Raw genomic sequence first — 114,352 nt, forward strand, 5'->3', positions numbered from 1 at the left:
GTGGCAAACTGCTGCACGCGAGCATACAGCGTATCCATGCCCGAGGCCTTCGGCGCGGACTGGATGATACCGGCGTTCGGATTGGCTTCCATCAAGCGTACCAGACCGGTGAGACACTCACCGCTCATCACGCTGTCGGCGTCCAGAATCACCATGTAGCTGTACTCGCCACCCCAACGACGGCAGAAGTCGTCGATGTTGCCGCTTTTGCGTTTCACGCGGCGGCGGCGGCGGCGGTAGAAGATGCGGCCATGGCCGTCAACATCGCGGCACAGTTCCATCCATGCCTTCTGTTCCGCCATGCAGATGTCCGGGTCGTAGCTGTCGCTCAGCACGTAGATATCGAAATGCTCCAGCTGACCGGTAGCGGCGACGGACTCATAGGTCGCACGCAGGCCGGCGAACACGCGCTCGACGTCTTCGTTACAGATCGGCATGATCAACGCGGTGCGGTGCGCCGGGTTAATCGGCTCATCGCCCTTGATGGTGGAAGAGATGCTGTACTTATCTTTGCCAATCAGCAGTTGCAGGAACCCCATCAACGCGGTCCAGAACCCGGCCGATACCCAGCAAAAAAGAATGGCGAACAAGATCAGAATGCCGGTTTGCAGGACATAAGGCAGCAGTTGCAGCACCGATTGCATCAGATCCTGATCCAACATGGCCAGCGGATCGATCAGCGCCCAGCCCTGATACGGCAAAATGGTTTTCATGTACCAGGTGGCGATGCCGGTTTGCACCAGCATCAACACCAGCAGCACATAGCGGCGCATCGAACCGACCACGCGCCAGCGATTTTCCGCCTCGGCTTCCTCTTTGGAAGCGTGACGATTGTGCGGCGAGCGCCCCAGCAACGAATCCCAAAAACGCGCCACCGGGTTGGTGCGCCAGGCTTCCGGGAACATGCTGGTACGTTTGATCGGAGGCATCGCCTTCAGTACGGTACGGCCTTCGGCGTCGGTGTCGAAATCGTCGTCGCTGACCGCATCCGGCCACGCGCTTTCGATACGCGTTTTGACCGAGGCCAGCGCCACGTCATCCGCCGACAGCTTATTGACGTTGGCATCGGCGGCGCCCATCTTGCGATGCAGCGCCTCCAGTGCCTGGCCGTCATCTGCCGCCGGCTGTGGTTTAAGCGCCTCTGACCGCTCAGCGGTCAGAGGCATTGCCGCAAGATAATCCTGGGCAGGTTGAGTAAGCTTATTCATTGGCAGGTAGCTGATAGCTCCAGGTTTCCGACAGGGTCTTATCACCATTGACCAGCGCTGCGCGCATTTCTACCGGCTTCTTGTCGTCTTTCACTTTAAGACGCAGAGTCAGACGCCAGCCTTTGGTCACTGGATTATAGCGGACATTGTTTTCTACCACTTCGCCGTTGTCGCCGATGCTCACCTGAGAGGCGACCGGCGTAGCGCCGTCCAGACCTTTCAGTACCGGGCCAACGAAATCAACCAGGAATGCCACGCTGCCGTCAGGCTCGCGGATCAGGTTGGACTGCTTCACGTCACCGGTAGAACGCATCGTCTGGCTTACGTAGGCGATGTCCTGTGAATGCAGCTTGTCTTCGTCGCGGGTGAAGTGCAGACGGTAGCTCAGCGCCAGCGGGGTTTTGGCATCCGGCAATACGTCCGGAGTCCAGAAGGCAACGATGTTGTCGTTGGTTTCATCCGCAGTAGGGATTTCCACCAGCTCCACTTTACCCTTGCCCCAGTCGCCGCGCGGCTCGATCCAGGCGCTTGGACGCAGGTCGTAACGATCGTCCAGATCTTCGTAATCCTTGAAGTTACGGCCGCGTTGCAGCAAACCGAAACCTTTCGGGTTCTCGATCTGGTAGGTGCTGACGGACAGGTGCTTCGGATTATTCAGCGGACGCCAGATCCACTCGCCGTTGCCGGCATGGATCGACAAACCGTTGGAATCATGCAGCGCCGGACGGTAGTTCAGCGTTGGCGACGGCTGGCTTGGCCCGAACAGGTACATGCTGGTCAGCGGTGCCATGCCCAGTTTGCCGACCTTGTCGCGCAGGAACACTTTGGACTCGACGTCCACCGTGGTATCGCGGCCCGGATAGACCACAAAACGATAAGCGCCGGTGGCGCGCGGTGAATCCAGCAGCGCGTAAACGACCAGGTGCTTGTCGCCCTGCTTCGGACGCTCAACCCAGAATTCGCGGAAGCGCGGGAACTCTTCACCGGACGGCAAGGCGGTATCAATCGCCAGACCACGAGCGGAAAGCCCGTAAACCTGCCCTTTACCCACCACGCGGAAGTAGCTCGCGCCCAGCAGGCTCATAATTTCGTCGTTCTTATCCGCACTGTTGATCGGATAAATCACCTTGAAACCGGCAAAGCCGAGGTTTTTTACCGAATCCGGATCGTGCTTCACCGAACCAAAGTTGAAGTAATCCGGGCTGTACTTGATCTGTTTTACGCTGGTTGCAGTGACTTCATTGATTTTCACCGGCGTGTCGAAGTACATGCCCTGATGATAAAACTCAAGTTTGAATGGGGTTTTCAGCTTGCTCCAATAGGCTTTATCGTGATTGAACTGAATCTGCTGATAGTCCGCGAACTTCATTTCACGGAATTGAGAAGGAAGGTTGCTCTTCGGGGCCTCAAAGCCTTTTCCTGCCAGATCCTGCGCCTGCTTGGCCACATCGTCGATAGAAAAAGCCCATGCCTGCGAAGTAAACAGCGTGAACAATACGGTAGCACCTAACCAACGAACGCTCGCGGCGCGTGGTTTACTGGATAATATATTAACTAGCACATCCCCCCCTATTCGTGTGCTCAAATCATTTAAATCCATATTAATGGATTATTCAGCTTTCCGACAACATGATAAATGGATGGTTCATGTTTATGGCTCATTGTTTAAGCAGCTGATGAAACACCAGCGTAGCAAGCCGTGCAGCAAGACGCTATGGAAAAATGTGAATCGGTATAGTAGGGTTCGGGATTGCGATTTAACCATTGCCGACTTATTAAGCGTGTTAATGACCACTCGACAAAATGACTAGCGGTAACCTAATGACTAAAGGCAACAATCAACGCGAGTTTTTCCTCGATTCGATCCGGGCTTATTTGATGTTGCTCGGTGTTCCTTTCCACCTCTCACTGATCTATTCCAGCCATGCCTGGGCGGTGAACAGCGCGGCTCCCTCGTTCTCGCTGACGGTGCTGAACGACTTCATCCATGCCTTCCGCATGCAAGTGTTCTTCGTGATATCCGGCTACTTCTCCTACATGCTTTACGAGCGTTACGAGCGCCACCATTGGTTGAAGGTCAGACTGGAGCGGGTGGCAATCCCCCTGCTGAGCTCGATCCCCTTAATAACCGTACCGCAGTTTTTCATGCTGAAATACTTCACGGATAAATTAAACGGCTGGGAAGATTTTTCGATCTATCAGAAAATAAATGTAACAATCTGGGAACTGGTTTCCCACCTGTGGTTTTTATTAACTCTCTCCTTGCTAACCACTGCCTGTTTTTATCTGTTCAAAAAAATTAAGACGTTAAAAAGTAACACCGCTCCTAACCCGATAAATAAAATGACTGGATTAGGAAACATCTCACTGTTCTTTCTTTTATATGCTTTATGCTATTCGGCCGCGCACCGTATTATTTTAATTTTTGCGCCGCAATTGCTTTCCAACGGCCTGTTCAATTTTGTGGTGATGGAGACGATGTTCTACCTGCCGTTCTTCATCCTCGGTGCTTACGCGTTTAAGTACGTGTGGCTGAAAGAGATTTTTCTCAAACCCTCCCCATTGGCAGTGCTCGGCTCACTGCTGTTGTTGATTGCCTACATGCTGAATCAGAAGTTACTGGCCCACAGCAGCTATATGTTTGAGCTGGAAATTGTGATCAAAACCCTGCTCGGCATCCTGATGGCGAACGTGGTGTTTTCATTCGGACACCGGTTGCTGAACTATCATTCGCCAAAAATCACGTACCTGGTCAACGCGTCGCTGTTTATATATCTGGTGCATCATCCGCTGACCTTGATATATGGCGCTTTTGTGACGCCGTATATCAACAATAACCTTCTGGGTTTCCTGATTGGTATGGTGTTCGTTTTCTCCTGCGCCTTTGCCTTATATGAACTGCACAAGCGCATCCCTCTGCTGCGCTTCCTGTTCTCCGGAAAACCCCAGTAATATTGAGCCTATATGGCGTCAGGGTGAGATTTCCTCATCCTGACGCAAGGGAGGGAAGCTTCACTAACCTTTTGAATGCGTTGCTCATCTTTTCATCATGAGCATTTTCCTAATCTTCGTCTTACCTATCCCCTCACATTGCAAACTGACGATCACCTATTACGCTCACTAGACATACTTATAAGTTATTTTTGTTCTTTTCTGGGTAGGGTAATCACATGAGAGAAGCATGGGTCGACTATGCAAAAGGCATCGGTATTATTTTGGTGGTCTTTGGCCATGTAAACCGCGGTTTGTACAGTGCAAATATTCACCTTTCCGAATCGTTTTACCAACTGACAGACAGCGTTATTTACAGTTTCCATATGCCGCTGTTTTTCTTCCTTTCCGGTTTATTTTTTGTCCAATCATTAGATAGAAAGGGGAAAACCAGCTTTATCATCAGTAAAGTTGATACTATCGTGTACCCCTATATCCTCTGGTCGCTGATACAAGGTACCGTGGAAGTCGTGCTGTCACGCTATACCAACAACTCTTCTAACCTGGCAGACGTGCTGACGCTCTTTAGCCACCCACGAGCACAATTTTGGTTCTTGTACGCCTTGTTCATGGTATTTGTGCTTGCCACCCTGTTGTATAACAAAAACAAATTCAATTATATCCTGCCTGCCCTGATCGTTATCAGCGCCGGGTTGTACGTGTATCAGAACAGCCTCAGTCAAGCCTTCCATTTCGGTTATATCATCAAGTTTATGATTTTCTTCCTGCTCGGAGCCTTGGCAATACGCTACTCAGCCGTCATTGGCGGGATCGGCATGGGTGCCGGCCTGATCGCTTTACTGGCCTTTATTCTATTGGAGTGGGGATTCCATGGTTACCTTGGCCTGACCTACACAAATGCCGGAGTGTTCTCCCTGATCCTTGCCGTCGTAGCCATCGCCTTTATCATTTGCCTGTCAGTGCTGCTGGCAAAGGCAAACATCCCATGGTTACGACGTTTGGGTGAGTTGAGTATGGTGATCTACCTGATGCACATCCTTGCCGCCAGTGGATTACGCATCGTGCTGGCCAAGTTTCTGCACGTTAACAACTGGTCGGTACATGTTGTTGCCGGTACGCTGATTGGCCTGATCGCCCCCATTATTGCCTATTACGTTATTCAACGTTTGCACCTCAATTTCCTGTTGGAGCGTCCGCGTTACAACCGGGTACAGCGCAAAGAAAAAACCCTCTGAACACTTGGGGCGGCTCTTGGCCGCCCTTTCCCTGAACGCCTTCTTCTCAAGTCTATTTACAATGCGGCAATAGCGTCCGGATTGCTGCCGTACTTGTAGCATAGAGCACACATTGCTCAGCCCACTGGTTAAAGTTAGGGCAAAGTTATGCTGGAGCATATTGCCGCTAGTTGTTATAACTGCAATGAATAAGTGGAAATCCACATCCCTGCCTTACGGTAGTGATTGGGCTCAATGAACCCTGAGGGACGACGTTGTCGTTGGTACGACAATGTTTGCAGCATCTCCCTTCCGTCACGACAGAGAGGATTTTTAATGACTGACAAAGACACTTCGGCTCAGGAAGCCATTCCAGAAAACGCCACCCTGCTGAAAATCCTTGGCCGGTTGCTGTCCGCACTGGACTCGTCGATCAGCGGCAAGGATCGCAGCATTCTGGTAACCGAGCTTTCCAGCCTCAATCTTGACGGCATTTCAGAGTCTGAGCGAAAGCTGGCCGCTGAGTTGATCCGACGGGCCTTGCAATCACTCGATCATTAACGACCTTTGGCCTACAAACCATTAAGCCTCCCGACGGGGGTTTAATGGTTTTTCCTTCCTGCAGCGACAGTCTGGCGATTATTACCCAAGTAAATATTCAGTGTTCTGATAACTATAGATAAAAGTAAGAACTTATCGCCTTCCCCCCGCTTTCTCCGCTCATCCTTACCAAATGGCAATAAACGCCAAATCAGCTTTAGCGTTTTACCCACTAAACACGTTATCATCATCGGGTATCTGCGCCCGCGCGCAACGCCTTTCCCCCAGCCTCAGGAGAACGTTATTTTGGATGCCAGCACGATCAACAGCTTGTTCATCATCGGTGCCGTGTTGGTGGGGGCAAGCATTCTTCTCAGTTCATTCTCTTCGCGGCTGGGCATTCCCATTTTGGTGATTTTCCTGGCGATTGGCATGCTGGCGGGGGTCGATGGCCCAGGCGGCATCGTTTTCAGCAATTATCCTGTTGCCTATCTGGTCAGTAACCTGGCGCTGGCGGTGATCCTGCTGGATGGCGGGATGCGTACCCGCGTCAGTTCTTTCCGCGTCGCGCTGTGGCCGGCGCTTTCCCTCGCGACCATCGGCGTGGTGATTACCGCCGGACTTACCGGCCTGGCTGCCGCCTGGCTGTTTGATCTTGATCTGCTTCAGGGCATGCTGATTGGCGCCATTATCGGCTCTACCGACGCCGCAGCGGTATTTTCACTGCTGGGCGGTAAGGGGCTTAACGAACGCGTCAGCGCTACGCTGGAAATTGAATCCGGCAGCAACGATCCGATGGCGGTGTTCCTCACCATTACTCTGATTGCGATGATCGCCGCCGGCGAAACCACGCTGAGCTGGATGTTCCCTCTTCATCTTCTGCAGCAGTTCGGCATGGGGATCATCTTTGGCCTTGGCGGCGGCTGGTTGCTGTTGGGGTTGATCAATCACATCAAATTGGCCGAAGGCCTGTACCCGCTGCTGGCCGTGAGCGGCGGCATTTTGATTTTTTCCCTGACCACCGCGCTGGACGGCAGCGGTATCCTGGCGGTATACCTGTGCGGCCTGATGCTGGGCAATCGTCCAATCCGCAACCGGCACGGCATTGTCCAAACCTTCGACGGTCTGGCCTGGCTGAGCCAGATCGGCATGTTCCTGGTGCTGGGGTTGCTGCTCAATCCGCACGAGTTGCTGCCCATCGCCATCCCTGCCCTGCTGCTGTCGCTGTGGATGATCTTGTTCGCCCGGCCGCTTTCGGTCTTTATCGGGCTGTTGCCGTTTCGCAGCTTTACCCTGCGCGAACGCAGTTTTATCTCGTGGGTCGGCCTGCGCGGCGCGGTACCGGTCATTCTGGCCGTCTTCCCGATGATGGCGGGATTGCCGAATGCGCAGCTGTTTTTCAATGTGGCTTTCTTTGTCGTCTTGGTCTCGCTGCTGCTGCAAGGTACCACACTGTCATTCGCCGCCAAAAAGGCCAAGGTCATAGTGCCGCCGGCGCTGGCGCCCGTCTCGCGGGTCGGGCTGGACGTGCACCCGGAAAACCAATGGGAGCAGTTTGTTTACCAACTCTCGTCGGAAAACTGGTGCGTGGGCGCTGCGCTACGTGAGCTGAAAATGCCGCCCGGCACTCGTATCGCCGCCCTGTTCCGGGGCAAGGAACTGCTGCACCCAAGCGGCAGCACAAGGCTGCGCGAAGATGACATTCTGTGCGTAATCGGCCATGAGCACGATCTGCCGGTGCTGGGTAAACTGTTCAGCCAGGCGCCGGTGGTCACGCTGGACGAGCGCTTCTTCGGTGACTTTATCCTGCAATCAGACGCACGCCTGAGCGATATCTCGCAGGTATACGGTCTTAACCTGCAGGAAGGCGTAGACGAACAACAAACGCTCGGCCAGTTCGTCCTTCAACTGATTGGCGGCGCCCCCGTGGTGGGCGATCAGGTGGAATGGGACGGTCTGACCTGGACCATTGCCGAAATGGACGGCAACTTGATCAGCAAGATTGGCGTAAAAATCGTGACTGACTGATCCTCCCGCAGTACCCGCTCGCTGCGCTGCGACTCCGCAGCGGGCCCCATAATACTGACGGAACTTATAAGCCCGGAAAGGTTCTTAAACTCTGTAATTATCAAAATCGGGGCTTTTAGCCTCGTCGTTTTAACCTTTACTCTGGGAACACTGCGCAGCGGTGATGGGTATTGATTTGAACAGCAAAACTCGATTTTTATCTGTCATGGTGCTGCTGGCTCTGGTGGTCATCGCGCTGGATCTGGGCATCGCCGATTTGGTCCATAGCATCTTAATTGGATAACGTTAACGTGACACAGCAGCAACAAGAAAAAGATATTCTGGGAAAAATACTGGTTACCGTCTCTTCGCTCTGCCTGGTTATCGTGGCAGGGTTGTTGATTTGGGGTTTTGTGCTGGATTAATCGTTCGGCTGGCATGGGTAACAAGGCAACACGACAACCACCTTTTGTTACAATGCTTCGACATCTCTTCCCGGCCGTAGCGCGTATGCTGAACGGACATGGAAATAAAAATGATACCCTCGTACTACTTAAGTGTTGGCCCGCCTGAAACGGGCTTTTTTTTTCTGTTTCACCCTATTCCAGATACAAAAAAACCGCCGCAGCGGTTTTTTTAGTTGGCAATGGCGATCAGATTTTGCACCCTTCGCAGTCCGCTTCGTCCTCAAGGATCTCAGGAACTTCTTTTGCTTTCTGCGCGGCTTTTTCTTCCGCTTTCGCTAATTCGGCATCGATATCAAAATCGAAAATATCATCACTCATCGCAAACTCCTCACGCTTAACTGGCTTCGAGGAGTGAGTATAATCGACAACTGCACAGGCGGAAACCCTTCAGTTAAGCACCGCCACCTGCGGCTGCTCGCCCTGTGGCTTCTTTGAATACGCCAGATCGTAGACGTCATAGAAATCGATTTCGCCTTTATTGGCGATAATTTCCTGCATGCGCGTTTTCAGCGTCGTGCCGATCGACGGCTCATCCAGCAACGCCTTCACCGACTGCGGCGACAGCGCGCGCGTGAAATACCACTCGCCGTTATAGCATACGCGCAGGTCCAGCACGCCGATATCCTCAAAACGATACACAGGTTTGATTTCAATCATCAGCATGGCAAACATGAACAAAACGAAGGCCGTGAAAGCCAAAAATGAGAAGAAGCCCATGTAAGGAACCTGGTACATCACAGCGATCACGGCGAAATAGCCGGCGAACATGGCAAGGCACAGATAGCGGTGCTCACGGGCAAATTCGCTGTTAAAACGCAGCTTGCCGTCGCGCCCTTCCTGCCGGTTGATCCGCTCGATTTCTTTTACCAAGATGCTTTTAATCGCGTCCATACTTACAACCTTATGCTTGGGGAGCATTACGCTATCAATAATCATTCCTCAAACTATCACAAGTACAGTTTGCCCAGGTAGATCAGTTCTGCAATTTAAAATCGGCAACTGTTATACCTGTACCGCTAGCGTTGCAGGGAATTTTTACCTTGCGCGAACATGAACATGCGTTGAGCGATATCGTCAGCTTGTTTGATTTTTTGCTTCTGCGGTTCATTACAGCGCTGAATTGCGCGGGCGTAGGCAATCTCATGAGCCTGGTCGATCGTCGCAATAATCTTGTCGCGCTCCTGCTTATCCAGGCTGCCGAGCAGAGTGGTGATTATCGCCTGATAGGCATTGGAGGCAGCGGTCAACGACTTCTCTCTGGCTTCCAGAGCAGCTACACGTTGCAATAATTCCTGCAGTTGATCGGACTCAGACATATCGACCTCCTGTTGCCGGGCAGCAAACCTGCCTGATTACAGTCTAGCAAAGATCGATAGCAACACAGAAAGGAGAGCCGGTTACGGTAAAGCACACCCGAAAAACCCAACAAGGAGCCGATAGTGCAAATCAACCCGGGTGCGCTTTACGATAACGGATCTTAAAGAGGGAAGCTGGCGCGCTATGCAGGACTCGAACCCGCGTCTATCAATTTTGTAGCCAAAACAAGCCATTATAAAACCAATCACTCTGCCAACTGAGTTAATAGCGCATCCCTTCGCTTCGGGGCGTCATTATCCATATCAATGCTATGGGATCAAGCGCGCGAGCGATTTTGCAGATAAATCTGACCCCTTCAGCCACCCAGCTCAATGATCGGGTAACGCCCGCTCATCAACGGCTTGCACAGGATCTTGTAACCATCGCTGTCAAAATGACTCGCGGTTCGCTGTAGCGAATCGGCCTGCTGCAGCGCGCCGACGCTCCCCAAATAGAACCAGTTATGAATGACGTGGTACTGACGCAAAAATGCCCCCTGCTCTTCCATAGCCACTCGCCCGGCATAGGGCCACGTGTTGATGCGCGTCTGTTGCAGCGCCGCCGCCAGCCGTTGGTCATGTTGCAGATCCGATTCGACACCGCAACAGACACCGGCGCATTTTCGCAAGCTATAACGGAAACACCCTCGCCCGGCGGGCAGTTTATCAATACCCAACTTGCCGTAACACAGGCGCTGTTCATCGGCGATAATCCGCAACTTTTCCAGTGCGGCAGTTCGGTTGGCAAACAGCCCATGCAGATTAGGCGTAGCGGCGAAATCAATGTCTTTGGCATGTGCAATGCTCACCTGGCCGCCATCCAGATGCAATGAACAGAGCTGCTTCGAACGGCGCAGACGTTTGTTGAACAGCGGCTGTTGCTGTTTGATCAACTGTGCCTCCAGCAGCAAAGCCCCCAGCTCACCGGCCGTTTCATGAAAGCTGATGCGCTGGGTTTGCCGCAACAGGCGGGCTTCATCCTGCGTGCGAAAATGCGCCATCACCCGGCTGCGAATATTAACGCTTTTGCCGATATACAGCGGCATGCTGTCACTCAAGCCATGAAACAGGTACACGCCCGGTGACTTGGGCAATACCTCAAGGCTGGTGCGCAGATGTTCCGGGTACTGATAAATGTCGAGCTCCGGCTCGAGTCGGTTTGGCATCATGGTAACGAATCGCGATCTTTGTTTATCAACATAACTGGTTTTTTATACAGTATAATGCTTGTTTGCTCAAATTGCATGCTCCCCATGATGACTTTTCTTTGATGAAGTTTATGAGAATAATATTTATTATCGACACCGCGGCAAAAATACGCCGCGTGTTTACCGCCAGTTAAAGCCGAGGGTGTCACCATGGCGCCTCTTGGAATCACGGCTTACCGCTGTTAGGGAAAACTAAGGCAAACCAGCATGAAATTCACCTCACGCCGCTTGGCGTTTATCGCGGCCGGCACTCTGCTCGCCGTCTTGCTCATCGCTTTGACAAGCTATTTGCAGCGCCCCCCACGGGCAAACCATGTCACCGCGCCGGTTCGCGTGGGCGATATAGAAAATGCCGTACTGGCAACCGGTAAAATGGACGCGGTTGAACGAGTGAACGTCGGCGCGCAGGTTTCAGGCCAGGTCAAATCCCTGAAGGTCAAACTGGGCGACCGGGTCGCTCAGGGCCAACCGATTGCCGACATCGATGATTTGCCGCAGCGCAATGACCTGCGCAACGCTGAAGCGGCGCTGAACGTCGCCAAGGCAGATTTGCAGGCCAAACAGGCGCTGCTGAAGCAGGCCGAATCCCGCTTTAAACGCCAAAAACGCATGCTGAACGATGAGGCCAGTTCACTCGAGGATTTTGAAGCCGCCGAAGCTACGCTCACCACCACCCGCGCAGAACTGATTGCCCTGAATGCACGTATCGTGCAGGCGCAGATTGAAGTGGATAAGAAAAAGGTCGATCTGAGTTACACCCGCATTCTGGCACCGATGGACGGCATCGTGATTGCGGTAATTACCCAACAAGGCCAGACGGTTAACGCCAACCAGAGCGCGCCGACCATAGTCAAACTGGCACGGCTGGACCTGATGACCATCAAAGCGCAGATCTCCGAGGCCGACATTACCCGCGTTTCCCAGGGGCAAAAAGCCTATTTCACTATTTTCTCCGATCCGGAAAAGCGTTATGACGCCACTTTGCGCACCGTCGAACTGGCGCCGGAATCGGTGATGAAAGACGACTCGCTCTCCGGCAACAGTTCTGCCTCCGGTTCCGGGACGTCGAATGCCTCGGTGTATTACAACGCGCTGCTGGACGTGCCCAACCCGGATAACCGGCTGCGCATCGCCATGACCGCACAGGTTTCACTGCTGCTCGGTGAAGCGAAAAACACGCTGCTGGTCCCCATTCAGGCGGTGCGTAAAACCGAAGATAAAAAACAGCAAGTGCAAGTGCTGACCGCTAATGATCGGTTGGAAATGCGCGAGGTAAAGACAGGTATTACCAACAACGTCGATATCCAGATCCTTTCCGGGTTGAAGGCCGGTGAAACCGTCGTGCTGATGCAGGAAAGCGCCAATTCGGGCGGGGATGGCATCTTACTGTGAACAACATTATTGAGCTGAAAGGCATAAGCCGCACCTATACCAACAGCGCCCAACCGCTGACGGTGCTCAAAAACATCAACCTGACGATCGCCGCGGGAGAACTGGTCGCCATCATAGGCGCCTCCGGCTCCGGCAAATCAACGCTGATGAACATCATGGGGTGTTTGGACGTGCCGGATCAGGGCGACTATTACATCGGCGGCCAGAACGCCTCACATTTGTCACCGGACGAACTGGCCAGGCTGCGCCGCGAACACATCGGTTTTATCTTCCAACGCTATCATTTAATGCCGGACATCAGCGCGCTGGCCAATGTCGAGATCCCGGCGATTTACGCCAACGACAAGCGCGATCAACGCCGCCTGCGAGCGGCGCAGTTGCTGGCGCGCCTGGGGCTGGAAGGCCGTGAAAACCATAAACCCGGCCAACTCTCCGGCGGCCAGCAACAGCGCGTCAGCATCGCACGCTCCTTAATCAACGGCGGCGAAATCATTCTGGCGGATGAACCGACCGGCGCACTGGATTCCAAATCCGGGCAAGAGGTGCTGGCAATCCTCAACGAGCTCAACCAACGCGGCCATACCGTGGTCATCGTCACTCACGATATGAAAGTGGCCCAACACGCACAGCGCATCATCGAACTGCAGGACGGTGAGATCATCGCCGACAGCGGTTGCAAGTCCCCCGCCGCGCCAGTCACTCAACCAACAGCCGTCCGCGTAAGGCAAGGCTACTGGCAAAGCCTGCTCGATCGCACCCGCGAATCGCTGCAAATGGCGCTGAAGGCGATGAATGCCCACCGTCTGCGCACCGCCCTGACCATGACCGGCATCATTTTCGGCATCGCTGCGGTAGTAACGGTAGTCGCTCTGGGCGAAGGTGCCAAACAGCGCACGTTGGCCAACATCAAAGATCTCGGCACCAATGTCGTCAGCATTTACCCCGGCCGCGATTTCTTTGATGACGCCATCGACAGCATTCGCACGCTGGTGCCAGCAGACGCCGATGCGCTGGCCAGCCAGAGCTTTGTCGACAGCGTCAGCCCAGAAGTCAGCGCCTCGGACTCCATTCGTTTTCGCAGCAAATCGGCGACAGCCTCAATCACCGGCGTCGGGCGCGACTATTTCCGCGTTAACGGCCTCACCTTATTGCAGGGCACGACTTTCCGTGACGATCGCAGCGCATTGCAGGAAGTGATCATTGACGAGAATGCTCGCAACTCGCTGTTCGGCGATTTCGGCATAGCGCCGCTCGGCCAAATCGTGTTTCTCGGCGCAGTGCCGGCCCGGGTGGTGGGCGTAGTCAAAAGCAACCAGGACTCCGCACCGAACCGCATCAGCGTATGGATGCCCTATACCACGGTGATGTACCGCATGGTGGGCAAGCCGACGCTAAGCAGCATCGGCGTGCGATTGAAGGATGACGTCGATAACGAAGCCGCCGTCGGCGCCATCAGCCAATTGCTGACCCAACGCCATGGCGTTAAAGACTTTATGCTGTTCAACCGCGACAAGTTTCGTAAATCGATCGAGCATGCTTCGATGACCCTGAGCCTGTTGATCCTGATGGTGGCTTCGATCTCCCTGATCATCGGCAGCCTCGGCGTAATGAACATTATGCTGGTTTCCGTCACCGAGCGAACACACGAGATTGGCGTGCGCATGGCGGTGGGCGCCAGGCGCAGTGACATCATGCAGCAATTTATGATCGAAGCCGTGCTGGTTTGCCTGATCGGCGGCGTGTTGGGCATTGCGTTGTCGTTCGCCGCCGGTTCGCTGTTTACCGCGCTGGCGGGCGGAATGCTCACAGCCATCTATTCCTGGCAGGCCGCCGCCGTGGCCTTTTGCTGTTCCACCCTAATCGGCATGATCTTCGGTTATCTCCCAGCCCGTAAAGCGGCGCGGATGGATCCGGTCATTTCACTGGCCAGCGAGTAACTTATGAAAATTTTGACACCAATAGCGTTATGCCTCGCAGCCCTGCTCAGCACCGGCTGCGGCAACGCATTGAAAAGCGATTATCAAACACCCCAGGTTAACTACCCGGCCCACTGGCAGGAGAGCGCCGATGCCGCAGGCCCGGTTCCCTTTGACTGGCGAGACTTCCACGATCCTCAACTTGACCGCTGGTTACAGCAGGTCATGGCCGGCAATAACGATTTGGCCGCCGCCGCACTGCGGGTTTATCGGGCTCAGTTAGAGGCGCAACGGGTCGGCATCAGCACCGCGCCGGGCGTGACCGCGACGCTCAATAGCAGTGCCAACACCGCTCTTTCTGATTCCTCACCCTGGAATAAAAGCAGCAGCGCCAACCTTGGCGTCAGCTATGAAGTCGACCTTTGGGGTAAGCTTGCGCGTCAGCGTGACGCTGCAGAATGGAGCCGGCAGGCCACGCAGCAAGATTTGCAAAGCGCTCGCTTGGCCTTGCTCGCCAGCACCAGCAAGAATTACTGGCGGGTAGGCTTTATCAATCAGCGGATCGACGTCAACCGGCAAAGCATCGCCTATGCCCGGCAGACTTTGCGACTGGTTAATGCCCGTTACCGCGCGGGCAGCGTCTCTTCACTGGACGTGGTGGATGCCGAACAGAACCTGATTAATCAGGAAAATACCCAGTTGGCGCAACTGCGCGAGCGCCAACTGGCGTTGAACGAACAAACGCTGCTGCTGGGTGCGCCGCCGGGCAATGCGGTGATTGCTCCCGCCAGGTTGCCGATGGGCCGGTTGCCGCAGATCAATGCCGGTATCCCGGTCAACGTGCTGCGCCATCGCCCGGATATCCACGCCAAGGAGCTGCGGCTTCGCGAAGCGTTGGCTAACGTTGACGTGAAACGCACCCAATATTATCCGGCCTTCAGCCTGACCGGTTCATTGGGCGCCAGCAGCACCGCGCTGCTGGAGTTTCTTCGCAATCCGATGGCGTCGGCCGGCGCGGGGCTGTCGCTGCCTTTCCTCGAGTGGCGGCAGATGAACGTTGACATCAAAATCGCCCGTAGCGATTACGAACTGCGGGTGTTGGAGTTCAAACAGGCGTTGTATAAAGCCATGGCCGATGTAGACAATGCTTTATCGTTGCGTACCCAGTTGATGGCGCAGGAGCAACACTTACAGACGGCCTTGGCTCTGGCGCGTAAATCTGAACGGTTGAATGAAATTCGCTATCGCCAAGGCGCCGTCTCTATCACCTTCTGGCTGGATGCGCAGAATCGCCGTCGGTTGGCAGAACTGGCCCTGGATGAAAACCGCTTTGACCAGTACCAGAACCTGGCGCAAATCTACCTGGAGTTCGGCGGCTCACCCCAATAATTCACCGGCCTGGCGTTTACGCCAGGCTTTGCTCCACAGCAGCAAAACGCATTAATTTTACCCGTATCCTTGCCGGTTCCTCCTATACTTTAGCGATCCCCTCCCCCCGATAAAAAAACCATCGATATGCACAAATATCAACCTGTTTTGGCACTATTCTGGTGAAAAACCATAAGAAAAACTGCTAAATTTGATCATCGCAAGATATAACGTTAAGCTATAGATGCAAAATAATTAGTCACCTAAATGACATATTCCTGCTAAAAGCGGGCACATTACGTGATTCGCATCACAAAAAAAGGCGACTTGGGATCTCTCCACATAGAGATAATATTAGCCACACTGATAACTGGGCAGAAGAAAGTGAACAAGGATTGCGAATTCACGTACGACTAAAATTGATTAAGGGATGATTATATGAAGTTAAGAAAAAAACGACATAAGCCGATGCATATTAATGACATCACCATCATCGACGACAGCAAGCTGAAGAAAGCGATTACCGCGGCGGCATTAGGCAACGCGATGGAATGGTTTGACTTCGGTGTCTATGGCTTCGTAGCCTACGCCCTGGGGCAAGTGTTTTTCCCTGGCGCCACCCCCGGCGTGCAGATGATTGCCGCACTGGCAACGTTTTCCGTTCCCTTCCTGGTGCGCCCGTTAGGCGGCCTGTTCTTTGGCGCGATGGGTGATAAATTCGGCCGCCAGAAGGTCCTTTCCATCACCATTATCATCATGGCGGTAAGCACATTCTGTATTGGCCTGATCCCTTCATATGCTTCGATCGGCATCTGGGCACCGGTGCTGCTGCTGCTGGCCAAACTGGCGCAGGGCTTCTCGGTGGGCGGCGAATACTCGGGCGCGGCGATCTTCGTCGCTGAATACTCGCCCGACAGAAAGCGCGGCTTTATGGGCAGTTGGCTTGATTTCGGCTCTATTGCCGGCTTCGTGCTCGGCGCAGGCGTAGTGGTGCTGATCTCCAGTATCGTCGGCGAAAGCAACTTCCTCGACTGGGGTTGGCGTATTCCGTTCTTTATCGCAGCACCGCTGGGCCTGATCGGCCTGTATCTGCGTCATGCGCTGGAAGAAACCCCGGCGTTCCAGCAGCACGTGGAGAAGATGGAGAAAGAAGACCGCGATGCCATCGGCAACCCGCCGAAGACCTCGTTTAAAGAGATCGCGGCCAAGCATTGGCGAAGCCTGCTGGTGTGCGTCGGTATCGTGATTTCCACCAACGTAACCTACTATATGCTGCTGACCTACATGCCGAGCTACCTGTCGCATAACCTGCACTACTCGGAAGATCACGGCGTACTGATCATCATCGCCATCATGATCGGCATGCTGTTTGTGCAACCGGTGATCGGCCTGGCCAGCGACCGCATTGGCCGCAAGCCGTTTATCATTGGCGGCAGCATCGGGCTGCTGTTGCTGTCGATACCCTGCTTTATCCTGATCAACAGCAATGTGATTGGCCTGATCTTTGTCGGCCTGCTGGTGTTGGCCGTGTTGCTGAACTCTTTCACCGGCGTGATGGCCTCTACTCTGCCGGCGATGTTCCCGACGCATATTCGTTACAGCGCACTGGCGATTTCGTTCAACATTTCGGTTCTGGTCGCCGGCGCTACGCCGACGGTGGCCGCCTGGTTGGTCGAGTCGACCGGTAACCTGTATATGCCGGCGTACTACCTGATGGTGGTGGCGGTGATTGGCCTGATCACCGGACTGTATATGAAGGAAACCGCCAACAAACCGCTACGGGGTGCTACCCCGGCCGCCTCGGACCGTACGGAAGCCAAAGAGCTGTTGCAGGAAACCTACGACAACATCGAACAGAAGGTTGAGGATATCAACGAGCAGATTGCCGAGCTGGAGAGGAAAAAGCAGACGCTTGTCGACCAGCATCCGAAACTGGACTAAAGCCCTCCCTCGGGGTTGATGCCGCTCGGTTAGGCACTACATGATCGATTGAACGATCCCATGGGTCGGTAAAAATCCGTAATCTCACTGCAGATTACGGATTTTTTTATGCCCCCTGACTTTGTCAAAGCAAACCCGGACAAGAAACCTTAATACCGGATTCAAAAGCGACGGGACCGAGTCGACGCAGCGCCAGCCGCTAATGCCGTCATTCCCACCGGCTTGTTACTCTGTGTGCTGTGGATTAATCAATGATGTCAATACGTGATCCTGCCAGCGGCCGGCAATCTTCAGATAAGACTTTGCATAGCCTTCTTTCTCGAAGCCGAGGCGCAGCAACAGCTTTTCACTGCGGCCGTTCGTCGGGATATAGGCCGCCATAATACGGTGCAGACCCAACTCACCAAACAGGTGACCGATGGCGGCGGTTAGCGCCAGGGTCATTATGCCTTTTCCTTCGTGCCGGGCGGCGATCGAGTAGCCCAGATGGCAGGCCTGGAATGGGCCGCGAGCAACCTGGGTAAAATTGCAGGCGCCCAGCATTTCGGTGCCTGCGCCATTGACGATACCAAATTGATAGGCACGCCCCTGTTCTGCATCTTTCCCCGCTTGCCAAAGCCGCTGCTGAATAACTTCAGCGTTGTAAAAGTCATCTGGCCGGCTCGGCTCCCACGGCAAAAGATGCTGTTGGTTCTCCCGAAAATAAAGATGAGCAATTTCAGTATCGCTGTCTGTCAGGATCTTCAGACGCAGGTCATTTCCTGCCATGCTCAAGATTTTCATTGTCATCCTCCATGTTTATTCAACCGGCAGCCTGGGTAACTCCGGCATTATTACGTCGATATTTTATCCCTGAAGCGATTGATCCTAAGCTTGAAAAAACTTTAGCCCATTGAAGAATATAACCAATGAGCAAAATGGACGCGCTGATTATCATTGGAGTGGTGCTGATGACCGCTCTCTGGATAGGTACGATGTTTAACCTCGGGGGTCTCGTCACCCGCTTTTCACGCTTATTCCACTGGATTGAAAGCCAGCGCTAACGCCCCCCCTACCGCATAATTCTCCAAAAAAAACCGCCTTGCGGCGGTTTGAATATTTCTCCCACTGGCTCAGTTCACCTGACACCAGTTATGCGGTTTCACGATACCGCCGTCCGGTGAGGTGTAGCCGATGCAGCCCAGTACGCTGTCGAACAGCTTCTCATGAAACACCGGCGTTTTGGCCTGTTGCAGCGCCTTCAACTGATTAAACGCTGCCTGGTGGTCGGGCTGGCTGAGGAACTTGTCGGATGCCCAGACCATGATGGGAACGGTACGCTGTTCCTTCGGCGCGTGATCGCGCGGGGTGCCGTGGAAATGCATATTTTCCGAGATCGACTCTCCGTGATCCGAAGCGTAAAACACGATGGCATTACGGTTACGTAGCTGATTGAACACTTGCTCAAGGAAATAATCGGTGTACAGCAAGCTGTTGTCGTAAGAGTTGATCATCTCCTCCGTAGAGCAGGCGTCATCAATGCCCTGGCACTCCGGCTTGTAACGGGCGAAAGCGCGAGGATAGCGTTCGGTATACATATAGTGCGAACCTTTGGTATGCAGAATGACCAAATGCTTGCCCTGCGGGTGACGGCCCAATGAATCCTGCAGCTCATCAATCAACGCCATGTCGTTCACCGGTTTGCCGACGTTGCGTTTTTCCGCCTGAATGCTTTCTCTCAGCGCATAATCGTCCGCCTGAGTTTTGTTATAGAACCAGGCTTCGCTTTGCATCGAAAACAACTCCGAGGAAAAGCCCTGTTTTTTCAGCACCGAAAAGACGTTCATTTCCTTCAGCGTCCGCTCAGGTTCTTCAGCAGCCCCCCCTTCCCGCACGAACATGCAACGCAAAGAGAGTTTGGTCGAGGTGTCGCAGGAATAACCCTGTAACACCGCCAGGTTGGTTTCCTTATCAAGGTAAGGCGTGTTGTCGCGCTGGTAGCCGTAAACGCCCATGTGATCACGTCTGGCGCTTTCACCAATCACAAACACCACATAGAGATCATTCACGTCTTTCGGCGGCTGATAGGTAAAATGCGCAGCCGGATCGAACAGATTACGGCTGTCTTCCGCCTGGCTGTAAGAGCTGTAGGTCAGCAGCCCCAATGCCGAAAGCCAGTTCGACGGTGAATAGCTACCGGCGACTACGCCGCCATAGCTGGCCATCAGCTGATTATTTTCGCGATCGTGGCGGTCCTGTACCTGCCCCATCAGCGTGAGCGGCAACCAGCAGCACACCCCGGCAGCCAGCATGATACCGCCCTTTTTAAACAACGTAGTCCAGTTACTGCGCTTCAGTGCAGCTTCGTGCATCGGCGCCAGCCAGATGAACAGCAGCGGCAACAAACTTATCAGCACCATCCACACGCCAAAATGCCAACCAACCGACTCTTTCGACAGATCAACATCGGTAGTCATCACCGCCGCCAGGATGCCGTAGCCGATATCGACGTGGAACAACACCATGTAATAGCTGGCAGCCACCGAGCTCAGAACCAGAAACGATGCCAGAACGCGGAACAGTCGACGCCCCAAAAACGAGATTAGCAGAGTGATAAAGCACACCAGACTAAAGGCCGCGACGACCTCAATGCCGATCGACAGTAAATTGTCGTAATTGAGTTGCTGATAACGGCGATAAAATATGGGGATATTGAGCAATACACCGAGATAAAACGCGATAAAGAAAGAGACCTGCAACTGGGTCCAACGTCGGAACTTCTGCATTATTGATACCATTCTCGCCAAAGTGAATTCATAACTGCTTACTGACACAGGTTGTAGTTGAGGGCAACGCGCTCATCCTGCTATTGAATGGTAATCTGACAGATAATTTGAGCCGACGTTGCTCCCGCGAGAAAATTTATCGTTGTTATACTGTAACAAACCGTGTGTAAAGGGGATTGCCCATCAAAAACCGAGCCGGGCTAGCCTGCGGCCAGGGTTGGCGAATGCTCAGCGTGCTTGCCACCTTTGGAACCGCCGCTCAAGAGTTTTGGCGCAAAGCCTGATGTTAATCAGCCCCCTACCCCCTTCCCATAATTCATCTTAGCAAGTTCAGATCCCCAAGCTGTTACATGAGGTTATTCCTAATTAGCCATCTAGATTGCCGCCGCCTATTGATAGGAATATTCTTATTACGTTATCGTTAACTTACCGCGAAGGCATGTACCTAAGTGGAATTTGCAGTATTTTATTTTTTAATGGCTTCTCAGCCCGCTTCGGGCGGCGCTTTAAAGTTCACCAGCGGTAAAAACACTATGATTGATTACTCTCTTTACGGTCTCGACGATAAAGACGTCGAGTTGTACCGTGAACAAATATACAACCTTGTCGGCAAGAGCGTAGTCCAGGTGCTCTTGTCCAACAGGCCCATCACCAAGCAAAGCATTCTCGCCCACTTGATCAAAGAGGTCGAAAGACAGCCCGAGGAATATTGCCAAAAGTTGCACAGAGCCGCCATCGAGGTCATTGGGGTTAACGGTCGTTAGCCGGGATATCAGCAGAAATCGGACCCGCACACCCTCTTCGCTATTCTGGTTGTTTTAACTTCGATGTCGGTAGCCAATGTAAACGCAGATAAAGTGCCGTTGCCTGGAGGGTGCTGATGGGGGCTAAGGTTTAGTTGTGGGGAAAACAATATCCGGCTACCGGAACGCCTTCAAATAGCCGGATATCGTCTTATATTGCGTGACGTAGCGGGTGTCAGGTTAAGCGATATACCCGGATGCCACATGTCGACAGCGTTGCTAGCCAGACCGATATTCAACCTGACGACACGCTATGGGCCAGCGCCGAAGAAAGATATTGAGCTCAATTTTTCAACTAGCTATCTAGCGGCATTCACCGGAGATCGCATTTTTCCCCTGCGGACAAACATCGGAACTTTGCGGAATAACGCCCAATATCGATCCAAAAGACCCTGAACACCCGGATAGCATTACAATAATTAATAAAAATAATCCCCCTCTCATACAACGCTCCTTCTCTTTTTACTCTCCGGTTATATATCACTTATCGCTAACCGTCTTAAAAAACTGCCAGATTTTATGAAAAATGCAGGTGCCCCCCCAGCATTTAGCCTTACGGTTCTCTTGCAGATGGCATCCGCGTTTCGAGCCGAAGCGCAATCCAGCGGTCGTCTGGAATGTTCATAAGCTTAGACGATTGGGAGCGGCCATCAGTGAAACTGGAGCGTTAACGTTGAAACAAGGTATGAACAGCATCCAGATAGTACCTGTGGTCGGCGGGCAGTAATTATTCAACGTCCACGCATAGAATAAAAACGATGTTAGGAAAGAGAATTTCAGGCACAAAAAAACCGCCTTCCGGCGGTCACGACATTACTGCATATTGCTTTGATTATTCTGGAATTATTTTCCCTGGTACCCGGGGCGGGACTTGAACCCGCACAGCCATAAGCCGAGGGATTTTAAATCCCTTGTGTCTACCGATTTCACCACCCGGGCTCGGGAAAATTGGAGGCGCGTTCCGGAGTCGAACCGGACTAGACGGATTTGCAATCCGCTACATAACCGCTTTGTTAACGCGCCTTAATTCTGCTGCCTTCTTCAGGCCAAAGCTCGTGAAACACCAGCTTTGTTTAATTTGGAGCGGGAAACGAGACTCGAACTCGCGACCCCGACCTTGGCAAGGTCGTGCTCTACCAACTGAGCTATTCCCGCATCAATCAGAACTTACTGATTTTTTTGCTATCTTTCGGCGATTCACCGCTGCCGTCTGATGCGATGCATTCTACTTACCTGACGTAATGAGTCAATAAAATTGTTGTCTCATTACGTTTGTTTGACGATTTTTGCAGCGCTTTGATCAGGGTTCAAGCAAATCTTTCCGGGCCGCGTTCAAATATTGGAACATTGACCAGAAAGTCAGCACCGCCGCGATGTACAACAGGCCGAAGGACGCATACTCAACGGTACGTTCCGGGCGCCACAGCAGCCCCACCAGCGACATCATTTGCGCCATGGTTTTGACTTTACCAATCCACGATACCGCCACGCTGCTGCGTTTACCGATCTCCGCCATCCACTCACGCAGCGACGAGATGATAATTTCACGGGCAATCATGGTCGCCGCAGGCAAGGTGATCCACCAGGTATGATAGTGCTCGGCTACCAGCACCAGCGCCACCGCCACCATCACTTTATCCGCTACCGGGTCGAGGAACGCCCCGAAACGGGTAGTTTGCTTCCAGCGACGGGCCAGGAATCCATCAAACCAGTCGGTTATGGCAGCAAATACAAAGATGACGGCGCAAACCATCGGAGCCCAGGTGAACGGCAGGTAAAATGCCAGAACAAAGAATGGGATCAGAACTACGCGAAACAGAGTAAGCCAAGTCGGTATATTCAATTGCATAATGCTACGGTAACTATCTGGCTGGAGTGGGAATTAAGAGTATGTTGCTACATTGCCCTCAGTGTTTCAATGCATTGTAGATCTTTTCTGCCAATGCTTGTGAAATACCCGGCACTTTTGCAATTTCCTCAACGCTGGCGTTCAATAATGGTTGAAGTCCACCCATATACTTCAACAGCACCTGTCGCCGTTTTGGCCCAACGCCATCGATCAGTTCCAACGCGCTGGTATTTCTAACTTTTGCCCTTCTCTGTCGGTGCCCGGTGATCGCATGGTTATGCGAATCATCGCGGATATGCTGGATCACATGCAGCGCCGGCGAATCCGAAGGCAGAGAAATCCCCTCACCCTCCGGTACAAAGAACAATGTTTCCAGGCCGGCTTTGCGATCTGCGCCTTTGGCGATACCAATCAACAAAGGTTTGTTTTTATCCCAGGTAACGTTCAGCGAGTTGAACACCTCGATCGCCATGCCAAGCTGGCCCTTACCGCCATCGATAAAAATAACGTCCGGAATTTTGTTCTCTTCCAGAGCTTTACCATAGCGTCGTTTCAGCACTTGCGCCATGGCGGCATAGTCATCCCCTGGCGTAATGCCGGCGATATTATAGCGCCGATATTCCGAACGCAGCGGTCCGTTGCCGTCGAAAACCACGCAGGAAGCGACGGTCTGCTCACCCATGGTGTGGCTGATGTCAAAGCATTCCATGCGGTTAATCTCGGAAAGATTCAGGATCTTCGTCAGTTCTGCCAACCGCTGATGAATCGTCGACTGTTGCGAAAGCTTGGTTGTCAACGCGGTCGCGGCGTTGGTACGCGCAAGTTTAAGGTAACGAGCACGATCGCCACGCGGTTTGCTTTGGATTTGAATCTTGCGACCAGCCAACTCGGAGAGCGACTCCGCCAACAGGTCTTTTTCGGGCAGATTGAAGTCTAGCAGGATTTCCGCTGGCAGAGTGCGAGCCTGGCTGCCCTGTAAATAAAACTGCCCGACAAAGGTCTGCACCACTTCACTCATCTCGGTCCCCCCCGGCACCTTCGGGAAGTAGCTGCGGCTGCCCAACACTTTGCCTTGGCGGATAAACAATACGTGCAAGCAGGCCATGCCTGCTTCAAACGCCACGCCTATCACGTCCAGATCGTCGCTATTGCCCGAAACGAACTGGCGCTCCGTCACACGCCGCACCGCCTGGATTTGATCGCGGATACGCGCTGCATCTTCGAAATTCAATGCCTTACTGGCATTTTCCATCCGTTCGATCAACTGATGCAACACCTGCTGATCCTTGCCTGACAGGAACAGGCGCACATAGTCTACCTGCTGTTGATATTCTTCCTCACTCACCAGTCCGGCGACGCAAGGCCCCAGGCAACGCCCGATCTGATACTGCAAGCAAGGGCGCGAGCGGTTGCGGTACACGCTGTTCTCGCACTGGCGTATCGGGAATAGCTTCTGCAACAGCGCTAATGTCTCGCGCACGGCATAAGAGTTGGGAAACGGGCCGAAGTATTCACCCTTGGCATGTTTAGCACCACGATGAACCGCCAACCGCGGATGACTGTCTGCGCTAAGGAAGATCAGCGGATAAGATTTATCGTCTCGCAAAAGAACATTATATCGCGGCTGGTATAACTTTATGTAGTTATGTTCCAGTAATAGCGCTTCTGTCTCGGTGTGCGTAACAGTTACATCTATTTGTGCGATATTTTTAACCAACGCCTCGGTTTTTCGGCTTCCCACCTGCTGGCGGAAATAACTGACGAGGCGTTTTTTCAGATCTTTGGCTTTACCGACGTAGATAACCGTACCAGTGGCGTCATACATACGGTAGACGCCGGGCTGGCTGGTTACGGTGCTTAAAAAAGCTTTGGCATCAAAACGGTCACTCACTGCTTAACAACGTCTCCGCATTGAACAATCCGTGTCGGATAGCCAGGTGTGTCAATTCGACGTCACCGCTGATATTCAGTTTACTGAACATACGATAACGGTAGCTGTTCACCGTTTTAGGACTGAGGTTCAGTTGTTCCGAGATCTCATTCACCTTTTTGCCTTTGGTGATCATCAGCATAATCTGCAGTTCACGTTCAGACAGGCAACTGAACGGGGTTTCCGTCTGCGGCTCCAGTTGGCTCAATGCCATCTGCTGGGCAATGTCCGATGCGATGTAGCGCTGGCCTGCCTGCACCGACCGGATAGCGTTAACCACATCCTGCGGCGCAGCCCCCTTACTCAGGTAGCCTGCGGCACCTGCCTGCATCACCTTGGCAGGCAATGGGTTTTCAGTATGAATAGTCAACATGATGACTTTAACGTCGGGCGCATAACGTACAATCTTGCGCGTAGCTTCCAGCCCGCCAATGCCCGGCATATTCATATCCATAAGAACGATATCTACAGCATTGCCACGGCACCATTTCACGGCGTCTTCACCGCACTGGGCCTCCCCGACAACTTTTATACCTTTGATATCTTCAAGAATGCGTCGTATCCCTGCGCGCACCAGTTCGTGGTCATCAACAAGAAGAACGCTAATCAAGGAAAAATCTCCAAAAAAAGGGAGTAACGCAATCAGCCTCTGTTATAGCCTGAGATATTACTTGTTTTTCGGCCAAGAATGAACACAGATTAATACTAACTCCCGATTAACTTTGCGAAACGGCGCTGATTTTTGAATTTTAGTCATCCGCCCAGCCCGATAAAGCCGTTCTCTGCGGCCCCCCCATAGCGGAAATATTAGTGGGTGTGATTCCTGCCTATGATACCGCGCCAGTCATAAAGCGCGGGTAAAATCAATGTAAGCAATAGCAACACAGATAATATTAACACGAATGCAATTGCGTTGTAATTCATTGAAATAAAACGAGACGATAACTGCCGTTCTGCTTCTCAGGAAAAAACGTCACGAAAGAAAATTATTCAGCAGAAAATTAGGTGCCAAAGAGCAAGGCAGCCACGTTGATAATTAGAATGGCCCTCATAAGTTGATAATAACATACCGGGTAAATACTTATTAACCCCAACGAAATAACTGTCACTTATTCTGTCCTCTTCCCGTTGCCGAACGGATGCCGGGGTATTGATTAATCCACTGCACGCCTGCGCTATAGCCCACAAACGATAACCGCCGCGTTAACACGCCGATAACCACTGAATGGCGCAGTTCCAGCGCTATCTGTGCAGATGGATATCGGATGCTATGCTATACTCCGCGCCCAGATAAATACGCATCTGCATGCCAGAGTGAATGAAATCGGTGCTGATGCGCATCAAAATGCATATTGTTTCAGGCTACGGCCCAAAAATCAGGAGAGAAAATGAGCAACGTTGACTTCACTACGTCTGCAAACCCGGAAACGCTGGCGACAGAAGTCGCCTGTCTTAAAGCAACGCTGACGCTGATCCTGAAATCGATCGGCCAGGCGGATGCCGGGAAAGTCATTATCAAAATGGAACGCTTTATCGCACAGATTGAAGACCCGGCTCAGGCCGAAATCTTTAAAAACAGTATCCAACAAATTAAGCACGCTTACCGTCAGTAAGCTGCCGTCCATCCGGCCTGCCATTCCCGCAGGCCCGTTTCCCTCACGATTTTCATGAGCAATTGATCTCCCACATTATTTCGGGCAGTGTATTTTTATTTACGCCAGAGAAACCTATGGGCATCCTCGTTAAAGCGTTGATCGGCGCTTTGGTCGTAGTCTTAATCGGCCTGCTGGCCAAAAGTCGCAGCTACTATATTGCCGGCCTGGTGCCGCTATTTCCCACCTTTGCACTGATTGCGCATTACATTGTCGGTAGCGAACGCTCGATCGAAGCGCTGCGAACCACGCTGATTTTCGGCATGTGGGCGGTTCTTCCCTATCTGGTGTATCTGATCTCGTTGTATTTGTTTATCAACAGCATGAGATTGTCTTGGGCGTTGGGTGCGGCGGTGTTGTGCTGGATTGCTGCAGCGTGGCTATTGATCACTCTGTGGGGATGGTGGCAAGGGCGCTGACTGCGCCCCGCCTGATTACGGTTTACCGGCCTGCAGCACAAAACCGCGTTGCATATCGCCCGCAATACGGAAGTAACGGCTCTCACCGGCGCGCAGCGTCATCGGTAACCGGCCGCTGGTATCGCGCCAGATGCACAGACTATTTTCGATCATGTCCTGCCCGATGCTAACTTCGTTATTCCCCACCGGCACTCGAAACTCGGCCTTTTCTTTTGCCGCCAGCGATGCCGCAAACTCCCCGTTGATATAAACCCCGGTGCGGCAACTCCCCGCCAGCATCCCGCTGTCACGCACCACCACCACCGTGGCATAAGGCGTTTGCGGCACATTCTGATAAAGCATCAATCGGCTGGGCGGCGGCAACTCAGCCTGTTGCGGCGGAACCGCCTGCGTGGCGCAGCCAGACAACAGTAAGGTTGTAATAAATAACGCGGCGTAATGCTTCATCCTGAGCTCCTAGAAAAAACCAATCTTCATAGTAGCAAGAGAATAGGCGGCAGCGCGCCATCAATAGAAAAATAGGATAACTTCCAGTGGGCTGGGGAGAAGTCCGACGTCAAACGAGTTTTCGCTGCCTATCGCGATGATGATCAAAGGACGTTCCGTCACACTAGGAAAATTCTTTGTTATTATATTGAAATAGATAAGGATTTTTGTAATCTATTTAGAATTTAACCATACGCTTCTTGATATCATCTTGAAAAATTCCACCCACATAGTTAAATCCATCCTCTGTGACATAAACTCGCGGGTAGCCGGTTTCCGACAGTCCAGTCAGCATGTATCCTCGGCTTATCATCTCTGGGGAAGGTGCATTCATCAGAGTAAGAAAACCTCGCCCCCGACACCACTGATAAAAACGGGTACGGCCATAACCAAAGGCATCACCAACCTCGGAGAGGTTTCTAAATCGATCATAATCAACTGATAATGAAGGTAAATTATCGTTATCTTTAGGTATTTCAGGTTTATTCAACAAATAAGACTCCCTTATTCACGCCTTCATCATCATGAAAATCATTTATCGCTCCTGAATCTAAAAAATTTATAGGTGAATTGCAATCGCATTACTGGCCATTCGAATAATAGTTTTAATTCTGTATGGATTTAAAAGTTGGATAAACCTGCACAAATCAAGTGACCTTTTTTCCCAACCCCTACCGCAGCTAAAAATAAACCACACCTCTTAGGTAAAAATCCTATAAATATACCGGACATAAAATCAGAAAAAACTTAGTATCGACACTATAACCAAAAAATATTATTGCTTTATTACTCGTTTTCGCCATTACCATTTACCTGCACAACCCATACCCCTGCATGCCAAAATGAAAATGATTTGCATGAGCGGCATTATATTCCGGGCCTAGCGCACTGCCGAAAAAGCCACATCCCTCTTCGAACAGCGCTTTCAGATAACTTCCCGCAGTGCTTTGCTCCGGCCAGTCGCGCAATATTGTCAGCCGTTGACCATTCGCCAGACGAAAACCGGCAATATCCCAAGCCTCCGCAGTGGCATGCTCACTGAGCCTTCCCACTGGTCGATGATAGATATTGCGACAAGCGTAGCTGCCAAGATGGTCAATACGCGCCAGCCTCACGCCAAACTGCCGTTGTGCCTGCGGCGCGGCGATTTGCCCAACGAACATTGCGCTGCTCAGCGCCAGCGGGCAACTGGCAAGAAAACTGGAACTGAGGCGTACCTCACCAAAATTTTGCACCCGCACCGGCGCAACCAGCGGACATTTGCCCTGGCTGTCGCCAGGCAGGCTAAAAGCGATACGCCCCGCGTCCCTTGCCTGAGTCAAAATGGCCATGCAAGCCACAGGAGCATTGGCCAACAACCGCAGTTTAAGGCGCGTGACCAGGGTTGGGGGATCGTCCAGCGTTAAAGGAGAGAAAGGATGATAGCCTGGGGGTAAATAACGGCTTGCCCAGGGCAGCAGCATAGCCAGCGCCAGTAATACCGAAAGTAAAACGAGCGTACGTCGCATGCCATTCACCCCCTAAACCCAAAACCTCAGCACTTACCCACAGCATTATCGGCTGCGACTTTAAAGCCACATAATAGGCTTCGCCAGCGTAACCTCAATCTTACCTAAACAATAATTATTATCATTTCCAATTTTAACATCATTTTATTACACTCCTGCCTTGCCTTGTCTAGGATGATTCTTAGCACGTGTATTTAGGACGACAGAAAGAGTTAGGGAGACCATGAAGACGTATAATTTTTTGATTATTTTGCCATTCTTGACACTGACCGCTTGCACCCAATGGGAAAAACCCGGTGCTGGCAACGCCACCCGCGATGCGGAATATGCCGAATGCAAAGGCAAGGGGTATGAACGTTTTCCACCAGATATGGTGAGAGATTTTGAGTTTGCCTACGAAAACCAATACAAAAGCTGTAAAAAAGACAAGAAGGATTGTCCAGAAGGCTACCGTTACGAAAAACAACCCTCGTTCAAAACGGTACAGAATGATCGCAATGAGGCCGCCCGCTCGGCGACCATCGAAGCCTGCATGTATGGCAAAGGCTGGCACGAGAAAACCTATTACTGGCCACAGTACTGACAAAGCGGGCAACGGGTTCGGCATGCCGAACCCTGTAACCCTGCCTGCAACCGGAAGTTATTGATCGTCGCCGTGTGGCATGCCAGCCTTCGGTTTAGACTTATTTCTCTCTGGCTTTTTATCCTTTGTGGCCGACAGAGCACGACCAATCAGCCATAACAACAACGGCATCAGCAACAGACATAGTGCCAGCGTAATCAGTGCATTTGTCATCCTTTGCCCACCCGAACTCTCTGGTTATTATGCCTGAGTGTAGCATGCTTATCCGTCGCTCTCGGTGCGGCCCAGCCGAGCCAGCGTTTCTGTTCTGGCCGGCGTCAATGGGATCCGGGGGGCCATCAACGGCCAACCAAAAAGGTGACGTGCCGCCGTCGCGCAAATCTTGCCCTGACAGGCTCCCATACCGCAGCGGCTGCCCAGCTTGGCCGCCGACCAGCCAGAGAACTCGCAGACCTGCCCCAACGGCACATCCTCGCAGCGGCACAGCAGCGTGTCAGGCATCGCCAGTGTTTTCAGCGCAGGGTTTAGCATAAAAGCGCGCTCTACCGTTCCAGCGAAATGCCGCCACTTATCACGCTGCCCCATTAATGCTTGCGCCTGTTCCATATTCCCGGTTGCGGCATAACCGGCGATGGCTCCCTCGGCTAGAGCCAACTCACTGCCGCCAACGCCGGTACAGTCTCCGGCGGCATAAATCTGCGGCAGACTGGTTTGCTGCCACTCGTCCACAGCGACCCTGTGATTGGAAATGCGGCACCCCAAATGCATTGCCAGCTCAATATTTGCCACCAGTCCAAAACCGCAGGCCAACCGATCGCAAGGCAGCATCGCCACTCTCCTGCCTTGCTGAACCCTCACCGCTTCCAGCCGTTGCCCACCCAACGCCGCCAGCACATAGCTGTCAGGGCGATAACGGCGATGCAGCAGAGTCAATGACTGATGTAGCTTTGTCGGCCAGCGCCACAGCCCGCTGGCGAACCCCGCCAACCGCCGAGCAGACGCTTGTTCCGCCAGCAACACCACGTCACCACCGGCTTTGGTAACGCTATCGGCCACCGCCAGCAGCAACGGCCCACTGCCGGCAATGGCCACCCGTTCCCCTTTAATTTGCAGCCCCTGTTTTATCTGTGCCTGCAACCCACCGGCACCGGTCACCCCAGGCAAGGTCCAGCCGGGAAACGGCAACAGAAGCTCCCGCGCACCGCAGCACAAGATCAAGCGTTGATAATCGACGAGTCCACTACCCACAGCACTCTCATAGAGGATTTGCTGCCGCCCGCAATGGGCCACGATTTTGACGGCGTTAAGCAACGTCACGTTATTCAGCGCCCCAACCGCCTGCCGATACTGCTGCGCAAGTACCGGCAACATTACTCCCGGCCCATCGCGCCAAATTTGTCCACCTGGGTTAGGGTTATCGTCAAGCATCAACACCGACTGGCCGCTTTGTGCAGCGGTGCAAGCTGCGGCTAACCCGGCAGGCCCTGCGCCGATAATCAGCACGTCGCACGCGAGGTTACTCATCATTGATCCTCTCAATATGCATCCCAGGCTGACACAGGGTCTGGCACGCCAACCGACGCAGACCGTTCACCGTGACACGACACTCCTGGCAAATACCCATGCCGCAAAACGGCGCTCGCGGTAGCCGACAGACCGAGTAACGGCAGCGATCCTGCCCGCTCAGGCTAAGCGCTGCTGCCACGCTGCAACCCTCAGGCACGTGCAGGCTTTCACCATCAATTGTTAGCATCAGCAAACTCAGTTCTTCGCTCATACCGACAACGCCTCGCTAAACACCCGTGCAGCAAGATAGGGAGTATCGTCAATCGCCGGCCGGTGATGCTGGATCTGCGCCGCAATCAGTGCGGCGCTGCCTAACGCGGTCGTCACCCCCAACCCCTCATGTCCCAATGCCAACCATAACCAGCGATGTTGCGGGTGCGGCCCCAATAGCGGTAAACCATCGGCCGAAGCGGCGCGCAGACCTGTCCAGCAACGGATAATATTCAGTTGCGCCAGCGCGGGTAAAAATGCCTCCGCGCGCATCAGCATTGCCGCCAGCAGCGGCAAGTCGATATCGGCGTCGGGTGAATCAAATTGTCGCGAAGAACCAATCAGCAGTTGGCCTGTTGGGCGCGCCTGAACGTTAAATGCCACTGAAGTGCCGCCGCTGGCATGTGCGCTGGCACCATAACCTAATTCAACCAATTGGTGGCGCACCCTCTGCGGGTAACGATCGGTGATCGCCAAGTGCCCTTTTTTGGCTTTCAGCAACGGCTGCGCCAACAACCTATCGGCCTGCAAGCCGCAGGCAAGCACCACTGCAGGGGCCGTCAGGCGCTTACCGCTGGCCAGCACCACCGCTTGTTCCTCCAGCATGACCACCTCATCAGCAATCACCCTGATTGCCGACCCGGCATCAACCTGTAACCATCGGGCGACGTTGGGCGCATAGACAATGCCGTCGCCCGGCACCTGCAACCCACCCGCCAGACCGGGCCGCAGCATGGGCTCAAGACGAGCAATCTGCGCAGCACTGAGCGCCTCGCTATGCACGCCATACTCCGCCATTCGCCGCTGCTTTAGTTCGGCAATAGCCATCTCGCCTTCCCGCTCTGCCAGCCATAGCGTGCCGCAACCGCGCCAGGCACAACTCTCCGGCATGCGCTCCAGCACCCCGCGCCACAGTTGTAGCGAATAAGCGCTCAAGGCCAATTCAGCGGGATTATCGTCCATACAGACCAGGTGCCCCATGCCTGCTGCCGTCGCACCGGGGCGCTGATTATCCACCAATAACACCTGATGCCCTTCCTGTGCCAGCCGCCAGGCACAGGCTGCACCGATAATGCCGGCGCCTACCACTATCGCCTCTGCGCACCTGCCGACGGCCATCACCGTATTCCCCAGGCGAAGGGGTCACGCTCATCCAGCAGCAACCGGCTGTCGGCGCAAATGTAAGCTTGCCCGCGAATAAAAGGGATTACGCGATCGCCATTGCGCCGGTAATAGCCGCTGAACTCACTGCCAATCACGCTAGCCTGGCGCCAGACTTCATCCGGAGGCAATTTGCCGTCGGCCGCCAGGCAAGCCAACTTGGCGCTGGTGCCGGTACCGCAGGGCGAACGGTCATAGGCCTTGCCGGGGCATAGCACGAAGTTGCGGCTGTCAGCCTGCGGGTCGGCGGCGAACAGTTCAATATGATCGATAACACCGCCGTCTTCCCCATAAACGCCCGCCAGCTCCAGCGCCTGCCGTACCGCCCAGCAGAAGGCGGTAAGCGCCTCCAGATTTTGCGTAGTAATGGCAAGAGGATGTTCGGCAACCAGGAAAAACCAGTTCCCCCCCCAGGCAATATCGCCCGTCACGACGCCATAGTCCTTCACCTCGACCGCCACCTGTCGGCGATAACGGTAGGCGGGCACGTTTTCCACCGTGACGCTGCCGTCCTGGTGCAGCGTGGCATTGACCGTACCGACAGGGGTTTCAATCAAATGCTCCCCGGCGCTGATCCGCCCCAGATAAGCCAACGAGGCGACCAGCCCGATAGTGCCGTGGCCGCACATGCCCAGATAGCCGGCATTGTTGAAGAAAATCACCCCGGCGGCGGCCTGCGGTGAACAAGGTTGGCACAACAATGCCCCAACCAGCACATCATTGCCGCGAGGCTCCAGAATGACGGCGCAGCGCCAGTCGTCATACTGCTGTGCAAACAATGCCTTGCGTTCCGCCATACTGCCGCTGCCCAGATCGGGGAATCCTTCGATAATCAATCGGGTGGGTTCCCCGCCGGTGTGGGAATCGATTGCCCGCAGTCCGGTGAAATGCGAAGAAAGTGCCATCGGAGCCTCCTGGGTTAATGACATGTTACCGATAGCCTTAGCCTGACCGAATACGCCGACGGCGGCTTGATGCATTTCGGCGCGGCAAATGCAGAAATCAGCACAATGCCCGCAGCGGCGTTTACCCGACCTCGCACAGCTCCGTTTCGAATGCCATAAGAATGACTTATTTATCATTATGTTATTGATGTGCTATTTCTAAAACTGCGAGGTGGCAGCCGTTTTATTTGCTAAAAACCGATCTGCAAAAAGAAAAAGTATGCGGCAATGCGCATATTTGGCAGCTGCGCTTGAAAAGTTATCAGAAAGTTAATATTGATTAACGGCGCCAAGAATGGCCTGCCCGAACCGCCTCAGGTTCGGTGTCAAACAGCGGGAAAAGGTATTGCTATGCGATTAGCCCATGACCATCAGGTTGTTACTCCTCCCCAGCCCGTTATTGATGAGCAGGAAGATGACGTATTCGCCGTAGAACAGCTGTCCCGCCTGTGCGATGGCCTGGCGCAACAGCGCCCCAACAACCTGCACGAATTGCTGAATTCGCTGGCGCTGATCGCCCCGCTGCTCAACGCCATCCCCAACGTGGTGTTCTTTATCAAGGACGCGCAGGCGCGTTACCTGTTGGCCAACCTGACGCTGGCCAAGCGCTGTGGTTTCAAAACCGTCATGCCATTGCTGGGAAAAACCTCAGCGGACGTCTTTCCCGCGCAGCTTGGCTCAGGTTACACCGAGCAGGATCTCCGGGTGTTGCGCCACGGGGTGCTGATTCAGGATCAGTTGGAAATGCATCTGTATAACGGTCGGGAAACCGGCTGGTGCCTGACACAAAAACTGGCGCTGTATGACGCGCAAGGCAAAATCATTGGCATGGCGGGCATCTCGCATGACCTGCAGGAGGCCAAAGCCAATCACCCGGCCTATCAACGGCTGGCGGCCATCGACGTCTATATTCGCCAGCATTACGCCCGGCCGATCGCCCTCGAGGAGCTAACAACGCTCACCGCTCTTTCCGTGGCGCAGATCGAACGCTACTGCAAACGCATTTTTCACCTCACGCCACGCCAGATGATCCACAAGGTTCGGCTGGAAAAAGCGACCGAATTGCTGGCCGGTGATTTACCCATCACCGACATTGCCCTGCAGTGCGGCTATACCGATCACAGCGCTTTCAGCCGTCAGTTCAAGTCGATGACCGGCTTGACCCCTCGCGATTTCCGGCTAACGATAATCCCTTAACCGGCTGATATTACTCCCCCTGCTCTCTTTTCTCGGCGGAAGAACCCTCAGGTTTTTTGCCGCCCGATGATCTGCGTTACTGTGCCAATTTCGTCGTGGCATTCGGCGAAAACCGTCAAGCCCCTGCGAACAATACAGGTCAATCTGTGGTTGGATTTCACCAAGAGTTCACCATCGATTAACAAACTTGGACGACAGGATAAACACTATGAGTCATAAAGCCATTAAATGGAGCGGCGTGTTCCCGGCGGTCAGCACCCAGTTTCGCAGTGATTTCTCTCTGGATCTCGACGCCACTCATACGGTAATCAAAAATCTGGTCAAGGACGGCGTTTCAGGTCTGGTGGTGTGCGGCACCGTCGGCGAAAACACGTCATTGACGGTACAGGAAAAGTTGTCGGTCATTGAGGTAGCGCGGGATGCGGCCCAGGGCCAGGTGCCGGTGATCGCCGGCATAGCCGAATTCACCACCGCCTTTGCGCGCAATATGGCACGCGAAGCGCAAAAAGCCGGTGTCGACGGCATTATGGTGATGCCTGCACTGGTTTACTCCGCCAAACCCCACGAAACTGCCGCACACTTTCGCAGCGTCGCCACCGCCACCGATCTGCCGATCATGGTCTACAACAACCCACCCATTTACAAAAACGACGTAACGCCCGACATCCTGACCTCGCTGGTCGACTGTGAAAATATCGTGTGTTTCAAAGACTCTTCCGGCGACACCCGCCGCTTTATCGATCTACGCAACGAGGTTGGCGATCGTTTTGTCCTGTTCGCCGGGTTGGATGACGTGGTGCTGGAAAGCATCGCCGTCGGGGCCGAAGGCTGGATATCCGGGATGTCCAACGCCTTCCCACGTGAGGGAGAAACGCTGTTCCGCCTGGCGAAGCAAAAGCGCTTTGAAGAAGCGTTGTCGCTATACCGCTGGTTTATGCCGCTGCTGCACCTCGATGCGCGGCCGGATCTGGTGCAGTGCATCAAACTGTGTGAAGAGCTGGTGGGCCGCGGCAGCGCAGTTACCCGTCCCCCACGCCTGGCGCTGCAAGACGACACGTTGGCGGAAGTCACGGCAGTGATCAAAAAAGCGCTGGCAACCCGCCCCGAACTGCCGGACGTCGGCCTGTAATCGCCACCTTCGCCCGGCCGTCTGCCGGGCACTCTCATTTTCCTGACGGGGGATACATGCCCAACATCTATACCATCAGCGGCCAACAGTTTATCGGCGGCGAACGCCGTGCCAGCGGAGAAGCTACGCTGGTCAGCCTGCGTGCCGATAACGGCCAGCCAACCGGCCATCGCTTCCATCAGGCCACCGCCGCTGAAGCCGCAGCCGCAGCCGAGGCCGCCGCGCAGGCCTTCACCGCATATTCGCAAATCGCCGCCGAGCGCCGGGCGGCGTTTCTTGATGCCATTGCCGATCAGTTGGACGCGCTGGAGGAGGATTTCTTCGCATTCGCCATGCAGGAAACCGCCCTGCCATTGGTTCGCCTGAGCGGTGAGCGCGCCAGAACCAGCGGTCAGATGCGGTTATTCGCCACTCTGTTGCGTCGCGGCGATATGCATGGCGCACGCATAGACTGCGCCCTGCCGCAGCGAGCGCCATTACCGCGCCCGGATCTGCGGCAGTATCGCACCGCTATCGGCCCGGTAGCGGTGTTCGGCGCCAGCAACTTTCCGCTGGCGTTCTCCACTGCTGGCGGTGACACGGCGGCCGCGTTGGCTGCGGGTTGCCCGGTCGTGTTCAAGGCGCACGGCGGTCATATGATCACCGCAGAGCTAACCGCGCAGGCGATTGAACGGGCCCGAGAACAACTGCAAATCCCGGCAGGGGTGTTCAACATGATTTACGGCGATCGCATTGGCGCAGAGTTGGTGCAACACCCGGCAATTCAGGCAGTGGGCTTTACCGGTTCGCTGCGGGGTGGCAGAGCCTTGTTCGATCTGGCCATGTGCCGCCCGCAGCCTATTCCGGTATTCGCGGAAATGTCGAGCATTAACCCGCTGATCGTGATGCCCCAGGCTCTGGCCCGGCGTGGGCAGAAAATCGCACAGGAACTGGTTGCCTCATTCACTCTGGGGTGCGGCCAGTTCTGCACCAAGCCAGGGTTGATTCTCGGCCTACAGGGCGCAGCATTCCGTCAGCTGATTCACGAGTTAAACACCCAGATAAATGTTGCCGCACCCCAGCCTATGCTGAATGCCGACACGCTGACGCATTACCGCAATGGATTAAAAGCGCTCGAAGAGACGCCGGGTATCCGCCATCTGGCCGGCAACCGCGAGCAGCAACCGCATCTGGCCGCACCGCAACTGTATCAGGCCGACGTCAATCTGTTGCTGAGCGGCAACCCTCTGCTTCAGGAGGAAGTCTTTGGCCCGGTGGCGATCCTGGTGGCAGTGGAAGACAACCGTCAACTGGCTGCCGTGCTGGAAAGCCTGCAAGGGCAACTGACCGCCACCCTGCTGGCCGACGAAGATGATCACGCCGATGCGGCGCCGTTGGCTCAACGGCTGGTGCACAAGGCCGGGCGAGTGCTGTTCAACGGGTATCCCACCGGGGTAGAGGTCTGTGACGCCATGGTGCACGGTGGCCCTTATCCGGCAACCAGCGATGTACGCGGCACGTCGGTAGGCACGCTGGCCATCGAACGTTTCCTGCGCCCGGTCTGCCTGCAGAATTACCCGGCGGCGTTACTGCCTCCGCCGTTGCAAGACAGCAACCCACTTGGCCTGTTACGGCTGGTTAACGGCATTTATACCCGGGATCCCATTACTTTATCTGCCAATGACTAGCCAGGCCGTATCTGCATGCCATCAAATAACAAAAGGGTAACCCTATGACAACCCAAGGCAAATTCAAGAAGCAGCTTACGCTCACCGATCTGACGTTTATCGGTCTGGGCGCTATATTTGGTTCCGGCTGGCTGTTCGCCGCCAGCCACGTCTCTTCCATTGCCGGCCCGGCGGGCATCTACTCCTGGCTTATCGGCGGCCTGGCCGTTTTACTGCTCGGTATCGTCTATTGTGAACTGGGTGCGGCACTGCCGCGCGCCGGTGGCATCATCCGTTATCCGGTATTTTCCCACGGCGAGCTGATGGGCTATCTGTTGGGGTTTATCACCCTGATCGCCTTCTCCAGCCTGATATCGATTGAGATCGTCGCCGCCCGCCAATACGCCGCCGCCTGGTTTCCCTTTTTGAGCCAACCCGGCTCCGGCGACCCGACGCTATTCGGCTGGGGGATACAGCTAGTGCTGCTGTGCTTCTTCTTCGCCCTTAACTACTACAGCGTCAAAACCTTTGCCAAATCCAATAACCTGATCAGCGTGATTAAATTCATGGTGCCGCTGTTGGTGATCGTGGTGCTGTTCAACTTCTTCAAACCCGAAAATTTGTACAGTCAAGGCTTTGCCCCCTTTGGTTCCGCCGGGGTGGAAGCAGCCATTTCGGCGGGCGGGATTATCTTCGCGTATCTCGGCCTGACGCCGATTATCTCGGTCGCCAGCGAGGTGCAAAACCCTCAACGTACGATTCCCATCGCGCTGATCCTGTCTGTGGTACTGTCCACCATCATCTACGTGCTGTTGCAGGTGGCTTTCCTCGGCAGCATTCCCAGCGAGATGCTTAGCGGGGGTTGGGCCGGTATCAGCCAGCAATTCTCACTGCCTTATCGCGATATCGCCATCACGCTGGGCATGGGTTGGCTGGCGTTCCTGGTGGTGAGCGATGCGATTATCTCGCCGAGCGGCACCGGCAATATCTATATGAATGCCACGCCACGGGTGATCTACGGTTGGGCGCGCGCCGGGACCTTCTTTAAAATTTTTACCCGCGTCGACGGGGCGTCCGGCATTCCGCGCCCCGCGCTGTGGCTAACCTTTGGTCTGTCGATCTTCTGGACGCTGCCCTTCCCCTCTTGGGAGAAGCTGATCGGCGTAGTATCCGCCGCGCTGGTACTGAGTTACGCCATTGCGCCCGTCACCGCCGCCGGCCTGCGGCGTAATGCGCCGGACCTGCATCGGCCGTTCTTCGTGAGGGGCTTTTGCGTACTCGGCCCGGTGTCATTCATCATATCGGCACTCATCGTCTACTGGTCCGGCTGGAACACCGTTTCCTGGCTGCTAGGCCTGCAGATCCTGATGTTCGTGGTTTATATCCTGTTCAAAAACAAGGTGCCCACCCATGCCGTCAGCCTCCGGCAGCAGATTTGGTCCTCACTGTGGCTGATCGGTTTCTACGCGCTGATTATTGTGGCGTCTTATCTCGGTAGCTTTGGCGGTATCAACGCCATCGGTCACCCGTGGGATACCCTGACGGTGGCGGTCATTGCGCTGGTGATCTACTACTGGGGTGCCTATACCTGTTTGCCCAAGGCGAATTTCGACGGTGATGAAGAAGAGTAACCGCAAAGGAGAAATCTCATGACGCAAACCCAGACGCTATCGCTGAGCGAGGCCTATCATCTCGCGCTGCGTGCACTGCGCAGCAACGGTTTCAGCCTTGAACATGCTGATGCCGTCGCACAGAATGTGACCGCCGGCGAACGTGATGGCTGCGCCTCGCACGGCTTGTACCGGGTGCTTGGCTGCGTACGCTCGCTACTGGCCGACAAGGTGTCCGCCGACGCCGTTCCGATGCTTATCGACAGCGCTCCGGCGATCCTGCGGGTGAACGCCAACGACGGCTTTTCACTGCTGGCTTATCGCCGCGCACTCCCAGCTTTTGTCGACAAAGTGCGCACTAACGGCATAGCGGCGTTGGCCATTAACCACTGTGTACATTTTTCCGCCCTGTGGGCCGATATTGAACCCTTAACCGATCAAGGGCTGGTGGCGCTGGCTTGCACGCCCAGCCATGCCTGGGTTACCCCCGCCGGGGGAACCCGCCCGTTGTTCGGCACCAACCCTATCGCCTTTGGCTGGCCGCGTCCGCAGCGCCCGCCGTTTATCTTCGATATGGCCACCAGCGCCGCGGCACGTGGCGAAATCGAGCTGCACCACCGCGCCGGCACGCCGCTGCCGGAAGGATGGGGTATTGATGAACAGGGGCAACCCTCAACCGATCCGGCCAGCGTGTTGCAGGGCGCGATGCTGACCTTTGGCGGCCATAAGGGATCTGCGCTGGCAGCGATGGTTGAACTGCTTGCCGGACCATTGATTGGCGATATGACCAGTAAGGAATCGCTGGCCTACGATCGGCAGAGCGGCTCCTCCCCTTATGGCGGCGAACTGATTATCGCCATGGATCCCGAACGTTTTATGGGGGCCGACAGCGCGGTTCACTTTGCCAGAGCGGAAGCCTTGTTCGCCGATATGTCCGGGCAAGGGGCACGTATTCCAGGGGAGCGGCGTTTTCAGATGCGGCAATACAGCGAGCAACACGGCGTGACCTTGCCGCTGGCGCTGTATGAAGAAATTGTGGCCCTCTGCCGCTAAATGATACAGGCCCGCAAACTGAGCTGCGGGCCTGATTTAACCAATTATCTGACAACCATGACCGAGATATTGGCGTGGCGCACAATAGCCGCAGCGTTAGATCCCAGCAAGTAGGTTTTCACGCTCGGGCGGCGCGAACCGATGATGATCAAATCCGCTTTGATTTCCTCAGCCAATTCCAGCACCTGATCGCGCGGGGAGCCAAAGCTGATGGTGTAATCCAGACGCTCCAGTGGAATATCAATTTCCGACATGATTTTCTTGAGCTTATCGACCGCTTTTACTTCCGCCTGATTCTCAAACTCCTTGATGCCAAACGAATAGGCGGTAACGAACGCCGAGGCATCCGGCAACGCGTGGAAGAAATGCACTTTGGCTCCGGAGATTTTCGCCAGGTACTCGACATTCTTCAACGCATGCTCCGTCAGCAGATCTTCTTCAATATCTATCGGCACTAGTATGGTCTTGTACATATTACATCCCTTCTATGTAAACCTTGGTGCCTATAGGGTACTGCCGGGAGAATGGTGCGTGAACCGCTTTCTCGTGCTTTTGTGATCGCCGGTAACTCCTGGCCGGGATAATTGGTTATTTAACAAAATATAAACATAGCGAGGTTAACAGCTAGTCGATTAATTATTGCAATATCAGTTAAATGAGTTGCAAATACACCGCTTTCGCCGTGGCGGCAGTTTTATTGGCAACTGACAATTTTTTAATCGAATTACCGATGTGAAAATTCACCGTTCTTTCACTCAACCCCATAAGCATGGCAATTTCCTCTGAGGTTTTGCCTTCGCTGCACCAGCGTAAAATATCCTTTTCACGCAACGTCAACACGTCTTTGATCGCCTCGTCGTTCACCGATATTAATGCTTCGCGCAACGTTTTATGAGTAATCTGCGCTAACCACAGGAAAAAGGTTTCGTTACGCGCACCGGCCTCCGGCGACTGCTCAGGGATTTTTTTGCCGGCAAAGGTGAGAATGCCCAACCGACCGTAGCAGTCCTTGATTGACTGTGACCAACCTTCACGGATACCGAACTGTGCCATACGCCACCACAGTTCCGGTTTATCTTGATAGAACTCTTCGTCCCAATGAAACTGCAGCGTGGAATGATGGGCCTGATCGATAACCGGGTCCTGCAAATACACCCGCAGCTTGCGGTAGTCCTCCAGGTATTCTGCAGGATAATTTCCCTCTATCAGCATTTTGGGTCGGCTGGCCGGGTAGCAGGAAAACACAATGTAGGAATAGTACTCAAAGCCCAGTGCCTGGGCGCAGGGTTCCAGACGACGTAAAAAAAGCTCGCGGTCGTGCACACTGTCGAGTAAAGCGTCCATCAAAGGCTGAATGCGGTTATCCATAAAAACACGTTCTCCAGAAAGCTGGGCCGGCAATCGATAAGTAACATTAACTATAGTGTGGCTCCCTGGCTACAACAGCCGTTTCATAGTATAAAAAATACAATGGCTATAACAAAAAAAGCTATCATCACCTCTATAGCTAATAAATAACGCGTTAAAACCGACCCTGACTGATAAATTACGCGAATACCATAAGCGCCTATTATTGTAAACCTGTCAGTTTTACCGTTAGACAGTCATCTCGCCACCCATTACCTTCGCCTTAGGCACCCTAGTGTCGTTCCAAATCCAAATAAATTATAAGCATTTGCGAATTTGGCAATGCAGAAAAATACTCACGGGGATTTTCTATGGCAGAGAATAATTCGGCAATCCGTTCAGCCGCCGTTATTGGTGCGGGGACCATGGGCAGAGGCATCGCCTACCTCCTGGCACTGAACGGCATACGAACCGTACTTTATAATCGCAATGGTAATAATCTCAATCAGGCCCGTGACTATATTGTCAGCGACCTGGACAGAAAAATAGATAACGGAAAAATAACCCTGCAGAAAAAAGGCCAGATATTAGCCAATATTATTTTCTCGGCCGTCTTTGACGCCATAACCGACAGCGATCTGGTGATTGAAACCATTGCGGAAGATGAGCAAACCAAGCATGAAATCCTGGCAGCCATTGCGGCTACGGTAAAACCGGAGGCGATCATTGCGACCAATACCTCCTCGTTGTCGCTGAACAAACTGGCGGCAGGGGTGGAAAACAACCCGCGCTTTATCGGCCTGCATTTTTTCAATCCGGCGCCGCTGATGAAGTTGATCGAAATCATTCCCTCTTATTTTACCTCCCACGCCACCAGCCTACGCTGCCAGAAGTTGGTAATAGCATTGGGTAAACAGTTTGTGGTCTGCAAAGCCACGCCGGGCTTTATTGTTAATCGCATGGCGCGGCCTTTCTATCTGGAAGGGTTCCGGCTGCTGGAGGAGAACGTGGCGCTGGCGCCACAGATCGACCGCGCCCTCAAGGCCGGCGGGCATTTTCGCATGGGGCCTTTAGAACTGACGGATTTTATCGGCCAGGATATCAACTACCAGGTCAGCAAGCAGATTTGGCAGGATATGCAGTTCGACCCTCGCTATACCCCTGGTCATTTGCAACGCTCGCTGGTGGATGCCGGGCTGCTGGGGAGGAAAAACGGGCGCTCTTTTTTTGCTTCCCAACCGGCGACGCCGCCCAACCCGACCACTGAGGGCGACACGCCAACTTCACTGCATTTTTATGGTGAACACGCTTTATTCGATCACCTGCAACAGCGCGCTTTGGCCACCTGGCCTGCGTTGCGCGTTCAGCGGTTGCCGGAACGGCCGGAACTGGGGCGTTTTATCCTGATGAATAACAGGCTGGCGATCAAAATCACTGATGGCAGAACGGCGAACCTGCTCGCCGGCTTAACCGCTCTCGACACCTTCGTGATTGACGCCGCGCTGAACTACGCCGACACCGCCTATCTGGTGGCCGCCCACAATCAACATGCCACAGAGACGAATAAAGCGCTGTTTCTGACGCTGCTGCAAACCCTCATCGCTCAGGTGGAGTTTATTAAAGATTCCCCTGCCCTGATCGTTGCCCGCGTACTGAGCAGCCTGATCAATGAATCGGTGATCATGGTGGAGAGCGGCGTTTGCAGCCGGGCAGATATCGATATCGCCGCCGTGGCCGGCGTGAACTATGCCGACGGTATTTTTGCCTGGTTGGCGCAGCTCGGGCAGAAAAACGTGAAATCGACGCTGGATAACATGGCGCAACTGCTGCACTCCGCGCGCTATTACCCGCATTACTCATTGCTGAACGCGGCCCGGCCTGAGCTGGCCGTAGCGCCCTAAGGAAAAATGATGACGATTAAAGACGACGGGGTCTATCTGATCGACGGCACGCGCACGGCTATCGGCGCTTACGGCGGCAGTCTGGCGCTGACGCGTCCGGATGATATGGCGGCGGCCATTATTCGGGCACTGCTGCAACGGCACCCTGATGCGGAGCCGGATATCGATGAAGTGATCCTGGGTTGCGCCAATCAAGCCGGTGAGGACAACCGCAACGTCGCCCGCATGGCGGCGCTGTTATCTGGCCTGGATCAGAGCGTACCGGCCATAACCTTGAACCGGCTATGCGCATCCGGGCTGGATGCCGTGATCTACGCCAGCGCAAAAATAAAAAGCGGTCTCAGCGAACTGGTGCTGGCCGGTGGCGTAGAAAGCATGAGCCGGGCGCCCTATGTGATGGGCAAAAGCGAAACGCCTTTCGACAAGAGCGTCAAGCTGTACGACACCACCTTGGGCTGGCGTTTTGTCAATCCGCAGTTGGCGGAGCGCTATGGTTGCGATCCGCTGGGCATTACGGCGGAGAACGTGGCTCGGCAACACCAAATATCCCGTGAAGATCAGGATATTTTTGCCCTGAACTCACAGCAAAAAGCCTGGCGTGCCATTGAAAATGGCCGATTGGCCAGGGAAATCACGCCACTCGAGGTGCAGGTGGATCGTAAAACCCGCAAGACCTTCGAACAGGATGAATTTCCACGCCAGACCACGCTGCAAAAGCTCCATGCGCTGAAACCGGCCTTTAGCGTCGAGGGATCGGTCACCGCCGGCAACGCATCCGGCATCAACGACGGAGCGGCCGTACTGCTGCTGGCTTCCGGCCGTTATGTGAAACGCAAGTCGCTGCAACCGCTGGCGGAGATTGGCGACAGCGCCAGTGCGGGCGTTGCCCCGTCGGTGATGGGTATCGGGCCGATCGCGGCCACCGACAGGTTGCTGGCGCGAACCGGCTTTACCCTGAACGATTTTGACGTGATTGAAATTAATGAGGCGTTTGCCGCACAGGTGTTGGCCGCGCTGAAAAACTGGCGTATCGATTTCAACGATACACGGGTCAACCCAAACGGCGGCGCCATCGCCCTCGGTCATCCGCTCGGGATGTCAGGCGCGCGACTGGTGCTTTCCGCCGCGCTGGAACTCAACGCCCGGCAGGTAAACAACGCGCTGGTGACGATGTGTGTCGGTGTCGGCCAAGGCGTTTCATTGGTTATTAAAGCCCTCTAATGCAAGGAATTCCGTATGAGCGTATTAAACATTCTTGAAGAAAAACTGGCCGAAACCAAAAAACAGGGACGGTTCCGCGAGTTCCTTAACCTCGAACGCAGCGTGGTGGATAAACCCTGGGCCACCAGCCACGGGCCGGACGGAGAGCGCCGCCTGAACGTCTGGTGCTCGAACGATTATCTGGCGATGAGCCATCACCCCAAAGTCATCCTGGCTACCACCGAGGCGGTGAATCGCGTCGGTCTCGGCACCTGCGGCGCCCGCAGCATTTCCGGCACCTCGGTCTACCACAGCGAACTGGAAACGCTGCTGGCCCGCGCCTACGGCAAAGAGTCCGCGTTGCTGTTCACCACCGGCTTCGGGGCCAATGACGCCACGTTGTCCACCCTTTGCGACGCCATTCCCAATCTGATCGTATTTTCCGATGAGCTTAACCACGCCTCGATGATTTACGGCATCCGCTACAGTAAGGCGGAGAAAAAAATCTTCCGCCACAATGATGTAGCGCACCTTGAAGAGCTCCTGCAGGCGGCCGATCCTGATCGCCCCAAGTTAATCGCCTTCGAGTCGCTCTATTCGATGGACGGCGATTTCGCACCGCTGGCGCAGATTGTGGAGCTGGCGGAGAAATATCAAGCGCTGACCTACCTGGACGAGATCCACTCCGCCGGCGTTTACGGCCATCGCGGCCTGGGCTATGCCGAGCAACTGGGCCTGTTGGATAAGATCACTATTATCCAGGGCGGCTTCGGCAAATCTTACGGTGCCGCCGGGGGCTATATCGCCGCACCACGCGTGGTGGTCGAGGCGGTACGCAGTTGGTCGCCGGCCTTTGTCTTCAGTACGTCGTCCCCTGCGCCGGTGGTGGCTGCCGCGTTGGCCAGCTTTAAATACAATCTTGAGCATGACAATCAACGCAAACACCTGCTGGCGATTATCGATCATCTTAAGTCCGGCCTGCGCGCCGCCGGTATCCCGCTGGTTTCGGAAGACAGCCACATTCTGCCGGTGCTGGTCGGCGATCCGCACCGGAACAAACACATCAGCAAGGTGCTGCTCGATGAGTACGATATTTATGTGCAACCGGTAAATGCCCCGACGGTACCGGCAGGCAGCGAGCGTTTGCGTGTCACGCCGACCTCTGCCCATACTCATGAGGATGTGGACTATTTCCTGGCGGCATTGGGCAACGTCTGGGCCGCCAATGAATTACGGAGAGCAGGATGAAGTTGACGGATTATAACGGCCATTTTCTCACGCTTTGTCTGATGGCGACCGGCACCTTTGCCATTGGCACCGATGCGTTTATCGTCGCCGGCGTGCTTACAGAGATTTCCGACACCTTTACTGTCAGCCCCGCTCAGGCGGGGCAGTTAATCTCGGTGTTTGCCCTCGCCTATATGCTGTTTGCCCCGCTGACCGCCTGGCTGTTTGGTAACCTCAACCGCAAGCATATTTTACAGATCGCCCTGGTATTATTTATCGCCGGTAATCTGGCTTGCGCATTTGCCGACAGTTTTTTGCAAATCTCTGCCGGTCGCGTGCTGGCGGCGCTGGGGGCTGCGGCCTACACGCCGCAAGCCGCCGCCGCCGCGGTCGGGCTGGTGTCGGAAAAGCGCCGCGGGCTGGCCATCTCGATAGTTTACGGCGGCATGACGCTGGCAATCGCCCTTGGCATTCCTTTTGGCACCTTCCTGGCCAAGTTGATCGGTTGGCGGGAGATTTTTCTGCTGATTGCCTTGCTGGGCGCCGTTTCGCTGCTGGGGCTTTCACTGGCGCTGCGCGCCATTGCCGCACCGGGTAAACACACGCTGAAGGAGCGGCTTGCCCCGCTGCGACAAAAAGCGGTGTTGACCACGTTGCTGATCACCTTCTTTGCCGTCTGTTCCGAGCATATTGTTTATAGCTATGTCAGCGTACTGCTGAAACATACCCAGTTGGGCGCGGAAGCTATTTTGCCGATCGCGCTGCTGGTATTCGGCGTAGGGGCCGTTATCGGCAATTTCGTTTCCGGCGTATTGACCGATGCCCTCGGCAGCAAGTTTGTGCTGCTGTTTTCGGTGGCCATTCAAACGGTCTCGCTGTTTCTGCTCACCTTTTACGTCACCTCCCCTTGGTGGGTGCTGGCGATCTTTCTGGTCTGGGGCATTACCGGCTGGATGTATCTGGTGCCGATCCAACACCACTTGCTGTCGCTATCGAAACGCTTTGGCGCACTGACCGTCTCACTGAACAGCTCCGTACTCTATGCCGGCATCGCCGCCGGCGGCATGCTCGGCGGCCTGACGCTGTATACGCTGCCGGCCTATTATCTGCCGCTGTTTTCACTGCCGCTGGGGGCCATCGCCCTGCTGCTGACACTGTTCTTCTTCCGGGGAGAGAAAGCCCATGAATGACCTGCTGCCTACGGTGCTTTATGAACGCCATGATGACGGCGTTGCCGTTATCACCCTGAATCGGCCGGAGAAAAAGAACGCCATCAATCTGGATATGGCGCGTCTGGTTCAAACTTATCTGCAACGGGCCGAGCAGGATGACAGGGTGCGGGCGATTGTGTTGACCGGCCATCCTGAGGCGTTTTCCGCCGGGATGGACGTGAAGGCGTTCCGCCTGGGGGAGTTGCCGGTGGTCGAACCTGAGGGATTTGGCGGCATCGTGCATGCCCACCTTGCCAAGATCCTCATTGCCGCCGTCGATGGCATTGCCTACGGCGGCGGTTTCGAGATTGCGTTGGCCTGCGACCTGATCGTCGCCAATCGCAACGCACGATTCAGTTTCCCGGAAACAGGGCTGGGGTTGATTGCGGCGCAAGGAGGGTGTTCACGGCTACCGGCACGGATCTCTCCTTATATCGCCCTCGACTGGTTGTTGACCGGCCGAACAATAAGCGCGGAGGAGGCCTGGCGGCACGGCGCTATCTCTCGTATCAGCGAAGGTTCGGCACAGGATGAAGCGCTGAGCATCGCCCGGCAAATCGCGCAAAAAAATCCGCTCGCCAGCCGGGCGGTGAAGGCCATTGTCCGTTATGGATTAACGCAGTATGAGACGCCGACGTTTGGCTACCAGCAGAGCTGGGTTGAACAGGTGCGGCAAGCGGCAACCCCCTCCTTTTGAGAACATTCTTAGTGAATGGTAATCATTCGCAGTCTAACGTTTAAGCACTACAAGACCGTGTTTGAGAAGCCATTGACCCCGCTCTGCGGGGATTTTTTTGCCCTTTTAATCCGTCGTGGAAGAAAAAGGCTTCATAAACAGAAAGGTACAGGGCTTGCTTTGGTGCTGGTTGATCAAGGGTACCAGCCGCGTGAAATGTTCGGTTTGGCAATGTACGTCCAATGCAGCCCGATCGGGCCACTCCTCGACAAAAATAAAATGCCCAGGGTCTTGGTGATCGATAAACAGTTCATAGGAGAGGCAAAGCGGCTCCTGCCGGGTTTTCTCCACCAGTTCCCGATACAGCGGCATCACCGTTTCAACACAATCGATCTTGATAAAATCCTCAGCAATCACCTTCAGCATGGCGCCTTTTCCCTTTCAGCTATCTATCATGTGAGCCCACTCTACCCTGAATCCTTATCCTTATGCACCCGAACGGCACCGCGTCAGAACCGTAGATAACGCAAGTTACCGAGTAAAACGTCGCTCCTTGCCCAATATTTAACCTTTATTGAAGCGGGCAATGGGACACTGGCTCTCAGACATATTTTATGAGGATTTTTCATGGCGGAATGGACACTTATTATCGCCAAATACAGCCCGGAGCCGGGCTTTCTGCTGCTGTTCATCTTCCTGTTTTCGTTCGGCAAGTCGGTTATTTTTATTTCTTCGCTGCTGCCGCCGGCATCGATTACGCTGATGCTGGGCGTTGTCGCCGGCAAACCGGTACTGGCAGACGGCTACGTCTGGGGGGCGATTGCTCTGGGTGCGATGCTCGGCTCCGTTTTATCTTTCCATTGCGGTGCATTGCTCCAGGGCCGTGAACACGGGAGGTGGTTGCCGGCCAGGTACCGCAGCGCGCTGCACAAGGCTAAGTCAGCCTTGCAGCAAAAAGGCGTGGCACTGTTGTTTATCTCGCGTTTTTTGGCCGTGATGCGCTACACCGTACCTTTGGTCGCCGGCATGATTTCGCTGCCGCGCAAACAGGTCTACTGTGCCAGTGCGCTCTCCGCCGGGATTTGGGCGGTGGCGTTGATGTCTGTTGGCCAACTACTGTAAAACAGCGAGCACCTTTCTACCCCACTCCAAAAGACCGCGGCGATAAGCTCTAAGAGGGTGAATGATAGGGTATAATAACGTTTATCTTCAGATGGGATACGAGCTTCAGATGAAGCTGATCAGTACTTAAGGGAATAAAATGCCTCTCCTGCGAAACGCCACCACCGCCCTCCTGGCTATGCTCAGCTTAACCGCATGCAACAGCAATTACCCTGAGCCAAAACGCACCGGCGTCGCGATAACGGATTATTACCACGATGTGACCAACGCAATACTTACGGAAACGATCATAAAGGACAGCTATTACGGGCAAGAATGCAGTATGTCCATATCCCTGAACCGCCAGGGTAAGGTCACCGACATCAATAATGTTGAGGGTTTTACGCCGCTGTGCGAAGCGGGCATGACTGCCGTCTTCTCAGCAGAGATCCCGGTACCGCCGGATGAAAAAACCTATACAACCTTCAAAAAACTCGTGATCGTCTTTCAGCCGCAGCGAACCTAGGGTTCGGCAAAGCAAATCCCCTCAGACAAGGGGCCACAGCTATGCAAAGGTAGCAACCTTCGTTTTCGACACCTGAACACACCGCCTATAGGGTGAATTCTGGCAAGACTTTCATTATCAATTTTGCTGGATTGTGGGGGATTGGGGGCGATAGAAGAGTGCGAAGTCAGGCTTATCTTGCGTCAGATCACTTAACTGAATATCGGCACCAGAGAGATGCGATTTTTGCGAAGCCTGTCCCAAATTTGTCCCATAGCGAAAAAAATCAAGACGCAAAGAACCGCTAACCACATGATTTGTTGGTGGGTCGTACAGGGTTCGAACCTGTGACCAATTGATTAAGAGTCAACTGCTCTACCAACTGAGCTAACGACCCAACGGGTTAAATTATTCGCCTCTCCGCCATCAATGTCAAACGCTTACATCCATTACTTTTTCTCATGCGATATTTTCAACCCTCTGTTTTATCAACAAGATAAGGCTGCTTAGGGCTATTAATCTGCTACCACGAGGAGTAATCTTCCGCCCCCAAGACGTCCGATTTGCCTCCTCGGTGTAAAGAATAATCGACTTTTATCCCTCGCATAAATGTTGTAAACATGTTGCACAAAGGTGGCGTTATTGCACTACCTTACTAAAGCCGGGCCAACCGGATAATCGTATAAAAAAGAGCCACTTCAGAGCTCGCTATTTCACCCATGACAGGTAAAACAGGACATCATCAGATGGTAGATCACTCCAAAATAGCCACAGACGCGACGCCTGCGTCAGAAGATCATCTACGGCGAAACCTAACTAACCGACATATTCAACTGATCGCCATCGGCGGCGCTATCGGCACGGGTTTGTTTATGGGGTCCGGCAAAACCATCAGCCTGGCCGGTCCTTCCATCATCTTCGTGTACATGATCATCGGCTTTATGCTGTTTTTCGTGATGCGCGCCATGGGCGAGCTGCTGCTCTCCAACCTGGAATATAAATCCTTCAGCGATTTCGCCGCCGATCTGCTCGGCCCCTGGGCCGGTTTCTTTACCGGCTGGACCTACTGGTTCTGCTGGGTTGTCACCGGCATCGCCGACGTGGTGGCGATCACCGCCTACGCCCAGTTCTGGTTCCCCGGGCTGTCGCAGTGGATCGCCTCGCTGCTGTGCGTATTGCTGCTGCTGGGCCTGAACCTGGCGACGGTAAAGATGTTTGGCGAGATGGAATTCTGGTTTGCGATGATTAAAATCGTCGCCATTGTCGGGTTGATCGTCGCCGGGCTGGTGATGATCGCCATGCAGTTCCAGTCCCCTACCGGCACCGTAGCGTCGTTCTCACACCTGTGGAATGACGGCGGCATGTTCCCGAAAGGCATCAGCGGCTTCTTCGCCGGCTTCCAGATCGCGGTGTTCGCCTTTGTCGGCATCGAACTGGTGGGCACCACCGCGGCTGAAACCAAAGATCCGGAAAAAGTGCTGCCGCGCGCCATCAACTCCATTCCGATCCGCATCATCATGTTCTACGTGTTCGCGCTGATCGTGATTATGTCGGTCACGCCGTGGAACTCGGTAGTTGCCGATAAAAGCCCGTTCGTTGAGCTGTTCGTGCTGATCGGCCTGCCGGCTGCCGCCAGCGTGATCAACTTTGTGGTGCTGACCTCCGCCGCCTCTTCCGCCAACAGTGGAGTGTTCTCCACCAGCCGCATGCTGTTCGGCCTGGCGCAGGAAGGCGATGCGCCGAAGTCGTTCGCCAATCTGTCCAAGCGCGCGGTGCCGGCTAACGGCCTGACCTTCTCCTGCATCTGCCTGCTGGGCGGAGTGGTGCTGATTTATCTGATCCCGAACGTAATGACGGTGTTTACGCTGGTGACTACCGTATCCGCCATTCTGTTTATGTTTGTCTGGACCATTATCCTGTGTTCTTACCTGGTTTACCGTAAACAGCGCCCGGCGCTGCACCAGAAATCGATCTACAAGATGCCGGCCGGCAAGCTGATGTGCTGGGTGTGCATGGCGTTCTTCGTGTTTGTGCTGGTGCTGCTGTCGCTGCGCGATGACACCCGCCAGGCGCTGATCGTCACGCCGCTGTGGTTTGTGGTGCTCGGTTTGTCTTACGTATTCCTGCGCAAGAAAAAAACCGCCTAAAAGCAACAGGGGGATAATCGCTTATCCCCCTGCATTCCCCCTCTTTAGACGATTAACGCGGGCGTATCCCGTCGATAATCACCCGCTGCACGTTGTCCACCGTCTGCTGAAAGAACGCCTCATCGTCCAGTGTTTTGCCGGTCACCGCCTCTACCTGCACCCAAAAATCCGCATAGTGCTGAGTGGTGGCCCACAGCATAAAGATCAGGTGATGCGGCTCCACCGCCGCAATATGGCCTTCGGCGATCCAGCGCTCAATCATCGCGGATTTCTCGTCCACCAACGCCTTCAGCCCTCCCTGCAACTCCAGTTTCAATAACGGAGCGCCCTGGATCATCTCCAGACAAAACAGCCGCGAAGCCTGCGGGTGATGGCGGGACACGTCCAATTTAAGGCGGATATATTCGCGAATGGCCTGCAAGGGTTCCTGATCGGCACGCAACGCTTTTAGCGGCGCCAGCCACACGTCGAGGATACCTTTCAGCACCGCAACGTACAGCTCTTCTTTCGAAGGGAAGTAATAAAGCAAATTGGTTTTGGACACGTCAGCGCGCTCTGCCACCTGATCCAGACTGGTGCCGTGAATACCGTACAGCGAGAAAAACTCCAGTGCCGCATCCATGATAGTGCTGCGTTTTGCGGCCACCGCGCGCGAGCGGCGCGTAGGCGGTTTAACGGGTTGTTGCTTCACTGCAGCTCCTTGGCGTCACCTGATTCGGTCATCAGCATAACAAAGCCACTGAGTGAAACCCACGCATTTACCTACTCCTTTCGGGGGATTTTTTGCACCTTTTACGGGCAACTGCGCCTGATTTTTGTGCACATATTTTTTACCAAATGGTCTATTTTGGACCATTCACTCAACAACCCGATTACACATCGACTCCAATCAATTGATAAACATACTCTTTTAAAAACTGGCACTGTGTTTGCAACACCCTGACAAGCGCCGCGCAATTTGGAACCCGCAGGAAGCATTCAAGCAGCGCGTGAACCGTCCCATTCGCAGACCCGAGGTGTTCAAATGAAAATTGGCGTATTTATCCCGATCGGCAACAACGGCTGGCTGATTTCCAGCAATGCTCCGCAATACAAACCGACGTTTGAACTCAACAAAACCATCGTGCAGAAGGCCGAGCATTACAATTTTGATTTCGCCCTGTCGATGATCAAACTGCGCGGCTTCGGCGGCAAAACCGAGTTTTGGGATCACAACCTGGAGTCCTTCACCCTGATGGCCGGGCTGGCCGCAGTCACCTCGCGCATCAAGATTTACGCCACCGCCGCGACCCTGACCATGCCGCCGGCGATCGTCGCGCGGATGGCCTCCACCATCGACTCTATTTCCAACGGGCGCTTTGGCCTGAACGTGGTGACCGGCTGGCAAAAACCGGAATACGAGCAGATGGGCATGTGGCCGGGCGACGATTACTTTGGCCGCCGTTACGACTATCTGGCGGAATACGTGAAGGTGCTGCGCGATCTGTGGGGCACCGGCAAGTCCGATTTCAAAGGCGAGTTCTTCCAGATGGACGACTGCCGCGTCAGCCCGCAGCCGCAGGCGGACATCAAGGTCATCTGCGCCGGGCAGAGTGACGCCGGCATGGCCTTCTCGGCTAAATACGCCGATTACAACTTCTGCTTCGGCAAGGGCGTCAACACCCCGACCGCCTTCGCACCGACGGCAGCACGGCTGAAAACCGCCGCCGATACCGAAGGCCGCAGCGTCGCCTGCTATGTGCTGTTCATGATCATTGCCGATGAGACCGACGAGGCCGCACGCGCCAAATGGGAAAGCTATAAAGCCGGTGCCGACACCGAAGCGCTGGCCTGGCTGACCGAACAAAGCGGCAAAGACACTAAATCCGGCGCCGACACCAACGTACGCCAGATGGCGGACCCGACCTCGGCGGTCAACATCAATATGGGTACGCTGGTCGGTTCTTACGCCAACGTGGCGCGCATGATGGATGAGATCGCTACCGTGCCCGGTACCGAAGGCGTGCTGCTGACCTTCGATGACTTCGTGAAAGGGGTGGAAGACTTCGGCGAGCGCATCCAGCCGCTGATGAAAAGCCGCGCCGACGTTTGCCCAAAAACCGCTGAAAGCCGTGAGGTAGCCTGATGAAAATTGTTGAAAACCAGCCGGTGGTGCACCGCCAATCGCCGGAAACCGGTGCCACCGTCACTCTGCCCGCCCGCCCGGAGGCCATCGCCTTTGCGCCGCAGGAAACTGCGCTGATCGTGGTCGATATGCAAAATGCCTACGCTTCGCAAGGCGGCTACCTTGACCTCGCCGGTTTTGACGTCTCGGCCACCGCCCCGGTGATCGCCAATATCAAACGCGCCATCAGCGCCGCGCGCGCCGCCGGTATCCGGGTGATCTTTTTCCAGAACGGCTGGGACAATCAGTATGTCGAAGCCGGCGGCCAGGGTTCGCCCAACTGGCATAAATCCAACGCGCTGAAAACCATGCGCAAGCGCCCGGAGTTGATGGGCAAGCTGCTGGCCAAGGGCGACTGGGACTACGATCTGGTAGACGAACTGCAGCCGCAGCCGGGCGATATCGTGATCCCGAAACCGCGCTACAGCGGCTTCTTCAATACCCAACTCGACAGCCTGTTGCGCTCCTACGGCATTCACCATTTGGTGTTTACCGGCATCGCCACCAACGTCTGCGTGGAATCCACATTGCGCGACGGCTTCTTCCTCGAATATTTCGGCGTGGTGCTGGCGGACGCCACTCACCAGGCTGGGCCGCAGTTTGCCCAGCAGGCGGCGCTGTACAATATCGAAACCTTCTTTGGTTGGGTGTCGGACGTCGACAGTTTCTGCGATGCGCTCATTGCTCCACTCAGCCAAACGGCATGAGTTTTGCCTGCTTTACCCTTTAATCATTCATCAGGAGCAAGACTATGCCAAAAACCATCATTACGCCGCCAGGCACCGGCAAACCGCTCGCGCCCTTCGTCCCCGGCACGCTGGCCGACGGCGTGGTTTACGTCTCGGGTACGCTGGCGTTCGATAAAGACAATAACGTGGTGCACGTCGGCGATGCGGCAGCGCAAACCCGCCACGTGCTGGAAACCATTAAAAGCGTGATCGAAACCGCAGGCGGCAGCATGGATGACGTGACCTTTAACTCGATCTTCCTCACCGACTGGCAAAACTATGCCGCCATCAATCAGGTCTATGCGGAGTATTTTCCTGGCGACAAACCGGCGCGCTACTGCATTCAGTGCGGGCTGGTGAAACCGGACGCACTGATTGAGATCGCCACCGTGGCCCATATCGGCCGCTGAATCCTTATCCACAGAGGATCGAGAATGTACTTTGAGATTTTGGGAAAAGACACCCCGCTCGCCCCCACCGTAGTGCTCTCTGCCGGTCTGGGCGGCGCAGGCAGTTTCTGGCAGCCGCAGATTGAAGCGCTGAGCGAGCATTTCAGGGTGGTGGTTTACGATCATCAGGGCACCGCCCGCAGCCAAGGCGAGGTGCCGGCCGGCTACAGCATGGCCGATATGGCGGATGAAGTGGCGCAGCTGCTGCGCTCGATTGGCGTTGAACACTGTTATTTCGTCGGCCACGCGCTTGGCGGCATGATTGGCCTGCAGTTGGCGCTCGCGCACCCGCAACTGGTCGCAAAACTGGTAGTGGTTAATGGCTGGCCGACGCTGGACAGCCAGACCCGGCGTTGCTTCAAAGTGCGCCAGGACCTGCTGCTCAACAGCGGCGTGGAAGCCTATGTGCGCGCCCAGCCGCTGTTCTTGTTCCCCGCCGACTGGCTGTCGCGACACGAAGCGCTGCTGGATGAGGAGTTGGCGCATCAGGTGGCGCATTTCCAGGGCACAGAAAACCTGTTACGCCGCCTGAGTGCGCTGATGAATGCCGATTTCCGCCCGTACCTGGCGGACATTTCCACCCCGACGCTGGCGTTGTGTTCCCGCGACGATTTGCTGGTGCCCTATCACTGCTCGCATCAGTTGGCGGAGAGCCTGCCGTTCGGTGAACTGGCGCAGATGGCGTACGGCGGCCATGCCATGAGCGTGACGGATGCCGACAACTTTAATCGCATTCTGCTCGGTTGGTTGCTGAAAACCCGCGGCCAGTCGTCTGCTTGCAACCCTGCGGACGCCCAGCTTGAGCCCACAGGGCTGAAACACTGAGTTCAATCGCCAGGCCCTTCGCTATGGGCCAGCCACAGGAGAAAAAGTATGCAAACCCAAACCCTTCTTGCCAGTGCGCCACTTGTGCCACAGGGGGTAGAAAAACAGGACTTTCGCGACGCGATGGCGCGCCTGGGTTCGGCCGTGAATATCATTACCACCGACGGCCCGGCCGGCCGTGCCGGGTTTACCGCCTCTGCGGTATGCAGCGTTACCGATACGCCCCCGACGCTGCTGGTGTGCCTGAACCGCTCCGCATCGGTGTATTCGGTGTTCAAGCAAAACCAGACGCTGTGCGTCAATACGCTGGCGGCGGAACACGAGTCGCTGTCGAATCTGTTTGGCGGTAAAACGCCGATGGACATGCGGTTTTCCGCCGCCCGTTGGTCCACGCTGGCAACCGGTTCCCCCATTCTGCATGGCGCAGTGGTCTCTTTCGATTGCCGGATTAGCCAAATTGTCAGCGTCGGCACCCATGACATTCTGTTCTGTCAGGCGGTGGCGCTGGCGCGTAATGACGAAAGCCACGGGTTGGCTTACTTCGATCGCCGCTACCACCCGCTATTGAAACAATGATTTGCCGATAATGCCGTAACGCGCACTCACCTGCGCCCCTAACCTGCCCCCCTGTTTTTGGAGATGACGATGGCGAATACCTGGTTTCCCCAATGGCGCATGAAGCAAGGCAATCTGGACGGTGCGGTGGTCGCACCCGATGAAAGGCTGCCGCTGGTGCCAACGCTGGTTATGGGCTTGCAACACGCGGTGGCCATGTTTGGCGCCACGGTGCTGATGCCGCTGCTGATGGGCTTTGACGCCAACCTGGCCATATTGATGTCCGGCATTGGCACGCTGCTGTTCTTCCTGGTGGTCGGCGGCCGGGTGCCGAGTTACCTCGGCTCCAGCGCAGCGTTTGTTGGGCTGGTGATCACCCTCACCGGTTACGGCGGCCAGGGCGCGAACCCCAACATTGCGCTGGCGCTGGGCGGCATCATCGCCTGCGGGCTGGTGTACCTGCTGATCGGATTTGTGGTGATGAGCGTCGGCACCCGTTGGATCGAACGCCTGATGCCGCCGGTGGTGACCGGTGCGGTAGTGATGGCGATCGGCCTGAACCTGGCGCCTATCGCCGTACGCAGCGTCTCGGCTTCCAATTTTGACAGCTGGATGGCGGTGGTCACCATTTTATGCATCGGGTCGGTGGCGGTATTCACCCGTGGATTGATGCAGCGGCTGCTGATCCTGCTCGGGTTGATCGCCGCCTACCTGATTTATGTGGTCGTGACCAACGGCTTTGGGCTCGGCAAGCCGGTGGATTACAGCGCGCTGAGCCAGGCGGCCTGGTTTGGTCTGCCGCAGTTCACCGCGCCGGTGTTTAACCTGCACGCCATGCTGTTGATTGCCCCGGTGGCGATCATTCTGGTGGCGGAAAACCTCGGACATGTGAAAGCGGTGGCAGGGATGACCGGCCAGAATCTTGATCCCTATATCGGCCGCGCCTTTGTCGGCGATGGGCTGGCGACTCTGCTGTCTGGCTCGGTAGGCGGCACCGGGGTCACGACCTATGCTGAAAATATCGGCGTGATGGCGGTAACCAAAATTTACTCCACCCTGGTGTTTGTCGCCGCGGCGGCCGTGGCGATTGTTCTGGGCTTTTCACCGAAGTTCGGCGCGCTGATCCACACCATTCCAGGCCCGGTGCTGGGTGGCGCCTCGGTGGTGGTGTTCGGTTTGATTGCCGTCGCCGGCGCGCGCATCTGGGTGCAAAACAAGGTCGATTTGGGCGATAACGGCAACCTGATTATGGTGGCCGTAACGCTGGTGCTGGGTGCCGGCGATTTTGCGCTGACCATCGGCAACTTCACCATGGGAGGCATAGGTACCGCCACCTTCGGCGCCATTATTCTGAATGCGCTGCTGCGCAACCGTAAAATCCTGCCGCTGGCGGACAACGTCGCACGTTGATACCGAGGGCCCGGCCTGCCGGGCCTTATTCAGCCAACGCCGCTGCCTTGCCTTTGCGGCGAATGCGCAGTTCGCTAACCAGCACGCCCAACACGATCAACCCGCAGCCCAACAGGGCAATCCCCGGTAAACGTTCACCTGCGATACGCCCGACGATCCCCGCCCAGACCGGTTCGCCGGCATAAATGACCGTAGCGCGCGTCGGTGACATGCTGCGCTGCGCCCAGTTCATCGTCAGTTGAATCAGGGCGCTGGCGATGCCCAGCCCTATCGCGCTGTACAGCAGATAACTGGTGTACGGCGGCACCGCCTCGCCAGTCGGTACCATCATCAGGAACGAGGCCAGCGACGCCGTCCCCAGTTGTACCACCGTCACCCGTTTGATATTCACCTTACCGGCATAGGCGCCAATCAGAATGATCTCGGCCGCCATGCCCAGCGTGCCGATCAATGTCAGTATTTCACCCGCGCTGAGCGTCATATCCGCACTGCTCGGCGCGGCCAGCAGCATCAGGCCGGTGAACGCCAGCAGAACGCCAACCCACGACATCACACCGGGGAAACGCCCCAGCACCAGCCACTGTAACAACGGCACCATCGGCACATACATGGCGGTAATAAACGCCGATTGGCTGCTGCTGATCGTTTGCAACCCAACGGTTTGCAGGCCGTAGCCAAACATGATGGCAATGCCGATAAACACGCCCGCTTTCAATTCGTACCAGGTCAACCCGCGCAGGGTGCGCAGGGAGAACAGCGTCAGCACCAACGTGGCGGCGGCGAAACGCAGCCCGACGAAAAAGAACGGCCCGCTGACCTGCATGGCGTGATGCACGGCCAAAAAGGTGCCGCCCCAGATCATGGTGATGAAAATCAGCACCGCTTCCTGAAGTTTGATTTTGAAAATAAGCGTGGAAATCAAGGATTTTTTTACTGCAGACACTGACTTGCCCTTAATGCCGGGTGCAATATAATGCACAGATCGCACCAGTATGAGGGAATGCCTGCGGATGAGCAATATAGTGCACAATGAAAAACATGACGCGCTCAAAGTGCTGCAATATCTAAGCAGCAATCTGCGCGGATACCGCCAGCAGACCGGGCTGAGCCAGATGGCGCTGGCGGAAAAATCCGGCGTCAGCCGTCGCATGCTGGCCGGGATTGAAGCCGGTGACCGCAACGTCAGCCTGGTGGTGCTGGACAAGCTGGCCGAGGCGCTGAATATCGCCTTCACCGATCTGATCCAGGCACCGGAAGCACGCGGCAATCATCTGGTGGGTGAACTGGCCTGGCAGGGGCGCGAACCGGCAAGCCAGGCGGTGTTGGTCGCCAGCGTGCCCGCACTTCAGCGGGTGGAGCTGTGGGAATGGGCGCTGATGCCGGGCGAACGCTACGACTCGCTGCCGGATGCCGCAGGCTGGAACGAGATTATCTATGTGATCATAGGCAGCCTGACGCTGGAGCTAGAACAACAGACCCTGACGCTGGATGCCGGTGAAACCCAGGTGTTCAACAGCGATCAGCACTATGCCTACGTCAACCGCACCGAGCGGCCGCTGCGTTTTATCCGCAACGTCGCCTTTTAATCATCCAGAGCCGCCACTTCTGGCAGCTCTTCCAACGGCGGCTGGATCCCCTCGGATATATAGTCTTTGGCGGCGAAGGTGCATTCATCGCCCACGTCATCTTCCACGATCACATGTTTGATGGCGCCGTCGCTCAGCAATACCCGTTTGATGCCACGATATGATGTCATTGTTTCCTCCGTTAATGGGCCGGACACACTGCAAGTGTAGTTTAGCCCTCGTCGGCCGCGGGTGTCACCCGTCTGTCGCGCGAATGTCGTGCCGCTGTCGTGGCAGTTGGCGCGGCCAGCCCCTACACTTGGCTTCAGTGATGGTTCATTTTGGAGAACGCAATGCAAACATACCGCATCAGGCAATTACGGCTGGAAAAAGGCTGGTCGCAGGAGCAGTTGGCCACCATTGCCGGCCTCAGCACCCGCACCGTTCAGCGCATTGAAAATGGCGAACAGGCCAGCCTGGACACCCTGACCGCGATTGCCGCGGCGCTGGGGCTGCAGGTGAGCGATCTCAGCCAAGCGGCGCAGCCGGATAACGACAATCAGAGCGAACAGGCTATTCGCCGACAGGTTGAAGCGGAAGGCAAGCTGCTGAGCATGGCGGTGCGTTTTGCGATCGTCGGCCTGTTTCTGTTTGCCATCAACTGGTTTACCCACCCGCATTATCTCTGGTCGCTGTGGGCGATTGGCGGCATGAGCCTGGCGGTGACGATGCGGGCCGTGCGCACCCTGTTGCTGCCAGAGGTTTTCAGCCGTTGGCAACGGCAGCGGCTGGAGCAAAAGCTCAGGCGTCTGCACTGAGTTTCAGCCAGTCCGCCAGCCGGGCGAGCGCGCTGCCCGGCCTGATGGCCTGTGGCGACAACAGGCAGTAACCGCTGCCATCCGGCGTAAAACCAAAGGGTGCGCTCAGCAAGCCGGCGGCCACATCATCGCGCACCTGCTGCCACGGGCCGATGGCAATCCCCATCCCCGCCACCGCCGCCTGCAGGCTGAAATAGAAATGATCAAAACGCTGCTCCGGCCGGCCAGTCAGCGCCACGCCTTTCCCCTGCGCCCATTGCCGCCAGGCGTCGGGGCGGGTGGCGGAATGCAGCAGTACCGCGTCGTGACTCAACTGCGGCTGGCCGTCGCCAAGGGTTACCCAGCGCCGCAGCGTTTCAGGTTTGCACACCGGCCCGACCCGCTCGCTGAACAACGCCAGGCTGTGCAGCTTATCCCCCCAGTCAAAATCGTTGCGCCGGATAGCGGCGGTAATGCCGTCATGAAACGAAAATGGCCCGCCACCGGCCACCAGTTGCAGGTTGATTTCCGGGTGCGCCTGCTGAAACGCCGGCAGACGCGGTATCAACCAGCGCATCAATAACGTTGGCTCGCACGACAACACCAGCGGCGCGTCCTGCTCATGCTGGCGCAACGTTTGCGCCGCATGATCCAGAATGCCGAATGCTTGCTGAGATGCCTGAAACAGCGTGCGCCCGGCCGGCGTAAGATACACCCGCCGGTGACGACGCTCGAACAACGCAATCCCCAGCTCATCTTCCAGCGATCTGACCGCACGGCTGACGGCCCCGTGCGTCAGGTTCAGGCTGCTCGCCGCCTGCGTAAAGCTTTCCAGTCGCGCAGCGGCCTCAAAACAGCGCAGCCCGCCCAGCGACAGCGGCCGATTCATTTTGCGTGAGTTTTTCTCACTGATACTGTCAGTTTTCATCGTTTGTCACCGCCGGCTATTCCTCTTATAAATCAGCCACTCTCTTCTGATTTTTTGACAGGATAACTATGACTGAACTCCTCGCCGTCGTCACCATCACTTTACTGGCCGTTATCAGCCCAGGACCGGACTTTGCCATGGTGTCGCGCAACAGCCTTCTGCTTTCCCGCCGCGCAGGGGTGCTGACTGCCTGCGGTATCGGCGCTGGTGTGGTGATCCACGTGAGCTATACCCTGGTCGGTGTTGGCGTATTGATCCAACAGTCGCTGTGGTTGTTTACTGTGCTGAAGGCGATCGGCGCCGCCTATTTGATTTATCTGGGTGTCGGCATGCTGCGCCACGCCGGGGCTGCCGCCGCTGCCCCTTCCCACGCAGACACAGCCGCAACCAGTGACTTCGCCGCGCTGAAGATCGGTTTTTTGACCAATGTGCTAAACCCCAAAACCACTATTTTTATCGTCAGCCTGTTTATGCAGGTGGTCAACCCGCAGACGCCGCTCAGCGTACAAATCGGCTATGGGCTGTTTATTGCGGTTGCCCATATTCTCTGGTTTGCCGCCGTGGCGTTGCTGTTTTCCGCGCCGGGCGTCAATGCGCGCCTGCTGCGCCTGCGCAAAGGCATCGACAGAGCCTTTGGCGGCCTGCTGATCGTCTTCGGCGCGCTGCTGGCGGTCGCCGGCATCAAATAAGGTTCAAGGATAAGTTCAGCATTCACTTCTATGCTTATGGGGCATTTCTTTCAATCACCGAGCGGGGAACGCAACATGGCAAAAGTTTTGGTCCTTTATTACTCAATGTACGGGCATATCGAAACCCTGGCAGAAGCGGTAGCGGAAGGCGCGCGCAGGGTCAGCGGCGTTGAAGTCACCGTGAAACGGGTGCCGGAAACCATACCGGCTGACGCCTTCGCCAAAGCCGGCGGCAAAAGCGATCAAAAAGCGCCTGTCGCCACGCCACAGGAGTTGGCCGATTACGATGGCATTATCTTCGGTACCCCTACCCGCTTTGGCAACATGGCCGGGCAGATGCGCACCTTCCTCGATCAAACCGGGGGGCTGTGGGCTTCCGGCGCGCTGTATGGCAAGGTAGGCAGCGTATTTTCGTCCACCGGTACCGGCGGCGGCCAGGAGCACACTATCACCTCCACCTGGACCACGCTGGCGCACCACGGTTTTATTATCGTTCCGATCGGCTACGCCACGCCCGAACTGTTTGACATCTCCCACACCCGCGGCGGTACGCCCTATGGCGCGACCACTATCGCCGGCGGTGACGGCTCGCGTCAGCCCAGCCAGGAAGAACTGACCATTGCCCGTTATCAGGGCGAACACGTGGCGAAAATCACTGCCAAGCTGAAAAGTTAAGCAATAACCTTCCGTTATCTACCCTGCGGGGCCGCGGATTCGCTCGGCCCCATCTTGTTGCCAACCCGCAGCAAGGTTAAAATGCCGCTCAGCCTGCCATTCACTACCTGAACGTCACGGTCGAAATTCGTTCTGCCCGTCTATCACCGGCATTGGCCCTGATGGTGGGCGTTCTGTTTTTGCGCATAGCGAAGGGAAATAAGTCAGTGTCTAAAGATTTTGATGAACTAATAAGAGACATGGATCTTATTATTGAAAATGTAGACAGTTTCAAGGCTATGGCCCCGCGCGCGCCCGAGCCCCCCGTTGCGCCGCCGGCAGTCCACCACTACGACTCGTTCTGCGAGAACGTTGCGCTGAAAGTGGTATTGAAAGTCCTGCTCTCGTCGGTGGATAAAATCGTCAAGGTGCAAATTGCCAATAAGGTCGAGCAGGAGATCGCTCAGATAGAACAGCAGGTAGTACGTGCCGGCGGAGGGCCAGTATCGCCTGAAGATCTGGCGCAAATGACGCAGTATGTGCGCCGCACCGTAAATAACCTGTTGGAATAAACACAGGCCTCTATTAGTCGGTGGTATCAAAGGTTAACCGCCTGTTGCTATCGCCGTTCTCGATTTCCCCCTCCAATTGGACACAACGTTGTGTATCACCTGTAGCACATTCATAACCTGAATGTGTTGCATTGTTGTATTCATTTCACTGATATAAGTTAAAACAACTGTAAATAAATACAGTATATTTTAACTTATTGAGGATATGAATATGCGCTTTAACAAGATGTTAGTCCTGGCCACCCTGCTGTTTGCCACTCAGGTTTCGGCCGAAACGCTCGAATCCATCGACAACTGCGCGGTGGGTTGCCCGACCGGTGGCAGTAGCAACGTATCTATCGTTCGCCATGCTTATACGCTGAACAATAACAGCAGCACCAAGTTCGCCAACTGGGTGGCTTACCACATCACCAAGGACACGCCGGCCAGCGGCAAGGATCGCAACTGGAAAACCGACCCGGCGCTGAACCCGGCGGATACGCTGGTACCGGCGGATTACACCGGCGCTAATGCGGCGTTGAAAGTCGACCGTGGGCATCAGGCGCCGCTGGCCTCGCTGGCGGGGGTGTCTGACTGGGAGTCGCTGAACTATCTTTCCAACATCACGCCGCAGAAGGCCGATTTGAACCAGGGATCCTGGGCGCGGCTGGAAGATCAGGAACGCAAACTGATTGACCGGGCGGATATCAGCTCGGTGTATACCGTCACCGGCCCGCTGTATGAACGTGATATGGGCAAACTGCCGGGGACTCAAAAAGCGCACACCATCCCCAGCGCCTACTGGAAGGTGATTTTTATCAACAGCAGCCCGGAAGTGAACCACTACGCCGCGTTCTTGTTTGATCAAAATACCCCGAAAAGTGCCGATTTCTGCCAGTACCGCGTAACGGTCAGCGAGATCGAAAAGCGTACCGGGCTGATTATCTGGGCAGGTCTGCCGGAGGATGTACAGGCTTCGCTGAAGAGCAAGCCAGGGGTGCTGCCGGAGCTGATGGGCTGCAAGAGCTAAAACCAACAACCCCGCGCTCGAAGGGTGCGGGGTTGTCACCGGGTGCTGTCTATACCGGGACTGAGTTATTGAGTTTGATTTTCCACGCGCGTAATCCCGTGTTTCTTCATAACGTCTTCCATGGTCAGATTTTCATCCTCTGGCGTTTCATCAATGACGACATTTTCCGGGCGGACATAAGGCTTGGTTGCACGCTTGAACATCCACCACCAAACGAACACCAGGAACGCCCCGGACTTCAGAAAAATCATGGTCCATAACGCCACTTGATACCAGTTCATCTCTATCTCCATGAAAGAGTTAAGCGCAATCGCATCACTCTATTTTAACCTTTGCACTGCCCTGATCAAGCGTTGGCGGCGCATCTGTCGGGGATGATATCGAACAGATTGGGGAAAAAACGGTGTGACAGTTTACAAGGAGACGTTCGGTCGCGGGAGAAACGGAAGGAAGGTAGGAGTTTATGGGTATTTCAGTGTACCAGATACAAAAAACCCCGCGCTCGAAGAGCACGGGGTCAGAATGTATGGCGGAGGAGCAGAGATTCGAACTCTGGAACGGTTTCCCGTCGACGGTTTTCAAGACCGTTGCCTTCAGCCACTCGGCCACCCCTCCGCAACGAGCCGAACTATAAACAGAGCCAATCGGCTTGTAAAGCCCATTACCGCTCAACCGAACGAAAAAACAGCATCCGGCGTGCGAGCGTTGAAGAAACCACCAACGACAGCTCAGAGTGACAGCAATGATAACTAAGGGTAAAGATTGGTAAACAAACTTTAATCAAACGCTTGCGCTGCCTATCATCGGAACTAATTTTGTGATGACCTGATAAGAGAGATCATTATGGACCGCATTGTCGTCTCATCCTCCTCGCGCGACTCGTTGCTCAGCACGCATAAAGTTCTGCGCAATACCTACTTCCTGCTTTCGTTAACGCTGGCGTTTTCCGCGCTGACCGCGACCGCCAGCACCATGTTGGGGCTACCGGCACCGGGCCTGTTGCTGATGCTGGTCGGGTTCTATGGCCTGATGTTCCTGACCCACAAACTGGCAAACAGCCCGGCGGGCATTCTGGCGGCGTTCGCGCTGACCGGTTTTATGGGTTACGCGCTGGGTCCAATCCTCAGTTCGTTCATTAATACCGGGGCCGGCGATCTGATCATGCTGGCATTGGGCGGCACCGCCGTGGTGTTCTTCTGCTGTTCGGCCTACGTGCTGACCACGCGCAAGGACATGTCATTCCTGTCCGGGATGATGATGGCAGGTTTTGTGGTGCTGCTGGTTGCGGTAATCGCTAACCTGTTCCTGCAAATTCCTGCCCTGCATCTGGCGATCAGTGCGCTGTTTATTCTGTTCTCCGCCGGCGCAATCTTGTGGGAAACCAGCAATATCATCCACGGCGGCGAGACCAACTACATCCGTGCTACCGTCAGCCTGTACGTATCGCTGTACAACATGTTCATCAGCCTGTTAAGCATTCTGGGCTTCGCGCGCAGCAACTGATTCAACGCTCGGTAAACGTTCAAACCCCGCCTCGGCGGGGTTTTGTTTTTTGCGACAACCAAAAATTTGTTAAACTGGCGACCGTTCTGAATCATTCGTTATCGAGGCAGTATGTTGGAGTTTGAAGGCCAGATTATTGAAACTGATGCGCAAGGTTATCTGAAAAACAGCGCAGACTGGCATGAGGGCCTGGCGCCGCTGCTGGCCGCGCAGGAAGAGATAACGCTAAGCGAGGCGCATTGGGAAGTGGTGCGTTTTGTTCGCAACTTCTACCAGGAATTTAATACTTCACCGGCGATCCGCATGCTGGTGAAAGCCATGGCGCAGAAATACGGTGAAGAGAAAGGCAACAGTCGTTACCTGTATCGCCTGTTTCCAAAAGGCCCGGCCAAGCAGGCAACCAAAATCGCCGGCCTGCCGAAACCGGTAAAATGCATCTAAAGGTTAATAGCGGATACTGAAACCCTGGTAATCGGCCGTGCCTCGGGGTTCGACCAACACGCGATCGACACGTGCGCTGCGCGGGCCACCGTTCTTCAGCCATTCCACCAACTTATCCACCTGCGGTTGTTCGCCGCAGGCCACCACTTCGACGCTGCCGTCGTCAAGATTGCGCGCATAACCGCTTAACCCCAACGCCGTCGCCTGATGCTGAGTGTTATAGCGAAACCCCACCCCTTGCACCGCGCCATAGACATACGCAGCAATGCAAACTTGTGTCATAATCCGCTCCTTATTAACTTTCGTTTATGGCATTGCCTGTGCGCCGCACGGCAATGTCACTCTTTTTACCTAGCTGGCAGCATTCTTAATTATGACCGTACGCCTGTATCTCGCCAAAGGACGTGAAAAGTCCTTACTTCGTCGCCACCCGTGGGTATTCTCCGGTGCCGTTCAACGTATTGAGGGTAAAGCTCTTTCCGGCGAAACCATTGATATTCACGACGCCCAGGGCAAATGGTTGGCGCGCGGCGCCTACTCGCCGGAGTCCCAAATCCGCGCCCGTGTCTGGACCTTCCAGCAGGACGAAGAGATTAACATCGATTTCTTCATTCGCCGTTTACAGCAGGCACAAAACTGGCGTGATTGGTTGGCGAAACGTGATGGACTGGACGGCTATCGCCTGATTGCCGGCGAATCTGACGGTATGCCAGGTGTGACCATCGATCGCTTCCAGAATTTCCTGGTCCTGCAACTGCTGTCAGCCGGCGCCGAATACCAACGCGCGACGCTGATTACCGCCTTGCAGCATTGCTATCCGGAATGCGCAATCTACGATCGTTCAGACGTAGCGGTGCGCAAAAAAGAAGGTTTGCCGTTGGCTCAGGGGCCGGTGCTGGGCGATCTTCCCCCTGCTCTGCTGCCCATTACCGAGCATGGCATGAAGCTGTTGGTGGATATCCAACAAGGCCACAAGACCGGCTTTTACCTCGATCAGCGCGACAGTCGCCTGGCTGCACGTAATTACTCCGCCGGCCGCCGCGTACTCAACTGCTTCTCCTACACCGGCGCCTTCGCCGTTTCGGCCCTGATGGGCGGCTGTTCACAGGTGATCAGCGTAGATACATCACAAGCAGCGTTGGATATCGCTAAACAGAACGTCGAACTGAACCAGTTGGACCTGAGCAAAGCGGAGTTTGTGCGCGATGATGTGTTCCAGTTGCTACGCGCCTACCGCACACAGGGTGAAAAATTCGACCTGATCATTATGGATCCGCCGAAGTTCGTCGAAAATAAAAACCAGCTGGCCAGCGCCTGTCGCGGCTATAAAGATATCAATATGCTGGCGTTGCAGTTGCTGAATCCGGGCGGCATTTTGCTCAGTTTCTCCTGCTCCGGCCTGATGCCTACCGATTTGTTCCAGAAAATTTTGGCCGACGCCGCTGTAGATGCCGGGCGTGATGTACAATTTATAGAGCAGTACCGTCAGGCTGCCGATCACCCGGTTATCGCAACTTATCCTGAAGGGTTGTACTTGAAAGGCTTTGCGTGCCGGGTGATGTAACTTGAAATACGCTGCTTTGCCCTCATATAAAGAGTAAAGCACTGTTTCTCAGGAGGTCATCATGATTGCCAGCAAATTCGGTATCGGACAACAAGTTAGGCATAAGTTGCTGGGGTATTTGGGGGTGATTATCGATATTGACCCTGAATACTCCCTCGAGCAGCCCAAAGCGGATGAGATAGCGGCGAATACCGATCTGCGGTTCGCCCCTTGGTACCACGTGGTGATGGAAGACGAAGAAGGCCAACCGGTGCACACTTATCTGGCGGAAGCACAGCTGGATGGGGAAGCCCAGGACGCCCACCCCGAACAACCCTCGCTGGATGAACTGGCGGAATCCATCCGTCACCAGTTACAAGCACCACGTCTGCGCAACTGATGCATGGCCTGAGAAACTCGCCTTAAAGGCCTGGCATTATGCCAGGCCTTTATTTTACTCAGCGCTCAAGCCCCAAACGCGGGATTTCGATTTTAGGGCAACGATCCATCACCACCTTAAGCCCCGCTTCGTTTGCCAATGCCTCTGCCTGTTCATTAATGACACCGATTTGCAGCCACAACGCCTTGGCACCAATGGCAATGGCCTCTTGAGCCACCGCATATGCAGCCTCTGAATTACGGAATACGTCAACCATATCAATCGAATGCGGAATGTCCGCCAGCTTCGCATAAACCTGCTGGCCCAGCAGCGTCTGCCCCGCCAACTTGGGGCTAACCGGTGCCACCTGATACCCCTGCGAAAGCAAATAGGCCATCACGCCAAAGCTGGCGCGCGCCGGATTGTCACTGGCACCCACCAGCGCAATGGTTTTCATCTGTTGCAGCAGGCTGGCAATTTCGTTGTCTTGCATTTTCCGCTCCCAAAAGTTGACAGGGACTTCCCTACGCTGAGTGTAACTCATTGCCCTTAAATCGGCTAAACGCAGCCCCACGGAAACTCCCTGCCACTTTTGCGGTCTGATGCTGTCACTGCTAACATTCACTCGGCAAATAATGTCAAGATGAATATAAATGTGTATATTTGTAAATAAATACGTAATCCTGAAAAACTTTGACACACCCCATGGCGTATTCGACATTAATGACGATGCCACTTATAAGGAGATAACGATGAAATTTGGTCTGATGGTTGCGGGGCTGCTCAGTGTCAGTATCAGCATGCCTGCCGTAGCTACGACCCTGAGACTCTCCCCTGATATCGACCTGCTCGTGGTCGACGGCAAGAAAATGACGGGATCGTTGTTAAAAGGCGCCGACAGCCTGGAGCTGGATGGCGGGCAGCATCAGTTACTGTTTAAAGTCGTCAAGCCCGTACGTTCGGGCCAGCATGAGGTAAAGGCCTATGCCTCACCACCGCTTATCGCCACCTTCAATACGCAGAATGTCAGCTCCGTAGCCATCGAGTTGCCACGCATTGAGAATGTGCGTGATGGCCAGAGGTTTGATAAAACGCTTGATTATCAGGTTATCGATAAAAAAGGTAACGCGCTGGCGATGAGGCACGACGTGCTGCACCCCGATGGCGTGACGCTCAATGTGGATCTGGAAAAACTGATGGCAGATTACAACAGCCAGAATCGCCCGGCCTCGGTGCCGTCCTTTGCGCAGGTTCGTACCGGCACGTCGGCCTCCCCGTTGGGCAACGCGGCGTTAAGCGCCCCCACGGTGACGTTGAAGGGTGAAAACGTTTCCGAACAAATGCTGCAATATTGGTTTCAGCAGGCAGATAAAGACACTCAGAAACGTTTCCTGCAGTGGGCCAATAAACAACCCACCCATTAAGATGATCGGCGTCTTTTACGCAAAGGCGCGCTTTCTTCGCATTTTCCGGTGTAAACGCTAGGCAGTGAAAAACAGTTTCAGTAATCTGTCGCACATCCCCCCGATTAGCGAAGGACATCGAGATGGAATTTACCACCCGCACTATCGCCGCGCGCAAACACATTGCGCTGGTGGCGCACGATCATCGCAAGCAAGCCCTGCTCAAATGGGTTGAAGACAATAAGCCCGTCCTGGAGCAGCACCAGCTTTACGCCACCGGCACTACCGGCAATCTGATTCAACGGGCAACAGGCATTCCGGTACAAAGCATGCTGAGCGGCCCGATGGGCGGTGACCAGCAGGTCGGCGCGCTGATTGCGGAAGGCAAGATCGATATGCTTATTTTCTTCTGGGATCCGCTGAATGCGGTACCACACGATCCGGATGTAAAAGCCCTGCTGCGCCTGGCGACAGTATGGAATATTCCCGTCGCCACCAACCGCTCCACCGCCGATTTCCTGATCGATTCCTCACTGTTTAAACGCGAAGTGGAAATCGCCATTCCGGATTATCAACGTTATTTGCAGGATCGCCTGAAGTAGTGATTGCGGCCTGGCAAACACCAGGCCGTGAACTTAAGGTTTTTTCTGCAGCGGCACGCCGAGATCCTGCAAATGCTCAACGAACACCGAGGGGCGTTCGCGATCCTGCAATAGCCAGACCTGATGTTTGGCGCGTGTCAGCGCCACATACAACAACCGTCGCTCTTCTGCGTCCGGGAAATCTTCCGGTTGTGGCAACAAGACATCCTCCAGCACCGACTCGCGCGCTACCGCAGGAAAACCATCGCTGCCCTCATGCAAACCGGCGATGATCACATACTCCGCCTGCTGCCCTTTACTGGCGTGAATCGTCATAAACTCGAGGGTCAGTTTTGGCCACCGGGTCGCCGCTTTCGACAGCACTTCCGGTTTCAGATGGTGATAACGCGCCAGCACCAGAATGCGCTCATCCGGCTTGGCGTAACCGCTCAGTTTGTCGAGCAGGTTCTCCAGCTGTTCATGCGGTAAAATTACCACCGATTTCTTGTTGCCCTTACTCAGGCTATTCAACGGTTTCTTCAACTGGTGCGGGTTTTGCTGCACAAAGCGGTTTGCCACCTCGCCGATACGATCATTGAAGCGATAAGTGGTATCGAGCGCGCACTGAGCGCCCTCGCCAAAGTTTTCGGCAAACGCCGTGGTGAGCGTCAACTCCGCACCGCTAAAGCGGTAAATAGCCTGCCAATCGTCGCCCACCGCGAACAGGCAGGTCTGCTTATTCTGCTTGCGCAGCGCTGCCAGCAACTGTGCACGTTGCGGCGAGATATCCTGGAACTCATCCACCAGAATGTGCTTCCACGGACTGACGAAACGCCCTTTTTCCAGAATATTGACCGCCTGATGAATAAGGCCGGAAAAATCCACCGCCCCCTCATCTTTAAGTGCGCTTTTCCAGGCTTTCAGCAACGGCGCCATCAGCCGAATGCGCTTTGAAAACAGGTCACGGGTCTCTTCATCCGCCTGTTCGATCATTTCCGCCTGGCTGCCGCCGTGCATCCGCATCAGCCCCAGCCAACGTTCGAGCCTGCCAGCCAGCCGCTCGGCCAGGCGTTTATCCTGCCAGAAGTCGCCTTCGGGCACGTCCCACTCCAACTCCTCCATCAACCACTGACGCCACCCTTTGGCCTGCGCCTTTTTCTCTGCGCACTGTTGCTGCCAATGGGTAATCAACAACGTACGCCGGGCTTTGCTGTCGGTTTCCAACTTGCTGATGGCCGGCACTTTACGGTTGCCCTGCTGAATGATCTGCAGCGCCAGCGCGTGGAAGGTTTTGGCTTGAATCGCCACGCTGCCCAAACGTTCCTGAATGCGCTCATTCATCTCTTCTGCCGCCTGGCGACCAAACGCCAGCAACAGTATCTGCCCGGGTTCAGCCTCCTGACGGCGCAACAACCAGCCGGCTCGCGCCACCAACACCGAGGTTTTGCCGCTGCCGGCGCCAGCCAGAACCAGTACCGAGTCTTCGCCATTTACCACGGCACGGCTTTGCGAGTCATTCAACGGCGAACTTTCGATAGTCTGGAAGAAATCGTGATACGTCTCCAGCATGCGCTCTGTCCACTGCTGATTACGCTGCCCCACACTGCGCAGCCCATGCTGCAACCACTGCAGACATAGCTGGTAGTCATCCCGACAGTTGTCGAACTCATCAAGCCGCGCTACCGGCATTGGCAAGGCGCCAAAAGACTGTCGGATCTGCTGCTGCAATTTGCCCAGTTCTGACTTTTTGAACCATTTATCCTGCTGTTCAATACGCTGAATATGCTCTACCTGCTGCTGTAAAACGCCGGAGCTGATTTCACTCATCTCGGCGCTCCATTGCTGCCAGGCCTGTTGCAGGTAGTGGTAGAAACGCTGAGTTTCTTGCCATTCAGTACCGTGTAGACGAACCACTTTCTCATCGGGCAGCTCAAATTCCAGCTCGCCCCAGACGATGCCGCGTTTACATCGGACTTTAATCAACTGATTGAAAGGAATAAGATATTCGTGTTTCTCACCGCTCACCTCAACCCCGGCGTGCAGCAACCGCACGCGGTTGTAAGGATGCTGAGCCAGGTGTTTCCCCAGCGATGTCGCTTTAAGTTCCATATCGGCGCGCCATGACTATGTTGAGATTAAATAACGGATATCTGCCAGTTTACCTGTGATAAGCAGTGGCACTCTAGCGCTAAAAAAAGGGTAGAATAGATTTTGCGTTTTGATACCAAACGCAACCGCTTCGCGGTTTGGCCATCATTAGAGCAGAATGACGACTATGCGTACTGTACTGAATATTCTTAATTTTGTGTTGGGCGGTTTTTTCACTACCCTTGGCTGGCTGATCGCAACGGTATTCAGCGTCATACTGATTATTACCCTGCCTCTGACCCGCTCGTGCTGGGAGATCACCAAATTATCGTTTCTGCCTTTCGGCAACGAAGCCATTCACGTGAATGAGCTGTATCCGGAAAAAAGCAACGCGCTGCTTTCCGCCAGCGGTTCACTGCTGAATATTGTCTGGTTGGTACTCTTCGGTTGGTGGTTGTGCCTGTCGCATATCGCCGCAGGCATAGTGCAGTGCGTGTCGATTATTGGCATTCCGGTTGGTATTGCCAATTTCAAGATCGCCGCCATCGCACTGTGGCCGGTGGGTCGCCGCGTGGTATCGGTTGAGATGGCTCAGCAGGCCAGAACTGAAAATGCCCGGCGTCAGTACCAACAGCGTTAATTTTTTCTCCGCCTGAGGAGTTTTTCGTGCTCTCTTTTGCACCTGCAATACGCCGTTATGCCTACAACAGCAATTTGCTTTACAACCTGCGTATTTTTATTGCGCTGGCCGGCGCAGCCGCCGTCCCTTGGTGGCTGGCCATTCCCAAACTCACTATTCCCCTGACTCTGGGAGTGGTTGCGGCGGCGTTGACGGATTTGGATGACCGCCTGAGCGGCAGGCTGCGTAACCTGCTGATCACGCTAGTGTGTTTTTTTATAGCCTCCGCCTCCATTGAGCTGCTGTTTCCTTACCCTTGGTTATTCGCCCTCGGTCTGACTACCTCGACCTGCGGCTTTATCTTACTGGGGGCATTGGGGCAACGCTACGCCACCATTGCGTTTGGCGCCTTGCTGATCGCGGTTTACACCATGCTTGGCACCTCAATGTATGACGCCTGGTATCAGCAACCGATACTACTGATCATTGGCGCCCTGTGGTACAACCTCCTGACGCTGATTGGTCATCTGATTTTTCCTATTCGTCCTTTACAGGAAAATTTGGCGCGCTGCTATGATCGGTTGGCAAATTATCTGGATGCCAAGGCCAACCTGTTTGACCCCGATGCCGAACATGCCGCGGACCTGCCGTGGATGGATGTGGCAATGGCCAACAGCGCGCTGGTGACGACTCTCAACCAGACCAAAGTCTCATTGCTGACGCGGCTTAAAGGCGACCGCGGCCAGCGCGGTACCCGTCGTACCCTGCATTATTATTTTGTAGCACAGGATATTCATGAGCGTGCCAGTTCCGCTCATGTTCAATATCAGGCCCTAAGCCGACAATTCCGTCATAGCGATATCCTGTTTCGTTTCCAGCGCTTGCTCAGCATGCAAGCGCGCGCCTGCCAGCAGTTGGCTCAATCGATCCTGCTGCGGCAAAAATACCAGCACAACCTGCGTTTTGAGCCGGCTTTCAGCCGCATTGATGAAGCTTTGGCCCGCGTGGCCGTCACCCAGGAAAATCGTGAGCTGACCAAAGCGCTATCGCACCTGTTGAAAAATTTGCGCGCGATTGATGCGCAATTGGCGAATATCGAATCCGAGCAGGCGCTGGCCGACGGCCAGGCGGAAGAGAACAGTCTGTCAGATGACCGGCTCACCGGCTGGAGCGACATCCGCCTGCGCATTAGCCGCCATCTGACGCCCCAGTCAGCCTTATTCCGCCATGCTATTCGCATGTCTGTGGTACTGTGCATCGGCTATGCTTTTATTCAGTTTACCGGCATGCAGCACGGTTACTGGATCCTGCTGACCAGCCTGTTTGTTTGCCAGCCCAATTACAATGCCACGCGCCGCAGGCTGGCGCTGCGTATCATAGGTACGCTTGCCGGTATTCTTATCGGCCTGCCGATCCTCTATTTTGTCCCCTCGCAGGAAGGCCAGATGGTGTTAATCGTCATTGCCGGCGTCCTGTTTTTTGCTTTTCGTACCGTGCAGTACGCGCACGCAACCATGTTTATCACCCTGCTCGTCCTGCTGTGCTTTAACCTGCTGGGTGAGGGCTTTGAAGTGGCTGCGCCACGCGTTTACGACACCCTTTTGGGATGCGCCATCGCTTGGGCAGCCGTGAGTTTTATCTGGCCAGATTGGCATTTTCGCCAATTGGCGGCCGTGGTGAGCAAAACGTTGAATGCCAACTGCCGGTATCTGGATGCGATTTTGGTGCAATACCATCAGGGTAAGGATAACGGTTTGCCGTACCGTATCGCCCGCAGGGATGCACACAATAGCGACGCAGAGTTGGCCTCGGTGATTTCAAACATGTCGGCCGATCCAAAGGCCGATAAGGTGGTTCAGGATGCCGCTTTTCGCCTGCTGTGCCTGAACCACACCTTGTTGAGTTATATCTCCGCATTGGGCGCACACCGCGAACACATGAACAATCCCGCAACGCTGGAGTTGCTGAATGATGCCGTATGCTATGTCGATGGCGCCTTGCATCAGGAAGAACAAGACGGCCGACGCATCGCGCAAGCGTTAGAAAGCCTTGCCGAGCGCATCCAACTTGCGGCTCCAGAACCAGAAAGCAAAGAGCAACTGGTATTACAGCAGATAGGGCTGGTAATTGATCTGCTGCCGGAGCTCATGACGTTAAAAGAGCAGATAGCTAAATCGGCATGATCACGCCAGATCTTTCATCAACCCCTTGATTCCAGGCGTGTGCCCATGACTAAGCAGGACCATGGTATGTTCGAACCACTCGGTTAGCTCACTGCGCAGGGCCAGTGGCAAGGCGGCATGGTGATAACCGGCAATCGCCCCGCCTAAGGAAAGCAGCACTCGCAATCCTAAATTGCGTTGCTGCTGCAACAACCGTAGATAGCTCCGTTTGGCGCCATTCAAGCGCAAGTCATAGACATTGCGAATACCGGCCCGCCACAGTAAACGCTCCATGTTGATATCGATGTTCGGTAACGTTCTCAGCCGGCCATGCGTTCCCATTTTGACCTGAAGTTCCAGGCGGGCCTCCCGGATGGCCTGCCGCGCCAATCCAACAAGCTCATCCTGCGCCTGCCACAGAGACTCATCGACCCAGTAATAACGCAGGGTGATTGGTACGCCCCGTTTGGAGTAAACCATATTGACCATTCCACGGGCGCGGAAGGCAGGCTCCAGGCTATCCGTCGCTCGAAGATACAGCTCGTCTTCCGCTATCACCCCAAACATAACGCCATCAGCCAGCAGCCCATAACCGCCAAACTGCGAGCGCGTAGTAATGCTCCCTAGTGCGTAGAAACACGCTTTGGCCTGTTTGACCCTTCCTGTAGATGTCCCTTTCATGAAGCTTCTCCTTGTGTAGGTTCTAATTGTATTATTTCTCACATCAATGAAATAAAAGTAACGTGAACAAGTAATTAGAAAAATACGCACTATCCGCAGCCCTGCCAATCATAAAAACAGGACGTCTAAAAAATAATCGCAATTATGCGAGGCACTACGAAAATTTGAGTTGATCTTATTCATGCCCAGATGTACTGTATAAACATACAGTGACACTACGGGCGGGATACTTTATGCGTACTCAATCACTCTACAAACCCCATTTCAGCCAGACCTCTTTTGCGGCGAACAATGCTGCGGAAAACTCGGATGCCGGTAAAGAAAATGGCCTTATCAGTGAACTTGTTTACAACGAGCATCAACCCGCGGTGGCGCAACTCTTGCTCCCCCTGTTGCAACAGTTAGGCAGACAGTCACGCTGGCTGTTATGGCTAACCCCACAACAAAAACTCAGTAGATTGTGGCTACAGCAGTCTGGTTTGCCAATCAATAAGGTCGTGCAACTGAGCCAAATCACTCCGCTTGCCACCGTTGAAGCGATGGAAAAGGCACTTCTGACAGGTAACTACAGTGTGGTTCTCGGGTGGTTGCCCGATCTTACGGAAGAGGATCGTCTAAAATTACGGCGTGCAGCAGAATTGGGTAACGCTTATGGGTTCATTATGCGTCCACAACGTGACACAAACCCGACTCACGGACAGTGTTCCATGCTAAAAATTCAGTCTTCTTTGTATCATTAAGTAAATTTAGGATTTTTCCCATCATTTTTATCTCTTTGGGTGGGAACCTTTGATGGATCAGGTGCAAAGCGAGTGCCACTGCGGTTCCGCACGAAAAAATGCAGGCTAAACTGCCCCATTTTTTACCGGTTAGTGTTAGTAAATATGTACGATTCTGCGTTTTTTTTTAGAGCTTTATCACATCACACTTGTAACTTTCGCGCCACGTTGTAGACTTTACATCGCCAAGGTTGCTCTATAACGCCAGAAAAACTGGCCGAGTAACAAACGAGGGCTCAAACCTTGGCGAAGGAATTTAACCAAGGGCTTAAAACAGCTTTAAAGCTCATTGCCTATTTGGATGATAACGAGGCGCAAAATGAAAAAGACAGCTATCGCATTAGCAGTGGCACTGGCTGGTTTCGCTACCGTAGCGCAAGCCGCCCCAAAAGATAATACCTGGTACACCGGTGCTAAACTGGGCTGGTCCCAGTACCATGACACTGGTTTCTACGGCAACGGTTACCAGAATGGTATCGGCAATGGTCCGACCCATAAAGATCAACTGGGTGCTGGCGCGTTCCTGGGTTACCAGGCGAACCAATACCTGGGCTTCGAGCTGGGCTATGACTGGCTTGGCCGTATGCCTTACAAAGGCAGCGTGAACAACGGTGCTTTCAAAGCACAGGGCGTTCAACTGGCAGCTAAACTGAGCTACCCAATTGCAGACGATCTGGATATCTACACTCGTCTGGGTGGTATGGTATGGCGTGCAGACTCCAAAGCTAACTACGGCAATGGCACTCGTCTGAGCGACCACGACACCGGCGTTTCTCCGCTGGCTGCAGTGGGTGTTGAATACGCACTGACCAAAAACTGGGCTACTCGCCTGGACTATCAGTTCGTTAGCAACATCGGTGATGCAGGTACTGTCGGCGCACGTCCAGACAACACCATGCTGAGCCTGGGTGTTTCTTACCGTTTCGGTCAGGATGATGTTGTTGCTCCAGTTGCTCCAGCACCAGCTCCGGCTCCAGTTGTTGAAACCAAGCGTTTCACTCTGAAGTCTGACGTGCTGTTCAACTTCAACAAAGCAACTCTGAAGCCACAGGGCCAACAGGCTCTGGACCAGCTGTACTCTCAGCTGAGCTCCATGGATCCTAAAGACGGTTCTGTTGTAGTTCTGGGTTACACCGACGCAGTAGGTTCTGACCAGTACAACCAGAAACTGTCTGAAAAACGCGCACAAAGCGTTGTTGATTACCTGGTCTCTAAAGGTATCCCTTCAGACAAAATCTCTGCACGTGGTATGGGCGAAGCTGATTCCGTCACTGGCAACACCTGTGGCTACAAAGCTGGCCGTGCTACTAAAGCGCAGATCGCTTGCCTGGCACCAGATCGTCGCGTAGAGATCGAAGTTAAAGGCATCAAAGACGTTGTGACTCAGCCACAGGGCTAAGTTAAAACTTCTTAGTAAAAAACCCCGCAATGCGGGGTTTTTTTTCGTCTATTAGCCCAGTGAGTGTTGCAATAGCGGCCTATTTTCTTACCAGACTGGTCGGTTACTCTTCGTCTTTACCGAGGATCGCTTTCAAATCCTGTTTCAGTAATGACATCTGACTGGCGTACTTCTCTTTACGTTCGGCATCTTCGATCAGTTGCACTACCGTCTCTGACAGAGTTACCCCACGGCGACGGGCAAGCGCGGCCAGGCGCTGCCAAACCAGAAACTCCAGATCGATAGATTTTTTACGCGTATGTTGATGTTCTGCGTTAAAATGACGTTTACGCCTTGCGCGGATAGTTTGCTTCATCCGGTTATCAAGCTCCGGATTCATATGCCTGCTAATCCACGTCAGCACTTTTACCGGCTCGTTTTCCAGCTTAAGCAGCTCGTCAATGGCTTCCTGAGCTACGCTGTTTTCAATGTGGCGGGTAATAGATTCACCTTCCCGGTGCTTTTTCACCAGGTATTTCCATTTCCAACCACTCTCCAGGTTTTCCAGTTGCTGATATTTCATCTTGAACTCTTCAGTGACCGCGTAACTTTATTAAGCATAACAGCTTTGCGCCGAATTTCCCCGGCAATTACGCCCTCTTTTAGACTGTTTTTTGCACAGTCATCGCGCGATGTCAAACTCCCTGATACCAACTGTGACTCTGTATGTATCAAGCTGGCGTTATTCTTGTATAATCGCCCTTTCCCTTTTTGACGATTGCATCTAACACTTTGACCAATAACCGACTTGAATGGCAATCACTGTTGCCGGACGTTACGCCTTATCAAGCGATATTTGATACCGCTGCTCAATTGGCACCCGTGTCCTTTGCCTCTATTCAGCCTCGGCTGGAAAATGCACTGACACTGTTTTGCCACCCACAGTCGCCACCGCGTTTCATGTTGCTGAAAGCGCAGGAAACCCGCGAATATCTGGCATTGATTGCCCGTGCGGTTGAGCCATTGCAGCCACAGAACACTGCGTTCAAAGGCAGCCACTATGTGATCCAAGGCAGCAAGATAAACGTAGAGCCTGCTCGTCAGGGCGATGAGCCCTTTGCCGCTGGTGGCGCCTGCGTGTTTCAGGAATGGGTGGAGCCGGAGCAACTGTTTGGCTGTGTCAGAATTCATAATGATGAAATCTCGCTGCAGCCGGGCTTGGTGCATCAGGCCAACGGCGGCGTACTGATCCTGTCGGCACGTTCTCTGCTGGCCCAGCCGCTGCTATGGCTGCGGTTGAAGCAAATGATCACCCAACGCCAGTTCCATTGGGTTTCTCCTGATGAAACGCGCCCGCTTCCGGTCACTATTCCACCGATGCCGCTTGAGCTGCGTCTGATCGTGGTTGGCGATCGTCACGGTCTTGCCGATTTCCATGATATCGAACCGGAACTTAGCGAGCAGGCCGTCTACGGCGAATACGAAGATGACCTGCAGCTCACCGAAGCCGAAGATATGGTGCAGTGGTGCAGCTACGTCAATACCGTTATCGATGAACAACAACTGCCATCGCTGGCGGCGGATGCCTGGCCCCCATTGATGATACAAGCTGTACGCTACAGTGGCGATCAGGGCAACCTGCCGCTTTCACCGCTCTGGATCGGCCAGCAACTTTCTGAAGCGGCACTGTATGCCGAAGAAGAAAGTATTACAGCCAAAGCCTTTGAGGCTGCTTTGAATGCGCGCGAGTGGCGCGAAAGCTACCTCGCCGAACGGATGCAAGATGAGATCGAGCTGGGCCAAATTCTGATTGAGACCGAAGGCGAAGTTGTCGGCCAGATCAACGGGCTCTCCGTGCTGGAATACCCTGGGCATCCGCGCAGCTTCGGCGAACCTTCCCGCATCAGCTGCGTTGTGCATCTTGGCGACGGCGAATTTACCGACGTTGAGCGTAAGGCCGAGCTTGGCGGTAACCTGCATGCCAAAGGCATGATGATTATGCAGGCGTTTCTGATTTCCGAGCTGGAATTGGATCAGCCGCTGCCCTTCTCCGCTTCAATCGTGTTTGAGCAATCCTACGGTGAAGTAGATGGCGATAGCGCCTCGCTGGCCGAGCTGTGTGCATTGATCAGTGCGTTGTCGCTTCAACCGATCACCCAGCAGATTGCGGTAACCGGCTCAGTCGATCAATTCGGCAATGTGCAACCGATTGGCGGCGTCAACGAGAAGATCGAAGGCTTTTTTGAAGTTTGCCAGCGTCGCGGTTTGACGGGCAAACAAGGCATCATTCTGCCAGCAACTAACGTGCGTCACCTGTGTCTGCGCCAGGATGTGGTCGATGCGGTGCGCGAAGGGCAATTCCATCTGTGGGCCGTCGACAGCGCCGCAGAAGCCTTGCCATTACTCACCGGTTACCCCTACTCTGATGAACAGCAACCGAATCTGTTAGCTGCTATTCAGGAACGAATTGCGCAGGTGAATCCGCAGGAACGTCGGCGCTGGCCATGGCCGTTTCGTTGGCTTAACTGGTTCAACCACGGCTGATCGGACTTGTTCAGCGTACACGTGTTAGCTAATCTGCGTCCTTCAATAAAATAAGGCTTACTGAGAACATGGTAGAAAAACGCGACTCCTATACGAAAGAAGACCTCGAAGCATCCGGCCGTGGCGAGCTGTTTGGCGCCGGTGGCCCGCCGTTGCCGGCAGGTAACATGTTGATGATGGACCGCGTGGTCAAGATGACCGAAGACGGTGGCTCCCACAACAAGGGTTATGTGGAAGCGGAACTGGATATCAATCCGGACCTATGGTTCTTTGGTTGCCACTTTATCGGCGATCCCGTAATGCCAGGCTGCCTGGGTCTGGACGCAATGTGGCAACTGGTAGGTTTCTATCTCGGCTGGTTGGGTGGCGAAGGTAAAGGCCGTGCGTTGGGCGTGGGTGAAGTGAAATTCACCGGCCAGGTACTGCCAACCGCGAAGAAAGTCACCTACCGCATTAACTTCAAACGTGTCATCACCCGTAAACTGATTATGGGTGTGGCTGATGGTGAAGTGCTGGTCGATGGCCAGGTCATTTATACCGCCAGCGATCTGAAAGTGGGCCTGTTCAAGGACACTGCTGCGTTCTAATCGCAGTGACGGCGGCCCTTCCCGGCCGCCGTTTGTTTTCCCCGCCGTTATCTTGTCGTGAGCTGCAAAGCTCACGTTCATAACGGCCAATAAGTTACTACAATTATTGTAGTAACCTAAGAGGTGTGCCATGCAAAGAACCCGTTTTGATAACATGCCATGCCCGATAGCACGCTCGCTGGATCGCGTCGGCGAATGGTGGAGCATCCTGATACTTCGCGATGCGTTTCAAGGACTGTCAAAGTTTGATGAATTCCAGCAAAGCCTCGGCCTGTCACCCACCATACTGACTCGTCGCCTAAAATATCTGGTTGAAAGCGGCATTTTTCATAAACAGCGTTATCAGACGCGGCCGGTACGCTATGAGTATTTGCTCACCGAACGCGGCCAGGATTTTTTCCCGGTGCTGGCGGCTCTGTTTCACTGGGGCAACGCCCACCTGGCCGATGAAGGCATCACTGCCGAGCTGGTCGATCGCCGTACCGGGCAACCAATATATGTGCAACTGGTCGACAGCGTCACCCGGCAACCGATAGCATTGCATCACATCACTTTAGCGCCAGGGCCGGCGGCAAGCGACGGTATACGTCGGCGTGCAGCCCTGATGCAACAAAATCATTCTGCATTACCCCCCGAATTATCCAAGGAGTCACTATGAACAGTCGTCGTATAGTCATTACCGGCATGGGCGCCGTTTCACCACTGGGATGCGGCGTAGAGGCTATCTGGCAGCGCCTGCTAAATGGCCAGTCAGGCATTCGCCCGCTTCCGGAAGCGATCGTGGCCGACCTGCAGGTAAAAATCGGTGGTCAGGTTCCTACTCTGGAACAGGATGCCGTAGCGGGCTTTGATCCCGACCTTTCCGTGGCGCCGAAAGACCAGAAAAAAATGGACCGCTTTATTCTGTTCGCCATGGCGGCAGCCGATGAAGCGATCCGCCAAGCAGGCTGGGTTGCGGATACGGAAGAGAAACAAGAACGCACCGCAACCGTGATCGCCTCCGGCATCGGCGGTTTCCCGGCAATTGCCCACGCGGTGCGTACCACGGACAGCCGTGGTACCAAACGCCTGTCGCCATTCACCATTCCTTCCTTCCTGGTTAACCTGGCCGCCGGCCACGTCTCTATTAAACACCAGTTCAAGGGCCCGATTGGTGCCCCCGTTACCGCTTGTGCAGCCGGCGTACAGGCCATTGGCGACGCAGTACGTATGGTTCGTAACGATGAGGCCGATATCGCGCTGTGTGGCGGTACAGAGGCCGCTATCGACACCGTCAGCCTGGGGGGCTTCGCAGCCGCGCGCGCCATGTCCACTACACCGCCAGAAGAGGCAGAAAAAGCGTCGCGGCCTTTCGACAGCGCTCGTGACGGCTTTGTCATGGGCGAAGGCGCCGGCATGCTGGTCATAGAAACGCTGGAACATGCGCTGGCCCGTGGAGCAACACCGCTGGCGGAGATTGTCGGTTACGGTACCAGTGCGGACGCCTACCACATGACCTCAGGCGCAGAAGATGGCGATGGCGCCTACCGTGCAATGAAAATTGCCTTGAAACAGGCAGGTGTCTCACCCGAACAGATCCAGCATCTGAACGCCCACGCTACATCGACACCAGTGGGCGATCTGGGGGAAATCAACGCGATTAAACACCTCTTCGGTACCGGTGGCGGCGTGGCGGTAACCTCTACCAAATCTGCGACCGGCCATTTACTGGGTGCCGCGGGCGGGCTGGAAACCATCTTTACTGCACTGGCCCTACGCGATCAGATCGCACCGGCCACGCTGAATCTGGATAATCCGGATCCGGCAGCCGAGGGACTGCATCTGGTGGCGAAAAAAGCGCAGCCTATGGCCATCAACTATGCGTTGTCGAACGGTTTTGGTTTTGGCGGGGTAAACGCGAGTATCTTGCTGAAACGTTGGCAGGGGTAATACGACTTAAACAAAAACCTCCGCCTTGAGCGGAGGTTGTTCCTTTTTATGACAGGGAGCCGCTTAAGCGGTCACAGCCCTGTCTTCCATGGCTTCTCGCCAACCTCCCAGCCATTGAGACCGGCTGTCCACAGTTGTTTTATAAGGACAAAGATCTTTCGGATGTCCTAAAATACCTGCCTGATAACCTTTCGAATGCGCCCTTTCCAGACGATCGCGTTTCTGTCTCTTCATGCCTCGTTTCCCTCACTTTTTGGTCAGTTGGAAAGAAAACAATGGCTGCTTTTTGTGCAGCCACGTATAAGCAATAGCGCTAAATGAAGGGAAGATCAATGCGCAAAATTCACGCCAATGTCATATTTGTGAGCTACGCCCGCAGAATTGGCTAAGTGGCTGATATGCTGGAAAACAGGGTAATTCATTGAAATGAAATAAAAATCCCTCCCGGAGAAAAGTTTTAATATCTCTCGCCGGAAGGGATTAGACCGTTTTAGTACAAATTATGACTAAAAACGCCCCGCCTGGGAGGCGATAGCTTGGGCTTCCTGCTGCCAGCCCTGCGCCAACGTACGCACCAGCGCGTCGTAGCCGTCCTCGCCCTGTTTCAATTCCAGGCTAAACGGCCGTTTGGTCAGATTGCCCTGATGATTCAGCACCCACTCGCCACGGATAATCGCCTTGCCGTCAAAGCGGCCGTGGAAGCCGCTGACAGTGACATTAAGCACATCCTGCTCGCTGCTCATCGGCTGAGAAGACACCACCCACCCTGGCAACGCGCCACTCAGGTTGGTAACCAGCGTCTGCTGCAGTTGTTGATCGAGCGGGCTGGCCCACAGGTTGTTCTGAGCTATCACGTACTGCACGTCATTGGTCTGGTAAACCACACCGTTCTGCGCCAGGTAATCCGCCACGCTGACGTGTTCCAACCACAGCTGACGCGTCGCAGCGCCGGTACTGACCGGCGCCGACGCACCCAGCGCCGGCAGTTGGTAGTAGGTTTTTTGTGGTGTGCTGCTACAGGCGCTGAGTAACAGCGCCAGGGCTACCGGAATCCATTTCATCATTTATTGGCCTTCTTCGGCTGAGGATCGTTACTGCCCGCGGCTTCAAATACCAGCGCGTTGCTCTTTTCGTTCAGGGTACGCAGAACGGGTTGCAGTTCACGCAGCACCTGATCAAGACGTTGCATATCGCCGACCATCTTGTTGTAGGCCGGAGAACCTGGCTGGAACCCTTTCACACTGCGATTGAGTTCCTGCAGCGTTTTTTGCATATCCTGCGGCAGCGCCTTCATCTCTTTGCTGGCGATGATATCGTTCAACGACTGCATGGTTTTCTGCGTCGACTGCATGGTTTTCTGACTTTCCGCCAGGGTTTTGGTCGCTTCGTTGATCATCGGATTCAATGGCAACGAGTTGATCTTATCCAGCGTCTGCATCAGTTTCTGCTGGATCTGCGCCAAGCCGCCGCTGGTGGTCGGCATCAACGGATAACCGAACAGCTCACGCGGCCCTTTCCAGGCTTTCTCCTGCGGATAGAAGTCCAGATCGATATACAGCGAGCCGGTCAGCAGGTTGGCGGACTTCAGCGAGGCGCGCATACCACGCGCTTCCGCATCCTTCAAATGCCCCTCAATATCGAAATCGCCGCCCAGCTGTTTCTGGAAACGATCCGGTTCAATGCGGATCAGCACAGGAATACGGTAATCGTTATCCAGACGCTGCATCATGCCCTTTTTATAGAATGGCACTTGCGATACGGTACCCAAACGGATGCCACGGAATTCTACCGGTGCGCCCGGCTGCAAACCGCGAATCGAATCGGAGAAGAACATCAGGTAATCCTTGTGTACGGTGTACAACGAATCCTGGATGCTGCGCTGATTATCGAACAGCTCATACTCCGTCTTTTCTTTAACCTGCTCGCCGCGATCCCAGCCTTCCGGTACGTCAAAACTTACACCGCCGCTGAACAAGGTGGCCAGCGAACCCATTTCTACCCGCATGCCCTGTGCCGACATGTCGAACGCCACGCCGCTGTCTTTCCAGAAGCGCACGTTGCTGGTCACCAGTTGATCATAAGGCGCGGAGATAAACAGCTGGTAACGCATGGCGCGCATCTTGGGATCAAAATAGCTGGTCTCTACCGAACCGACGCGATAACCGCGGAACAGCACCGGGTCGCCGGCATTCAACTGACCCGATTTTTCGCTGTCGAGCACGATGCGCAGCCCTTTGGCATCTGGAGACGCCAGTGGCGGCGCATCCAGCAGTTGGTAATTATCCTTGCCTGCCTTGCCCTTGGTGCCCGGTTGCAGTTCGATATAGGCGCCGGACAATAACGTACCCAGGCCGGAAACGCCTTCGCGACCAATCTGCGGTTTAACCACCCAAAAGGCGCTATCCTGGTGCAGCAGTTTCTCCATACCAGAGTTAAGCCGCGCCTGCACCATCACCTTGCTCAGGTCATCACTTAGCGTCACGGTCTCGACGACACCGACGTCGACGCTACGGCTCTTGATTTTGGTTTTTCCCGCCTCCAACCCTTCGGCAGTGGTGGTCACCAAGGTCACCACCGGCCCCTGATGGCTAAAGTGGTAAAACAGGATCCACGCGCCGATCAACGCGGTGACGATGGGAACAATCCACACCGGCGACCAGCGCTTGATCTTTTCAACGTCCGCGACGCTATGATTATTTTCCGTCACCTTGCGGCTCCTTTTTTATTGTCTCGTTTACGCGATCCCAGGTCAGCCGGGGATCAAACGTCATGGCTGCGAACATGGTGAGGATCACCACCAGGGCGAACAGCAGCGCACCAGTAGCAGGATAAATACTCATCAATTGTCCCATCCGTACCAATGCCGAAAGCACGGCAATAACAAACACGTCGATCATTGACCAGCGGCCGACAAACTCTACCACTTCATAAATCAGGTGCATTCGCTCGCTGTCGGCCCTGTCTTGCCGTTTGCTGTTGGCATCCCAGCACAGCCAACCAATCGCCAACATCTTCAGCGAAGGCACCATAATACTGGCGATGAAGATAACCATCGCCACGGGATAAGATCCTTCCCCCCACAGCAGTATCACCCCGGCCATGATGGTGGAAGTGATTTTGTTGCCCAACGCCTCGGTAACCATAATAGGCATTAGATTCGCCGGAATATACAGCATGACCGACGTAAACAGCAGCGCCAGCGTCCATTGCAGACTGTTACGGCGACGCACATAACCATTGGTATGGCAGCGTGGGCAATGAGCCAGCTCCGCCGGCAGGACCGCCGTACAACAGGGGCAGGAGCGCAAGCCCTGGCGTAACCCGATCCGCCCCACCGTCACCGGGCGATCGATGCGCGGCATCGGCTCTATGTCGTTCCACAGCCAACGGCGATCCACACACTGGAAGGCACGCACCTGCAGTAAGCAAAACAGACAATAAGCCCCAAAGCTGCTGCCGACGCCAATATCCCCGTAAGCCATCAGCTTAACGAAGCTGACCAGAACCCCGGCGAGAAAAATTTCCACCATGCACCAGGTTTTAAACTGGAACAGCATCTTGGCCATCCACTCTTTCAGGCCAAGAGGCATGCGTACCTTGGCGCATAACAGAATAATAGCCACCATGCAAAATGCCGGGATCAACTGGACAAATACCATAAACAGCGTGGCCATGCTGGCGTAATCTTCAGCCACCATCACCTGCGGGATCTGGATCAGTTTGATTTCGTTACCCAGGCCGGCAACGTGCATATTGATAAAAGGGAAAATATTCGCCAGCAGCAGCATAAACAGAGCACTGACGGCATAGCCGATAGGCCGCTTGCGCGGTTCCTCCCAGCGGGAGCTGAGGGTCGTTTTACAGCGTGGGCACACCGCTTTCGTGCCATATGCCAGCGGCGGCAACGCCACCAACATGTCACACTGCGGGCACAACATCAGGTTGTCCCTTTGGTGTTCAGCAGGCTTTGCGTGGCTGTGCTGCTCGTGATTGTCGTGGGAACACACCATATTCCTCCTTAATAACGTTGCTCACCGGTACGGCAATACCGCCCGCAGCAGCGCGCGGGCGGTATTCACAACGAGTTAGCCGTTTTTCATCGCTTCCAGCTCTTCCCAACGGGCGAACGCTTCTTCCAGCGCCCCTTCAGCGGCGGCCAGCGCCGTCAACACCTGCTGTGTTTCACTGTGCGGACGCGTGAAGAAATCCGCGTCGCTCATTTGCGCCTGCAGCGCTTCGATTTCCGTTTCCAACTGTTCCAGCCGCTGTGGCAACTGTTCCAGCTCGCGCAACAGGTTATAGCTCAGTTTAACCGCTGATTTCTTCGGCTGTTCAGCCTTTTTTTCCGCCGACGGTTTGTTCTGATCGGCCGCGACAACCTGACGGATCGGTTTCGCCGTAGCGCGTTGATGATGCGCATCGTAGTAACCGCCGACGAAGGTGCTGATCACGCCCTTGCCTTCGAAGATCCAACACTCGGTCACCGAGTTATCGACGAATTGACGATCGTGACTCACCAGCAGCACGGTGCCTTGATAGCCATCGATCAACTCTTCCAGCAACTCCAGCGTTTCGACGTCGAGATCGTTGGTTGGCTCATCGAGGATCAGCAAGTTGCTCGGTTTCAGGAACAGCTTGGCCAGCAACAGGCGATTACGTTCGCCGCCCGACAGCGCCTTCACCGGCGTCATCGCGCGTTTTGGGTGGAACAGGAAGTCCTGCAGATAACCCAACACGTGGCGAGACCGGCCATTGACCATCACTTCCTGCTTGCCTTCCGCCAGGTTGTCCATCACCGTGCGTTCCGGATCCAGATCGGCGCGATGCTGGTCAAAGTAAGCCACTTCCAGCTTGGTGCCGCAGTGTACACGGCCGCTGTCGGCTTTCAACTGACCGAGCATCAGTTTCAGCAACGTGGTTTTACCGCAACCGTTAGGGCCAACCAACGCAATCTTGTCGCCACGCTGCACCTGGGCGGAGAAATTGCGCACCAGCACTTTGTCGCCAACCTGATAGTTAACGTCTTCCATCTCGAACACGATCTTGCCGGAGCGTACCGCTTCTTCCACCTGCATCTTGGCGGTGCCCATCACCTCGCGACGTTCCGAACGCTCGTTGCGCAGCGCTTTCAGGGCGCGGACACGGCCTTCGTTACGAGTACGGCGGGCCTTGATGCCCTGGCGGATCCAGACTTCTTCCTGAGCCAGCTTGCGGTCGAATTCAGCATTTTGCAGCTCTTCCACCCGCAGCGCTTCTTCTTTGCTCAGCAGGTACAGATCGTAGTTGCCCGGCCAGGACACCAGCTTGCCGCGATCGAGATCGACAATGCGCGTCGCCATGTTGCGGATAAAGGAACGGTCATGGGAAATGAACACGATGCTGCCCTGGAACTCTTTCAGGAAACCTTCCAGCCAGTCGATGGTTGAGATATCCAGGTGGTTGGTCGGTTCGTCGAGCAGCAACACGCGCGGCGAGCTGACCAGCGCACGACCCAGAGCGGCCTTGCGCAGCCAACCGCCGGAGAGCGAGGACAGCTCTGCGTCGCCGTCCAGCCCCAGTTGCAACAGCACTTCGCTGATGCGGCTGTCGAGTTGCCACAGCCCCTGGTGATCGAGGATCTCCATAATCTGCGCCATGCGCGTCAGGTTTTTCTCGCTGGGATCGGTTTCCACCAAATGCGAAATCGCGTGATAGGCTTTCAGATGTTCCGCCTGCTCGGCTACGCCTTCAGCGACAAAATCGAATACCGTACCGCCAATATTGCGCGGGGGATCCTGCTGCAGACGCGCCACAATCAGATCCTGCTCGTAAATCACCCGGCCATCGTCCAGCGGAATTTCTTTGCCGAGGATCTTTAACAGCGTGGATTTACCGGCGCCGTTGCGCCCAACCAGACAAACGCGTTCGTTGTCTTCAATATGAATTTCGGTGTTGTCTAAAAGCGGCGCATCGCTGAAGGACAGCCAGGCGCCGGACATGCTGATTAACGACATAGTAATTATTTTCCTTCGCCGGCATGGGTGAGCAGCCAGCAGTTATGAATTTGACGGTTACGGGCAAAGTCCTGCGACTGCGTCTGGGCGGTGATCTCTTTCGCCTCCAGACCCAGTTCGCTCAGGCCGGCCATATCCATCTGGAAACCGCGCTTGTTGTTCGAGAACATGATGGTTCCGTTACGACGCAGCAACCGTTTTAAATCTTGCATCAACACCAGGTGATCGCGCTGGACGTCAAAGGTGTTCTCCATTCGCTTGGAGTTGGAGAACGTCGGCGGATCGATAAAGATCACGTCGAACTGTTCGTCGGCATTATGCAGCCATGACAGGCAGTCCGCATGGATCAATCGATGCTGTTTACCGGTCAGGCCATTGACGCGCAGGTTCTTCTCCGCCCATTCCAGGTAGGTACGCGACATATCCACGGTAGTGGTGCTGCGCGCGCCGCCCAATCCGGCGTGAACGCTGGCTGTGCCGGTATAAGCGAACAGGTTGAGGAAGTCTTTGCCTTTGCTCATCTCGCCCAACATGCGGCGCGCGATGCGGTGATCGAGGAACAAACCGGTATCGAGATAGTCAGTCAGGTTAACCCATAGCTTGGCATTGAACTCTTCCACCAGCAAGAACTCACCTTTCTGAGCCAGCTTTTCGTACTGGTTTTTGCCTTTCTGACGCTCACGGGTTTTCAGGATCAATTGGTTTGACGGCAGGTCCAGCACCGACAGCGTGGCATTGATCACGTCGAACAGACGCTGACGCGCCTTCTGCGCATCGACGGTTTTCGGCGGCGCATACTCCTGCACCACGACTTTGCTGCCGTAGCGGTCAACCGCAACGTTGTATTCCGGCAGATCGGCGTCGTACAGGCGATAACATTCGATGCCCTGCTGCTTGGCCCACTTGTCGAGTTTTTTCAGGTTCTTGCGCAGGCGGTTGGCGAAGTCTTCCGCCGCCAGCACTCCGCCGGCGCCCTGCGGGTTCTCCGCCAATTGGTAGTTTTTCTGTACGCAATCCAGAGGACCGTTTTTAGCCTTGAATTGGCGTTCGGCGCGCAGTTGCAGGCAGCTCAGCAGCTCCGGCGACGCGCTGAACAGCGACAGTTGCCAGCCGCCGAAGGCGCTCTTCATAATGCGGCCCAGCATATTATGCAACGCGATCAGCGCCGGTTCGCTTTCCAGACGCTCACCGTAAGGCGGGTTGCTGACTACGGTACCCGTTGGGCCTTCCGGCAGCGGGTTGGTCAGTTTGCTGACATCGCTGACGTTAAAAGTAATCAGTTCAGCAACGCCGGCGCGGCGGGCATTGCCGCGTGCCATCTCAATCACCCGGCGATCGATATCCGAGCCGAAGAAACGCGAGGTGGTTTCCTGCAGACCACGGCGCGCGCGCACCTGCGCTTCGGTGATCACTTCACGCCACAAATCGACATTGTGGCCGTTCCAGGCGGTAAAGCCCCAGTGCTGACGGTGCAAACCCGGTGCGCGATCGGAGGCTATCATCGCCGCTTCAATCAGCAGGGTGCCTGAACCGCACATCGGGTCAAGCATCGGCGTGCCCGGTTGCCAGCCTGAACGCTGCACAATCGCGGCCGCCAGGCTTTCCTTCAGCGGCGCCTGGCCGGTCAGATCACGGTAGCCGCGCTGATGCAGACCTTCGCCGCTCAGATCGAGCGCTACGCTGGCCATATCGCGCTGCAGGAACACGTTAACGCGAATGTCCGGCTGTTGCTTTGCCACCGTCGGGCGTTGGTCGATCTTACGGGTGAAGCTGTCGACAATGGCGTCCTTGACCTTCAGCGCGCCATATTGGCTGTTACGGATCTCTTCGTTAACGCCGCTGAAGTGCACGGCGAAGGTTTTATCCACGCCAAAAATGTTTGTCCAGTCGATCGCCTGCACGCCAAGATACAGGTCCAGATCGCTGTGTACGCGGAATTCATTAAGCGGCAACAAAATACGTGAGGCCAGGCGGCTCCACAGCAGGCTTTGGTACAGAAGACGATCGTCACCCTGAAAATGTACCCCACCCTGCACCACTTTGCAGGCGTGAGCGCCCAGCGCTTCCAGTTCGCTTTTTAACAGTTCTTCCAGTCCACGCGCCGTGCTGGCAAACAGAGAGTTCATATCGTACTTATCACCAAAAAGAAAATTGTTGCGCATTATAGCTAATCCAGACCGCTTGTCATAAAGTTGCTCCCTTCTATTTAATAATCGTACGGAGATAAGGGTGATTACGCTTTCCAGACTTTACGTTCATCCGGTTAAATCGCTTCGGGGTTTGCAACTTTCTCACGCACAAGTTTCCAGCAGCGGTCTGGCATTCGATCGCACCTTTATGATCACCGAGCCGGATGGCACTTTTATTACCGCACGCCAATATCCGCAGATGGTATTGTTTACGCCTGCATTACTGGCGGACGGCCTGTTTCTGACCGCACCGGACGGGGAAAGCGCAGCTATCCGCTTCGCAGATTTTGCTGCCGAAGCGCAGCCAACCGAAGTGTGGGGCAATCACTTCACCGCCTTGATTGCACCGCCGGCTATCAACAGTTGGCTGAGCGGTTATTTCCAGCGTGAGGTACAGCTACGCTGGCTAGGCCCTGAATTGACCCGAAGAGTCAAAAAGCACCCGGAAATCCCTTTATCTTTCGCCGACGGTTATCCTTATCTGCTGATTAACGAAGCCTCGTTCAATGATTTGCAGCAGCGCTGCCCTGGCAGCATCAAACTCGAACAATTCCGCCCCAATCTGGTGGTGACCGGTGCCAGCGCCTGGGCCGAAGACGGCTGGCAGGTGATCCGCGTCGGTGACGTGATGTTCGATCTGGTAAAACCGTGCAGCCGCTGCGTGCTCACCACCGTCAGTACCGAGCGCGGGCGCAAACACCCCAGCGGTGAGCCACTGAGCACCCTGCAAAAATTCCGTACCGCCGATAACGGCGATATCGATTTTGGCCAGAATATGGTGGCGCGCAACAGCGGTATTATCCGCGTTGGCGATGCGGTGGAAGTGTTATCTACCAAGCCGCCACGCCCTTATGGCGCAGGTAAAGTGGTCGAAAGCGTGCAGGCGCCGCAAGACAGTGCGCAGAGCGTCACCATCGAATACGCAGGGAAGGTGTTTACCGGCAATAATCAGCAGATTTTGCTGGAGCAGTTGGAACAGCAAGGGATCCGCGTGCCTTATTCTTGCCGTGCGGGGATTTGCGGCAGTTGCCGTATTGAGTTGGTCAGTGGCGAAGTGGCACCGCTGAAGAAAAGTGCGGTAGCGGGCAACGGCACCATTCTTTCCTGCAGCTGTATTCCGAAAAGCGATTTGACGCTGGCGTGATGCGCCTTACACTGCCCTGTCGTAGGCCGGGGCGGAAGCTTCATCCTGCGCACAGGGTTTAAGGCGATCGTGCATCACTTTGATCGCATCACCCAGCACCATGGTACGCCCGGCCAGCGACAGCTGATTTTGCGCCAGCAGACACAGGCTGGCGTTATCGCCGGCTTCCACGACCAATAAACGGGCCTCAGAGCCGCTGTCCATCACCTTCACCGCCGCCAGTTCGCCGTTCTTCGGCTGCAACGGGTAGTGTTGCTGGGCGAAATGCCAGCTTTTCGGCATCAAGGGTTTCAGGAAGCGATAGGCCACCAGAGCGTTTAATACCAGTTCGGCGCGTTGCTCATGGCTGAGCTTTATCTGCTTGCACTGCTCTTCATAATTAAAATAAAGCGCAGCGTCATCAACGCAAAAGGCGCATTCATCGAAGGCATCCGGCGTTAACATTTTGGCCGGGAAGCGTGAGCGGAAGATCATCCCATTGGCTAAATCCAGCATTAGCCGATCGTGTTCGGCATCAAAATACCAACGCCAATTATCGTCAGGTTTTATCTTCATCTCTTATCCTTCTCGCTGCCCATGCCACACTCTATTTACCCAAAAGGCGATTTTATCACCGATAAAGTAGCTCAAACATCGGATAATTCCGCGAACGATATTTATGCCAGTGGACAAAATATAGACGAGCCGGGAGAAGAAATAAACCCCCGGCTGAAAATCAAAGAAAAAATATTAGATGTAGTTAACGATATCTTTAATCAGGCGCGGACCGTGGAAGATAAAGCCGGAATAAATTTGCACCAGCGAAGCACCGGCCGCCATTTTTTCCCGCGCAGCGGTCAGGGAGTCTATTCCGCCGACACCGATAATCGGCAAGCGGCCTTGCAGCTCAATCGACAAACGGCGGATCACTTCGGTGCTGCTCGCCTGCAGCGGACGACCGCTAAGGCCCCCTGTTTGCTCGCAGTAATTCAGCCCCTGGATCAACTTGCGATCCAACGTAGTATTGGTGGCGATCACGCCATCGATATTATGCCGCACCAGGCTGTCGGCTATTTGGATCAATTCTTCTTCAGAAAGATCCGGCGCGATCTTTACCGCGACCGGCACATATTTGTGATGCCGCGCATGCAATTCCTGCTGCTTATTTTTAATGGCGGCTAAAAGATCGTCCAACGCTTCACCATACTGTAGGGATCGTAACCCCGGTGTATTTGGTGACGAAATGTTAATCGCGATATAGCCGGCATACGGATAAACTTTATCCATGCAGATCAGATAATCGTCTTTTCCTTGCTCAACCGGGGTATCTTTATTCTTGCCGATGTTAATCCCCAGAATGCCGCCAAAATGGGATTTTTTAACGTTTTCAACCAGATTATCCACACCCTGGTTATTAAAACCCATGCGGTTAATCAGGCCTTCGGCTTCCACAATGCGGAACAGGCGCGGTTTATCATTGCCCGACTGCGGACGCGGCGTCACGGTGCCAACTTCAACAAAGCCAAACCCCATGGCGCCGAAGGCATCGATGCACTCGCCGTCTTTATCCAGACCGGCGGCCAACCCCAATGGGTTTTTAAAAGAAAGCCCCATGCAGCTAACCGGCTTGGTCGGCACAGACTGACGAATGAGAAATTCTAACGGGGTGCCGGTGATACGGCGAAGCTGATGAAAGGTCAACTCATGCGCACGCTCGGGATCGAGCTGGAACAACGCTTTCCTGATGATGGGGTAGTACATGTACTCTCCTGATTTCCCGGTTGCAAACCGGGGGCCGATTATCCGGCATCCCCTGATCAATTGGAATTGATTAAAAGCAAAAAAAGCGTTTTTTACGCAATCGTTTTCCTTTAACGGGCCCACAGCGCCGCCAATCCGCATTTACGCATATCAAAATCAAAAAATGAGATTTAAGCAACCCACTCCTAACTGATAGGTTTAAAACAGATCACAAACATTTCCTGATTAAACCTAACTTTTAGTTATAAGGAGTGGCAATGCGCGTTATATCACTGGCCGGCAGCCCCCGCATCCCTTCGCGCTCAGCCGCGCTGCTTACCCTCAGTCAAAACTGGTTGCAGCAACAAGGTGTAGAAGTGATTGCCTACACGCTGCACGATTTCGACGCCGAGGATTTGCTCTACGCCAATTTTAACAGCCCGGCGATCAAAGCCTTTGCCGAACAATTGGCACAGGCGGACGGTTTGCTGGTGTCGACGCCGGTCTATAAAGCCTCGTTCTCCGGCGCGCTGAAAACCCTGCTGGATTTGCTGCCAGAACGCGCCCTGGACCATAAGGTCGTGTTACCGCTGGCCACCGGCGGCTCGATTGGCCACATGCTGGCGGTGGACTACGCCCTGAAGCCGGTGCTGGCGGCGTTGAAAGCCCAGGAAGTGCTGCACGGCGTGTTTGCCGATGATAGCCAGGTGGTGCTGAACGGCGAAGAAATCAACCTGTCTGACGGCCTGGCAACTCGCCTGGAAGAGGCGCTGGAAAGCTTTTATCTGGCACTCGGCCGCCGCAAACCGCCCACGGTAAAGCTCTCACCTTCTCTGTTTGCCCGTCAGACCGCCTGACTGAGAAGAGAATAAAAAGGAAAAGGACATCATGATTAAGCGACTTTCTTCACTCCGCCGCTGGCTTGGCGCCGGCACATTAGCCGGCATTCTCTCCCTCGCGTGGAGCAATGCCGCCAGTGCGCAGGATCCGGCGCAGTTCCGCATCGGTTACCAAAAAGGATCGGTCAGCCTGGTATTGGCAAAAACCCATAAGCTGTTGGAACAGCGTTTTCCCTCGACCAAAATCAGCTGGATAGAATTCCCCGCCGGCCCGCAAATGCTCGAAGCGCTGAACGTCGGCAGTATCGATTTGGGCAGCACCGGCGATATCCCGCCAATCTTCGCCCAGGCCGCAGGCGCCGATCTGCTTTATGTCGGCGTAGAGCCGCCAAAACCCAAGGCGGAAGTGATCCTGGTGCCGGAAAACAGCCCGATCAAAACCGTCGCTGAGTTGAAAGGCCATAAGGTGGCCTTCCAGAAAGGTTCCAGCTCCCACAACCTGCTGTTGCGCTCGCTGCAGAAAGCCGGGCTGCAATTTACCGATATCCAGCCCATTTATCTGACCCCGGCCGATGCCCGCGCCGCCTTCCAGCAAGGCAACGTTGATGCTTGGGCAATTTGGGATCCGTACTATTCCGCCGCATTGCTGCAAGGCGGCGTACGGGTACTGGGCGACGGCAGTGGTCTGAATCAAACCGGTTCGTTTTATTTGGCGGTTCGCCCCTACGTACAGGCGCACGGCCCCTTTATCAGCCAGGTTCTTGAGGTGCTGACCCAGGCCGACGCACTGACCCGCAGCGATCGCGCGCAGAGCGTCACGCTGTTGGCAAACGCCATGGGCCTGCCGGAAAAGGTGATCGCCACTTATCTGGATCATCGCCCGCCGACCGCCATTAAACCTTTGGATGCGCACACCATCGCCGCCCAGCAGCAAACCGCCGACCTGTTTTATACCAACCGTTTGGTGCCGGTGAAGGTCGATATCTCTCAACGCATCTGGCACCCGAGTGCGCAATAATTTTGGAGAACAAGCTATGAGCCTAAACGTATTCTGGTTTTTACCTACGCACGGCGACGGCCATTATCTTGGCAGTACAGAAGGTGCCCGCAGCGTCGATTACGGCTATTTGCAGCAGATCGCTCAGGCCGCTGACCGGTTGGGCTTTGGCGGCGTGCTGATCCCCACCGGCCGCTCGTGCGAAGACTCCTGGCTGGTCGCAGCCTCTCTGATCCCGGTCACCCAACGGTTGAAGTTCCTGGTGGCACTGCGCCCCGGCATCATTTCGCCCACGTTAGCCGCCCGCCAGGCCGCAACGCTGGATCGCCTTTCCAACGGCCGCGCACTGTTTAACCTGGTCACCGGCGGTGATCCCGAAGAACTGGCGGCGGAAGGTCTGCACCTGAATCACGAAGAACGCTACGAGGCCTCGGCAGAGTTCACCTACGTTTGGCGCAAGGTGCTGGAAGGGGAAACCGTCGATTTTGACGGCAAACACATTCAGGTGAAAGGTGCCAAGCTGCTGTATCCACCGGTGCAACTGCCGCGTCCGCCGCTGTATTTTGGCGGATCTTCCGCCGCCGCTCAGGATCTGGCCGCCGAACAGGTTGAAATGTACCTCACCTGGGGGGAGCCACCGGCACAGGTAAGAGAAAAAATTGCCGAAGTGCGCGCCAAAGCCGCAGCCAAAGGCCGCACGGTGCGTTTCGGCATTCGTCTGCATGTGATCGTGCGTGAAACCACAGAAGAAGCCTGGCGGGCAGCCGACCGGCTGATTGCCAATCTGGATGAAGAGACCATCGCCAACGCACAGGCAGCCTTCGCTCGTTTTGATTCCGTTGGGCAACGGCGCATGGCGGCGCTCCACGGCGGCAAGAAAGACAATCTGGAGATCAGCCCTAACCTGTGGGCCGGTGTTGGCTTGGTACGCGGTGGCGCCGGCACCGCGCTGGTCGGCGATGGCCCGACGGTGGCGGCCCGCATGCAGGAATATGCCGATCTGGGCATTGATACCTTTATTTTATCCGGTTACCCACATCTGGAAGAAGCCTATCGCGTCGGCGAGTTGCTGTTCCCGCATCTCGATCTGGCGGAAAACGAAGCCCCTGCTCAGCGTCGGCCGGTTAAACCGCAAGGTGAAGTGGTCGCCAATATTTATATTCCGCAAAAAGCGTCGCAAAGCTGAGGAGAAGCGGTATGGCAAACGGCACACAACGCATCCTGCACCGGCTGGCACCCTGGGCATTACCGGTCACGCTGGTGGTTATCTGGCAAATCTCGGTTGAAGCCGGCTGGCTGTCTAACCGCATTCTGCCCGCGCCAAGCGCGGTAGTGACCGCTTTCTGGACACTAACCAAAAGCGGCGAGCTGTGGCAACACCTGACCATCAGCAGTTGGCGCGCGCTGATCGGCTTTAGCATCGGCGGCAGCATCGGGCTGGTTCTGGGGTTTATCACCGGTTTGTCGCGTTGGGGCGAGCGCCTGTTGGACAGCTCGGTGCAGATGATCCGCAACGTGCCGCATCTGGCGCTGATCCCGCTTGTGATCTTGTGGTTCGGCATTGATGAATCCGCCAAGATTTTTCTGGTCGCGCTGGGCACCTTGTTCCCTATCTATCTGAATACCTATCACGGCATCAAGAATATCGATAGCGGCCTGCTTGAAATGGCGCGCAGCTATGGCCTGAGCGGTTTCCGGTTATTTACCCAGGTGGTATTGCCGGGCGCGTTGCCCTCGATCATGGTCGGCGTGCGTTTCGCTCTGGGCTTTATGTGGCTGACGCTGATCGTGGCCGAAACCATTTCCGCCAACTCGGGGATTGGCTATCTGGCGATGAACGCCCGCGAATTTCTGCAGACCGATGTGGTGGTGGTGGCGATTGTGCTGTATGCCCTGCTCGGCAAGCTGGCGGACGTCAGCGCGCAGTTGCTGGAACGCGTATGGTTGCGCTGGCATCCGGCTTATCAACTTAAACCAGGAGAAGCGCTATGACGACTCCCGCCCGTATTCCCCAAGGCACCCCGGTTACCCTGGACTCTATTGCCAAACGCTATGGCAACCGGACGGTACTGGACAATATTCAATTGCGTATCAGCTCCGGGCAATTTGTCGCCGTAGTCGGCCGCAGCGGTTGCGGCAAAAGCACGCTGCTGCGTTTGATGGCCGGGTTGGAAAAAGCCAGCAGCGGCGAGCTGCTTAGCGGAAATGCTCCCCTCGCCAGCGCCAAAGAGGATACCCGTCTGATGTTCCAGGATGCGCGCCTGCTACCCTGGAAAAAGGTGATCGATAACGTTGGCCTTGGCCTGCGCGGCGACTGGCGTGCCGATGCGTTGCAGGCGCTGGAAGCCGTTGGGCTGGCCGATCGCGCCAATGAGTGGCCGGCAGCGCTGTCCGGCGGACAAAAACAGCGAGTAGCGCTGGCGCGCGCACTGATCCACCGTCCTCGCCTGCTGTTGCTGGACGAACCTTTGGGCGCGCTTGATGCGTTGACAAGGATTGAAATGCAGGGGCTGATTGAAGGCCTGTGGCAGCAACATGGTTTCACCGTGCTGTTGGTGACGCATGATGTCAGCGAAGCCATTGCGCTGGCGGATCGGGTGATCTTGATTGAAGAGGGCCGTATCGGGCTGGATCTGACGATTGATCTGCCACGCCCGCGCCGTAAGGGGTCGGCCAGATTGGCGGAACTGGAAGCCGAGGTGCTGGACAGAGTGCTGTCACCGCCCCCGCCGGTGGCTGAAAGCCCACGCCGGGCAACGAATTGAAACCAGGGACGGCATGTCGCCGCGCCGTCCCTGGTTAGTTTTTACGCGTCGAGCGCTTTGCTGATTTTCTCGAACAGATCGCCGGACAGGTTTTCCAGCCCTTTCAACTGTTCAAGCGCCTTGCGCATCAGAGCCTGACGCGAAGCATCATAGCGTTTCAGGCGGATCAAGGGTTCAATCAAACGGGCGGCAATTTGCGGGTTGCGCTGGTTCAGATCGCTGAGGATCTCCGCCAGGAACTGATAACCGCTGCCGTCCGCCGCATGGAACGCCGCCGGGTTGGCGGAAGCGAAACCGCCGATCAGCGAGCGGGTACGGTTTGGATTGCTCAGGCTGAACGAACGGTGCTTCAGCAGGCCGCGTACCTTGGTCAGCACGTCCGCCGCCGGGCTGCTCGCCTGCAACACGAACCACTTGTCCATAACCAGCCCATCCTGATGCCAGCGTTCATCGAACGCCGCCAGCAGCGCATCGCGGCACGGCAACTGCGCCGCTACCGCAGCAGCCAGCGCAGCCAGCGAATCGGTCATGTTGTCCGCCTGACGATACTGCTCAGCCACCAGCCGATCGGCCAGCGCCTCATCACCAAAGGCCAAATAACCCAGGCACAGGTTGCGCAGAGCGCGTTTGCCGATATCGGCATGATCCACCCGGTAACCGTCGGTTTTGTTGGCGTTATAAACCGCCAGCCACTCGTCGGCCATTTCCTTTGCCAGGCAACGGACAATCGATTCATGCACCGCGGCGATCGCTTCCGGATCGATAGTCGCGAACAGCTCGGCAATCTCGGTTTCCGAAGGCAGCGTCAGGATCTGCGCGGCAAGCGCCGGATCCAGTTTCTCGTCCAGCAGCACGGCACGGAAAGCGTCGGCAACGTGCAACGGCAGAGACAGCGGCTGTTTCTGCTGATGCTTGGCAACGTTCAGTTTGATATAGGTAGCCAGCAGGCTCTGCGCCGCGTCCCAACGGGCAAACTCATTGCGCGCGTGCTGCATCAGGAAAGTCAGTTGCTGATCGCTGTACGGGTAATCCAGCTTCACCGGCGCGGAGAACTCGCGCAACAGCGAAGGCACCGGCTTGTGCGCCACACCGTCAAACACGAAGGTCTGCTCGGCTTCAGTGATGTTCAGCACGTTACCGATCGCCGCACCGTCTTTCTGCAGGGCAATCACGTTGCCTTCGGCGTCGTACAATTCGATATCCAGCGGAATATGCAACGGCAGCTTCTCTGGCTGCTCGGCGGTCGGCTCGGTTTTTTGGCTGACGTGCAGGCGGTATTGTTGATGCTCTGCGTCGTATTCATCGCGAACGGTCAGCAACGGTGTGCCGGACTGGCTGTACCAACGTCGGAACAGCGACAGATCGACATTGGAAGCATCCTCCATCGCCTGAACGAAATCATCGCAGGTTGCTGCGCTGCCGTCATGGCGCTCGAAATACAATTGGATGCCTTTCTGGAATTGTTCTTCGCCCAGCAGCGTATGCATCATGCGGATCACTTCGGACCCTTTCTCGTACACCGTCAAGGTGTAGAAGTTGTTCATTTCGATCACTTTATCCGGACGAATGGCGTGCGCCATCGGGCTGGCGTCCTCGGCGAACTGTGCGCCGCGCATGACGCGCACGTTATCGATGCGGTTGACCGAACGTGAACCCAGATCTGAGCTGAACTCCTGATCGCGGAACACCGTCAGGCCTTCTTTCAGGCTGAGCTGGAACCAATCGCGGCAGGTCACGCGGTTGCCGGTCCAGTTGTGGAAATATTCGTGGCCAATCACCGCTTCGATATTCAGGTAGTCCTTATCGGTTGCGGTTTCCGCTTTCGCCAGCACGTATTTGGAGTTGAAGATATTTAGCCCTTTGTTCTCCATCGCCCCCATATTGAAGAAATCGACGGCCACGATCATATAAATGTCGAGATCGTATTCCAGACCGAAACGGGTTTCGTCCCATTTCATCGAGTTCTTCAGCGAGGTCATCGCCCAATCGGCACGATCCAAATTGCCGCGATCAACGAACAGTTCCAGCGCCACATCGCGCCCGGAGCGGGTGGTAAAGCTGTCGCGCAACACATCGAAATCGCCGGCCACCAGCGCAAACAGGTAGCAAGGTTTTGGGAACGGATCCTGCCACTGCACCCAGTGGCGCCCATCCTCCAGTTCGCCCTGGCCTACGCGGTTGCCGTTCGACAGCAGGAACGGATAACGCGCCTTATCCGCCACAATGCGGGTAGTGAAGCGTGCCAACACGTCCGGGCGGTCCAGGTAATAGGTGATGTGACGGAAACCTTCCGCCTCACACTGGGTACATAACGCTTCGCCTGACAGGTACAGCCCTTCCAGCGCGGTATTCTTCGCCGGGTGAATATCATTGACGATGGTCATGGTAAATTGTGCTGGTAATTTCTCTATAACCAGCTTGTTATCCTGCAACTGATAGGCGCTCCACGGCTGCCCGTCGATCTGAATACTTACCAGCGTCAGATCTTCGCCATTCAACACCAGCGCCGCCTCGGCAGCGCCCTGACGTTTAATCTTGCTGACTGCAGTGACGCGTGTCGTTTCTGCGTCCAGCTCAAAATCCAAATCAATGTCGGTGATGCTGTAGTCTGGCGCGCGATAATCGTGGCGATACTTCGCCTGTGGCAGTTGTGTCATAAAAACCCTTTGACGTCTCAGTGAGTTACAGGTGCCAGGTTGTCATCATTGGCTTATTTCAGCCGCCGCAGAGGCGCGAAAATGTTGATGACCCTGATTGTAAATAAACTGTATCACAGCCACGAAAAAAGCCTAGAGATGCCGGGGTACCGGAACGGAGAAATCGGAGGTGGATCCTAATGTTGTCGCCGAAGGGCCCGCTCTATCAGGCTCCTTCACCTGATGCAGAGCAAAAATCAGCATTTAATGCTAAAAGCCGCCTTTCATATACAGGCCGGTCAATACTTCATCGCCATGGGCAATTACCCCCGCTTCAACGGCGATCCCAACCCTAAACCCCTGCCCGCAGCTCGCTTCTCGGTGACAGAGGTTCCGGGGGTATAGTTAAGACATTTCAGCGGCCTCGATGATATAATTGATAAATCTGGTTTAAGGACTCACGGCGAAATGAAAGTAAAATATCTGATCTATTTTTTTACCTTTGCCCTGATGTCCTCCTTTGCCATCTTTATTTCCGATGAGTTGCTTGAGGCTCATGCTGACTATCGTGACAATCAACTTAAGCTGTATAAAATAAGCCGCGCCAAAGAGATCTCCGAAGCCTTTCAAGCCACGCTGCTGGCGCACCGATTAAAACGTTTGAGCCTGGTTAATGCGGATATTACCCCGGCGCAATGGCAGGAGGCCGATCGTTTGGCGCGGGAAAAAATTGCCCGATTACAGCCGGATATCAACAGCAAGATTTCGCAACAGCTCGGCATACGGCAAAAAATCGCCGCGCTTTCCATGCTCGGCCTGATGGAACAATTGCTGGATAACGATAACCGGCAACTTTCGTTGGTGACCGATGCCAATGCCAACCTGTTTAATATCAACAGCGCCTATTACATTTCTCAGACCAGCAAAAGCTACTACCGTTATACCTACGATACCCGCATGATCGACGCCGATTCGTTTCTCTTTCTGGAAGCCATGCGCCTGAATAACCGGTTGAACATGTCTCTGACCGAATTAATCGACCAGGTCATTGACGTCAATATCAATCAGTTGGAGCGTAAAGACGCTTATCTGAAAGCCGTGCAACTCACCGGAATTTTGAATTCGCTAAGTACCCGGCTGATCTTTATGAAGCTGACCTACAACGATGTGCCCACCACCTTGCTGGTGAATGAACTGCTCGGCCAACTGTCGAAAAATCAGATCGACCGGATTACCGAAGGGCTCTATACCGCCATTGATACTCATACCGCCTATCCCGCCGATTTCATTTACCAGTACGTCAAAAACCTGAGCGAGCTTTCGCAACGGCTCTATCAACGCAGTTTTGAACTGGAAATTATCGCATCACGGCATAAAATCTACGCAAGCCAGACGGCTATTTACGGTTTGATCTCTCTCGGTAGCCTGATCGTGCTGTTTATTTTTCTGCCGACGCTGGTTTACTGTTCAAATATCAGCCGTTGGTTGACCAAAACGCATAACAATATTTTGCGGCTGTCGCGCGGCAATATGAACATCGACCGTAATGAGGTGTTTTACGGCCAGGAGTTAATCGCCATCAGCGACGCCATTAAACAGCTAAAACAGTATCAATTGGAAAAGGTGAAGCTGGAAAATGAAAAACATCTGTTGATCAAAGAGCTGGAAGCCTCTTCGTTTCTTGACCCCCTGACCAATATCTATAACCGCCGCAAGTTCTTCCGTGAATGCGAAGCCTTGGCAGCCCGCAGCTACCCGTTGGCCTTCTGTTTGATTGATATCGATAACTTCAAAAATCTGAATGACAGTTTCGGACATGACATCGGCGACAGCGTGCTGGTAGCCTTCGGCAAACTGCTGCAAGACGCCTTCCGCTCCAGCGACATTTTCTGCCGTTATGGCGGTGAGGAGTTTGCCGTGATCCTCGGCAACTGCACGCTGGAGAATGCGCGAGAAATTATGTCTAAGCTACGCGAACGCACCCATCAACTCATCCTGACCCTGGCCGATGGACAAACCGTGCGTTTCACGACCAGTTGCGGTATTGCCCAGGTGAACAGCCTCAGGCTGCTGCCGACGGCGATCAAACAGGCGGATGAAGCGCTCTATTTCTGCAAGAAAAACGGCAAGGACCGGATCAGCATTCACACGCCAACCGGTTTTATCTGAATTGTTGTTTAAAATAATTAACATTATAATTTCTATGACTAATTAGGCTAAGTCATTCACCTTACAGGCTTATCTGGCTTTTCTGTCCGGAACCTGAAGGCAAGCCGGCATAAAGGCACGTTTAATCCTCGACCCGCTCCGGCGATTTGTGGTGTGATGCAGCTTCAATAACAGGATAATCCGGGTATACTCGCTCAACTTTTTTATGACTATCCGGATTTGGACTCGCGCCTGACGAGGATGCAGTAACGCGCTATGACTCAATACGCTTCCCCGATTTTGACATCGCTGCTTGATACTGACGCTTACAAGCTTCATATGCAGCAAGCCGTGTTCCATCGCTACCCCGCGATCAGCGTGGCGGCGGAATTTCGCTGCCGCGGTGATGAACTGCTGGGCGAATATGCCGACGCAATCCGTGCGCAAGTCGCTCTGATGAGCCAACTGGCGCTGACCGAGGCTGAGTTTGGCTATCTTTCAGGGTTGCCGTTCTTCCGTCAGGACTACCTGAACTGGTTGCGTGATTTCCGCTATGACCCGCAGCAGGTTCAGATCGACAATAGTGACGGCAGACTGCATATCCGCATTGCCGGCCCGTGGCGCGAAGTGATCCTGTGGGAAGTCCCTCTGCTGGCGGTGATCAGTGAAGTGGTGCACCGTCACCGCTCGCCGCAGATCACGCCGGACATGGCGGTCGCGCATCTGCGCAGCAAACTGGCGCAGTTTAAAGCCGTGAGCGCCGATGTGGATATCTCCCGTTTCAAACTGATGGACTTCGGCACCCGTCGCCGTTTTTCCAAAAGCGTTCAGCAGGCGATCGTCAGCACGCTGCAAAACGAATTCCCGTCTCTGGTCGGCACCAGTAATTACGATCTGGCGCATCAACTTGGCCTGACGCCGGTAGGCACCCAGGCACATGAATGGTTCCAGGCGCACCAGCAGATAAGCCCGGTGCTGGCTAACAGTCAACGTGCGGCATTGCAGGCCTGGCTGGACGAGTACCCGGACCAGCTCGGCATCGCGTTGACCGACTGCATCGCCATGGATGCGTTCCTGCGTGATTTCGGCCCGCAGTTCGCACCGCGTTATCAGGGGTTGCGCCATGACTCCGGCGACCCGTTTGAATGGGGTGAGAAAGCCATCGCGCATTACCGGAAGCTGGGTATCGATCCGATGAGCAAAACGCTGGTGTTCTCCGACAACCTGGATCTGGACAAGGCACTGGCGCTTTATCGCCACTTCTATCAACGCATCGACCTGGTGTTCGGCATCGGCACGCGTTTGACCTGCGACATTCCGGGCGTAAAACCGCTGAATATCGTCATCAAACTGGTTGAATGCAAGGGCAAGCCAGTGGCTAAACTGTCCGACAGCCCGGGCAAAACCATCTGTCAGGATCAGGCCTTCGTGAAGGCCTTGCGCAAAGCCTTCGATCTGCCGCTGGTGAAAAAAGCCAGCTAAGCGGCCATGCGTTGCAAACGCTAAAAAGCCGGCTGAAAACTTCAGGCCGGCTTTTTTCTTCTTTATAAGACGCTTTCCGTTGCCCCCCTTTTCGCCCAGCCCCAAGAAATGTTGTCCCAATCCGGCGATTTCTGCTTGTGCTCTGCATCGCGGCAAGTAACATAGCACCATCCCCATATTGTTGGGTTTTAAGCTATTTCCAAATCAAATTATAAAGAGAGAAATTTATGAGCGTAGTGCCTGTAGTCGACGTACTGCAAGGTCGTGCTGCGGTTGACAGTGAAGTCACCGTACGCGGTTGGGTGCGTACCCGGAGAGATTCTAAAGCTGGTATCTCCTTCCTGGCCGTCTATGACGGTTCCTGCTTTGATCCGTTACAGGCCGTCGTTAATAATTCTCTGCCGAATTATCAGGATGAAGTGCTGCATCTGACCACCGGCTGCTCGATTGAAGTCACCGGCAAAGTCGTTGCTTCCCCGGGCGAAGGCCAGAGTTTCGAACTGCAAGCGACCGCCATCAAAGTGGTGGGCTGGGTTGACGATCCGGACACTTACCCAATGGCGGCCAAACGTCACAGCATCGAGTACCTGCGCGAGGTAGCTCACCTGCGCCCACGTACCAACCTGATCGGCGCCGTGGCCCGTGTGCGTCATACGCTGGCGCAGGCGATCCACCGTTTCTACCACGAGAACGGGTTCTTCTGGGTTTCCACCCCGCTGATCACCGCTTCCGATACCGAAGGCGCCGGCGAAATGTTCCGGGTTTCAACGCTGGATCTGGAAAATCTGCCGCGCACCGATAAAGGCGCGGTTGATTTCAGCCAGGACTTTTTCGGCAAAGAAGCTTTCCTGACCGTTTCCGGCCAGTTGAACGGCGAAACTTACGCCTGTGCGTTGTCGAAAGTGTATACCTTCGGCCCCACCTTCCGCGCAGAGAACTCCAACACCAGCCGCCACCTGGCTGAATTTTGGATGATCGAACCGGAAGTAGCGTTTGCCGACCTCGAAGACATCGCCGAACTGGCGGAAAAAATGCTGAAGTATGTGTTCCAGGCCGTGTTGAACGAGCGTATGGATGACATGCAGTTCTTCGCCGAGCGTGTGGACAAAGATGCGATTGAGCGTTTGAAGCGCTTTGTTTCTTCCGATTTCGCCCAGGTGGATTACACCGAAGCGGTGGAAATCCTGATCGCCTCCGGCCAGACCTTCGAAAACCCGGTATCCTGGGGCATCGACCTGTCTTCCGAGCATGAGCGCTATCTGGCCGAGAAACACTTTAAAGCGCCGGTGGTGGTGAAGAACTACCCGAAAGACATTAAAGCTTTCTATATGCGCATGAACGACGACGGCAAAACCGTTGCAGCCATGGACGTGCTGGCCCCGGGCATTGGCGAGATCATCGGCGGTGCCCAGCGTGAGGAACGTCTGGACGTCTTGGATCAGCGCCTGGATGCGATGGGCCTGAATAAAGAAGATTACTGGTGGTATCGTGATCTGCGTCGTTACGGCACCGTTCCTCATGCCGGTTTCGGTTTAGGATTTGAGCGTTTAATCGCCTATGTGACCGGCGTGCAAAACGTGCGCGATGTCATTCCGTTCCCACGCACTCCGCGTAACGCAAGCTTTTAATTAATCAGTCTAAACATTTCCAAATAATTTAGTTACAAAACCAAGGCCAGCTTTGCTGGCCTTTCGCATTTTCTAATATTGACCCGCGTCACAAAGTTCCCTTAATATTACATTTTGTTACATATACTTTCCTTTTGAAACCTCATTAGGACATTGGTAGCATTTTCGTTCTAGATTAACCCGCCCACGAATGGAACACTGCGTGCAGACACAGGACGACACCAATCTATCTACAATAGTTCCAAAAGAATTATTGGCGGCAGTGGCAAAGGTGTCCGAATAACACCAATGAGGGTAATAATGATGAAGCGCAACATTCTTGCAGTGGTAATCCCGGCTCTGTTAGCTGCTGGTGCAGCAAACGCAGCTGAAATCTACAACAAAGACGGCAACAAGCTGGATCTGTACGGCAAAGTTGACGGTCTGCACTACTTCTCCGACGACAAAGGCAATGACGGCGACCAGACCTATGTTCGTTTCGGCTTCAAAGGTGAAACCCAGATTACTGACCAACTGACCGGTTACGGCCAGTGGGAATACAACGTTCAGGCTAACCACGCTGAATCTCAAGGCACCGAAGGCACCAAGACTCGTCTGGGCTTCGCAGGTCTGAAATTTGCTGACTACGGTTCATTCGACTACGGCCGTAACTACGGCGTACTGTACGACGTGGAAGGCTGGACAGATATGCTGCCAGAGTTCGGCGGCGACACTTACACCTACACCGACAACTTCATGACCGGCCGTACCAACGGCGTTGCTACTTACCGTAACAACAACTTCTTCGGTCTGGTTGACGGTCTGAACTTCGCTGTTCAGTACCAGGGTAAAAACGAAAACGACGGCCGCGCTCTGAAGAAACAAAACGGCGACGGTTGGGGCCTGTCTTCTACTTATGACATCGGCGAAGGCGTAAGCTTCGGTGCTGCATACGCGTCTTCTGACCGTACTGATAACCAGACCCAAAACTCCACTGCTGGCGGCGACAAAGCTGACGCATGGACCGTTGGTGCTAAATACGACGCGAACAACGTCTACCTGGCAACCATGTACTCCGAAACCCGTAACATGACTCCATACGGTGATTTCGATGCAGGTATCGCGAACAAAACCCAGAACTTCGAAGTGACTGCTCAGTACCAGTTCGACTTCGGTCTGCGTCCAGAAGTGTCTTACCTGCAGTCTAAAGGTAAAAACCTGGCTGGCCGTACCGCACATGGTTCTAGCTTCGGCGGCGGCGATGCCGACCTGGTTAAATATGTTTCTGTTGGTACCACTTACTACTTCAACAAAAACATGTCCACCTATGTTGATTACAAAATCAACCTGCTGGACGACAACGAGTTCACTAAAGCCACTGGCACCGCTACCGATGATATCGTAGGTGTTGGTCTGGTTTACCAGTTCTAAGTTGTCATACTTAACGGCGGTTCACCGCCGTATGAGTTAAAAACAGGGCTTCGGCCCTGTTTTTGTTTTTGTGCCGCGAGTAACTTTTTATTCTGCCAACGCCCCCTTCTCCCTCATTTTTTATGCTGAACCTGCCCCCTTCACAAGATCGATGTGTTTTTCTCGCAAACGGTTGGCAAAGCGCATAACTGGCGCTACCCTGATGCCTCTGTCTGCTTAACTCCGAGCCATGGAAGCACCTGACATGTTTGAAAAAATCACTGCTGCACCCGCCGACCCAATCCTGGGTCTGACCGACATTTTCCGCGCGGACGCCCGCCCTAATAAGATCAACTTAGGGATTGGCGTTTACAAAGATGAAACCGGCAAAACCCCGGTACTGACCAGCGTGAAAAAAGCTGAGCAATATCTGCTGGAAAATGAAACCACCAAAAACTATCTCGGCATTGAAGGCATCCCGGCGTTCGCCACCTGCACGCAAGAGCTGCTGTTCGGCAAACAAAGCCCAATCATCGCCGACAAGCGTGCACGCACTGCGCAAACGCCTGGTGGTACCGGCGGCCTGCGTGTGGCAGCAGACTTTATCGCCAACCAGACCAGCGCAAAACGCATCTGGATCAGCAACCCAAGCTGGCCGAACCACAAAAACGTGTTCAGCGCCGTTGGTCTGGAAGTCCTGGAATACGCCTACTACGATGCCGCCAACCATTCGCTGGATTTCGATGGCCTGCTGAACAGCCTGAAACAGGCTCAGGCCGGCGATGTGGTGCTGTTCCACGGCTGCTGCCATAACCCGACCGGCATCGACCCTACTGCCGAGCAGTGGGCCCAATTGGCTGAGCTGTCCGTCGCCAACGGCTGGTTGCCGCTGTTCGACTTCGCCTACCAGGGCTTTGCGAAGGGATTGGAAGAAGATGCACAGGGCCTGCGTATTTTCGCCGCCAAGCATCAGGAACTGATCGTCGCCAGTTCGTACTCGAAGAACTTCGGCCTGTACAATGAACGCGTCGGTGCCTGCACGATCGTAGCCGCCGATGCGGAAACCGCAGATCGCGCCTTCAGCCAGGTGAAAGCCGCTATTCGTGCCAACTACTCCAACCCACCGTCGCACGGCGCCGCCGTCGTGGCGACCATCCTGGGCGACGATGCGCTGCGTGCCTTGTGGGAACAGGAACTGACCGACATGCGTCAGCGTATCCATCGCATGCGTCAGTTGTTCGTCAATACGCTGCAAGAGAAAGGCGCAGAGCAGGACTTCAGCTTTATCATCAACCAGAACGGTATGTTCTCGTTCAGCGGGTTGAGTAAAGAGCAGGTGCTGCGCCTGCGCGAAGAGTTTGGCGTTTATGCCGTCAACTCCGGTCGCGTTAACGTTGCGGGCATGACGCCGGACAATATGGCGCCGCTGTGCGAGGCCATCGTCGCCGTGCTGTAACCCATTGCAATGCTAAATAGCAAAAGGGGCGCTCAAGCGCCCCTTAGTTATTTCTGCCGGGAAATAACCTTACCAGATAGCCGGCTCTTCACGCAGGAACGGGTTAGTTTCACGCTCTTGGCCAAAAGTGGACATTGGCCCATGACCTGGGATAAACGCCATGTCATCGCCCTGCGGCAACAGCTTGGTACGAATAGAGTTAATCAACGCCTGATGATCGCCACGCGGGAAATCGCTGCGCCCGACACCGCCGTTAAACAGCACGTCGCCCACCAGCGCCAGCCGCGCCTTTTCATTAATAAAGACGATATGGCCAGGGGTATGGCCAGGGCAATGCAACACGTTGAACGTCATCTCGCCCACCTGCACCTTGTCGCCTTCTTGCAGCCATTGGGTCGGCGTCAGCGGCGCACACTCTTCCAGCCCAAACATTCGGCTCTGTGCCGGCAGCCCGTCCAGCCAGAAAGTATCTTCCTTATCCGGGCCGTAAATCGGCACCTGATAATGCTCAGCCAGTTCCGCCGCGGCACCTACGTGATCGAGATGGCCATGCGTCAGCAGGATCTGCGTGATCGTCACGCCCTGCTTCGCCACTTCGGCCTTCAATTTTTCTGCCTCGCCGCCGGGATCGACCAATGCCGCCTGCTGCGTGCTCTCACACCAGATCAGGCTACAATTTTGACTGAAGGCGGTAACGGGAATAATTTGGTATTTCATAAGGCTCCAACGACAACAGCGCCACACCCTCGCGGGCTGGCGCTATTCACTATGGTGCACAGCGACTACCAGGTCCGCACCGGGCCGGTATCGATGTGTACAAAGTTGCTACGTGGGTAATATCCTACACCACCACCGCGCATTTTTAACGCCGCTTTACGGATATTACTCAATTGGATGCCTTCGATATGGAAGTCCATCGCCTGGCCTTTGGTGTGATAGCTGTGCTTGGCCACACCGCGGCTGCGCTCACGCAGCTCATTGTTGGTATCCAGGGAGCGGTAACCTGAAACCAACTGCACCGGCTTGTTGGTACCCAACAGACCTTGCAGACGGTAGAGCTGATCAAACAGGCGGGGATCGATCGGCTTAATCTTGTTGGCGCGATAATCACGGAAAAGATGATTAAGACGAACCAGCTCGTCTTTATTATACCCCTTCCCATCGAAGAATTCGGCCTTCAACGTTTCGCCCGTATGCATGTTATTTACGACCAGAATGCGTGGGCGTGAAGTAGAAAGACTGGCAAAAGCCTGCCCTGGAAGCAGAGCTATACCCATGGCGGCGCTACCTAACGCCAGCCATTTGCGGCGATGATGATCAATTTTGTCCATGTTTCTGTTAAACCCGGCAAGAATATCAAAATATATGCACAAAACAGCGCACTGCCCGAACCATAACCGCCCACACAGCCTGAGTCAACCCGTGATGTCCCGCGGTTTGCAGGCACCCACTGAATGAGTGCCTGCATCATGATCCGATATTCAGACCGTTATTTATTTATAATTACTGCATTTATTGCATTAATTTTTCGGCCTGAGCCAAAATTTGTGCACCCGATCTCACCGTATCATCGTAATTGTAAATATCTGTACGAAATTGTGGCTTTCCATCATCAGAAACCCAGGCGGTTAAATAATACAATTTAACCGGAATATGCTGACGGATATTTACGTAGGTGGTATTTCCCCCTTTAAGGGTGGAGGAAACGCGGGTATTGTTCCAGCCGGCATCTTGCAGCAGCATATTAGCCAAATCAGATGCCTTGTTAACGCGCACGCAACCGGAACTCAGGGCACGAATATCTTTCTGGAACAGATTGTGGTTCGGCGTATCGTGCAGATAGATAGCATCCGAGCTCGGCATGTTGAATTTGAAACGCCCCAGCGAGTTGGTGGCGCCCGGTGCCTGACGAATGCGGTATGGGAAATTACGCGCAGATACCATGTTCCAGTCAATCATCGCCGGGTTGATGACCTCAGCGTCATTGCTCCAGCCGGAAAGCACGGTATAGCCGTGTTTCTGGAAATAGCTGCCGTCACGCATTGCCTTTGGCACAATATCTTCGCGTACCAGCGTAGTCGGCACATTCCACGGCGGGTTGACCACGACGTTGTTCAGCGCACTGTTCATCAGCGGCGTCTTGCGGCTGGGCCGACCGACGATAACCCGTGAGGAAAGCACTTCATTGCCGTTCTGGTAGTAAGTCAGCGAGTAATTGGGAATGTTAACCATGATCCCGGTGTCGACGTAGCCAGGGAGGATGCGCAAACGCTGGATATTCAATGCCAACAGCGAAGCGCGCGTTTGCGGCGACACGTTGAGCCACTCGCGGGTACGGGCGCCAATCACGCCGTCAGCGGTCAAACCTTGCCATTTCTGGAAGCGTTTAACGCCTTCGACCAGATCGGGGGTATAAGCGTTATCAGTGACGGTCACCGGGCCGGCAGGCTGCTGGGCAAATGGCGATTCCGGCGATGCGGCAAGATCTTTTACCGGTGCGGCTGACGGGCTGATAACCACACTTTTGCTCTCGCGACTTTTTTCTTCATCGACTGACAAGCCGCCATCGTCCGGTTCATTGCGCGAACCGGTCAGTACCGCAGGCGGCTCCTGCGTTTGCACCGACGCTGCGGTCAGCATGCCATTGCGCGCCAGGATCTCACGCAGGGCGGCAATGTCGCTGCTCAGTTGATCGGGGCGCAAACTCGGACCGTTAGCCATCTGCGGCCATGGACGGTTATCGGCCAGCATGTCGCGCAGCGCCTGATGCATCTTGGCGTATTGCGGGTGCTGCGGCGCCAGCTTGGTGACATAAGCCAACGTCTTGCCCTGACGCACCGCCAGTTGCCATTGATTAATCACCGCATTAGGCGGCAGGCCGAGCTTGTAGGGAATATTGCTATACAACCAGCTGTTACCGTTGGCGCCGATGGCTGAAACGAACTGCAAATACCCCAGCATAGCATCAGACAGGACAACGTCGCGCGCCACGCCGGTAATCGCCGGATCGGTCAGCAGCTTCACCCATTGGGTAAACTGCGGCTGCACGCCGGACATGGCCAGCTCGGCCAACTGCTGCTGGAACTGCTGAACCGCCTCGCGATCCTGCCACATCAGTTGCATCCGGTTAGCGGCGTACAAAGGAGCCAACGTTGAAAGATAGTGCGGTGTCATTCCTTTCGGCAATGCCGCCAATAATTCCGAACGGCTTTGCGCAACTGACATGCCGGATGACGCTACCGGAAACGCAGGCACGGTTGCCCATGCGGGTAACGACGACGCAAGTCCAGATGCGATTGCGCAGCTCAGCGCCAGACGCCGTAAAGTGTTTCCATTTTTAAGCAACATCCATTGCCCCCTGTATGCTCACAAAAAATACATCAAAAACCGCTTGTTAATTTCAGTATACGAACAGAAAGGCCATTTTGCCCTTGGACGCCGCTAATAACTGTTATGTCATTAAGCTACCCGGTTTTTAGCGGATAAAAAAGCAGGACTATCATCCATGCACACAAAAAAATAGCCACCCCAGGGCGGCTATTTTCAGATTATTAGCGGACTTTTTTGCGTTTACGGCGTTTCTACCGCAGCAGTGCCCGGTGCAGGCAGCTCATTGGCGAAACCGCGCAGCCCCACTACGTGCACGTGCTCATGGTTCTGGAACACCTTACGCACCAGCTTATAAGTGGTGCCTTTTTCCGGGCTGATGTTTTCCGGCGCAGCGATAATCAGCTGCATTTCCAGACGATCGCACAGCTCGAACAGCGTTGCGATGGACTTGGCGTCCAGTCGCGCCGCTTCATCGAGGAACAGCAAGCGGCAAGGCGAGATATCCTTGCCACGCAGACGGCGTGACTCCTCTTCCCAGCTCTGCACCACCATCACCAGGATCGACATCCCGGTCCCTATCGCTTCCCCGGTAGACAACGCGCCGCTCTCGGCACGCAGCCAACCGTCAGAACCGCGGAACACTTCCACTTCCAGCTCCAGATAGTTACGGTAATCCAGCAGCTCTTCGCCGATAGTCTGCGGCGTGCGTTGCCCCATATCAATCTGCGGGTTCAGGCGCTGATACAGCTTCGCCAAGGCTTCAGAGAAGGTCAGACGGTTGCTGTTGAACAGATCCTGATGCTGCTCTCGCTGCTCGGCCAGCACGTCCAGCAGCGTCGCATGCGCTTCGCGCACGTTGACGTTCAACCGCACGCTCTTCACCTGGCCGAAAGACACCGCCTGCAGACCCTGGTTGAGCATGCGGATGCGGTTCTGTTCACGCTGGATGGTTTTGCGGATGATATTCGCCACGCTCTTGGAACTGATCGCCAGCTTCTGCTCGCGCGCGGTCAGTTCTTCGGTCAGGCGACCCAGCTCGATTTCCATCTGTTCGATGGCCTCAACCGGGTCATCGGTACGAATGATATCCTGGCGGATACGCTCGCGCAGATGCTGATACACCGCGATATAGAACTGAATCTTGCGTTCCGGGCGTTTTGGATCTTCCGACAAACGCAGAACGTCGCGCAGATGTTCGTTATCCGACACCGCCAGACGCAACGCACCCAGCGCCTTATCCGACATCGAGCGCAGCTCGTCACCGTCCATATAAGCCAGTTCGCGACGGTGTAGACGGCGTTCAACGCCGTTGTCTTTCACCATGCGCATAACCGCACACCAACCCGCCTTGGCGGTCACCACCTGCTCACGCAGTTGGTAATAGTCGCGCTCCAGCTTGCGCAGTTTCTTCTGCAGGCTGTCCATTTCCGCTTCGCAGAAGGTCAGCTGTTTTTCCAACTGGTTACGGCGCGCACGGTTGGTACTCAGCGCCGCATGCAACTCGTCACGACGCGCTCGCGCACGCGCTTCGGCGTTGGCATCCGCCTGCACGCCGATGTCCACCAGTTCCTGACTCAGCTCTTTCAGCATGTCGCGCTTGGCGTCATACGAACTTTTCAGCGATGCCAGTACCTGGCTGTACTGGGTAAATTGGGTTTGATACTGACGCAGTTGCTCACGGGCGCGGGTACGTTCCGCTTCCGCATGCTCCAGACGCTGGCGCAGCTTGTCGTTAAGATCGTTGTTGGCGTTCTGCATGCCGGCAGAGTCGGTATAACCAAAGTGCGCACGACGCTGCACCACTTCGATCAGAGCAAACGCCTGTTGCTTGGCCTGACGCTGTACGCTCTGCGCCTGGGTGTAATCCTGCTGCAGCTGTTCATGCTGCTGCGGATCGCTTTGCAACACCGACAACAAGGGTTCCAGCTTGGTCAGGGAAACGCCGTGTTGCTGAATATGGCGCGCAGCATCCTGCGCCTCTTCAAGCTCTTCGCGGATCTCTTCCACCCGGTCCTGCAGAGTATCGTCATTCAGCAGTGACACCAATGGCATCAGGCGGTTGAGCGCCGAGATGCCCTCTTTCGCCTGATCGTACTGCTGCCGCTGCTGCTGGTTTTGCGCTTCATGGTTGTTCAGTGCACGCTCGATTTCACCGCGACGGGAATTGAGGCCACGGATTTCCGCTTCCGGATCGGCGTCAAACGCCACCGCCAGATGGGAGCCGATAAAGCGGCTGAAAGCCTGATGCGAACGCTGGGTCTTTTGCACGTCGAATGACAGC

The 114,352-nt window shown here is 54.8% G+C and carries 109 protein-coding genes and 6 tRNA genes (2 of these 115 only partly in view); 65 read left to right on the forward strand and 50 right to left on the reverse strand.

All coding sequences use genetic code 11. From position 1 onward, the window contains the following. Both mdoH and mdoG read right to left on the reverse strand, forming a co-directional pair. Positions 1–1,208, reverse strand: partial view of a glucans biosynthesis glucosyltransferase MdoH gene (mdoH, locus tag ACUTQW_RS00310; protein WP_020438828.1) — the start only. Its footprint begins 1,354 nt before the window's first position; only the first 1,208 of its 2,562 coding nucleotides appear in the window; the start codon lies at positions 1,206–1,208; its stop codon lies off the left edge, out of view. After that, positions 1,201–2,769, reverse strand: a complete 1,569-nt coding sequence (gene mdoG / locus ACUTQW_RS00315) for a glucans biosynthesis protein MdoG (protein WP_013812409.1) — start codon at positions 2,767–2,769, stop codon at positions 1,201–1,203. Before mdoG ends, mdoH begins: the two co-directional genes overlap by 8 nt. Before the next feature lie 260 nt (positions 2,770–3,029). On the opposite strand from mdoG, the gene mdoC reads away from it, so the two are divergent. The 4 genes from mdoC (at position 3,030) to ACUTQW_RS00335 (ending at position 7,942) form a co-directional block, all read left to right on the forward strand. Then, positions 3,030–4,160 (forward strand): glucans biosynthesis protein MdoC, encoded by a 1,131-nt coding sequence (gene mdoC, locus ACUTQW_RS00320; RefSeq protein WP_006324636.1) that lies wholly within the window; start codon positions 3,030–3,032, stop codon positions 4,158–4,160. 218 nt (positions 4,161–4,378) lie between these two features. Then, positions 4,379–5,395: an acyltransferase family protein gene (locus ACUTQW_RS00325; protein ID WP_006324635.1), complete on the forward strand. Its 1,017-nt coding sequence runs from the start codon at positions 4,379–4,381 to the stop codon at positions 5,393–5,395. Positions 5,396–5,710: 315 nt separating this feature from the next. Next, complete coding sequence (locus ACUTQW_RS00330; protein WP_004942973.1) at positions 5,711–5,935, forward strand: hypothetical protein; 225 nt, start codon at positions 5,711–5,713, stop codon at positions 5,933–5,935. A 285-nt stretch (positions 5,936–6,220) separates the two neighbouring features. Then, positions 6,221–7,942, forward strand: coding sequence for a potassium/proton antiporter (locus ACUTQW_RS00335; RefSeq protein ID WP_004942972.1), 1,722 nt, complete (start codon positions 6,221–6,223; stop codon positions 7,940–7,942). A gap of 632 nt (positions 7,943–8,574) precedes the next feature. On the opposite strand, the gene ACUTQW_RS00340 is transcribed toward ACUTQW_RS00335, so the two are convergent. From ACUTQW_RS00340 to cho, 5 genes are all read right to left on the reverse strand, one after another. Further along, positions 8,575–8,706: a hypothetical protein gene (locus tag ACUTQW_RS00340; RefSeq protein WP_004942970.1), complete on the reverse strand. Its 132-nt coding sequence runs from the start codon at positions 8,704–8,706 to the stop codon at positions 8,575–8,577. Between the two features lie 69 nt (positions 8,707–8,775). Continuing rightward, a complete protein-coding gene (locus ACUTQW_RS00345; protein ID WP_006324632.1) occupies positions 8,776–9,279 on the reverse strand; it encodes a YlaC family protein in 504 nt (167 codons plus the stop codon). A gap of 125 nt (positions 9,280–9,404) precedes the next feature. Next, positions 9,405–9,704 carry a sigma-S stabilization anti-adapter protein IraP gene (locus tag ACUTQW_RS00350; protein WP_004942964.1) on the reverse strand — a complete coding sequence of 100 codons (300 nt, stop codon included), beginning with the start codon at positions 9,702–9,704 and terminating at the stop codon, positions 9,405–9,407. 175 nt (positions 9,705–9,879) lie between these two features. Continuing rightward, positions 9,880–9,976 (reverse strand) — tRNA-OTHER (locus ACUTQW_RS00355). An 84-nt stretch (positions 9,977–10,060) separates the two neighbouring features. After that, complete coding sequence (cho, locus tag ACUTQW_RS00360) at positions 10,061–10,912, reverse strand: excinuclease Cho (RefSeq protein WP_004942962.1); 852 nt, start codon at positions 10,910–10,912, stop codon at positions 10,061–10,063. 246 nt (positions 10,913–11,158) lie between these two features. Here cho and ACUTQW_RS00365 point away from each other — a divergent pair, with 246 nt between their 5' ends. From ACUTQW_RS00365 to proP, 4 genes are all read left to right on the forward strand, one after another. Continuing rightward, on the forward strand, positions 11,159–12,343 hold the full coding sequence (locus ACUTQW_RS00365; RefSeq protein ID WP_006324630.1) for an efflux RND transporter periplasmic adaptor subunit: 1,185 nt from the start codon (positions 11,159–11,161) through the stop codon (positions 12,341–12,343). Continuing rightward, entirely contained in the window at positions 12,340–14,280 is a 1,941-nt protein-coding gene (locus ACUTQW_RS00370; protein WP_006324629.1) for a MacB family efflux pump subunit, read from the forward strand. Before ACUTQW_RS00365 ends, ACUTQW_RS00370 begins: the two co-directional genes overlap by 4 nt. 3 nt (positions 14,281–14,283) lie before the next feature. Then, positions 14,284–15,648 (forward strand): TolC family protein, encoded by a 1,365-nt coding sequence (locus tag ACUTQW_RS00375; protein ID WP_020438823.1) that lies wholly within the window; start codon positions 14,284–14,286, stop codon positions 15,646–15,648. Between the two features lie 417 nt (positions 15,649–16,065). Continuing rightward, positions 16,066–17,568 (forward strand): glycine betaine/L-proline transporter ProP, encoded by a 1,503-nt coding sequence (proP, locus tag ACUTQW_RS00380; RefSeq protein ID WP_004942953.1) that lies wholly within the window; start codon positions 16,066–16,068, stop codon positions 17,566–17,568. A gap of 225 nt (positions 17,569–17,793) precedes the next feature. Here proP and ACUTQW_RS00385 read toward each other — a convergent pair whose 3' ends face one another. Further along, complete coding sequence (locus ACUTQW_RS00385; protein ID WP_006324627.1) at positions 17,794–18,351, reverse strand: GNAT family N-acetyltransferase; 558 nt, start codon at positions 18,349–18,351, stop codon at positions 17,794–17,796. Between the two features lie 125 nt (positions 18,352–18,476). On the opposite strand from ACUTQW_RS00385, the gene ACUTQW_RS00390 reads away from it, so the two are divergent. Beyond that, positions 18,477–18,611 carry a hypothetical protein gene (locus ACUTQW_RS00390; RefSeq protein WP_006324626.1) on the forward strand — a complete coding sequence of 45 codons (135 nt, stop codon included), beginning with the start codon at positions 18,477–18,479 and terminating at the stop codon, positions 18,609–18,611. A 69-nt stretch (positions 18,612–18,680) separates the two neighbouring features. On the opposite strand, the gene eptB is transcribed toward ACUTQW_RS00390, so the two are convergent. After that, entirely contained in the window at positions 18,681–20,333 is a 1,653-nt protein-coding gene (eptB, locus tag ACUTQW_RS00395) for a kdo(2)-lipid A phosphoethanolamine 7''-transferase (RefSeq protein ID WP_006324625.1), read from the reverse strand. A gap of 449 nt (positions 20,334–20,782) precedes the next feature. On the opposite strand from eptB, the gene ACUTQW_RS00400 reads away from it, so the two are divergent. Then, the gene (locus ACUTQW_RS00400; RefSeq protein ID WP_006324624.1) at positions 20,783–21,097 is read left to right on the forward strand and encodes a hypothetical protein; all 315 of its coding nucleotides are present in this window, start codon (positions 20,783–20,785) and stop codon (positions 21,095–21,097) included. Positions 21,098–21,989: 892 nt separating this feature from the next. Here ACUTQW_RS00400 and ACUTQW_RS00405 read toward each other — a convergent pair. The 6 genes from ACUTQW_RS00405 to uvrY form a co-directional block, all read right to left on the reverse strand. Continuing rightward, positions 21,990–22,075 (reverse strand) — tRNA-Leu (locus ACUTQW_RS00405). 10 nt (positions 22,076–22,085) lie between these two features. After that, positions 22,086–22,159 (reverse strand) — tRNA-Cys (locus tag ACUTQW_RS00410). Positions 22,160–22,215: 56 nt separating this feature from the next. Continuing rightward, positions 22,216–22,291 (reverse strand) — tRNA-Gly (locus ACUTQW_RS00415). 145 nt (positions 22,292–22,436) lie between these two features. Next, positions 22,437–22,985 carry a CDP-diacylglycerol--glycerol-3-phosphate 3-phosphatidyltransferase gene (gene pgsA, locus ACUTQW_RS00420; protein WP_004942945.1) on the reverse strand — a complete coding sequence of 183 codons (549 nt, stop codon included), beginning with the start codon at positions 22,983–22,985 and terminating at the stop codon, positions 22,437–22,439. Positions 22,986–23,043: 58 nt separating this feature from the next. Continuing rightward, positions 23,044–24,876 (reverse strand): excinuclease ABC subunit UvrC, encoded by a 1,833-nt coding sequence (uvrC, locus tag ACUTQW_RS00425; protein WP_006324623.1) that lies wholly within the window; start codon positions 24,874–24,876, stop codon positions 23,044–23,046. After that, positions 24,869–25,525, reverse strand: a complete 657-nt coding sequence (gene uvrY / locus ACUTQW_RS00430) for a UvrY/SirA/GacA family response regulator transcription factor (RefSeq protein WP_004942941.1) — start codon at positions 25,523–25,525, stop codon at positions 24,869–24,871. Before uvrY ends, uvrC begins: the two co-directional genes overlap by 8 nt. 778 nt (positions 25,526–26,303) lie before the next feature. On the opposite strand from uvrY, the gene ACUTQW_RS00435 reads away from it, so the two are divergent. Further along, positions 26,304–26,528 carry a DUF2594 family protein gene (locus tag ACUTQW_RS00435; RefSeq protein ID WP_004942939.1) on the forward strand — a complete coding sequence of 75 codons (225 nt, stop codon included), beginning with the start codon at positions 26,304–26,306 and terminating at the stop codon, positions 26,526–26,528. Positions 26,529–26,644: 116 nt separating this feature from the next. Beyond that, complete coding sequence (locus ACUTQW_RS00440; protein WP_006324621.1) at positions 26,645–26,986, forward strand: GlpM family protein; 342 nt, start codon at positions 26,645–26,647, stop codon at positions 26,984–26,986. Between the two features lie 15 nt (positions 26,987–27,001). Here the strand turns inward: ACUTQW_RS00440 and ACUTQW_RS00445 are convergent, their stop codons facing one another. The 3 genes from ACUTQW_RS00445 to ACUTQW_RS00455 all read right to left on the reverse strand — a co-directional run bounded on the left by ACUTQW_RS00445 (position 27,002) and on the right by ACUTQW_RS00455 (position 28,980). Further along, complete coding sequence (locus tag ACUTQW_RS00445; protein WP_006324620.1) at positions 27,002–27,433, reverse strand: hypothetical protein; 432 nt, start codon at positions 27,431–27,433, stop codon at positions 27,002–27,004. 217 nt (positions 27,434–27,650) lie between these two features. After that, positions 27,651–27,962 carry a hypothetical protein gene (locus ACUTQW_RS00450; protein WP_172458743.1) on the reverse strand — a complete coding sequence of 104 codons (312 nt, stop codon included), beginning with the start codon at positions 27,960–27,962 and terminating at the stop codon, positions 27,651–27,653. Between the two features lie 319 nt (positions 27,963–28,281). Continuing rightward, on the reverse strand, positions 28,282–28,980 hold the full coding sequence (locus tag ACUTQW_RS00455) for an extensin-like domain-containing protein (protein WP_020438821.1): 699 nt from the start codon (positions 28,978–28,980) through the stop codon (positions 28,282–28,284). Between the two features lie 223 nt (positions 28,981–29,203). On the opposite strand from ACUTQW_RS00455, the gene ACUTQW_RS00460 reads away from it, so the two are divergent. After that, the gene (locus ACUTQW_RS00460; protein ID WP_004942932.1) at positions 29,204–29,563 is read left to right on the forward strand and encodes a hypothetical protein; all 360 of its coding nucleotides are present in this window, start codon (positions 29,204–29,206) and stop codon (positions 29,561–29,563) included. 261 nt (positions 29,564–29,824) lie between these two features. On the opposite strand, the gene ACUTQW_RS00465 is transcribed toward ACUTQW_RS00460, so the two are convergent. The 4 genes from ACUTQW_RS00465 to ACUTQW_RS00480 are packed head-to-tail and all read right to left on the reverse strand — an operon-like array spanning position 29,825 to position 33,405. Continuing rightward, on the reverse strand, positions 29,825–31,087 hold the full coding sequence (locus ACUTQW_RS00465) for an NAD(P)/FAD-dependent oxidoreductase (protein ID WP_006324617.1): 1,263 nt from the start codon (positions 31,085–31,087) through the stop codon (positions 29,825–29,827). Continuing rightward, positions 31,080–31,340 (reverse strand): (2Fe-2S)-binding protein, encoded by a 261-nt coding sequence (locus ACUTQW_RS00470; RefSeq protein ID WP_004942928.1) that lies wholly within the window; start codon positions 31,338–31,340, stop codon positions 31,080–31,082. Before ACUTQW_RS00470 ends, ACUTQW_RS00465 begins: the two co-directional genes overlap by 8 nt. Beyond that, positions 31,337–32,458, reverse strand: coding sequence for an NAD(P)/FAD-dependent oxidoreductase (locus ACUTQW_RS00475; RefSeq protein ID WP_006324616.1), 1,122 nt, complete (start codon positions 32,456–32,458; stop codon positions 31,337–31,339). Before ACUTQW_RS00475 ends, ACUTQW_RS00470 begins: the two co-directional genes overlap by 4 nt. Continuing rightward, positions 32,458–33,405, reverse strand: a complete 948-nt coding sequence (locus ACUTQW_RS00480; RefSeq protein WP_004942924.1) for a 4-hydroxyproline epimerase — start codon at positions 33,403–33,405, stop codon at positions 32,458–32,460. Before ACUTQW_RS00480 ends, ACUTQW_RS00475 begins: the two co-directional genes overlap by 1 nt. A gap of 390 nt (positions 33,406–33,795) precedes the next feature. On the opposite strand from ACUTQW_RS00480, the gene ACUTQW_RS00485 reads away from it, so the two are divergent. From ACUTQW_RS00485 to ACUTQW_RS00505, 5 genes are all read left to right on the forward strand, one after another. Further along, positions 33,796–34,641, forward strand: coding sequence for an AraC family transcriptional regulator (locus ACUTQW_RS00485; RefSeq protein WP_004942921.1), 846 nt, complete (start codon positions 33,796–33,798; stop codon positions 34,639–34,641). A gap of 208 nt (positions 34,642–34,849) precedes the next feature. Beyond that, positions 34,850–35,770, forward strand: a complete 921-nt coding sequence (locus tag ACUTQW_RS00490; protein WP_006324615.1) for a dihydrodipicolinate synthase family protein — start codon at positions 34,850–34,852, stop codon at positions 35,768–35,770. 56 nt (positions 35,771–35,826) lie between these two features. After that, complete coding sequence (locus ACUTQW_RS00495; protein WP_037432644.1) at positions 35,827–37,437, forward strand: aldehyde dehydrogenase (NADP(+)); 1,611 nt, start codon at positions 35,827–35,829, stop codon at positions 37,435–37,437. 44 nt (positions 37,438–37,481) lie between these two features. Beyond that, a complete protein-coding gene (locus ACUTQW_RS00500) occupies positions 37,482–39,047 on the forward strand; it encodes an APC family permease (protein WP_006324613.1) in 1,566 nt (521 codons plus the stop codon). 18 nt (positions 39,048–39,065) lie between these two features. After that, a complete protein-coding gene (locus ACUTQW_RS00505; RefSeq protein ID WP_006324612.1) occupies positions 39,066–40,079 on the forward strand; it encodes an Ldh family oxidoreductase in 1,014 nt (337 codons plus the stop codon). A gap of 44 nt (positions 40,080–40,123) precedes the next feature. Here ACUTQW_RS00505 and ACUTQW_RS00510 read toward each other — a convergent pair whose 3' ends face one another. Beyond that, positions 40,124–40,552, reverse strand: coding sequence for a universal stress protein (locus tag ACUTQW_RS00510; RefSeq protein WP_004942906.1), 429 nt, complete (start codon positions 40,550–40,552; stop codon positions 40,124–40,126). Positions 40,553–40,730: 178 nt separating this feature from the next. Then, positions 40,731–41,447, reverse strand: a complete 717-nt coding sequence (locus tag ACUTQW_RS00515) for an autoinducer binding domain-containing protein (RefSeq protein WP_006324611.1) — start codon at positions 41,445–41,447, stop codon at positions 40,731–40,733. A gap of 350 nt (positions 41,448–41,797) precedes the next feature. Here ACUTQW_RS00515 and ACUTQW_RS00520 point away from each other — a divergent pair, with 350 nt between their 5' ends. The 5 genes from ACUTQW_RS00520 to ACUTQW_RS00540 are packed head-to-tail and all read left to right on the forward strand — an operon-like array spanning position 41,798 to position 47,662. Then, positions 41,798–43,327 carry a 3-hydroxyacyl-CoA dehydrogenase NAD-binding domain-containing protein gene (locus ACUTQW_RS00520; protein WP_006324610.1) on the forward strand — a complete coding sequence of 510 codons (1,530 nt, stop codon included), beginning with the start codon at positions 41,798–41,800 and terminating at the stop codon, positions 43,325–43,327. 9 nt (positions 43,328–43,336) lie between these two features. Then, positions 43,337–44,548: an acetyl-CoA C-acyltransferase gene (locus tag ACUTQW_RS00525; protein WP_020438819.1), complete on the forward strand. Its 1,212-nt coding sequence runs from the start codon at positions 43,337–43,339 to the stop codon at positions 44,546–44,548. A gap of 15 nt (positions 44,549–44,563) precedes the next feature. Continuing rightward, positions 44,564–45,775 carry a 5-aminolevulinate synthase gene (gene hemA / locus ACUTQW_RS00530; RefSeq protein ID WP_020438818.1) on the forward strand — a complete coding sequence of 404 codons (1,212 nt, stop codon included), beginning with the start codon at positions 44,564–44,566 and terminating at the stop codon, positions 45,773–45,775. Further along, positions 45,772–46,944 (forward strand): MFS transporter, encoded by a 1,173-nt coding sequence (locus ACUTQW_RS00535; protein WP_006324607.1) that lies wholly within the window; start codon positions 45,772–45,774, stop codon positions 46,942–46,944. The genes hemA and ACUTQW_RS00535 overlap by 4 nt, the downstream gene beginning before the upstream one ends. Further along, complete coding sequence (locus tag ACUTQW_RS00540; RefSeq protein ID WP_006324606.1) at positions 46,937–47,662, forward strand: enoyl-CoA hydratase-related protein; 726 nt, start codon at positions 46,937–46,939, stop codon at positions 47,660–47,662. Before ACUTQW_RS00535 ends, ACUTQW_RS00540 begins: the two co-directional genes overlap by 8 nt. Positions 47,663–47,767: 105 nt before the next feature. On the opposite strand, the gene ACUTQW_RS00545 is transcribed toward ACUTQW_RS00540, so the two are convergent. Further along, positions 47,768–48,067 (reverse strand): putative quinol monooxygenase, encoded by a 300-nt coding sequence (locus ACUTQW_RS00545; protein ID WP_006324605.1) that lies wholly within the window; start codon positions 48,065–48,067, stop codon positions 47,768–47,770. Between the two features lie 201 nt (positions 48,068–48,268). Between ACUTQW_RS00545 and ACUTQW_RS00550 the strand changes: the two genes are divergently transcribed. After that, entirely contained in the window at positions 48,269–48,763 is a 495-nt protein-coding gene (locus ACUTQW_RS00550; protein WP_006324604.1) for a DedA family protein, read from the forward strand. A 139-nt stretch (positions 48,764–48,902) separates the two neighbouring features. Beyond that, entirely contained in the window at positions 48,903–49,268 is a 366-nt protein-coding gene (locus tag ACUTQW_RS00555; RefSeq protein ID WP_020438817.1) for a cell envelope integrity TolA C-terminal domain-containing protein, read from the forward strand. Positions 49,269–49,568: 300 nt separating this feature from the next. Here ACUTQW_RS00555 and ACUTQW_RS00560 read toward each other — a convergent pair. Beyond that, positions 49,569–49,644: transfer RNA gene (locus ACUTQW_RS00560), tRNA-Lys, on the reverse strand. A gap of 349 nt (positions 49,645–49,993) precedes the next feature. Between ACUTQW_RS00560 and cycA the strand changes: the two genes are divergently transcribed. Beyond that, positions 49,994–51,394: a D-serine/D-alanine/glycine transporter gene (cycA, locus tag ACUTQW_RS00565; RefSeq protein ID WP_006324602.1), complete on the forward strand. Its 1,401-nt coding sequence runs from the start codon at positions 49,994–49,996 to the stop codon at positions 51,392–51,394. A gap of 52 nt (positions 51,395–51,446) precedes the next feature. Here the strand turns inward: cycA and rutR are convergent, their stop codons facing one another. Beyond that, complete coding sequence (rutR, locus tag ACUTQW_RS00570) at positions 51,447–52,085, reverse strand: HTH-type transcriptional regulator RutR (RefSeq protein WP_004942877.1); 639 nt, start codon at positions 52,083–52,085, stop codon at positions 51,447–51,449. A gap of 333 nt (positions 52,086–52,418) precedes the next feature. Between rutR and rutA the strand changes: the two genes are divergently transcribed. The 6 genes from rutA (at position 52,419) to rutG (ending at position 57,525) form a co-directional block, all read left to right on the forward strand. Next, positions 52,419–53,519 carry a pyrimidine utilization protein A gene (rutA, locus tag ACUTQW_RS00575; protein ID WP_004942872.1) on the forward strand — a complete coding sequence of 367 codons (1,101 nt, stop codon included), beginning with the start codon at positions 52,419–52,421 and terminating at the stop codon, positions 53,517–53,519. Beyond that, the gene (gene rutB / locus ACUTQW_RS00580; protein ID WP_197912827.1) at positions 53,519–54,265 is read left to right on the forward strand and encodes a pyrimidine utilization protein B; all 747 of its coding nucleotides are present in this window, start codon (positions 53,519–53,521) and stop codon (positions 54,263–54,265) included. Before rutA ends, rutB begins: the two co-directional genes overlap by 1 nt. Before the next feature lie 44 nt (positions 54,266–54,309). Continuing rightward, positions 54,310–54,696, forward strand: a complete 387-nt coding sequence (rutC, locus tag ACUTQW_RS00585) for a pyrimidine utilization protein C (RefSeq protein ID WP_004942866.1) — start codon at positions 54,310–54,312, stop codon at positions 54,694–54,696. A gap of 24 nt (positions 54,697–54,720) precedes the next feature. Then, positions 54,721–55,560: a pyrimidine utilization protein D gene (gene rutD, locus ACUTQW_RS00590; RefSeq protein WP_006324599.1), complete on the forward strand. Its 840-nt coding sequence runs from the start codon at positions 54,721–54,723 to the stop codon at positions 55,558–55,560. Between the two features lie 48 nt (positions 55,561–55,608). Then, positions 55,609–56,136, forward strand: coding sequence for an NADH-dependent FMN reductase RutF (gene rutF, locus ACUTQW_RS00595; RefSeq protein ID WP_013812366.1), 528 nt, complete (start codon positions 55,609–55,611; stop codon positions 56,134–56,136). Positions 56,137–56,205: 69 nt separating this feature from the next. Further along, positions 56,206–57,525: a pyrimidine utilization transport protein G gene (gene rutG / locus ACUTQW_RS00600; protein WP_004942858.1), complete on the forward strand. Its 1,320-nt coding sequence runs from the start codon at positions 56,206–56,208 to the stop codon at positions 57,523–57,525. A 25-nt stretch (positions 57,526–57,550) separates the two neighbouring features. Here rutG and ACUTQW_RS00605 read toward each other — a convergent pair whose 3' ends face one another. Further along, positions 57,551–58,468 carry a DMT family transporter gene (locus ACUTQW_RS00605; protein ID WP_006324597.1) on the reverse strand — a complete coding sequence of 306 codons (918 nt, stop codon included), beginning with the start codon at positions 58,466–58,468 and terminating at the stop codon, positions 57,551–57,553. A gap of 67 nt (positions 58,469–58,535) precedes the next feature. Between ACUTQW_RS00605 and ACUTQW_RS00610 the strand changes: the two genes are divergently transcribed. Next, positions 58,536–59,111, forward strand: a complete 576-nt coding sequence (locus ACUTQW_RS00610; protein WP_006324596.1) for an XRE family transcriptional regulator — start codon at positions 58,536–58,538, stop codon at positions 59,109–59,111. Here ACUTQW_RS00610 and ACUTQW_RS00615 read toward each other — a convergent pair. Continuing rightward, on the reverse strand, positions 59,108–59,281 hold the full coding sequence (locus ACUTQW_RS00615) for a hypothetical protein (RefSeq protein WP_004942853.1): 174 nt from the start codon (positions 59,279–59,281) through the stop codon (positions 59,108–59,110). The two genes, ACUTQW_RS00610 and ACUTQW_RS00615, sit on opposite strands and share 4 nt — an antisense overlap. Positions 59,282–59,443: 162 nt before the next feature. Between ACUTQW_RS00615 and ACUTQW_RS00620 the strand changes: the two genes are divergently transcribed. Then, the gene (locus tag ACUTQW_RS00620) at positions 59,444–59,908 is read left to right on the forward strand and encodes a helix-turn-helix domain-containing protein (protein ID WP_006324595.1); all 465 of its coding nucleotides are present in this window, start codon (positions 59,444–59,446) and stop codon (positions 59,906–59,908) included. Here ACUTQW_RS00620 and ACUTQW_RS00625 read toward each other — a convergent pair. Then, on the reverse strand, positions 59,892–60,815 hold the full coding sequence (locus ACUTQW_RS00625) for a LysR family transcriptional regulator (RefSeq protein ID WP_006324594.1): 924 nt from the start codon (positions 60,813–60,815) through the stop codon (positions 59,892–59,894). The two genes, ACUTQW_RS00620 and ACUTQW_RS00625, sit on opposite strands and share 17 nt — an antisense overlap. Positions 60,816–60,883: 68 nt before the next feature. Between ACUTQW_RS00625 and ACUTQW_RS00630 the strand changes: the two genes are divergently transcribed. From ACUTQW_RS00630 to ACUTQW_RS00645, 4 genes are all read left to right on the forward strand, one after another. Beyond that, positions 60,884–61,504, forward strand: coding sequence for a LysE family transporter (locus ACUTQW_RS00630; protein ID WP_006324593.1), 621 nt, complete (start codon positions 60,884–60,886; stop codon positions 61,502–61,504). 75 nt (positions 61,505–61,579) lie between these two features. Then, complete coding sequence (gene wrbA, locus ACUTQW_RS00635; RefSeq protein WP_004942840.1) at positions 61,580–62,179, forward strand: NAD(P)H:quinone oxidoreductase; 600 nt, start codon at positions 61,580–61,582, stop codon at positions 62,177–62,179. A 239-nt stretch (positions 62,180–62,418) separates the two neighbouring features. Further along, positions 62,419–62,730 carry a hypothetical protein gene (locus ACUTQW_RS00640; RefSeq protein ID WP_037430565.1) on the forward strand — a complete coding sequence of 104 codons (312 nt, stop codon included), beginning with the start codon at positions 62,419–62,421 and terminating at the stop codon, positions 62,728–62,730. 211 nt (positions 62,731–62,941) lie between these two features. After that, complete coding sequence (locus ACUTQW_RS00645; RefSeq protein ID WP_006324591.1) at positions 62,942–63,739, forward strand: DNA/RNA non-specific endonuclease; 798 nt, start codon at positions 62,942–62,944, stop codon at positions 63,737–63,739. 65 nt (positions 63,740–63,804) lie between these two features. Here ACUTQW_RS00645 and ACUTQW_RS00650 read toward each other — a convergent pair whose 3' ends face one another. Both ACUTQW_RS00650 and ACUTQW_RS00655 read right to left on the reverse strand, forming a co-directional pair. Next, on the reverse strand, positions 63,805–64,020 hold the full coding sequence (locus ACUTQW_RS00650) for a hypothetical protein (RefSeq protein ID WP_004942827.1): 216 nt from the start codon (positions 64,018–64,020) through the stop codon (positions 63,805–63,807). 246 nt (positions 64,021–64,266) lie between these two features. After that, positions 64,267–64,354 (reverse strand) — tRNA-Ser (locus ACUTQW_RS00655). A 228-nt stretch (positions 64,355–64,582) separates the two neighbouring features. Between ACUTQW_RS00655 and yccA the strand changes: the two genes are divergently transcribed. Together yccA and tusE are read left to right on the forward strand one after the other, a co-directional pair. Then, entirely contained in the window at positions 64,583–65,242 is a 660-nt protein-coding gene (gene yccA / locus ACUTQW_RS00660; protein ID WP_004942825.1) for an FtsH protease modulator YccA, read from the forward strand. A 111-nt stretch (positions 65,243–65,353) separates the two neighbouring features. Continuing rightward, on the forward strand, positions 65,354–65,683 hold the full coding sequence (tusE, locus tag ACUTQW_RS00665; RefSeq protein WP_004942823.1) for a sulfurtransferase TusE: 330 nt from the start codon (positions 65,354–65,356) through the stop codon (positions 65,681–65,683). A gap of 3 nt (positions 65,684–65,686) precedes the next feature. On the opposite strand, the gene yccX is transcribed toward tusE, so the two are convergent. Continuing rightward, positions 65,687–65,965: an acylphosphatase gene (yccX, locus tag ACUTQW_RS00670; protein WP_004942821.1), complete on the reverse strand. Its 279-nt coding sequence runs from the start codon at positions 65,963–65,965 to the stop codon at positions 65,687–65,689. Positions 65,966–66,056: 91 nt separating this feature from the next. Between yccX and rlmI the strand changes: the two genes are divergently transcribed. Together rlmI and hspQ are read left to right on the forward strand one after the other, a co-directional pair. After that, a complete protein-coding gene (rlmI, locus tag ACUTQW_RS00675; protein WP_064799377.1) occupies positions 66,057–67,247 on the forward strand; it encodes a 23S rRNA (cytosine(1962)-C(5))-methyltransferase RlmI in 1,191 nt (396 codons plus the stop codon). 61 nt (positions 67,248–67,308) lie between these two features. Further along, positions 67,309–67,626 carry a heat shock protein HspQ gene (gene hspQ / locus ACUTQW_RS00680; protein WP_004942817.1) on the forward strand — a complete coding sequence of 106 codons (318 nt, stop codon included), beginning with the start codon at positions 67,309–67,311 and terminating at the stop codon, positions 67,624–67,626. Between the two features lie 58 nt (positions 67,627–67,684). On the opposite strand, the gene ACUTQW_RS00685 is transcribed toward hspQ, so the two are convergent. Then, positions 67,685–68,098, reverse strand: coding sequence for a CoA-binding protein (locus tag ACUTQW_RS00685; protein ID WP_004942815.1), 414 nt, complete (start codon positions 68,096–68,098; stop codon positions 67,685–67,687). 259 nt (positions 68,099–68,357) lie between these two features. On the opposite strand from ACUTQW_RS00685, the gene ACUTQW_RS00690 reads away from it, so the two are divergent. Both ACUTQW_RS00690 and ACUTQW_RS00695 read left to right on the forward strand, forming a co-directional pair. After that, a complete protein-coding gene (locus ACUTQW_RS00690; RefSeq protein WP_006324590.1) occupies positions 68,358–69,029 on the forward strand; it encodes a DUF2057 family protein in 672 nt (223 codons plus the stop codon). A gap of 122 nt (positions 69,030–69,151) precedes the next feature. Further along, the gene (locus ACUTQW_RS00695) at positions 69,152–69,610 is read left to right on the forward strand and encodes a methylglyoxal synthase (RefSeq protein WP_004942809.1); all 459 of its coding nucleotides are present in this window, start codon (positions 69,152–69,154) and stop codon (positions 69,608–69,610) included. Positions 69,611–69,643: 33 nt separating this feature from the next. Here the strand turns inward: ACUTQW_RS00695 and helD are convergent, their stop codons facing one another. After that, positions 69,644–71,698: a DNA helicase IV gene (gene helD, locus ACUTQW_RS00700; protein ID WP_006324589.1), complete on the reverse strand. Its 2,055-nt coding sequence runs from the start codon at positions 71,696–71,698 to the stop codon at positions 69,644–69,646. A gap of 166 nt (positions 71,699–71,864) precedes the next feature. On the opposite strand from helD, the gene ACUTQW_RS00705 reads away from it, so the two are divergent. Both ACUTQW_RS00705 and yccS read left to right on the forward strand, forming a co-directional pair. Next, the gene (locus ACUTQW_RS00705; protein ID WP_006324588.1) at positions 71,865–72,317 is read left to right on the forward strand and encodes a YccF domain-containing protein; all 453 of its coding nucleotides are present in this window, start codon (positions 71,865–71,867) and stop codon (positions 72,315–72,317) included. 26 nt (positions 72,318–72,343) lie between these two features. Further along, complete coding sequence (gene yccS / locus ACUTQW_RS00710; RefSeq protein ID WP_006324587.1) at positions 72,344–74,479, forward strand: YccS family putative transporter; 2,136 nt, start codon at positions 72,344–72,346, stop codon at positions 74,477–74,479. On the opposite strand, the gene ACUTQW_RS00715 is transcribed toward yccS, so the two are convergent. Beyond that, positions 74,480–75,139 (reverse strand): TfoX/Sxy family DNA transformation protein, encoded by a 660-nt coding sequence (locus ACUTQW_RS00715; RefSeq protein WP_006324586.1) that lies wholly within the window; start codon positions 75,137–75,139, stop codon positions 74,480–74,482. A 233-nt stretch (positions 75,140–75,372) separates the two neighbouring features. On the opposite strand from ACUTQW_RS00715, the gene sulA reads away from it, so the two are divergent. Further along, positions 75,373–75,879: an SOS-induced cell division inhibitor SulA gene (sulA, locus tag ACUTQW_RS00720; protein ID WP_006324585.1), complete on the forward strand. Its 507-nt coding sequence runs from the start codon at positions 75,373–75,375 to the stop codon at positions 75,877–75,879. A 358-nt stretch (positions 75,880–76,237) separates the two neighbouring features. Further along, the gene (gene ompA / locus ACUTQW_RS00725) at positions 76,238–77,317 is read left to right on the forward strand and encodes a porin OmpA (RefSeq protein WP_006324584.1); all 1,080 of its coding nucleotides are present in this window, start codon (positions 76,238–76,240) and stop codon (positions 77,315–77,317) included. Between the two features lie 103 nt (positions 77,318–77,420). On the opposite strand, the gene matP is transcribed toward ompA, so the two are convergent. Continuing rightward, positions 77,421–77,879, reverse strand: a complete 459-nt coding sequence (matP, locus tag ACUTQW_RS00730) for a macrodomain Ter protein MatP (protein ID WP_004942789.1) — start codon at positions 77,877–77,879, stop codon at positions 77,421–77,423. Positions 77,880–78,088: 209 nt separating this feature from the next. Here matP and ACUTQW_RS00735 point away from each other — a divergent pair, with 209 nt between their 5' ends. The 4 genes from ACUTQW_RS00735 to fabF all read left to right on the forward strand — a co-directional run bounded on the left by ACUTQW_RS00735 (position 78,089) and on the right by fabF (position 82,356). Continuing rightward, a complete protein-coding gene (locus ACUTQW_RS00735) occupies positions 78,089–79,840 on the forward strand; it encodes an AAA family ATPase (protein ID WP_006324583.1) in 1,752 nt (583 codons plus the stop codon). Between the two features lie 68 nt (positions 79,841–79,908). After that, the gene (gene fabA / locus ACUTQW_RS00740; protein WP_004942787.1) at positions 79,909–80,427 is read left to right on the forward strand and encodes a bifunctional 3-hydroxydecanoyl-ACP dehydratase/trans-2-decenoyl-ACP isomerase; all 519 of its coding nucleotides are present in this window, start codon (positions 79,909–79,911) and stop codon (positions 80,425–80,427) included. A gap of 130 nt (positions 80,428–80,557) precedes the next feature. Next, positions 80,558–81,085: a winged helix-turn-helix transcriptional regulator gene (locus tag ACUTQW_RS00745; RefSeq protein ID WP_004942783.1), complete on the forward strand. Its 528-nt coding sequence runs from the start codon at positions 80,558–80,560 to the stop codon at positions 81,083–81,085. Next, positions 81,082–82,356 (forward strand): beta-ketoacyl-ACP synthase II, encoded by a 1,275-nt coding sequence (gene fabF, locus ACUTQW_RS00750; RefSeq protein WP_006324582.1) that lies wholly within the window; start codon positions 81,082–81,084, stop codon positions 82,354–82,356. The genes ACUTQW_RS00745 and fabF overlap by 4 nt, the downstream gene beginning before the upstream one ends. Positions 82,357–82,419: 63 nt before the next feature. Here fabF and rmf read toward each other — a convergent pair whose 3' ends face one another. From rmf to rlmKL, 6 genes are all read right to left on the reverse strand, one after another. Next, a complete protein-coding gene (gene rmf, locus ACUTQW_RS00755; RefSeq protein ID WP_013812328.1) occupies positions 82,420–82,590 on the reverse strand; it encodes a ribosome modulation factor in 171 nt (56 codons plus the stop codon). Positions 82,591–82,862: 272 nt separating this feature from the next. Then, positions 82,863–83,420 carry a membrane integrity-associated transporter subunit PqiC gene (gene pqiC / locus ACUTQW_RS00760; protein ID WP_006324581.1) on the reverse strand — a complete coding sequence of 186 codons (558 nt, stop codon included), beginning with the start codon at positions 83,418–83,420 and terminating at the stop codon, positions 82,863–82,865. Then, complete coding sequence (gene pqiB, locus ACUTQW_RS00765) at positions 83,417–85,063, reverse strand: intermembrane transport protein PqiB (RefSeq protein WP_006324580.1); 1,647 nt, start codon at positions 85,061–85,063, stop codon at positions 83,417–83,419. Before pqiB ends, pqiC begins: the two co-directional genes overlap by 4 nt. Further along, the gene (gene pqiA, locus ACUTQW_RS00770; protein ID WP_020438808.1) at positions 85,050–86,366 is read right to left on the reverse strand and encodes a membrane integrity-associated transporter subunit PqiA; all 1,317 of its coding nucleotides are present in this window, start codon (positions 86,364–86,366) and stop codon (positions 85,050–85,052) included. The genes pqiB and pqiA overlap by 14 nt, the downstream gene beginning before the upstream one ends. A 75-nt stretch (positions 86,367–86,441) precedes the next feature. Then, positions 86,442–88,349 carry an ABC transporter ATP-binding protein gene (locus ACUTQW_RS00775; protein ID WP_006324578.1) on the reverse strand — a complete coding sequence of 636 codons (1,908 nt, stop codon included), beginning with the start codon at positions 88,347–88,349 and terminating at the stop codon, positions 86,442–86,444. Positions 88,350–88,354: 5 nt separating this feature from the next. Next, the gene (gene rlmKL, locus ACUTQW_RS00780) at positions 88,355–90,475 is read right to left on the reverse strand and encodes a bifunctional 23S rRNA (guanine(2069)-N(7))-methyltransferase RlmK/23S rRNA (guanine(2445)-N(2))-methyltransferase RlmL (protein WP_004942759.1); all 2,121 of its coding nucleotides are present in this window, start codon (positions 90,473–90,475) and stop codon (positions 88,355–88,357) included. Positions 90,476–90,578: 103 nt separating this feature from the next. Here rlmKL and ACUTQW_RS00785 point away from each other — a divergent pair, with 103 nt between their 5' ends. Next, a complete protein-coding gene (locus ACUTQW_RS00785) occupies positions 90,579–91,682 on the forward strand; it encodes a YcbX family protein (RefSeq protein WP_004942757.1) in 1,104 nt (367 codons plus the stop codon). 6 nt (positions 91,683–91,688) lie between these two features. Here ACUTQW_RS00785 and ACUTQW_RS00790 read toward each other — a convergent pair whose 3' ends face one another. Continuing rightward, a complete protein-coding gene (locus tag ACUTQW_RS00790) occupies positions 91,689–92,237 on the reverse strand; it encodes a cell division protein ZapC (RefSeq protein ID WP_004942754.1) in 549 nt (182 codons plus the stop codon). Positions 92,238–92,411: 174 nt separating this feature from the next. Then, positions 92,412–93,422: a quinone-dependent dihydroorotate dehydrogenase gene (pyrD, locus tag ACUTQW_RS00795; RefSeq protein WP_006324577.1), complete on the reverse strand. Its 1,011-nt coding sequence runs from the start codon at positions 93,420–93,422 to the stop codon at positions 92,412–92,414. Between the two features lie 257 nt (positions 93,423–93,679). Here pyrD and ssuE point away from each other — a divergent pair, with 257 nt between their 5' ends. Genes ssuE through ssuB form a run of 5 tightly spaced genes read left to right on the forward strand, consistent with a single transcriptional unit; the run spans position 93,680 to position 98,002 of the window. After that, the gene (gene ssuE, locus ACUTQW_RS00800; protein ID WP_006324576.1) at positions 93,680–94,258 is read left to right on the forward strand and encodes an NADPH-dependent FMN reductase; all 579 of its coding nucleotides are present in this window, start codon (positions 93,680–93,682) and stop codon (positions 94,256–94,258) included. Positions 94,259–94,289: 31 nt separating this feature from the next. Then, on the forward strand, positions 94,290–95,258 hold the full coding sequence (locus tag ACUTQW_RS00805) for a sulfonate ABC transporter substrate-binding protein (RefSeq protein WP_006324575.1): 969 nt from the start codon (positions 94,290–94,292) through the stop codon (positions 95,256–95,258). A 16-nt stretch (positions 95,259–95,274) separates the two neighbouring features. After that, complete coding sequence (gene ssuD / locus ACUTQW_RS00810) at positions 95,275–96,423, forward strand: FMNH2-dependent alkanesulfonate monooxygenase (RefSeq protein WP_020438805.1); 1,149 nt, start codon at positions 95,275–95,277, stop codon at positions 96,421–96,423. 11 nt (positions 96,424–96,434) lie between these two features. Beyond that, positions 96,435–97,229, forward strand: a complete 795-nt coding sequence (gene ssuC, locus ACUTQW_RS00815; RefSeq protein WP_004942729.1) for an aliphatic sulfonate ABC transporter permease SsuC — start codon at positions 96,435–96,437, stop codon at positions 97,227–97,229. Beyond that, positions 97,226–98,002, forward strand: coding sequence for an aliphatic sulfonates ABC transporter ATP-binding protein (ssuB, locus tag ACUTQW_RS00820; protein ID WP_004942726.1), 777 nt, complete (start codon positions 97,226–97,228; stop codon positions 98,000–98,002). The genes ssuC and ssuB overlap by 4 nt, the downstream gene beginning before the upstream one ends. Positions 98,003–98,043: 41 nt before the next feature. Here ssuB and pepN read toward each other — a convergent pair whose 3' ends face one another. Continuing rightward, positions 98,044–100,659, reverse strand: coding sequence for an aminopeptidase N (pepN, locus tag ACUTQW_RS00825; RefSeq protein ID WP_037432621.1), 2,616 nt, complete (start codon positions 100,657–100,659; stop codon positions 98,044–98,046). 222 nt (positions 100,660–100,881) lie between these two features. Here pepN and ACUTQW_RS00830 point away from each other — a divergent pair, with 222 nt between their 5' ends. From ACUTQW_RS00830 to ACUTQW_RS00855, 6 genes are all read left to right on the forward strand, one after another. Continuing rightward, positions 100,882–101,043: a hypothetical protein gene (locus tag ACUTQW_RS00830; RefSeq protein ID WP_020438804.1), complete on the forward strand. Its 162-nt coding sequence runs from the start codon at positions 100,882–100,884 to the stop codon at positions 101,041–101,043. Between the two features lie 63 nt (positions 101,044–101,106). Beyond that, positions 101,107–102,807: a diguanylate cyclase gene (locus ACUTQW_RS00835; protein ID WP_235196109.1), complete on the forward strand. Its 1,701-nt coding sequence runs from the start codon at positions 101,107–101,109 to the stop codon at positions 102,805–102,807. Between the two features lie 255 nt (positions 102,808–103,062). Then, complete coding sequence (pncB, locus tag ACUTQW_RS00840) at positions 103,063–104,268, forward strand: nicotinate phosphoribosyltransferase (RefSeq protein ID WP_006324571.1); 1,206 nt, start codon at positions 103,063–103,065, stop codon at positions 104,266–104,268. A gap of 227 nt (positions 104,269–104,495) precedes the next feature. Further along, entirely contained in the window at positions 104,496–105,896 is a 1,401-nt protein-coding gene (asnS, locus tag ACUTQW_RS00845; RefSeq protein ID WP_006324570.1) for an asparagine--tRNA ligase, read from the forward strand. A 300-nt stretch (positions 105,897–106,196) separates the two neighbouring features. After that, positions 106,197–107,306: a porin OmpC gene (gene ompC / locus ACUTQW_RS00850; RefSeq protein ID WP_020438802.1), complete on the forward strand. Its 1,110-nt coding sequence runs from the start codon at positions 106,197–106,199 to the stop codon at positions 107,304–107,306. 244 nt (positions 107,307–107,550) lie between these two features. Beyond that, positions 107,551–108,741: an amino acid aminotransferase gene (locus ACUTQW_RS00855; RefSeq protein ID WP_006324568.1), complete on the forward strand. Its 1,191-nt coding sequence runs from the start codon at positions 107,551–107,553 to the stop codon at positions 108,739–108,741. A 69-nt stretch (positions 108,742–108,810) separates the two neighbouring features. Here the strand turns inward: ACUTQW_RS00855 and ACUTQW_RS00860 are convergent, their stop codons facing one another. The 3 genes from ACUTQW_RS00860 to ldtD all read right to left on the reverse strand — a co-directional run bounded on the left by ACUTQW_RS00860 (position 108,811) and on the right by ldtD (position 111,966). After that, positions 108,811–109,458 (reverse strand): MBL fold metallo-hydrolase, encoded by a 648-nt coding sequence (locus ACUTQW_RS00860; RefSeq protein ID WP_235196108.1) that lies wholly within the window; start codon positions 109,456–109,458, stop codon positions 108,811–108,813. A gap of 65 nt (positions 109,459–109,523) precedes the next feature. Beyond that, positions 109,524–110,072 (reverse strand): YcbK family protein, encoded by a 549-nt coding sequence (locus tag ACUTQW_RS00865; protein WP_004942701.1) that lies wholly within the window; start codon positions 110,070–110,072, stop codon positions 109,524–109,526. Between the two features lie 181 nt (positions 110,073–110,253). After that, positions 110,254–111,966 (reverse strand): L,D-transpeptidase, encoded by a 1,713-nt coding sequence (gene ldtD / locus ACUTQW_RS00870; protein ID WP_006324567.1) that lies wholly within the window; start codon positions 111,964–111,966, stop codon positions 110,254–110,256. On the opposite strand from ldtD, the gene ACUTQW_RS00875 reads away from it, so the two are divergent. After that, complete coding sequence (locus tag ACUTQW_RS00875; RefSeq protein ID WP_006324566.1) at positions 111,965–112,186, forward strand: hypothetical protein; 222 nt, start codon at positions 111,965–111,967, stop codon at positions 112,184–112,186. The genes ldtD and ACUTQW_RS00875 overlap by 2 nt on opposite strands. A gap of 125 nt (positions 112,187–112,311) precedes the next feature. Here the strand turns inward: ACUTQW_RS00875 and mukB are convergent, their stop codons facing one another. Next, on the reverse strand, positions 112,312–114,352 hold the final stretch of the coding sequence (gene mukB / locus ACUTQW_RS00880) for a chromosome partition protein MukB (RefSeq protein WP_004942695.1). Its footprint extends 2,408 nt past the window's final position; only the last 2,041 of its 4,449 coding nucleotides appear in the window; the start codon falls outside the window, past its right edge; its stop codon occupies positions 112,312–112,314.

This window comes from Serratia sp. TSA_7, assembly GCF_052692135.1.

Bases quoted from the DNA above. Each gene is read 5' to 3' on its own strand.
- ompA (WP_006324584.1), top strand. From the start codon at position 76,238: ATGAAAAAGACAGCTATCGCATTAGCAGTGGCACTGGCTGGTTTCGCT.
- ACUTQW_RS00455 (WP_020438821.1), bottom strand. From the start codon at position 28,980: ATGCGACGTACGCTCGTTTTACTTTCGGTATTACTGGCGCTGGCTATG.
- mdoC (WP_006324636.1), top strand. From the start codon at position 3,030: ATGACTAAAGGCAACAATCAACGCGAGTTTTTCCTCGATTCGATCCGG.
- ACUTQW_RS00620 (WP_006324595.1), top strand. From the start codon at position 59,444: ATGCAAACATACCGCATCAGGCAATTACGGCTGGAAAAAGGCTGGTCG.
- ACUTQW_RS00350 (WP_004942964.1), bottom strand. From the start codon at position 9,704: ATGTCTGAGTCCGATCAACTGCAGGAATTATTGCAACGTGTAGCTGCT.
- ACUTQW_RS00745 (WP_004942783.1), top strand. From the start codon at position 80,558: ATGCAAAGAACCCGTTTTGATAACATGCCATGCCCGATAGCACGCTCG.
- pqiA (WP_020438808.1), bottom strand. From the start codon at position 86,366: ATGGTGTGTTCCCACGACAATCACGAGCAGCACAGCCACGCAAAGCCT.
- ssuC (WP_004942729.1), top strand. From the start codon at position 96,435: ATGGCAAACGGCACACAACGCATCCTGCACCGGCTGGCACCCTGGGCA.
- ACUTQW_RS00550 (WP_006324604.1), top strand. From the start codon at position 48,269: ATGGCGGAATGGACACTTATTATCGCCAAATACAGCCCGGAGCCGGGC.
- ACUTQW_RS00385 (WP_006324627.1), bottom strand. From the start codon at position 18,351: ATGAAAATCTTGAGCATGGCAGGAAATGACCTGCGTCTGAAGATCCTG.
- ACUTQW_RS00875 (WP_006324566.1), top strand. From the start codon at position 111,965: ATGCCGGATGACGCTACCGGAAACGCAGGCACGGTTGCCCATGCGGGT.
- ACUTQW_RS00630 (WP_006324593.1), top strand. From the start codon at position 60,884: ATGACTGAACTCCTCGCCGTCGTCACCATCACTTTACTGGCCGTTATC.
- ACUTQW_RS00440 (WP_006324621.1), top strand. From the start codon at position 26,645: ATGGGCATCCTCGTTAAAGCGTTGATCGGCGCTTTGGTCGTAGTCTTA.
- proP (WP_004942953.1), top strand. From the start codon at position 16,066: ATGAAGTTAAGAAAAAAACGACATAAGCCGATGCATATTAATGACATC.
- eptB (WP_006324625.1), bottom strand. From the start codon at position 20,333: ATGCAGAAGTTCCGACGTTGGACCCAGTTGCAGGTCTCTTTCTTTATC.
- pncB (WP_006324571.1), top strand. From the start codon at position 103,063: ATGACTCAATACGCTTCCCCGATTTTGACATCGCTGCTTGATACTGAC.
- ACUTQW_RS00505 (WP_006324612.1), top strand. From the start codon at position 39,066: ATGACGCAAACCCAGACGCTATCGCTGAGCGAGGCCTATCATCTCGCG.
- helD (WP_006324589.1), bottom strand. From the start codon at position 71,698: ATGGAACTTAAAGCGACATCGCTGGGGAAACACCTGGCTCAGCATCCT.
- ACUTQW_RS00650 (WP_004942827.1), bottom strand. From the start codon at position 64,020: ATGAACTGGTATCAAGTGGCGTTATGGACCATGATTTTTCTGAAGTCC.
- ACUTQW_RS00515 (WP_006324611.1), bottom strand. From the start codon at position 41,447: ATGGATAACCGCATTCAGCCTTTGATGGACGCTTTACTCGACAGTGTG.
- ACUTQW_RS00555 (WP_020438817.1), top strand. From the start codon at position 48,903: ATGCCTCTCCTGCGAAACGCCACCACCGCCCTCCTGGCTATGCTCAGC.
- ACUTQW_RS00535 (WP_006324607.1), top strand. From the start codon at position 45,772: ATGAAGTTGACGGATTATAACGGCCATTTTCTCACGCTTTGTCTGATG.
- ACUTQW_RS00490 (WP_006324615.1), top strand. From the start codon at position 34,850: ATGAGTCATAAAGCCATTAAATGGAGCGGCGTGTTCCCGGCGGTCAGC.
- ACUTQW_RS00480 (WP_004942924.1), bottom strand. From the start codon at position 33,405: ATGGCACTTTCTTCGCATTTCACCGGACTGCGGGCAATCGATTCCCAC.
- ACUTQW_RS00865 (WP_004942701.1), bottom strand. From the start codon at position 110,072: ATGGACAAAATTGATCATCATCGCCGCAAATGGCTGGCGTTAGGTAGC.
- matP (WP_004942789.1), bottom strand. From the start codon at position 77,879: ATGAAATATCAGCAACTGGAAAACCTGGAGAGTGGTTGGAAATGGAAA.
- ACUTQW_RS00345 (WP_006324632.1), bottom strand. From the start codon at position 9,279: ATGGACGCGATTAAAAGCATCTTGGTAAAAGAAATCGAGCGGATCAAC.
- ACUTQW_RS00525 (WP_020438819.1), top strand. From the start codon at position 43,337: ATGACGATTAAAGACGACGGGGTCTATCTGATCGACGGCACGCGCACG.
- ACUTQW_RS00690 (WP_006324590.1), top strand. From the start codon at position 68,358: ATGAAATTTGGTCTGATGGTTGCGGGGCTGCTCAGTGTCAGTATCAGC.
- pepN (WP_037432621.1), bottom strand. From the start codon at position 100,659: ATGACACAACTGCCACAGGCGAAGTATCGCCACGATTATCGCGCGCCA.
- ACUTQW_RS00485 (WP_004942921.1), top strand. From the start codon at position 33,796: ATGCGATTAGCCCATGACCATCAGGTTGTTACTCCTCCCCAGCCCGTT.
- ACUTQW_RS00375 (WP_020438823.1), top strand. From the start codon at position 14,284: ATGAAAATTTTGACACCAATAGCGTTATGCCTCGCAGCCCTGCTCAGC.
- ACUTQW_RS00545 (WP_006324605.1), bottom strand. From the start codon at position 48,067: ATGCTGAAGGTGATTGCTGAGGATTTTATCAAGATCGATTGTGTTGAA.
- ACUTQW_RS00695 (WP_004942809.1), top strand. From the start codon at position 69,152: ATGGAATTTACCACCCGCACTATCGCCGCGCGCAAACACATTGCGCTG.
- rlmKL (WP_004942759.1), bottom strand. From the start codon at position 90,475: ATGAACTCTCTGTTTGCCAGCACGGCGCGTGGACTGGAAGAACTGTTA.
- ssuE (WP_006324576.1), top strand. From the start codon at position 93,680: ATGCGCGTTATATCACTGGCCGGCAGCCCCCGCATCCCTTCGCGCTCA.
- ACUTQW_RS00855 (WP_006324568.1), top strand. From the start codon at position 107,551: ATGTTTGAAAAAATCACTGCTGCACCCGCCGACCCAATCCTGGGTCTG.
- ssuB (WP_004942726.1), top strand. From the start codon at position 97,226: ATGACGACTCCCGCCCGTATTCCCCAAGGCACCCCGGTTACCCTGGAC.
- pyrD (WP_006324577.1), bottom strand. From the start codon at position 93,422: ATGTACTACCCCATCATCAGGAAAGCGTTGTTCCAGCTCGATCCCGAG.
- yccX (WP_004942821.1), bottom strand. From the start codon at position 65,965: ATGACACAAGTTTGCATTGCTGCGTATGTCTATGGCGCGGTGCAAGGG.
- tusE (WP_004942823.1), top strand. From the start codon at position 65,354: ATGTTGGAGTTTGAAGGCCAGATTATTGAAACTGATGCGCAAGGTTAT.
- asnS (WP_006324570.1), top strand. From the start codon at position 104,496: ATGAGCGTAGTGCCTGTAGTCGACGTACTGCAAGGTCGTGCTGCGGTT.
- ACUTQW_RS00325 (WP_006324635.1), top strand. From the start codon at position 4,379: ATGAGAGAAGCATGGGTCGACTATGCAAAAGGCATCGGTATTATTTTG.
- wrbA (WP_004942840.1), top strand. From the start codon at position 61,580: ATGGCAAAAGTTTTGGTCCTTTATTACTCAATGTACGGGCATATCGAA.
- yccA (WP_004942825.1), top strand. From the start codon at position 64,583: ATGGACCGCATTGTCGTCTCATCCTCCTCGCGCGACTCGTTGCTCAGC.
- ACUTQW_RS00470 (WP_004942928.1), bottom strand. From the start codon at position 31,340: ATGAGCGAAGAACTGAGTTTGCTGATGCTAACAATTGATGGTGAAAGC.
- ACUTQW_RS00705 (WP_006324588.1), top strand. From the start codon at position 71,865: ATGCGTACTGTACTGAATATTCTTAATTTTGTGTTGGGCGGTTTTTTC.
- ACUTQW_RS00390 (WP_006324626.1), top strand. From the start codon at position 18,477: ATGAGCAAAATGGACGCGCTGATTATCATTGGAGTGGTGCTGATGACC.
- rutF (WP_013812366.1), top strand. From the start codon at position 55,609: ATGCAAACCCAAACCCTTCTTGCCAGTGCGCCACTTGTGCCACAGGGG.
- ACUTQW_RS00830 (WP_020438804.1), top strand. From the start codon at position 100,882: ATGCAGAGCAAAAATCAGCATTTAATGCTAAAAGCCGCCTTTCATATA.
- ACUTQW_RS00330 (WP_004942973.1), top strand. From the start codon at position 5,711: ATGACTGACAAAGACACTTCGGCTCAGGAAGCCATTCCAGAAAACGCC.
- ACUTQW_RS00805 (WP_006324575.1), top strand. From the start codon at position 94,290: ATGATTAAGCGACTTTCTTCACTCCGCCGCTGGCTTGGCGCCGGCACA.
- pgsA (WP_004942945.1), bottom strand. From the start codon at position 22,985: ATGCAATTGAATATACCGACTTGGCTTACTCTGTTTCGCGTAGTTCTG.
- cho (WP_004942962.1), bottom strand. From the start codon at position 10,912: ATGATGCCAAACCGACTCGAGCCGGAGCTCGACATTTATCAGTACCCG.
- fabA (WP_004942787.1), top strand. From the start codon at position 79,909: ATGGTAGAAAAACGCGACTCCTATACGAAAGAAGACCTCGAAGCATCC.
- hemA (WP_020438818.1), top strand. From the start codon at position 44,564: ATGAGCGTATTAAACATTCTTGAAGAAAAACTGGCCGAAACCAAAAAA.
- rlmI (WP_064799377.1), top strand. From the start codon at position 66,057: ATGACCGTACGCCTGTATCTCGCCAAAGGACGTGAAAAGTCCTTACTT.
- ACUTQW_RS00365 (WP_006324630.1), top strand. From the start codon at position 11,159: ATGAAATTCACCTCACGCCGCTTGGCGTTTATCGCGGCCGGCACTCTG.
- fabF (WP_006324582.1), top strand. From the start codon at position 81,082: ATGAACAGTCGTCGTATAGTCATTACCGGCATGGGCGCCGTTTCACCA.
- ACUTQW_RS00685 (WP_004942815.1), bottom strand. From the start codon at position 68,098: ATGCAAGACAACGAAATTGCCAGCCTGCTGCAACAGATGAAAACCATT.
- pqiC (WP_006324581.1), bottom strand. From the start codon at position 83,420: ATGATGAAATGGATTCCGGTAGCCCTGGCGCTGTTACTCAGCGCCTGT.
- ACUTQW_RS00475 (WP_006324616.1), bottom strand. From the start codon at position 32,458: ATGGCCGTCGGCAGGTGCGCAGAGGCGATAGTGGTAGGCGCCGGCATT.
- ACUTQW_RS00835 (WP_235196109.1), top strand. From the start codon at position 101,107: ATGAAAGTAAAATATCTGATCTATTTTTTTACCTTTGCCCTGATGTCC.
- ACUTQW_RS00510 (WP_004942906.1), bottom strand. From the start codon at position 40,552: ATGTACAAGACCATACTAGTGCCGATAGATATTGAAGAAGATCTGCTG.
- ACUTQW_RS00775 (WP_006324578.1), bottom strand. From the start codon at position 88,349: ATGTCGTTAATCAGCATGTCCGGCGCCTGGCTGTCCTTCAGCGATGCG.
- ACUTQW_RS00445 (WP_006324620.1), bottom strand. From the start codon at position 27,433: ATGAAGCATTACGCCGCGTTATTTATTACAACCTTACTGTTGTCTGGC.
- ACUTQW_RS00790 (WP_004942754.1), bottom strand. From the start codon at position 92,237: ATGAAGATAAAACCTGACGATAATTGGCGTTGGTATTTTGATGCCGAA.
- ACUTQW_RS00540 (WP_006324606.1), top strand. From the start codon at position 46,937: ATGAATGACCTGCTGCCTACGGTGCTTTATGAACGCCATGATGACGGC.
- ssuD (WP_020438805.1), top strand. From the start codon at position 95,275: ATGAGCCTAAACGTATTCTGGTTTTTACCTACGCACGGCGACGGCCAT.
- ACUTQW_RS00460 (WP_004942932.1), top strand. From the start codon at position 29,204: ATGAAGACGTATAATTTTTTGATTATTTTGCCATTCTTGACACTGACC.
- ACUTQW_RS00495 (WP_037432644.1), top strand. From the start codon at position 35,827: ATGCCCAACATCTATACCATCAGCGGCCAACAGTTTATCGGCGGCGAA.
- ACUTQW_RS00615 (WP_004942853.1), bottom strand. From the start codon at position 59,281: ATGACATCATATCGTGGCATCAAACGGGTATTGCTGAGCGACGGCGCC.
- ACUTQW_RS00435 (WP_004942939.1), top strand. From the start codon at position 26,304: ATGAGCAACGTTGACTTCACTACGTCTGCAAACCCGGAAACGCTGGCG.
- rutA (WP_004942872.1), top strand. From the start codon at position 52,419: ATGAAAATTGGCGTATTTATCCCGATCGGCAACAACGGCTGGCTGATT.
- sulA (WP_006324585.1), top strand. From the start codon at position 75,373: ATGCGTACTCAATCACTCTACAAACCCCATTTCAGCCAGACCTCTTTT.
- ACUTQW_RS00610 (WP_006324596.1), top strand. From the start codon at position 58,536: ATGAGCAATATAGTGCACAATGAAAAACATGACGCGCTCAAAGTGCTG.
- ACUTQW_RS00625 (WP_006324594.1), bottom strand. From the start codon at position 60,815: ATGAAAACTGACAGTATCAGTGAGAAAAACTCACGCAAAATGAATCGG.
- rutD (WP_006324599.1), top strand. From the start codon at position 54,721: ATGTACTTTGAGATTTTGGGAAAAGACACCCCGCTCGCCCCCACCGTA.
- rmf (WP_013812328.1), bottom strand. From the start codon at position 82,590: ATGAAGAGACAGAAACGCGATCGTCTGGAAAGGGCGCATTCGAAAGGT.
- cycA (WP_006324602.1), top strand. From the start codon at position 49,994: ATGGTAGATCACTCCAAAATAGCCACAGACGCGACGCCTGCGTCAGAA.
- ACUTQW_RS00520 (WP_006324610.1), top strand. From the start codon at position 41,798: ATGGCAGAGAATAATTCGGCAATCCGTTCAGCCGCCGTTATTGGTGCG.
- ACUTQW_RS00715 (WP_006324586.1), bottom strand. From the start codon at position 75,139: ATGAAAGGGACATCTACAGGAAGGGTCAAACAGGCCAAAGCGTGTTTC.
- ACUTQW_RS00640 (WP_037430565.1), top strand. From the start codon at position 62,419: ATGGATCTTATTATTGAAAATGTAGACAGTTTCAAGGCTATGGCCCCG.
- rutB (WP_197912827.1), top strand. From the start codon at position 53,519: ATGAAAATTGTTGAAAACCAGCCGGTGGTGCACCGCCAATCGCCGGAA.
- hspQ (WP_004942817.1), top strand. From the start codon at position 67,309: ATGATTGCCAGCAAATTCGGTATCGGACAACAAGTTAGGCATAAGTTG.
- ompC (WP_020438802.1), top strand. From the start codon at position 106,197: ATGATGAAGCGCAACATTCTTGCAGTGGTAATCCCGGCTCTGTTAGCT.
- ACUTQW_RS00645 (WP_006324591.1), top strand. From the start codon at position 62,942: ATGCGCTTTAACAAGATGTTAGTCCTGGCCACCCTGCTGTTTGCCACT.
- ldtD (WP_006324567.1), bottom strand. From the start codon at position 111,966: ATGTCAGTTGCGCAAAGCCGTTCGGAATTATTGGCGGCATTGCCGAAA.
- ACUTQW_RS00860 (WP_235196108.1), bottom strand. From the start codon at position 109,458: ATGAAATACCAAATTATTCCCGTTACCGCCTTCAGTCAAAATTGTAGC.
- ACUTQW_RS00465 (WP_006324617.1), bottom strand. From the start codon at position 31,087: ATGAGTAACCTCGCGTGCGACGTGCTGATTATCGGCGCAGGGCCTGCC.
- rutC (WP_004942866.1), top strand. From the start codon at position 54,310: ATGCCAAAAACCATCATTACGCCGCCAGGCACCGGCAAACCGCTCGCG.
- rutG (WP_004942858.1), top strand. From the start codon at position 56,206: ATGGCGAATACCTGGTTTCCCCAATGGCGCATGAAGCAAGGCAATCTG.
- ACUTQW_RS00340 (WP_004942970.1), bottom strand. From the start codon at position 8,706: ATGAGTGATGATATTTTCGATTTTGATATCGATGCCGAATTAGCGAAA.
- ACUTQW_RS00500 (WP_006324613.1), top strand. From the start codon at position 37,482: ATGACAACCCAAGGCAAATTCAAGAAGCAGCTTACGCTCACCGATCTG.